We start from the raw sequence: 115,343 nt of genomic DNA, 5'->3' as shown, positions 1-115,343 counted from the left end.
GCATCGAGCAGGGTAGTTTTTCCCGCGCCGGTCGGGCCGGTGATAGCGAATAATCCGTTGCTGACAAAAGGCTCAGCGGTGAAGTCGATTTTCCATTCGCCTTCCAGCGAGTTTAGATTTTTTAAACGCAGGCTGAGAATTTTCATTGTGTGGCGTCCTCTGCGTGATGACCGCTGGTGACCTCATCGACCACCTGCGCAAACAGCGTGCGCATCCGTGCCTGACGCTGTTCGTCAGTGTCCGCTTCCAGCGACAGCCGCCGCTCGAAGACATCGCTCACGCTCAGCTCGCTGAGGGTTTCTTTTTCCTGTTGTTCAATGCTGTTAATGCGCTGTTCTTTACTGCGGCGCAGCAGTACGACTTCCACCGGCAGTTCAGCGGTCAGCGCCTGGATCCGCCGTTGAATGTCGCTGAGGTAATCCTGCGTCGCGACTTCTATATCCAGCCAGACCGGTTTGGTGGTATCGCCATCGCTGAACTGCATCAGTTGTTTTTCTATTTCGGCCAGCGGGCCTTTGATCATCTGCATCGGCTGAAATACCGGAATTTCCAGCGTTTCGATGCTGTTCAGCGTTGCACCCGTAAAATCGAGCATAAATACGCTTTTGGCTTTGCCGAGTTCGTCAAAACTCAGCGCAATCGGCGAGCCGCTGTAACGGATATGGTTGGTTTTCGCCACGCACTGGGCGCGGTGAATATGCCCGAGTGCGACGTAATCGACCGGCGGAAATGCCTGTGCCGGAAAGGCATCGAGAGTACCTATATAAATGTCGCGAACGGAATCCGAGGTGCTGACGCCGACGGTGGTCAGATGGCCGGTGGCGATGATGGGCAGCGGGACGCCGAGCTGGTCGCGCTTCGCCTGTGCCGCCTGATATAAAGCGTCATAATGGGCAGCGATGGCTTCCTGCAACGCCAGCTGCTTGTCGCTGCCGGACTGACCGGCCTGGCTGGCTATCAAATCGCGCGGGCGTAAGAACGGGATCGCACAAAGCACTGCGCCGGGCGAGCCATCACGATGATTTAATTCCAAAACCTGCTCAGACAAGTCTTCACCGACGGTAGCGATCACGCGGGTGTTGAGGCAGGAAAGTAGTTCTTTCGATTCATTGAGCGTGGCGACCGAATCGTGGTTACCGGCCAGCACTACCAGCTGGCAGCCGGTGTGTTGTAATTCCACCACGAAGCGGTTATACAATTCCCGCGCATAGCTTGGTGGCGAGCCGGTATCGAAAATATCGCCCGCCACAATCACGGCATCGACCTGATGAGTTTCCACCTGTTCCGTCAGCCAGCGCAGAAAGGCCTGATGCTCGGCGGCGCGGCTTTTGGTAAAGAAGTACTGGCCAAGGTGCCAGTCTGAAGTGTGGATCAGGCGCATGAAACTCCCGGTGATTCGCTAGACGGTAACAATGGCGCAAAGTATAAACGCCGTCGGGGGACGATGTCCCCAGAAAAATCAGGCGAATTTCAGCAAGATGGCTGTCAAAGTGCGGTGTAATAGACCATCCTTTCTATTCATAAATCTGTCACAAAACTGACGCATAATGGCGCCCGCAATCAAATAAAAGATCGCTAACCTATTGGCAGGACCTACGATGGCTAGACGTATATTGGTGGTTGAAGACGAAGCTCCAATCCGTGAAATGGTGTGTTTTGTACTGGAACAAAATGGCTATCAGGCAGTAGAAGCTGAAGATTTTGATTCCGCGATTGGCCAACTGGTCGAGCCTTATCCTGAGCTTATCCTGCTCGACTGGATGTTACCGGGAGGGTCCGGGATCCAGTTTATCAAACATCTTAAACGTGAAGCCCTGACCCGCGAAATTCCGGTGATGATGCTGACTGCACGCGGTGAAGAAGAGGACCGGGTGCGTGGCCTCGAAGTGGGTGCCGATGATTACATTACTAAACCGTTTTCTCCTAAAGAACTGGTTGCCCGTATTAAAGCTGTGATGCGCCGTATTTCACCGATGGCGGTGGAAGAGGTGATCGACATGCAGGGTCTGACGCTCGATCCTTCCTCTCACCGCGTGATGGCCAATGAGCAGGCGCTCGACATGGGGCCGACCGAGTTCAAGTTATTGCATTTCTTTATGACCCACTCCGAACGCGTTTACAGCCGCGAACAGTTGCTCAATAACGTCTGGGGCACTAACGTTTATGTGGAAGATCGCACGGTAGACGTGCATATTCGTCGTTTACGCAAAGCGCTGGAAACCAGTGGACATGACAGAATGATCCAGACTGTCCGTGGCACGGGATACCGTTTTTCAACGCGTTATTAGTCCCCACAGCGGAGAATCTGTGTGTTAGAACGTTTGTCATGGAAACGGCTGGCCGGCGAATTTTTTCTGTTTTGCCTGCCAGCGATCATTCTCGGTATTTTTGTCGGCCATTTTGGCTGGCTTCTCTTTGCGTCTCTGCTGGCGGCGCTGGGCTGGAACTATTATAACCAGCTTAAACTCTCACACTGGCTGTGGCTTGACCGCAGCATCACCCCGCCAAATGGCCGCTGGAGCTGGGAGCCGTTGTTCTACGGGCTGAACCAGATGCAGATGCGAAACCGCCGTCGCCGCCGTGAATTAGGGCAACTCATTAAACGTTTTCGCAGCGGTGCAGAATCGTTGCCGGATGCAGTGGTGCTGACCACTGAAGAGGGCAATATTTTCTGGTGTAACGGTCTGGCGCAGGAGCTTCTCGGCTTCCGCTGGCCGGAAGATAACGGGCAACACATCTTCAACCTGCTGCGCTATCCGGAATTTCGCGCCTGGATCCAGGCGCGTGATTTCAGCCGCGCACTCAATCTTCAGCTCAATAATGAACATTACGTCGAATTTCGCGTGATGCCTTATTCCGAAGGGCAGTTACTGATGGTGGCGCGTGATGTCACGCAAATGCGCCAGCTGGAAGGCGCGCGGCGTAACTTCTTCGCCAACGTCAGCCATGAACTTCGCACCCCGCTGACGGTTTTGCAGGGCTACCTGGAAATGATGGAAGATGCCAAGCTGGAAGAGCCGTTTCGCACTAAAGCGCTCGATACTATGCAAGAGCAAACGCGACGCATGGACGGGCTGGTCAAGCAGCTCCTGACGCTGTCAAAAATCGAAGCCTCCGCCAATATGGATTTGCACGAAAAAGTCGATATTCCGGTGATGCTCGGGATGCTGGAGCGCGAAGTACAGACACTGAGTGGCGGTCAGCACGAAGTTGTGTTTCGCGTAAACGAGAAGCTGAAGGTCTTCGGCAACGAGGATCAGCTACGCAGTGCGGTGTCGAATCTGGTGTATAACGCGGTCAATCATACGCCGCCGGGCACCCGAATTGAGGTCAGCTGGCAGCAAACGCCGCATGGCGCACAGTTCCAGATAAGCGACAACGGGCCGGGCATTGCACCTCAGCATCTCCCGCGTCTGACTGAACGTTTCTATCGTGTCGACAAAGCCCGTTCCCGCCAGACCGGTGGCAGCGGACTGGGGCTGGCGATCGTCAAACATGCGCTCAGCCACCACAACGCCAGGCTCGAGGTGATGAGTGAAGTCGGCGTCGGCACGCGCTTTATTTTTACGCTGGCACCGAAGCTGATAGTTCCTTCCGATAACACCACTAAAGTTTCAGTGAAACCGTAAATTGCTGTTTTCTATCCAGCCCGGCATTTCTCCATGTCGGGCTTTTTTTGTTTGCTGCTTCATTAACTCACCGCTTTTGATCGTGAATTTATTTCATCTCCCATGAAAATTCCTCTGTTGTCGGTGAGTAACCGGCATGACAGTATCGCCTTAAAACCATTTAGACATCCAGAAGTCTACATGTAACGCGGCGCAATTATTTACCTTGTAAATCATTTGCATTTCGTCTGCGACGGGATGCCATTAAGGAGTTTTTCATGCAACGTACTACCCCTCCGTTCCGTGCTGACGTGGTCGGCAGTTTCCTGCGCCCGGCGGCTATCAAAGAAGCGCGTAAGCTGTTTCAGGCTGGCGAGATCGATGCCGCGCAGCTGCGTGCCGTAGAAGATACTGAAATCCGCCGCGTGGTGGATTTACAGCGCGAAGCCGGTTTGCAGGTGGTCACTGACGGTGAGTTCCGCCGTGCATGGTGGCACTTCGATTTCTTCGAAGGGCTTGACGGAGTGGAAGGTTACGACGCAGTACAGGGGATTCAGTTCAACGGCGTACAGACCAAAGCACGCAGCATTAAAGTCACAGGTAAACTCGGCTTTGATGCGCATCCGATGCTGGACGATTTTCGTTTTCTGAAAAGCATCAGCGGCAGCGCAGTCCCGAAAATGACTATCCCAAGCCCGAGCGTGATGCACTTCCGCGGTGGCCGTAATGCCATCAGCAAAGAGGCGTATCCTGATCTGAAAGACTATTTCAACGATCTGGCACAGGTTTATCGCGACGCCATTAAAGCATTTTATGACGCCGGTTGCCGCTATCTGCAACTTGACGATACTGTCTGGGCGTATCTGTGCTCGGAAGATCAGAAGCAGCAAATCCGCGAGCGTGGCGATTCTCCAGAAGAGTTAGCGCGTACTTACGCGGACGTGCTGAACAAAGCGATTGCCGGTAAACCGGACGATCTGGTGATTGGTTTGCACGTGTGTCGCGGTAACTTCCGCTCCACCTGGATTTCCGAAGGTGGCTACGAGCCGGTGGCTGAGATCCTGTTTGGCGGTGTAAATATCGATGCCTTCTTCCTTGAGTATGACAATGAGCGTTCCGGCGGCTTCGAGCCTCTGCGCTTTATTAAAAAGGGCCATCAGCAGGCAGTTCTGGGGTTAATCACCACCAAATCCGGCGAGCTGGAGCCGGCCAAAACCGTTGAAGCGCGTCTGGCGGAAGCGGCGGAATATTTGGATATCAATCAGATTTGCCTCAGCCCGCAGTGCGGTTTTGCCTCGACGGAAGAGGGCAACAGTCTCACCGAAGCGCAGCAGTGGGAAAAACTGAAACTGGTGGTGGATATCGCTGCCCGCGTCTGGTAAAGCCTGGTAGTGGTTAATGTTTGACCTTGTAAAAATGTTGTAAACTGTGCGTGAAATAACCTGAGAGTGGTGATTTCACGCATTTTTCGTCCTTCCGGAGCATATCTTGTGCTTCATTAGTTTAAAAATCATACATATCATATGGCGTGTTTTTCGATGTATTCAGCGAATATTACTGCTTTGCGATGTTAATCTGGTTAAACACTCTGCTTTTTGGATCGCGGCTTGCCTTTATACGCTATAAACGTTTACCTTAACGCCCGCTGTCGCTCGATACTCCCTGCATAACAACGTAATCATCTGCATATCATCAGGCGTTTTTAGCTCACTTCGATCCCCACACGGTGCTCTCTGGCAGTTTTATGCCATTCATCCTTGTACGAGGTGGCACGACGACAGCAACGGTCACTTTATTCATTTGAACAGGCAACACGACACCAATCATGAGTACTCGTTTAACAAATAAAGATATTCTGGCGCTGGGTTTCATGACCTTCGCTTTATTCGTCGGGGCGGGGAACATTATTTTCCCGCCGATGGTTGGCCTGCAGGCCGGTCCTGAAGTCTGGTGGGCAGCTGCCGGGTTTATGATAACCGCTGTAGGTCTCCCGGTGATGACAGTGATTGCGCTGGCGCGCGTCGGTGGCGGTGTTGACGCCCTGAGTACGCCAATTGGCCGTGGTGCCGGTATTCTGCTGGCGACCGTCTGCTATCTGGCTGTAGGCCCGCTGTTCGCCACGCCACGCACCGCAACCGTCTCTTTTGAAGTGGGTATCGCACCGATGACCGGTGATGGCCCGCTTCCTTTACTGATTTATAGCGTGATTTACTTCGCGCTGGTGATCGGCATTTCCCTCTATCCGGGCCGCCTGCTCGATACCGTCGGGCATTTCCTCGCACCGCTGAAAATGGTCGCGCTGGCTGCACTGGGTGTTGCCGCGCTGCTGTGGCCTGCCGGGCAGACCATGCCTGCGGTGGATGCTTACCAGACCGTGCCGTTCTCCAGCGGTTTCGTTAACGGCTATCTGACGATGGATACGCTGGGCGCGCTGGTCTTCGGTATTGTTATCGTGAATGCCGCCCGTTCTCGCGGTGTGACCGATGCCAAACTGCTGACCCGTTACACGATTCTGGCCGGTCTGATCGCCGGTTTAGGTTTGGTGCTGGTCTATCTGAGTCTGTTCAAGCTCGGCGAAAACAGCGCTTCACTGGTGCCGGGCGCAACCAATGGTGCGGTGATCCTGCATGCGTATGTGGCGCATACCTTCGGTGGCGTCGGCAGCTTCTTCCTCGGTGCGCTGATCTTCATCGCCTGTATGGTGACGGCGGTTGGCCTGACCTGCGCCTGTGCGGAGTTCTTTGCTCAGTACCTGCCGCTGTCGTATAAGTCACTGGTGTTTATTCTGGGCCTGTTCTCCATGCTGGTGTCTAACCTTGGCCTGAGCCATCTGATCCAGATTTCCATTCCGGTGCTGACAGCCATTTATCCGCCATGTATCGCACTGGTGGTGTTGAGCTTCACCCTGCGCTGGTGGAATAATACGACACGTATCGTGGCGCCGGTGATGCTCGTCAGCCTGGTGTTCGGTATCGTCGATGGCATCAAAACCTCTGCTTTTGCTGATATCATGCCTGCCTGGACCGCAAATCTGCCGCTGGCAGCCCAGGGTCTTGCCTGGTTACCGCCTTCAGTATTAATGCTGGTGCTGGTCGGTATTTATGACAAAATCAGTGGTCCGCGCAACGTCACCGCGCACCAATAATTATCGGCAGAATGTTTGAACGTAGTTGAGTGAATGTTTCGCCAATCAGGCCACGGAAACCTTTCCGTGGCTTTTTCATTGGCAGGGTGCAGTGTTTTTAGAATTCGCATGTTTGATTTTCAAAATACAGAAACGGGTTAGGGTCAATGCAACAATCAGCTGAACAACCAACCGCGCAGCCAGAAGCGCCGGGCACGAAGCTAAAGCGCGGTCTGACAACGCGTCATATTCGCTTTATGGCACTGGGATCGGCCATCGGAACCGGGCTGTTTTATGGATCGGCGGATGCGATCAAACTGGCGGGGCCAAGCGTGCTGCTGGCCTATCTGGTCGGCGGCATTATCGCCTTTATCATCATGCGTGCCCTTGGCGAGATGTCCGTTAACAATCCTCAGAGTGGCTCTTTCTCGCGCTATGCTCAGGATTATCTCGGACCGATGGCGGGTTACATCACCGGCTGGACATATTGTTTTGAAATCCTGATCGTCGCCATCGCGGACGTCACGGCGTTCGGCATTTATATGGGCGTCTGGTTCCCGGATGTGCCGCAGTGGACGTGGGTGCTGAGCGTGGTGCTGATTATCGGTGCCATCAATCTGGTCAGCGTGAAGGTTTTCGGCGAGCTGGAATTCTGGTTCTCCTTCTTCAAAGTGCTGACGATCATCATCATGATTGTGGCGGGCTTCGGCATTATTATCTGGGGCATCGGTAACGGCGGGCAGGCGACGGGCATCCATAATCTGTGGAGCCACGGCGGCTTCTTCAGTCAGGGCATTATGGGCACCATTTTGTCTTTACAGCTGGTTATGTTTGCCTACGGCGGCATTGAGATCATCGGTATTACAGCCGGTGAAGCTGAAAATCCGAAGAAGTCCATTCCGAAAGCCATTAACTCTGTGCCGCTGCGTATTCTGGTGTTTTATGTGGGCACACTGTTTGTAATTATGTCGATTTTTCCATGGAATCAGATAGGTACTCAGGGCAGCCCGTTCGTGCTGACGTTCCAGCATATGGGCATCACCGCAGCGGCAGGCATTCTGAACTTCGTGGTGATCACCGCGTCACTGTCGGCGATTAACAGCGATGTGTTTGGTGTGGGCCGTATGCTGCACGGAATGGCAGAGCAGGGGCAGGCACCGAAAATATTCAGCAAGGTATCGCGTCTGGGCACGCCCTGGGTCACGGTGCTGGTGATGATGGGCGCGCTGCTGATTGCGGTTTACCTCAACTTCATTATGCCTTCCAGCGTATTCCTGGTGATTGCATCTCTGGCGACTTTCGCGACCGTTTGGGTGTGGATTATGATCCTGTTCTCCCAGATAGGTTTTCGCCGTAAGTTGAATAAACAACAGGTTAAAGAGCTGGAGTTCCCACTGCGTGGTGGTGTCTACACGTCAGTATTCGGCATCATTTTCCTGGTGTTTATCATCGGTCTGATCGGTTACTTCCCTGATACCCGCGTGTCACTTTACGTTGGCATGGTTTGGGTTGTGGCGCTGCTGATAGGTTATGCGTTCAAGTTGCGTAACGACCGGAAGAAGCAGGCGTTGTCACTCAGCAAGTAACGCGTAAGCAAGTGCTTACCTTCGGATAAAGAAAACCCCCGATATCTTCGCGACATCGGGGGTTTTATATTTTCTACCGCTGAAGGTTAATACCCTATTGCAGCACCTGCCGGGCGACGCACGTCATTCGCGCCATACAAATAGCCCTCACGGACTTTCCCCGACAACGCCGAGTCATTGCCGGAGTTCATCGGCGTGACGCCTGCTGCGCCTGGTAAGCCCACCAGAATCAGCTCTGCTGCGCCCCACGGTGTTTGCTCCACCATTTTGTAGCCCATCTTCGCCAGAATGTTCAGGCTGTCCTGAGAGACGCCACGCTGCTCGTAGTAGACTTCATCCGGCAACCACTGGTGGTGAATACGCGGCGCATTGACGGCTTCCTGCGGAGGCATGCCGTAATCAATCACGTTAAGCGCTGTTTGCAGCGTGATAGTGATGATGCGCGAACCGCCCGGCGACCCCAGTACCATGAAGATTTTACCGTCTTTGGTCACCAGACTCGGGCTCATGGATGATAGTGGGCGCTTACCGGGGGCGATAGCATTACGCGTCCCCTGCACCAGCCCGTAAAGGTTTTTCTCGCCGACTTTGGTGGTGAAATCATCCATTTCATCGTTAAGGAAGAAACCGGTGCCCGGCGCAATCACCACGGATCCAAACAAGCCGTTGATGGTATACGTCGTAGAAACGGCATTGCCCATTTTATCGACGATAGAATAATGCGTGGTTTCCGGCTTCTCATGCGGTTCCATGCCCGGCTGAACCTGCGTGGATGGCGTCGCTTTATCCGCTTCTACCTTCTTACGAATCTCTTCGGCATAACTTTTGCTGATCAGGCGGTCGACCGGATTTTTCACAAAAGCCGGATCGCCGAGATAAGTGTTGCGGTCCATGTAGGCGTGACGCATGGCTTCGGTGAGCGTGTGAATGGACGCAGCTGAGTTGAAGCCCATGCTTTTCAGGTCATAGCCTTCAACAATGTTGAGGATTTCGCACATCGTTACGCCGCCAGAGCTCGGGGGTGGCGCTGAGACAAATTTATAGCCGCGATAGCTACAGGTGATCGGCGTGTCTTCTGTGACTTTGTAGTTAGCGAAATCCGCTGCGGTCAGAATACCGCCGCCTTTTTTCGAGGCCGCTTCTACTGCGGCCGGGATTTTGCCCTTATAGAACGCATCCGGGCCGTGTCTGGAAACCGACTCGAGCGTGTTGGCTAAATCGGTTTGCACCAGTTTGTCGCCGGGCTGCAACGGGCTGCCGTCTTTGCGCAAAAAGATGCGCGCGGCTTCGGGATCTTCTTTGAAGCGGGCGACTTTAGTATCGAGAATATCCGTATCCGCGCGGGTCAGCACGAAGCCCTGACGGGCGAGTTTTATCGCCGGTGCCATGACCTGCTGACGCGTGAGCGTGCCGTACTCTTTCTGGACCGTATCCATTCCCAGCACGGTACCCGGAACGCCTGCGGCCAGATAGCCGTAAAGGCTGGCCCCTTTTTTCACATTACCGTCGGCGTCCAGATACATATTGGCGCTGGCGGCGGCGGGTGCGGTTTCACGAAAGTTGATAAAAGTGTCTTTACCGTCCGCCAGATGCACCGTCATGAAGCCACCGCCGCCGATGTTGCCACAGCATGGGTTGACGACCGCCTGTGCGTAACCGACCGCGACCGCGGCATCAATCGCGTTGCCGCCCATCTTGAGGATGTCGACGCCGACCTGTGACGCTAAATGTTGCGAGGTGACGACCATACCGTTTTTCGCTTCAACGGCCGGGTTTGACGCGGCCAAAAGCGGAAAACTGGTAAACATAGCCAGCGCGATGAGCGATTTTTTCCATGGACTCCGTAACATGTAAGCTCCTGTCTTTTGAAATCAGAACCTTCAGGCTCTTGTGTGATAACGCTTTTTTGGGTGTTAACGATGTTGTTTAACGCAATACATCTATGCAAGGCGCACGCCACTCTTTAAAAAAGGGCGCACCACTGCTGAAGCAGGGAATACGTTTTCAGCGTAGACCTAAAAGACCGGGAGTGAGCAGAAGGAAGGGGAGAACTGTGATCGGGGCAAATGGCAGGCAAAAAAAACGGCCAGCGAGGCTGACCGTTATTGACCTTGATATCCGAAGAGGATTACAGGTTAGAAGCGTTTTCAGACAGGTATTTAGCTACGCCATCCGGAGATGCGCCCATGCCTTTTTTGCCTTTTTCCCACTGAGCCGGGCACACTTCGCCGTGCTCTTCGTGGAATTGCAGCGCGTCAACCATACGCAGCATTTCGTCGATGTTACGACCCAGTGGCAGATCGTTCACTACCTGGTGACGTACAACGCCTTCTTTGTCGATCAGGAAGGAGCCGCGCAGTGCAACGCCAGCGTCCGGATGTTCGATACCGTAAGCTTTCTGAATTTCGCGTTTGATGTCAGCAACCATTGCGTATTTGACAGGGCCGATGCCGCCTTTCTCAACAGGGGTGTTACGCCATGCGTTGTGAACGAACTCGGAGTCAAAAGAAACGCCTACCACTTCTACGCCACGATTCTGGAATTCTTCGTAACGGTGATCGAAAGCGATCAGCTCAGAAGGACAAACGAAGGTGAAGTCCATTGGCCAGAAGAAGATAACAGTTGGTTTGCCTGCAGTGTGTTTTTTGAAGTTGAAGTTTTCAACTACTTCGCCGCTACCGAGTACTGCGGCTGCGGTGAAATCAGGGGCTGGGCGAGTTACCAGAACCATAAATTGCTCCTTTTAAGACCCATGAGGGCATCGTAGGTGGAAAGGGTGAACAAAACGACTGCCAGTATAGGGGCAAGGCCGCGGTGAATAAACCCCATCGCGCCAATCAATCAGATAGCATCGGGCTATCAGTTTTTGATCCAGCTCTCATGCTTCATTAAGAGCAATCTCGCAGATTGCAGCCATTTGTGCTCTGAATCACAGGTTGCAGAGGATTTGTCAGATTTGACGGTCTCTCGCTTGCTGCATCATGACCGGATAAAATTGCCAAAATAGCTGTTCAAGCGCGTCGTAGTTCAGTTCGATATCGTGAAACGATCCGGTCAGCGCGCTGAGTTTTGGCCGTCTGGAGGCCATGCCGCGCAGGACGTCGCCGATAAAGGGCAGTGCGGCGTAGCGTTCCATCCAGCGTTCCGGCCACAAATACGCATTAAGATTCTGAAAACGCTCCGGCATATCCGGTAACTGCGGCGTAATTTCCTGCTGACAGACGGCAAGAAAATCTTCCAGCGGCTGCTGTGGATGAATTGTCGCCCAGTGGCGCGACAGGAAATGATCCCATACCACGTCGAGCGTGATCGGCGAGACGCGGCGGAAATCATCTCGGAAATAGCTGCGTGCGATCCGCACTTCGGGCAGGGAGTCGGTCAGGGTGTCAACGCGGCGATGCATACGGATCCCGCTGACGATTTCAGCAGAATATTGCCCGTCAGGGTTGCCGCGAACGAAGTCCGCCAGCAAGTTGCCCAGCAGGGAACTGTCGGCCAGCGAGGCCAGATGGAGGTGCGCTAAAAAATTCATCGGCGGAGTATAACGCAGGAAACGTGATCTACGACAGGTCAGGGGATGCCTTTATTCGCGCATAAGCTTGCAGGGGATGCCCCGTCCCACTAGACTAAGCCGCCTGTTTTTGTCGTTAAAGTGAAGTGAAAAACCATGCGTGTTGCCGATTTTTCTTTTGAACTCCCGGAATCCCTGATTGCCCGCTATCCGCAGACCCAGCGCAGCGGCTGTCGTTTGTTGTCTCTGGACGGGCCGAGCGGCGAGTTAGCGCACGGCGTGTTCACCGATATTCTCGATAAAATCCTGCCCGGCGATCTGCTGGTCTTCAACAATACCCGCGTGATACCGGCCCGCGTGTTTGGCCGTAAGGTCAGCGGAGGCAAGATTGAAGTGCTGGTTGAACGCGTGTTGGATTCACACCGCGTTCTGGCGCACGTTCGCGCCTCAAAATCTCCGAAGCCCGGCGCAGAGTTGCTGCTCGGTGATAAAGAAGACATTAAAGCGACGATGGTGGCGCGTCACGATACGCTGTTTGAGCTGGAATTTAATGAAGACCGCGATGTCTTTACCTTGCTCAACGAAATCGGCCATATGCCGCTGCCGCCGTACATTGACCGTCCTGACGAAGATGCCGACCGAGAACTTTATCAGACGGTCTACAGCGAACGTTTGGGTGCTGTCGCTGCACCGACTGCCGGTCTGCACTTTGATCAGCCGCTGATGGATGCGCTGAAAGAAAAGGGCGTGGAATTTGCGTTCGTCACGCTGCACGTCGGCGCGGGGACGTTCCAGCCAGTGCGCGTGGATACCATCGAAGACCACATCATGCACGCTGAGTATGCCGAAGTACCTCAGGACGTGGTGGATGCGGTGCTGGCGTGTAAAGCGCGCGGTAACAAAGTGGTGGCCGTGGGCACCACATCTGTCCGTTCGCTGGAAAGTGCCGCCAAAGCCAGTGAAGATGCGCTGATTGCGCCTTTCTTCGGTGATACGAAGATCTTCATCTATCCGGGCTATCATTATCAGGTAATTGATTCCCTGATCACCAATTTCCACCTGCCTGAATCGACGCTGATTATGCTGGTGTCGGCGTTTGCCGGATATAAAAATACCATGAATGCTTACCACCAGGCGGTGGCCGAGCAGTACCGTTTCTTCAGTTACGGCGATGCGATGTTCATCAACCGTAACCCGCTGGCCCCGCAGGAAGTCGTGGGCGAGTAAGTTTGATTTAAAACTACCGGTCCGGATGCACTCGGTGCATCCGGGCTTTCTTTTCCGGGCGTCATGCCACGGACTTAACCTCATCAGACTGTTTCTCTGATGCTGGAGGCAATGTGAAGTACGAATTAAGCACTACCGATGGCCGCGCACGTCGCGGGCGTCTGGTCTTTGAACGTGGCGTGGTCGAAACCCCGGCATTTATGCCTGTGGGCACCTACGGCACCGTTAAAGGCATGACTCCGGAAGAAGTGAAAGAAACCGGCGCGCAGATCCTGCTCGGTAACACCTTCCACCTGTGGCTGCGCCCGGGTCAGGAAATCATGAAACTGCATGGCGATTTGCATGATTTCATGAACTGGCACGGCCCGATCCTCACTGATTCCGGCGGTTTCCAGGTGTTCAGCCTGGGTGCGATGCGCAAAATCAAAGAAGAGGGTGTGCATTTCCGTAACCCGATCAACGGGGATCCGGTATTCCTGAGCCCGGAAAAATCCATGGAGATCCAAAACGATCTCGGCTCTGACATCGTGATGATCTTCGACGAATGTACTCCCTATCCCGCTGACTGGGATTACGCTAAACGTTCGATGGAGATGTCTTTACGCTGGGCACAACGCAGCCGCGATCGTCACAACGAATTGAATAATAAGAATGCTTTGTTCGGGATTATCCAGGGAAGCGTTTACGAAGATTTACGAGATGTATCATTAAAAGGGCTGGTAGATATTGGCTTTGATGGTTACGCTGTGGGCGGTTTGGCGGTAGGCGAGCCGAAAGAAGACATGCACCGTATCCTCGAGCACGTTTGCCCGCAAATTCCGCAAGACAAGCCTCGTTATCTGATGGGCGTCGGCAAACCGGAAGATTTGGTGGAAGGCGTGCGTCGCGGTATCGATATGTTTGACTGTGTAATGCCAACGCGTAATGCACGTAACGGCCACCTGTTCGTCACTGACGGCATCGTGAAAATCCGTAATGCCAAGCATAAAGATGACACCTCGACGCTGGATGAACACTGTGATTGCTACACGTGTCGCAATTATAGCCGCGCCTACTTGCATCATCTCGACCGTTGCAACGAAATTCTGGGTGCGCGTTTGAATACCATTCATAATTTGCGCTATTACCAGCGTCTGATGGCCGGTTTACGCCAGGCTATTGAAGAGGGTAAATTAGAGCTCTTTGTGACAGACTTCTACGAGAGTAAAGGCAAACCGGTTCCGCCTTTAAACTTCTGATTTCTTAGTCGTGTCGGCATCACCTTTTGGCGGTGCCGATTTTATCATTTGTTGAGCCGTCATAATGGGGTATTGTGCGAGACGTTTATCGCCAGACTCCATTTTGGAAATACGGTATTTTTTACAACAACTCTTTTGCTTCACAACAACAATGAGGGAATTTAAATGAGTCTTTTCATTTCCGATGCTGTCGCAGCGTCTGGCGCACCGTCACAGGGAAGTCCTTACTCTCTGGTTATTATGCTGGTCGTTTTTGGTCTGATTTTCTATTTCATGATCTTGCGCCCGCAGCAGAAACGCTCTAAAGAACACAAAAAACTGATGGACTCCATCGGTAAAGGTGACGAAGTGATGACCACCGGTGGCCTGATCGGTCGCGTAACAAAAGTGGCTGAAACCGGCTATGTTGTTATTGCACTGAACGACACTAACGAAGTGATGATCAAGCGTGACTTCGTGGCAGCAGTTCTGCCAAAAGGCACGATGAAGTCTATCTAATTTTCGATTTTCCCGAAGGGAACTGCCGTGTTAAACCGTTATCCTGCGTGGAAGTATCTGATGCTGATCGTTGTGGTCATCGTCGGGCTGCTTTATGCACTTCCCAACCTTTATGGTGAGGATCCGGCTGTTCAAATCACTGGTGCTCGGGGTTCCGACGCCAGTGAAGCAACGCTGGACCAAGTCCGTAACGTATTAGATCAAAGCAAAATCCAGATCAAATCAGTTGCTCTGGAGAATGGCGCTATTCTTGCCCGTTTCAAAGACACGGATGTACAGCTTCGTGCACGTGAAGCGCTGACTGAAGCGCTGGGCGATAAGTTTGTCATTGCACTGAACCTCGCGCCGGCAACGCCGCGCTGGTTGAGTATGCTGGGCGCCGAGCCGATGAAGCTGGGCCTCGACTTACGTGGTGGTGTGCACTTCCTGATGGAAGTGGATATGGATACCGCGCTGAGTAAGCTGCAAGAGCAGACGATGGACAACATGCGCAGCGACCTGCGCGACAAGAATATTCCTTATGCCACGGTGCGTAAGCTCGACAACTATGGCGTTGAAGTGCGTTTCCGTGATGCTGCAACGCGTGATTCTGCGGTCAGCTATCTGAGCCCACGCCATCGCGATTTAGTGATCACCAACAGCGGCGATAACGCTGTTAAAGTGGTGATGACTGATGCTCGTATGAGTGAAGCTCGCGAGTATGCCGTTCAGCAAAACATCACCATCCTGCGTAACCGTGTTAACCAACTGGGTGTAGCCGAGCCGCTGGTACAGCGTCAGGGTGCTGACCGTATCGTGGTTGAACTGCCGGGTATTCAGGACACTGCACGCGCGAAAGAAATTCTGGGCGCGACCGCGACGCTGGAATTCCGTCTGGTAAACACCAATGTGGATGCCACCGCTGCAACCTCTGGCCGTGTGCCGGGTGACAGCGAAGTGAAAAATACCCGTGAAGGTCGCCCGGTTGTCTTGTACAAACGCGTGATTCTGACCGGTGACCATATCACTGACTCCACCTCCAGCATGGATGAGTATAATCAGCCGCAGGTAAACATCTCTCTCGACAGCGCTGGCGGTAACGCCATGTCTAACTTCACTAAGGATAACATCGGCAAGCCGATGGCGACCCTGTTCGTGGAATACAAAGACAGCGGTAAGAAAGATGCCAACGGCCGTTCAATTCTGGCGAAACAGGAAGAAGTCATCAACGTGGCGACCATTCAGTCACGTCTGGGCAACAGCTTCCGTATTACCGGCGTTAACGATCCGAACGAAGCCCGTCAGCTGTCTCTGCTGCTGCGTGCCGGTGCGTTGATCGCGCCAATTCAGATCGTTGAAGAACGTACCATCGGCCCGACCTTAGGGATGCAAAACATCACTCAGGGTCTGGAAGCGTGCCTGTGGGGCCTCGTGGCTTCCATTCTGTTCATGGTAGTTTGGTACCGTAAATTCGGCATCATCGCGACCACGGCGCTGGTGGCTAACCTGATTCTGATTGTCGGGATCATGTCGTTGCTGCCGGGTGCTACGCTGACCATGCCGGGTATTGCCGGTATCGTGCTGACACTGGCGGTGGCCGTTGACGCCAACGTACTGATAAACGAACGTATCAAGGAAGAGCTGAAGAACGGACGTTCCGTTCAGCAGGCTATCCATGAAGGCTATAAAGGCGCGTTCTCCAGTATCGTCGATGCCAACATTACTACCCTGATCACGGCAATTATTCTTTATGCAGTGGGTACCGGTTCGATCAAAGGCTTTGCTATCACCACCGCAATCGGTGTGGCAACGTCGATGTTTACGTCGATCGTGGGAACCCGTGCAATCGTGAACCTGGTTTACGGCGGCAAACGCATTAAAAAGCTGTCTATCTGAGGAGAGCGTTGTGGCACAGAAAGAATATACCGTTGAGCAACTCAACTATGGCCGTAAAGTCATCGACTTTATGCGCTGGGACAACGTGGCGTTCTGTATTTCAGGCCTGTTGTTCATCGCGTCCGTCGCGATTATGGGTGTTCGCGGGTTCAACTGGGGTCTGGACTTCACTGGCGGTACCGTCATTGAAATCAGCCTCAGCCAGCCTGCTAACCTCGACGACATGCGCGCCGATCTGGAAAAAGCCGGGTTCAAGGATCCGGTTGTCCAGAATTTCGGCAGTAGCCGTGATGTGATGGTTCGCCTGCCGCCGGTGTCAGGTAATGCCGGTCAGGAACTGGGGAATAAAGTCCTCAGCCTGGTGAATGCGGATATCGATAAAGACGCCACCGTAAAACGTGTCGAATTTGTCGGGCCGAGCGTGGGGAATGATTTAGCCCAGGCTGGTGGCATGGCGCTGTTGATGGCGCTCATCTCAATCCTGATTTACGTCGGTTTCCGTTTTGAATGGCGACTGGCGTTGGGTGCGGTTATCGCACTGGCGCATGACGTCATCATCACCATGGGCGTATTGTCACTGTTCAGGATCGAAATTGACCTGACCATCATCGCGTCCCTGATGTCGGTTATCGGCTACTCGCTGAATGACTCCATCGTAGTATCGGACCGTATTCGTGAGAACTTCCGCAAAATCCGTCGCGGTAACTCTTACGAAATCATGAACGTGTCCCTGACCCAGACGTTAAGCCGTACCATTATGACCTCGGCGACCACGCTGATGGTGGTACTGATGCTCTATATCTTCGGTGGTGCGTTGCTCGAAGGCTTCTCACTGACCATGTTGATTGGTGTGTCGATTGGTACTGTTTCGTCTATCTACGTGGCGTCTGCGCTGGCTCTGAAACTGGGCATGAAGCGTGAACACATGTTGCAGCAAAAAGTGGAAAAAGAAGGTGCAGATCAGCCTTCGATTCTGCCTTAATCGGCTGGTCGTTCAGTGATGAAAAACCCCGCGCTGCGGGGTTTTTTTTGTCTGAAATTCAGGGGGGGTTACGGCTGAATCTGCGCGGGTTGAGGCGTGGCCACAATATTATGCAGATGAACGAAGCCCAGCGTATCCATCGTAACCTGGCTAAACCTCACTTCAACAGTTTTCACCGGCCCCGGTAACAGATCCGGTTCGACGGTAATGTTCTGGGTTTGCATATCCACTGTCAGTGGTTTACCGGTTACTGGATCCAGCTGACCCCAGCTGATTGACGCGGTAAACGCTGGCAGCGGCTGGCCGGCATTATTCTTCACTTCCAGCACGGCCTGTAATCCGCTGGCGTCAGGTGCCACGCGCAGCAACGTGACGGTCAGTTCGCCCAGATCGCTTTTTAGCAGCGCCGGACTTTTCGCCGCAGGTAGCAAATACACGCCGTTGGTGGACTGACGGTTAAGCGTGGTTTGCTGTTCCAGCGCGACAGCCAAGTCGGTCAGCCGTTGCAGTTTCTGATTCAGCTGGCCCACTTCGGTTTTCAGTTCCGGTAATTGTGGATTTTGCTTCACGCAGCCGGTCAGGCTAAGCAATGCGGCGCAGGCCAGCCAAAGGCGAGGGTGTTTCGTCATATCAGAGATTTCCTTTCTTCTGCCCGATGCAACATCCGTCCGGGCACTAATAGAGATGCGTAAGTTTAACCCGATGTCTATGAAAGTAGCGACAGCCTTTGTTGTCGGCACACTTCGGGTTAAACTGATGTCCAATTGAGTTCGCGATCAGGAAGTGCTATGCATTGCCCATTTTGTGCCGCTGTTGATACTAAAGTCATTGATTCCCGCCTGGTGGGCGATGGATCGCAGGTTCGCCGTCGCCGTCAGTGCCTGGTGTGCCATGAACGTTTCACCACGTTTGAAGTGGCTGAACTGGTGATGCCGCGCGTCATAAAAAGCAATGAGGTCCGCGAACCCTTTAACGAAGACAAATTACGCAGCGGGTTTCTGAAAGCGCTGGAAAAGCGGCCGGTCAGTTCAGATGACGTTGAAACTGCCATCAGCCACATTAAATCCCAGTTGCGCGCTACAGGCGAACGTGAAATCCCGGCCAAAATGATCGGCGGTCTGGTGATGGATGCGCTGAAAGGGCTGGATAAAGTGGCCTACATCCGCTTCGCATCCGTGTATCGCAGCTTTGAAGATATTCGTGAGTTTGGTGAAGAGATTGCCCGTCTTCAGGATTAAGGAACGTGAATGCTGTCCGAAATAGCTTCTGACGAACGTTTTATGGCGCGGGCTTTCGAGCTGGCGCGCCGCGGACGTTTCACTACCACGCCTAACCCGAACGTCGGTTGTGTCATTGTGCTCAATGGCGAAATCATCGGTGAAGGCTATCATGTGCGTGCCGGTGAACCTCATGCCGAAGTCCATGCTTTACGCATGGCCGGTGAGAAAGCCAAGGGTGCAACGGCGTATGTGACACTCGAGCCTTGCAGCCATCACGGGCGCACGCCGCCTTGTGCCGATGCGCTGCTGGCGGCAGGTGTCAGCCGTGTGGTCGCGGCGATGCAGGATCCGAACCCTGAAGTTGCCGGGCGCGGTCTATATCGCCTCAAACAAAACGGCGTGGATGTCAGCCATGGTCTTATGCATTCGCAGGCGGAAGCCGTCAATCTCGGTTTCCTCAAGCGGATGCGTACCGGTTTCCCATACGTGCAGCTGAAAATGGGCGCTTCACTGGATGGCAGAACGGCTATGGCCTCGGGCGAAAGTCAGTGGATCACTTCTGCTGCAGCGCGCGCTGACGTTCAGCGTTTTCGCGCAGAAAGCTCAGCCATTCTGAGTACCAGTGCTACCGTGCTGGCCGACAATCCATCACTGAACGTGCGCTGGAGTGAACTGGGCAGCGACGTGCAGGCGATTTATCCCGAAGAAAATCTGCGCCAGCCCCTGCGGATCATTCTCGACAGCCAGAACCGTGTCACGCCTGAACATCAGTTGATGAAACTTCCCGGTGATGTGCTGCTGGCGCGTCTGGAGAAGGACAATCAAATCTGGCCTGAATCCGTAGAGCAATGGTGCGTTCCAGGCCGCGACAATCGAATCGATCTGGTTCTGCTGATGATGCAGCTGGCGAAACGCCAGATAAACTCTATCTGGGTCGAAGCAGGCGCACAACTCGCCGGCGCCTTATTACAAGCCGGTCTGGTTGATGAATTAATCGTTTATATGGCACCTAAGTTATTGGGTGATAATGGCCGGGCGCTGTGTGAACTGCCTGGATTGCAGCATCTGAGCGATGCGCCGGAATTCGCCTTCAGCGATGTCCGGCAGATTGGGCCGGATCTGCGCCTGCGCATGAAACCGCAGTACTGAATTGCGTGCTGAAAACATCGTACTGAGAATTTTACGCCTCCTTGTCCGCATGGGTTTAAAAGCACATGTCCAGACAGGGTAATTTTATGATAGAATCCGCCCCCCTGCGGCTGGGGTTGAGAAACTCCTGAACCCACTTTAAGGAAAACTATGAACGTTATTGAAGGTGTTGTAGCCACGCCTAACGCGCGCGTAGCGATCGCGATTGCTCGTTTTAACAATTTCATCAACGACAGCCTGCTTTCCGGTGCTATTGATGCGTTGAAACGTATTGGTCAGGTCAGCGATGACAACATCACCGTAGTCTGGGTCCCGGGCGCATACGAATTGCCTCTGGCAACCCGTGCTCTGGCTGAAAGCGGTAAGTACGACGCCGTGGTTGCTCTCGGTACCGTCATCCGCGGGGGCACAGCCCACTTTGAATTCGTCGCGGGCGAATGCAGCTCTGGCTTGTCCAGCGTCGCAATGAACAGCGAAATCCCGGTTGCCTTTGGTGTGCTGACAACAGAAAGCATTGAACAAGCCATCGAACGCGCAGGGACAAAAGCCGGTAACAAAGGTGCAGAAGCTGCACTGACCGCGCTTGAAATGATTAATGTTATCAAGGCTATTAAGGCCTGAATCTAGTTAAGGGGAAATCCGTGAAACCTGCTGCTCGTCGCCGCGCCCGTGAATGTGCCGTACAGGCGCTTTACTCCTGGCAGTTGTCGAAAAATGACATCGCCGATGTTGAATTAGAATTCCTGACCGAGCAGGATGTCAAAGACGTAGACATTGCCTATTTCCGCGAACTGTTGTCGGGTGTAGCAAACAGTGCAGAGAAACTCGATGCATTGATGGCGCCATACCTGTCACGTCAGCTGGATGAATTAGGCCAGGTGGAAAGAGCGATCTTGCGTCTGGCTCTGTTTGAGCTGAGCAAGCGCCAGGATGTCCCTTACAAAGTGGCCATCAATGAAGCGATCGAACTGGCGAAAACCTTCGGCGCTGAAGACAGCCACAAGTTTGTCAACGGTGTGCTGGACAAAGCGGGCCCGCATATTCGCAAGAAATAATGTCAGCCAGGGTCAGCGTTTCTGATAAATGATCACACTCATTTTCAGCCGAATGCGCGCTCTGTTGATAGTCTGGTGATGTCACCTCGCTTATCCTCTGTGTGACACCCCTCTTAAGGCCGGTTTTCCGGCCTTAAGTCATTCTAACGATTTGGAATTGTACTATGGCATCCGGCGAATTTGACGTTATCAATCGCTACTTTAACCGGTTCAGAACTGCCCGGCAGGATGTTCAGTTAGGCATTGGTGATGATTGTGCCTTACTGACGGTTGGCGAAAAGCAGCTACTGGCAGTCAGTACTGATACGCTGGTCGAAGGCATTCATTTCCTTAAAACCATTTCTCCGGCCGATTTGGGTTACAAAGCGCTGGCAGTGAACCTCAGTGATCTGGCCGCAATGGGCGCGGATCCTGCCTGGGTTTCACTTGCACTGACGCTGCCTGAGGTGAAAGCCGACTGGTTAGAAGCGTTTAGCAACAGCCTGTTCGAACAACTCAATTATTACGGCATGCAACTGATCGGTGGCGATACGACGCGCGGTCCGCTGAGCATGACGCTGACCATTCAGGGGCTGGTTCCCGTTGGGCGTGCACTAACGCGCTCCGGTGCGGGCGTCGGCGACTGGATATTTGTGACCGGCACGCTGGGTGACAGCGCGGCGGGTCTGGCGGTTCTGTTGGAACAGCTGAATATCGGTGATGATCAAACGCGCGAGTTCTTGCTTAAACGTCATCTGCGGCCATCGCCGCGCGTTTTGCAGGGGCAGGCGCTGCGTGATTTAGCCACGTCGGCCATCGATCTGTCTGACGGACTGATCTCTGATCTTAAACACATTCTGAAAGCCAGCGACTGCGGCGCGCGTTTGGATCTCGACGCTATCCCGTTCTCTGACGCGATGAAGAGTCTTGTCGAACCGGAGCAGGCGCTGAAATGGGCGCTGACCGGCGGTGAAGACTACGAACTTTGCTTTACCGTACCGGAAATCAACCGGGGAGCGGTAGATGCTGCGCTGAGCCATCTGGGTGTGGATTTCACCTGTGTCGGTCAGATCGCGCCGCTATCGGAAGGCATCAAGTTCTTACGCGGCGGCAAACAGGTAGAGCTGGAATGGCAGGGGTTTGATCACTTTGCCTGACAGGCTGTTTCGACGGTTTTCTTCAAGCTGAAAAAGGCGCGACAGGTTGATTCTGTCGCGCCTTTTTGTTTTCAACTCAACGATGTTTCGCTGATCTTATTCAAAACCGACGGCCTTGTGCGGCACGTAAGCCATTTCCAGTTCGGCGATTTCTTCGATGGTCAGCCTGATGTTCAGCGCGGCAATCGCGTCGTCGAGGTGAGCCGGGCGAGAAGCACCGATGATAGGTGCCGTGATCACGTGTTTGCTGAGGATCCACGCCAGCGCGATCTGCGCACGCGGCACGCCGTGGTCTTCGGCGATTTTACCTACGCGTTCAGCGATTTTAGCGTCAGCTGCATCGGTGGCGTCATACAGTGTATTGGCAAAGCTGTCAGACACAGAACGCGCAGTGGTTTCGCCCCACGGACGCGTTAACTTACCGCGCGCCAGCGGGCTCCACGGCAGCACCGCAATATTCTCTTCCAGACAAAGCGGATACATTTCCTTCTCTTCTTCCCGCTGAATGAGGTTGTATTGATCCTGCATCGAGACAAAACGTGCCCAGCCATTTTGCTCAGAAATATCCAACGCCTGTTTGAACTGATGGGCGTGCATGGAAGACGCCCCGATAAAGCGCGCCTTACCGGCTTTCACTACGTCGTTGAGCGCTTCCAGCGTTTCTTCAATCGGCGTGTTGTAATCCCAGCGGTGGATTTGCAGCAGATCGACGTATTCCATGCCGAGGCGGCGCAGGCTGTCGTCGATGGATTGCATGATGGAGGCGCGGGACAATCCGCCTTCCAGGCCGGTGATCGGATAAAATACTTTGGTGGCGACAACGATGTCATCGCGTTTTACGAAATCCTTTAGCGCACGTCCGACGATCTCTTCGCTGCTGCCGTCAGAATAGCTGTTGGCGGTGTCAAAGAAGTTAATGCCCGCATCCAGCGCCTGTTTGATGATCGGGCGGCTGCTCTCTTCCGGCAGTGTCCAGGCATGTCTGCCGCGATCCGGTTCGCCATAGGTCATACAACCCAGACACAGTTGCGACACTTTCAGACCGGTTTTTCCCAACGTGGTGTATTGCATTGCATCTCTCCGTAAAAGCCTGCGCCGTGACCGGCAGGCGTTAAAAAATGATTAGCATGCTTAACTGTAGCTCACAGAACGGCGGGATCGTGGAAGAGATGAGGATGCGGGGGGAGAAACCCCTCTTTCAGGCGAAAGAGGGGAAATAATCAGGCCAGCCAGTCGGTGATTTGACGGTCGATCCCTTCGGCATCCAGCCCGACGTCATGACGGATTTCGTCCTGTGTGCCTTGGGGCACAAAGCTGTCGGCCAGACCAATATTCAGCACCGGCACCAGCATACGTTTCGCCATCAGCAATTCATTCACACCGCTGCCTGCGCCGCCCATAATGGCGTTCTCTTCAACCGTGACCAGCACTTCGTGGCTGGCGGCCAGTTCCAGAATCAGGGCTTCGTCCAGCGGTTTCACAAAGCGCATGTCCACCACGGTGGCATTACGTTTTTCAGCGGCTTCCAGCGCATCCGGCAACAAAGTCCCGAAGTTGAGGATCGCCACTTTCTCGCCTTCGCGGCGTACTACGCCTTTACCCATTGGCAGTGACACCAGCGGCTCGCAGGTTGCGCCAGTGCCCGTACCACGCGGATAACGCACCGCTACCGGGCCGCCGTTATGGTGATAACCGGTGTGCAGCATCTGGCGACATTCGTTTTCATCACTTGGCGTCATGATGATCATGTTCGGAATGCAGCGCAGGAACGAAAGATCGAACGCGCCCTGATGCGTCTGGCCGTCGGCGCCGACAATACCGCCACGGTCGATGGCAAAGAGCACCGGCAGATTCTGGATCGCCACGTCGTGGATCACCTGATCGTACGCACGTTGCAGGAAGGTGGAATAAATCGCCACGATCGGTTTGTAACCGCCAATCGCCAGACCGGCAGCAAAGGTCACGGCGTGTTGTTCTGCGATAGCGACGTCGAAGTACTGCTGCGGATATTCGCGGGAGAAGCGCACCATGCCGGAGCCTTCGCGCATCGCAGGCGTCACCGCCATCAGCTTGCTGTCTTTAGCCGCCGTTTCGCACAGCCAGTCGCCGAAGACTTTCGAATAGGTCGGTAAACCCTCTTTGCCTTTTGGCAAAATACCGGAAGCCGGATCGAATTTTGGCACCGCGTGCCAGCCTATCGGATCTTTTTCGGCAGGCGCATAGCCTTTACCTTTTTTGGTCATGATGTGCAGCAATTGCGGGCCTTTGAGGTCACGCATGTTTTTCAGCGTTTGCACCAGTGCCACCACGTCATGTCCGTCAACCGGGCCGATGTAGTTAAAGCCCAGCTCTTCAAACAGCGTGCCCGGCACCATCATGCCTTTCAGATGTTCTTCAGTCCGTCGCACCAGTTCTTTGATAGGCGGTATGCCGGAAAGTACCTTTTTGCCGCCTTCACGCAGATGCGAATACAATTTACCGGATAACAGCTGCGCCAGATGATTGTTCAGCGCACCGACGTTTTCGGAAATCGACATTTCGTTGTCGTTGAGGATAACCAGCATGTCGGGTTTGATATCACCGGCGTGGTTCATGGCTTCGAAGGCCATACCGGCGGTGATCGCGCCATCACCAATTACGCAGACCGTACGGCGGTTCTTGCCTTCGCGCTCGGCGGCAACGGCCATACCCAACCCGGCGCTGATTGACGTCGACGAGTGGCCGACAGACAGCGTGTCGTATTCGCTTTCACCGCGCCACGGGAATGGGTGCAGGCCGCCTTTCTGGCGGATGGTGGAAATCCGGTCACGGCGTCCGGTCAAAATTTTATGCGGATAGGCCTGATGGCCGACATCCCAGACCACGTGGTCGAACGGCGTTTTGTAGACATAGTGCATGGCTACGGTCAGTTCAACCGTTCCCAGCCCGGACGCAAAGTGTCCGCTGGACTGGCTGACGCTGGCCAGCAAATACTGGCGCAGTTCGTCGCACAGCTTAGGCAGGCTCTCTTTAGGAAGTGAACGGAGATCTTCAGGATTCTCCGCCAGCGCCAGTGTCGGGTATTTGGCTAGTTCAAGACTCATCAGTTGCTCATAGTAAGTATTAATTATCGCGCTCAATAATGAAGCTGGCTAACGCGAGAAGTGGCGCTGTGTTGTAAGAAAGCGCGGCGAGCTGGTTCAGTGCGGAAACGGCTTCCTGATGCAGGTCCATGGCCTTGGCCTTTGCACCGTCTAGCCCCAGCAGGGCAGGGTAAGTACTTTTACCGAGTTGTTGATCCGCACCCTGACGTTTGCCCAACGTGGCGGTATCGCCAATCACGTCCAGAATGTCATCCTGAACCTGAAACGCCAGGCCAATCGCCTGTGCATAGGTATCCAGTATAGGCAAAACGGCGCGTCCGGTATTGCCAGCGGCCAGCGCGCCCATGCGCACTGCGGCACGGATCAGCGCACCAGTTTTATGACGGTGAATTCTCTCCAGTGCGTCGAGGCTGACCTGCTGGCCTTCGGCGGCCAGATCCAGCGCCTGTCCGCCGCACATGCCGCTGGCACCGCTGGCGGACGCCAGTTCCGACACCATCGACAGGCGATCTTTGATCGCAACGTCCGGCATATCGCCGTCGGCTAAAATGGTGAAAGCCAGCGTTTGCAGCGCGTCACCGGCGAGGATCGCGTTCGCTTCGCCAAATTTGATGTGACAGGTCGGCTGGCCGCGACGCAGATCGTCGTCATCCATCGCCGGCAGATCGTCGTGGATCAGCGAATACGCATGAATGCATTCAACAGCGGCGGCAGGCGCATCGAGATTTTTCACATCCAGACCGAACAGCTCCCCGGTGGCGTACACCAGATAAGGGCGCATACGTTTACCGCCAAGAAGCGCACCGTAGCGCATAGCTTCAACCAGCGGTAAATCAGCCAGTGGCAGAGCGTCAATGTAGGCGGTCAGAACGGCGTCTACACGCTGCTGCATGGCGCGCAGCTCACGGGAGAATTCGCCAGCCGGAGAAAGAGACGTCGCTTCAGACATATTCCGTTACTCTGCTTGCGGTGTGAAAGGTGCCAGCGGTGCATCTTCATCGCTGTCGAGCAGGATCTGCACACGCTGTTCGGCCTGTTGCAGTTTTTGCTGCCCCTGACGGGCAAGCTGGACGCCTTGCTCAAATTCATTCAGCGCGTCTTCTAAAGGTAATTCGCCTGATTCAAGGCGGGCAACGATCTGTTCCAGGTCGGCCAGCGTAGTTTCAAAATTGGCGGGTGGTGGTGCAGATTTTTTCGGCATAATTCTCTTTCAATATCGTTGACAAGACTCGGTGACCAGAGCGCTGAGACGGCAGGGTCGGTTCTCAGCCCAGGGAGACATCCCGTTAAGCATGGCACTGCTGTTTGGTTTTGCGCGCAGAATATCCATGAAAAGTGATATACTCTGCGCCGCTGAGTTTATTGCTAAGCCCAATGTGGCACAAAACTGATGATTCATAAACAAACATAAGGCTTAGCAATAATAGGATCCTAGATCCTTATTCAGTGACTTACTACCCCGTTCTTTAACCTGCTAACAAAAGACTGCCATGAAGTTTATCATTAAATTGTTCCCTGAAATCACCATCAAGAGCCAATCTGTGCGTTTGCGCTTCATTAAGATCCTCTCAAGCAGCATTCGCAACATTGTGCGGCCGCATGATGAGACGCTGGCAGTCGTACGCCATTGGGATCATATCGAAGTTCGCAGCAAAGACGAAAGCAAACACGATCTCATCCAGGAAATGCTGTGCCGTATTCCGGGCATCCGCTACGTAGAAGAAGTAGAAGATCGTCCTTATACCGATATGCACAACATTTTCGAACAGGCGCTCGAAGCCTATCGCTCTGAAGTCGAAGGCAAAACTTTCTGCGTGCGTGTAAAACGTCGCGGTAAGCATGAATTCAGCTCCGGCGACGTAGAGCGCTACGTGGGCGGCGGTCTGAATCAGCACATTGAGTCTGCACGGGTGAATCTGACTTCGCCAGAAGTGACGGTGAAGCTGGAAATCAACGACGACAAACTGGTGCTGGTGAAAAGCCGTCTGGAAGGTCAGGGCGGTTATCCGATCGGCACGCAGGAAGACGTGATGTCGCTCATCTCCGGCGGTTTCGATTCCGGTGTTTCCAGTTATATGCTGATGCGTCGCGGCTGTCGTGTGCATTACTGCTTCTTTAATCTTGGCGGCGCGGCCCATGAAATCGGTGTAAAACAGGTGGCGCATTACCTGTGGAACCGTTTTGGCAGTTCGCACCGCGTGCGTTTTATTGCCATTGATTTTGAACCGGTGGTCGGTGAGATCCTGGAAAAAGTCGAAGACGGTCAGATGGGCGTCGTTCTCAAACGTATGATGGTGCGCGCAGCGTCATCTATCGCAGAGCGTTACGGCGTGCAGGCGCTGGTGACCGGCGAAGCGCTGGGCCAGGTATCGAGCCAGACGCTGACCAACTTACGCCTGATCGACAACGTTTCTGACACGCTGATCCTACGACCGCTGATTTCTCACGATAAAGAGCACATCATCAAGATTGCCCGTGAAATCGGCACCGAAGACTTCGCCAAAACCATGCCGGAATACTGCGGTGTGATTTCGAAAAGCCCGACCGTGAAAGCGGTGAAAGCCAAAATTGAAGCCGAAGAAGCGATGTTCGATTTCGCAGTGCTGGATAAAGTGGTGAGCGAAGCGCGAAACGTTGATATCCGAGAAATTGCTGAGCAGGCCGCTCAGGAAGTACCTGAAGTCGAAACCGTGGCGGAGTTTGTTTCTACCGATATCGTGCTCGACGTGCGTGCGCCTGATGAAGCAGAAGCAGACCCGCTGGCACTGGAGAATGTCGAAGTGAAAACGCTGGCATTCTATAAGCTGGCGACGCAGTTCGGCGATTTGGATCAGAGTAAAACCTATTTGCTGTACTGCGATCGCGGCGTCATGAGCCGTTTGCAGGCGCTGTATCTGAAAGAGCAGGGCTTTAACAACGTGAAAGTTTATCGCCCCTAATTTTCAGGCGATATAAATAAAGGGGTTCAGCATCGCTGAGCCCCTTTTGCTTTCAGGCTTTCCGGTCAGGATTCTCGGGCGCCTTCGTCGGTGTAGTTGTAAATCCCCGGCGCGAGCACCAGCTGCGCGGCGATTTCTGCGGCTTTGGTTTTACCGAGCAGGAGATCGATAATCTTCAGCGCAAACTCCATTGACGTGCCCGGCCCCTGGCTGGTCAGCAGATTGACGCGCGGATCGAAAATTACCCGGCGGTCTGACCATTTGTTCGGATCGATTTTATCGCGCAGCCCCGGGAAACCGGTCATATTGCCAACCGGGAATAAGTCGTGATATTCCAGCACCAGCGCGGGCGCAGCGCAGATGGCGGCGACAATTTTCCCGCTGATGTGCATCTGACGGACTTTCTCTACCAGCAGCGGACTTTCACTGAAACAGGTGGCCCCACCGAGGCCACCCGGCAAAACGATCACATCAAAGTCGTCATCAGCGACCTCTACCAGCGTGACGTCCGCCAAAATACGCACGCCTCGCGAACAGCGGATTTCCAGATTACCGTCCCCCGCCACGCTGGCGGTGGTGACGTGAATGCCTGCGCGAACCAGCAAATCTATTGCGGTGACGGCTTCAATCTCTTCGCTACCAGGTGCCAGGCAGACCAGAACTGATGCGCTCATAGTCGTTTTCCTTTTTCTTAATTTGTTCAAATATTCGGGTGTTTATCGGCAGGCTCAGCCCGTGTTTGCGACCGCGACGCAGTACATAGCCGGTAATATAATCAATTTCGGTGTGACGCTGATGACGGATATCCTGCAACATTGAAGAATGATTGGCTGCCGTAGTGTCGATCACCTGATAGACAAAACTCAGCAGCGATTCGCTGTGGATCTCATATCCCTCTATCGCCATGACCTGTGCAACTTCCAGACAGATCTGCTCTATCTGGTCGGCGCAGGCGATAAGATCGCCATTAGTACATTCATGAAGCGCGGTGAGGGGATTGATCACGCAGTTAACCGCCAGCTTATTCCACAGTGACGGCCTGATGTTGTCGTGCCACGCAACGTCTGGCAGCGCATGATGTAAGGTATCCGCCAGCGCACTGTGCGCCGCGCCACGCTGCGTGACTGGCCCGATGTGAGTCATACCCGATGCAACGTGCAATATCGCGTTACCCTCGTGCCGGGCGGCGTGGGTGGTGGCGCCTTGTAAGATAGCCAGCCGGTTAGCCGGTAACTCATCCACGGTCCCCATGCCGTTATGCAGCAACAGGATCGTACAATTATCATTGAGCATCGGCATCAGCGCGCTGACCGCGCCTGACACCTGCCACGCTTTCAGCGTTACCAGAAGCAGCTCGCTTTGCGCCAGATGCTCCGGATCATTGGTCGGCATATTACGGTTAAACGCCACGCCTTGCGGGGAAATCACGTTGACGGCACAGAAAGGCTGCGCAATGCGGATCCACCCCTGCACGTCGTGGCCTTGCTGATAAAGGGCTGATAGCCAAAGTTGTCCCAGCGCACCGCAACCTAATACTGTAATTTTCATTGTGCCTCCCGGGATTGGTGGCGAAATACGCCGTAGGAATCGGGTGTAGAAAGAATATTCTGCTGTCCGGTTATCGTATTAGTATAGACATTTGTGCTGCACATCACATTTTCACCTGCACTTTTTGACCCCCGTGCCCATTTGTGACTGGAACTTTGCTGTCGTTTGGCATCGGCGGTTGAAGGCGGTATTATGCACGCCATATAACGTGCAATACAAAACTACAGGGAGAAGCGATTATGCCGTCTTTTGACATTGTTTCCGAAATCGACATGCAGGAAGTTCGTAACGCCGTGGAAAACGCCAGCCGTGATCTGCAAACCCGCTGGGATTTCCGCAATGTACCAGCCAGCTTCGATCTCAACGAAAAAAACGAGAGCATCAAAGTGGCCAGCGAATCTGATTTTCAGGTCAATCAGCTGGTGGATATTCTGCGTGAGAAGTTAGCCAAACGTGGGATTGAAGGCGGCGCGCTGGAAATTCCGGAGCAGATGGATCACAGCGGTAAAACTTACAGCGTGGAAGCCAAACTGCATTCTGGTATTGAATCGACGCTGGCGAAGAAAATCGTCAAGCTGATCAAAGACAGTAAGATCAAAGTGCAGGCGCAGGTTCAGGGCGATGAAGTTCGTGTGACCGGCAAAGCGCGTGACGATCTGCAGGCGGTGATGGCGCTGGTGCGTAACGGGGATTTGGGACAGCCATTCCAGTTTAAGAATTTTAGAGATTAAAACATTCTTCGTTGAAAACATCAGGGACGCTTAGGGCGTCCCTTTTTCATGCGCGCTATTTCTTCTGTTGCAGGCGTTTCACCAGCTCGAAGTCTTTAAAATAAATCGGTTTGTCGTGCTGCATGGAGAGATTACCGGCGATGCCGGTCAGGATCGACATTGCGCCTGCACGGTGATCTGCCGCGCGCTTTAACGGATCCTCTTTGCGTTCGCCAAACAGATCCTCAAGCATGGCGTTATCTCCGCCGCCGTGACCGCCTTCGCCCAGCGAGAATTCGGCTTCCCACGCTTTGGCAAACAGCGGATACACCACTATTTTTGCCTCTTCCAGACTGCCTTCGTTTTCACGTTTACCACCTGCATTCACGTAGGACATCTCGACGATTTTCATTTCGATACGGCCTTTGGTGCCGTTAAATACCACGTTCAGCCCTTCCCATGGCAGATAGGCGTTGAGTGAATAGGTCATCTGCACTTTGTTCTGGTATTTCACCAGCACCGACAGCGTGTCTTCGATATTGATGCCGTCGCTGAACACGCTCTGATCGCGAAAATAGCTGTCCTCGTGCTCGGCATCGAGATACAGGGCTTTTAGCTGGGCGTTATCAGCCATATGCAGGGCGAAAGGATCGCTCTCTGCCTGCGGATAGCCGTGCGCACGCGGGTAAAACTCCGTCACGCCGCGCTTCTCGGCATTCTCTTTACCATAAAATCGCAAATCGCCCTGTGCGTAAACTTTTTCCGGCGTGCTGTTAAGCCAGAAATTCATCAGATCAAAATGGTGGGTGGATTTGTGCACCAGCAGGCCGCCTGAGTTGCGCTTTTCGCGGTGCCAGCGGCGGAAATAGTCTGCGCCGTGTTCGGTATTGAGCAGCCATTCAAAATGCACAGAAAGGACTTCGCCGATGGTGTCCTGCATCAGGAGTTCGCGGATTTTGCTGTGGTGCGGTGCGTAACGATAGTTGAATGCCACGCGAACCTGATAGCCGGTGGTATCGACCGCATCGAGAATACGTAGCGCGCGGTTTTCATCAATGGTCATCGGTTTTTCGGTGATCACATCGCAACCGGCGTGGAGGGCGCGGACAATGTAATCGTCATGCGTGCGATCCATGCTGGTGACAATTACGATGTCGGGTTTGGTCTCGCTGAGCATGTCGCCGTAGTCGGCGGCTTTCCAGGTGGGAACCGGTGCGATGTCACGCTGCGCCAGCTGCTGATTCGCATAATCCATGCGTGTCTGATTGGTGTCACAGAAAGCCACAAATTTTGCGTTATGGCGGTATTTACCGGTGATCGCGTCAATGTACAAACCTGAACGTCCGCCGGTGCCCACTAAAGCATACGTTTTCATGAGATCCCCAAAGGCTGAAAAGCCGTCATGGCTGACAGAATTTTTGTTAAGGAATTCCTGAGGATAATGATTATGGGAGATTTTTAAGTGAGGTGTATCACAGCGGGGGACATCAAAATGAAATGGCGTGCCATCTTCGAAAGCACGCCCATATTTACTGCAAGCGGTATGTTGAAATCAGGCAGCGCTGACCAGCTGTTCCAGCGCTTTACGGTTAGTCTGTTTGGTGTCGACTTTCACATAAGCACTGAATTCCTCCGGCACCACCACGGCTTCTGCCACGCCCGGCTGCGCCATAATGCGCGCCTGCAGGGCAGAATCTTTCACCGCCAGTTCAGAGAGCGTGATGCGCAGGCTGCTGACATACGGGGGTTCGGTCATGGTCGAACTGACCACCAGCCAGACTACGGCAATCGCCGCGCACACAAGGAAGACTGCGCCTGCACCGGCGTTACCATAGACATAACCGCCTAAGCTGCCGCCAATCGCTACGCCGATAAACTGGCTGGTGGAATAAAGCCCCATTGCGGTGCCTTTGTATCCGGCCGGAGATTCTTTACTGATAAGCGATGGCAGAATTGCTTCCATCACGTTAAATGCGAGGAAGAACAGCTGGATACCGGCGATGACTGCCCACAAATGCAGACCGGCTGACCACAGGACGATTTCTGCCAGCAACAGCACCGCCACGCAGCCCATGAAGACCTGCTTCATGTGACGTTTTTTCTCGGCATAAATAATCACCGGGATCACCGCGACGAATGACGTCAGCATAGTGACCAGATAGACACGCCAGTGCTCGCTTGGCGGGAAGCCTGCGTGTTCCATCACTTGCGGTAACACCACGAAGCTCGACATCAGCAGGATATGCAGGCACAAAATGCCGAAATTCAGCTTCAGCAGTTTCGGGTTGCTCAGCACTTTGCCGAAGCTGCCTTTCACCATGCTCGATTCGCGATTGAGAATATGTGTGGCAGGGGAGGGGACAACGGCGACGGTAATGATGATGCCGACGATAGTCAGCCCGGCAATCGCCCAGAACAGTGCGTGTAAACCCCAGGCGTGCGTGATGATTGGGCCGAGCACCATCGCAATCGCAAAGGTCACGCCGAAGCTGATGCCGATGAAGGCCATTGCTTTGGTGCGGTTCTGCTCGCGGGTGAGATCAGACAGTAGCGCCATGACCGCGGCGGCAATTGCCCCGGAGCCTTGCAGAGCACGACCAATGATCACGCCCCAGATAGATTCGGTAGAGGCGGCAACGATGCTGCCGATACAGAAAATGATTAAACCAAAAACGATCAGCGGTTTACGACCAACGCGGTCAGACATCAGTCCAAACGGGATTTGAAACACAGCCTGCGCAAGGCCATAAATACCAATTGCGATGCCGATCAGCGTTTCGCTGGCCCCGGATAACGCCATACCGTAGGTGGTCAGGACGGGAAGAACCATGAACATGCCGAGCATGCGTAAAGAAAATACTGTCCCTAGTCCCCATGTTGCCCGACTTTCCTGCGGGGTCATCTGGTTATCGTTCACATTACTACCTCAAAATAACAATCGTGCATTGTAGTGCTTTTGGCGAGTTCGGGTAAAACGATGGATCTTTAGCAGATATTACGGGTTTTGCTTTCCGGCAGAACAAAAGAAAAGGCCAGTATCGCTACTGGCCTTTCAGTGTGCTGATTATCGGAATGAACGACAGCGCGTCAGGCTAACAGCTTGGGTCACCAAACGTAGGTTAACAGCGATGTCGGCGCGGAATTAAAGTCCACTGACATCATAAAGCTCAGCGACATAATGGTCACGATGGAGAAGCCAAACAGCTTCCTCGCCCAGACCACGTCGTTCTCAGCCTTGTAACCTTTCAGTGCCATGCCCAGCCACCAGACACTCACCGCACCGGCGACAATCAGGTATTTATAACCTGCATAACCGCTCAGGGTGAGCATCAGCGTGGCAATCATAAACGCCAGAATGTAGACGGTAATATGATGCTTGGCGACGGAAATGCCTTTCACTACCGGCAGAACCGGGATGCCTGCTGCCTGATAATCTTTAAAGCGGAAGATGGCAATCGCGTACGAGTGCGGCATCTGCCACAGGCTGAATATCAGAAGCAGGATCAGCGCACCGGTATCAAACTGGCCTGAAACGGCACAGTAACCAATCACCGGTGGCGCCGCGCCCGACAAACTGCCGATCAGCGTGCCGTATACCGAGTTGCGCTTCATGTAGAGGCTGTAAACGCCGACATAAATCACAAAGCCCATCACCGCCAGCCACATGGCTAGCGGATTGGCGCCGATATACAACAACGCAAAGCCCACAATACCCAGAATAGTGGCGTAAACCAGGGTTGTTTTCGGCGGAATAAGTCCTTTTACCAGGGCCCTGTTCTTCGTTCTTTCCATGATCCGGTCGATGTCGCGGTCGATGAAGTTGTTAAACACACAACCCGATGCCACGACCAGCGAAACGCCCACCAAAGTGGCGAGAAAGAGTGGGAAGTCGATGTTGCCTTTGGCAGCAAGGAGGAATCCCCCGATGACAGAAATTAAGTTGCCGAAAATAATTCCTGGTTTCGTTACTTGCAGGTATTGCTTAATCATCACGTGCAGCTCGGCTCTTTAACTGACCATCATATTGAGGTTGAGGTTATACATAATCCACAATGAGCCCACAACGACGATAAAGATAATCACAGCGGTGAACAGAAATGCCACCAGATTCCAGCGAGCTTCCGACGCAGTACTTAAGTGCAGGAAGAACACCAGATGGACAACGATCTGGATGACCGCGGATGCAACCACGGTACCAATGATCAGTGAATGCGAAGCAGTATCGCTCATGACCATGGCGAACGGGATAACCGTCAGGATCACTGACAGGATGAAGCCAATCAGGTATGACTTCACGCTGCCGTGGCTTGCGCCGCCGTGGGAAGTGGCAGAATGACTCATGCTAATACCCCCATCAGGTAAACAACGGTGAATACACAGATCCAGACAACGTCCAGGAAGTGCCAGAACAGGCTCAGACACATCAGACGGGTTTGGTTAACGGCGTTCAGACCACGACGGCTTACCTGAATCATCATGATGACGATCCAGATCAGACCGCAGGTTACGTGGATCCCGTGAGTCGCTACCAGCGCAAAGAATGCTGACAGGAAACCACTGCGATCCGGACCGAAACCTTCTTTGATCAGGTGATGGAATTCATACACTTCCATGCAGATGAAGCCCAGACCGAACAGGAAGGTCAGGAACAACCAGCCGTTGACCGCTTTCACGCTGCTTTTGCTCATACCGAGCATCGCCATGCCGTACGTAATACTACTGAACAGCAGGAAGAAGGTTTCTACCAGCACGAACGGCAGTTCAAAAATGTCTTTACCAGTCGGGCCACCCGCGGTCCCGTGCACCAGCACCGCGTAAGTTGCGAATAAACTCGCAAACAATACGCAGTCACTCATCAGGTAGATCCAGAAGCCGAAGACTTTGGTCTCACCCGCGTCGTGGTGCCCATGCTCTGCATGGGCTGCGTCGTGGTTAGTCAGGGTATCAGTTGCCATGTTTCACACCTGCTTTACGGATTTGTTCATGATGAAGATTTTCAATACGTTCGACTTCTTCAGCTGATACGTAGTAATCAACATCTTCGTCGAAGCTTTTCACAATCCAGGTCACTACCAGTGCGAGGAAGCTTACTGCTGCCAGCCACCAGATATCCCAGATTAATGCGAAACCACAAACCAGACTCAACATAGCGATGATGAAGCCTGCGCCGCTGTTACGTGGCATATGAATTTTTTCATATTTTGCAGGTTGCTTGTAAGCGGTGCCTTTCTCTTTCATGTCCCAGAACTCATCGCGGTCGTGAATTTGCGGCACGATAGCGAAGTTGTAGAACGGAGGAGGAGAAGAAGTTGACCACTCCAGAGTACGTGCATCCCACGGGTCACCGGTCAGATCGCGGTTCTGGTCGCGGTCGCGGACAGACACGAAGATCATGATCAGCTGACAAAGGATACCGATAGCAATCAGCGCTGCACCGCACGCGGCGATAACCAGCAGCGGATGGAACTCAGGATCGATATTCTGGCTGACACGACGGGTCATACCCATGAAGCCCAATACGTACAGTGGCATGAATGCAACGAAGAAGCCGATGATCCAGAACCAGAATGAACGTACACCCCATTTCTCATTCAGCGTAAAGCCGAAGGATTTAGGGAACCAGTAAGTCAGACCTGCGAAGCAACCGAAGACCACACCACCGATGATAACGTTGTGGAAGTGAGCAATCAGGAACAGGCTGTTGTGCAACACGAAGTCAGCACCCGGAACCGCCAGCAGAACGCCGGTCATACCACCTACAGAGAAGGTGACAATGAAGCCAACGGTCCACAGCATCGCTGCGTTCAGCGTGATACGGCCCTGGTACATGGTGAACAGCCAGTTGAAGATTTTTACCCCGGTCGGGATAGAAATGATCATCGTCATGATGCCGAAGAAGGCATTGACGTTAGCGCCTGAACCCATGGTGAAGAAGTGGTGCAGCCAAACGACGAACGACAACACGGTGATGGCGATGGTTGCCCATACCAGCGAGGTGTAACCGAACAGACGTTTCTTAGAGAAGGTTGCTGTAACTTCAGAGAACACACCAAAGACTGGCAGAACCAAAATGTACACTTCCGGATGGCCCCAGGCCCAAATCAGGTTGATGTACATCATCATGTTGCCGCCCATATCATTCGTGAAGAAATGGGTGCCCAGATAACGGTCTAAAGTCAGCAGTGCAACAGTCACGGTCAGAATCGGGAAGGACACGATAATCAACACGTTGGTGCACAGTGCGGCCCAGGTAAATACCGGCATTTTCATCAGCGGCATGCCTGGTGCGCGCATCTTCAGGATGGTCGCAAAGAAGTTAACACCGGTCAGCAAGGTACCAATACCGGATATCTGTAGACTCCATATCCAATAATCGACCCCCACACCCGGACTGTATTCCTTACCTGACAACGGCGGATAGGCCAACCAACCGGTCTGTGCGAACTCACCGACACCCAGAGAGATGTTGATCAGAATCACAGCGGCAGCGGTGAACCAGAAGCTGACGTTGTTCAGGAACGGAAACGCAACGTCGCGTGCACCGATCTGTAAAGGAACCACCACGTTCATCAAACCGATAACGAAAGGCATCGCCATGAAGAAGATCATGATCACGCCGTGCGCGGTAAAGATTTGGTCGTAGTGATGAGGCGGCAGGAAGCCAGGTTCACCCGCAGAGGCGAGCACCTGCTGGCTACGCATCATGATGGCATCGGCAAAGCCACGCAACAGCATGACGAAAGCCAGAATGATGTACATGATACCTAATTTTTTGTGGTCGACGGAGGTCAGCCACTCGGTCCACAGATACTTCCACTTGCCGAAATAGGTGATACCGGCAACGACTGCCAGACCGCCCAGGATTATTGCGGCAACGGTGACCATGATAATCGGTTCATGATACGGAACCGAATCAAGCGTTAATTTTCCGAACATCGTTTATTCCTCGGCTCCGGCTGCGTGAGACTGTTCACCCATATCCATGCCTTTCATGTCAGTGCCAGCAGGCATTGGCATGGTATGACCTTCTGGCGCTGCCTTCATGTCATGCATGGAGTATTTGCCAATGATTTCTTTGAACAGGCCTGGTTTCGCAACAGAGAAGTATTCGACCGGGTTGTCGATGCTCTGTGCAGCCAGCTTGTTGAAGTCATCAGTGGTTGCCAGTTGGTTCGGTGCGCTTTTCACTTTCGCTACCCATGTGTCGAAATCGCCACGGGTTGGGGTCGCAATTGTGTTGAACTTCATGCCAGAGAAACCACGGCCACTGAAGTTTGACGAGATGCCTTTGTAGGTGCCGGCTTCATTTGCAATTAAATGCAACTGAGTCTGCATACCCGCCATCGCGTAAATCTGTCCGCCTAACTGAGGAATAAAGAACGAGTTCATCACAGAGTCTGAAGTGACTTTGAACTGAACAGGCACGTCTTTAGGGATAACCAGTTCGTTAACAGTTGCGATGCCCTGTTCCGGATAAATGAACAACCATTTCCAGTCCAGAGAAACGACTTCTACCGTCATCGGTTTTTGGTCAGATACGATTGGCTTGAACGGATCAAGCGCATGGGTGGTCTTCCAGGTAATCGTTGCCAGAATGGCAATGATAATAATTGGAACAGTCCAGACGACGGCTTCAATTTTGTTGGAGTGGGACCAGTTAGGACTGTAGGTTGCTTTTGTGTTGGAAGCACGATACTTCCACGCAAAGGCAAACGCCATGATAATAACTGGAATAACAACGATCAGCATTAAACCGATCGCCGTTAAAATCAGCGTTCTCTGTTCAAGTCCAATTGCTCCCTTGGGATCCATCAATGCCGTATTGCAACCGCTTAACATTAACGCGGAAGCAAATAAGGACAACATCCCAATACTTTTATTGTATTTCTTAAGTCTCATCTAACGACCTCAATAACTAGGGCTCTATTGTCGCTTCAGGTGTGCGGGCATTTTACGGGAAGGTTGCAGGACTGTAAACACGCTTAAACAAGTGTCAAAGCGCTGTTGACACTTTATGTTAACGCAGTCACACATGTCACGGATCGTGACAATTCACAGTGGGCAACAATATGTTGCGTATAGATTTTTTTCTATAGTGATGAAAAACAAGGGGTGTCGGAATTTGTAAATATTATTCTCACCGATTATCAGGCCGGAAGGTTTAATTAATGTTAAATTAATGTAGATTTCAGGTGAAATAAAAAGCATCAAATCATCGCCGGAAAAATAAAAACAGAAAATATTATTTTTTCCGACGGCAAATTGTTGAGCAATATTTATAGATGAATTGTTAAATCGACTCCGCCATTCATTTTGAAAACGAATGGCGGAAAATCAGGCGCGTGCGCTGCGGCGCAGTGACAGGAAATCCAGCAGACTGCCGAGAAAAATTCCCGCCAGACAGATGAAGGCTCCGGCTTCGAGCAGCGTCACTGCCAGCGATTGCCACGACGCCCAGCCCAGACTGTTTACAATTAGCGCAATCAGCCAAAAACCGAGCAATACGCTACCGGCTACCATGCAACGCAACGCCCAGCGATACAGTGTGGCGAAGTGGATGCGTGGCAAGAAACTGTCGGTTTTTTGCGTGTACTCCAGTGTTTCGCGACAAACCGCCAGCAACAACAGACCGGGAACGGCGGCCACGATAGAGAACAAATAAAACCACGGCCAGCCGTAGGCTTCAACAAACCAGCCCGCAATCGGCCCGACATACACGCGGCCCACGGCGGAAAGGGCAGACAGCAGCGCGAACTGCGTGGCGGAGAATGATCGGTTGCAGAGCGTCATCAGCAGGGCAACAAAGGCCGCTGTGCCCATGCCGCCACACAGGTTTTCAAAAAATATTGCCGCGCCCATGGAATACAGATGTTTGTCAGTCACCGCGAGGATCCAGTAACCGGCGTTGGAAACGGCCTGCAAAATGCCAAACAGCATCAGCGCGCGAAACAGGCTCAGACGTTGCATTAGCATGCCGCCGAGCAGCGCACCGACAATCGTCGCCAGCAGTCCCAGTGATTTATTCACCAACCCGACTTCTCCGGCATCAAACCCAACGCCGCGAATTAAAAATGTGGTGCTTAGGCTGCCTGCAAAAGCATCACCCATTTTGTACATCACAATCAGCAGTAAAATCAGCCAGGCATTGTTGCGGCCAAAGAAGTCTTTCAGCGGTGCGACCACCGCCATTTCGATAGTGCGGGGCGCGGGCTGCGAATTTTCCGGCTCCGGTGCCATCAGCGTTGCCAGCACGCCACACAGCATCAGGGCGGCCATCAGCCAGTACATGTGTTGCCAGCCGAGATAGCGGTCTGCCAGCCAGAGCGCCAGCCCGCCGGAAACCAGCATCGCCAGCCGGTAACCCAGCACCGAAACCGCTGCGCCGTTGCCGCGCTCTTCAGCAGGTAGTAAATCCGTTTTATAAGCATCGAACACTATATCTTGCGACGCCGAGGCAAAGGCAATCAGCACCGCCAGCGCCGCCAGCCAGAACAGGTCTTTCGACGGATCCATAAAGCCCATACCGAAAATCGCCACGACCAGCAGTAGCTGTGTCAGCACCAACCAGCCGCGCCTGCGGCCGAGAAAAGAGGGCGTGTAGCGGTCCATCATCGGCGACCACAGGAACTTAAAGACGTAAGCCTGACCGACCAGCGAGAAAATACCGATGGTTTTCAGATCGACATTTTCGACCGTCATCCATGCTTGTAACGTGCCGGAGGTCAGCGCCAGCGGTAAACCGGATGCAAAACCCAGCAGCAGTAAAATGACCGTATTACGCTGTGTGAAAATCTTAAAGTACTGACTGATCATGAAAAGTATGTTCCTGCGGACCGGTGAAAGAGTGGCGCATGGGCATAATAAAGGAAGGGATGCTTCACGGGGAATAAATTCACGGTGTTTAATTAGCATTCTGCCCGGACAGGCCGGGCAGAAAATTTCAGGCAGACAACAACGGAGTCTTAACGCGCGTTAGCTTTGATGAAGTCACTGATGCTGGTGTCTGACGCCATGTCGCTGATGACATCGCCCAGCGTGGTGTTCACCGCGGTGGTGATTTTAGCGTTTGTCGCAGACAGCGCGCCCTGAACGTTATAGGTCGAGCGGTAATTTTTCACCTGCTTGCTGCCATTTTTGGCGGTAGCAATGATGGAGATATCTGCTTTGGTGGTGATGTTGTAACGCAGATTACCTTCCTGTACGTCTGCATAAAGATTGTTCACGACGATTTGCAGATCGACTGCACCGTCAGCACCGACCATGTAACCGCGGGCGGTCATTTGTTTTTCCAGAGATTCCTGCAACAGGAAACGCAGGTCGCGGGATGGGGTCAGAGAAATCAGTTGGCCATCGCGGTTAACTTTCGCCAGTGCCTGGTCCTTACGCTGGTCAGCACCGTTAATGCTGATAGTAATACCCTGAAGCGTTGGGTCTTGTGAAGGCAGAACGATTTTTGGCGATACGTCCAGCGTATTGGTGCTGGTGGCGCAACCGGCCAGCATCAACATCGCCAGCACAGGGAAAATGATTTTCTTTAACATGTGTGTTTTCTCAATATTTATAAGGGAATAGTGCTCAAAATTATGCCGACATCATAACATTGCCATTTGCGGGTGGAAGTCCCAACAATCTGGAAAAGTGATTTTTTAGCGTTTTATTTCATCAGGTCTGCTGATTACGGTCTTCATACATGGCTAAGCCGCAGTTTCTTTGACAGACTAAGCGCCGATTTTATCAATCAAACCTATAAATTTTTTGATGTAATTAACGTGGATGTCGGAAAACAGCCTATTCTTAAAGGGTAGAACGTGAAGATAAAGGAATGTAAGACAAAGGGAACCCGACGTGCGCAGTTCTCTGCTGATACGGTGTAAGGAGATAGCGATGATTCGTGAGCAAATAGAAGCAAAGTTAGTCGAGGCGTTTGAACCCGCGTTTCTGGAAGTGACTGACGAAAGCTATCGTCATAATGTACCGGCAGGCTCAGAAAGCCATTTCAAAGTGGTCATGGTATCCGATAAGTTCCTGGGTGAACGTTTTCTGGCGCGCCATCGTGCTATATACGGGCATCTGGCAGAGGAACTAGCAGGGAGTGTTCATGCGCTGGCATTGCACACCTACACCCAAAAAGAATGGGAAGGGTTACAGGATACTGTTCCTGCATCCCCCCCATGTCGCGGTGCGGGAACAATGGCCTGATCGTCGAGATCTGATTCACAAAAGGCATAAATATCGCCGTTTGACGCAGTATCACTGGAACTTTGCTTGTCAGATGCGGTATTAGTAGGTGCGAATTCATGAAACGGCCCGCGGGCCGTTTTTGTTTTTCCTAAGACAGGCAGACGACAAGGGCACTTTTGCCTCTGCATCGACCGCATTTTTCGAAGGATCGAATCCCCGTGTGAGTTTCCCTCCCGCGCTTGTAGATACCGTCCTCGACTCAATGCGTCTGCGTCGCTATAATGTCGCGTCTAATTTTTCCGGAATGGTTTCGGACGCTCTCGAATACAGGGCTACGTTCTGATACAGAACTGTCCCGGTTCTTAGAAGTCGTTTTCAAGGTAAGTTTGCGCTTTTGGTGCTTCTCATCTTGAGAACGACTTCTGGAGTTGACCGAGCACTGTGATTTTTTTTTGAGGTAACAAGATGCAAGTTTCTGTTGAAACCACTCAAGGCCTTGGGCGCCGCTTAACGATTACTGTTCCTGCTGAAAGCATTGAAAAAGCAGTGAAAAGTGAACTGGTCAACGTCTCTAAAAAAGTACGTATTGACGGCTTCCGTAAAGGCAAAGTACCAAGCCACATCATCGAACAGCGTTACGGCGCGTCAGTACGTCAGGACGTACTGGGTGATCTGATGCAACGCAACTTTGTTGATGCGATCATCAAAGAAAAAATTAATCCAGCTGGCGCACCTAATTATATCCCGGGTGAGTACAAGCAGGGTGAAGACTTCACTTTCACCGTTGAATTTGAAGTGTACCCAGAAGTTGAGCTGAAAGATCTGGAAAACATCGAAGTTGAAAAACCGGTTGTTGAAGTTAACGACGCTGATGTTGATACCATGCTGGAAACTCTGCGCAAGCAACAAGCTGACTGGAAAGAAACGGATGCCGCTGTCACCGCAGAAGACCGCGTGACTGTTGATTTCTCCGGTTCTATCGACGGTGAAGATTTCGAAGGCGGTAAAGCCTCTGATTTCGTACTGGCTATGGGCCAGGGCCGCATGATCCCAGGCTTCGAAGAAGGTCTGGTCGGTCACAAAGCCGGTGAAGAATTCACTATCGACGTAAACTTCCCAGAAGATTACCACGCTGAAAATCTGAAAGGTAAAGCGGCTAAGTTCGTTATTACCCTGAAGAAAGTGGAAGAGCGTGAGCTGCCAGAACTGACGCCAGAATTCATCAAACGTTTCGGCGTAGCTGATGGTTCTGTTGAAGGTCTGCGTGCAGAAGTGCGTAAAAACATGGAGCGCGAGCTGAAAGGTGCTGTTCGTAACCGCATCAAAACTCAGGCTATCGACGGTCTGGTCAGCGCTAACGAAATCGACGTGCCCGCTGCACTGATCGACGGCGAAGTTGACGTTCTGCGTCGCCAGGCTGCACAGCGTTTTGGTGGCAACGAAAAACAAGCGCTGGAACTGCCACGCGAGTTGTTCGAAGAGCAAGCTAAACGCCGCGTTGTTGTCGGTCTGCTGCTGGGCGAAGTGATCAGCCAGCACGAACTGAAAGCTGACGAAGATCGCGTTAAAGCGTTGATCGAAGAAATGGCTTCTGCGTACGAAGACCCACAGGAAGTTGTTGAGTTCTACAGCAAAAACAAAGAGCTGATGAACAACATGCGTAACGTTGCGCTGGAAGAACAAGCGGTCGAAACTCTGTTGTCTAAAGCGAAAGTGACTGAAAAAGCCACTACCTTTACTGAGCTGATGAACCAGACTCAACCTGCATAATTTTATTGCACGTTGCTGAATCTGTCCGCAGATTCACGTTTAAAAGCCCGCAGTTTTCACTGCGGGCTTTTTATTTGCCGAAAATCAGGTATTTTTGTTTTGGCTGTTGTTTTTGCACTATATTTATCTCTATAAGGCACAGCGCACGTAGAACCGCTCCGTTGTCTCCCGCAAAATGGCCTTTCAGCGGCCCGGATTGGGGGATAGAGAAAAGAATTATGACGGCAGGCTTGAAAAAGGGGCCTAAATCCCCCAATTGATAAACACGAACTCAGATAAATTTGTAGTCAGAATCTGACTGATAACGACCGTCAGGCGTGTAAATGGCGACTTGGCCGCTTGAGCATAGTCATGTGTGTCTATCTCAAGTAGAATCGGTTTTAAATAGCGCCAAACAGAATCTATTAGGAGACGGTTATGTCATACAGTGGTGAAAGAGAGCAATTTGCACCAAACATGGCGTTGGTACCCATGGTGGTTGAGCAAACTTCACGGGGCGAGCGTTCATACGACATCTTCTCCCGTCTGCTTAAGGAACGCATCATCTTCCTGACCGGTCAGGTCGAAGACCATATGGCTAACCTGATTGTTGCCCAGATGCTGTTCCTGGAAGCAGAAAGCCCGGAAAAAGACATCTATCTGTACATCAACTCACCGGGTGGCGTGATCACTGCCGGGATGTCGATTTATGACACCATGCAGTTCATCAAGCCGGACGTCAGTACGATTTGTATGGGCCAGGCATGTTCAATGGGCGCGTTCCTGTTGACTGCAGGTGCAGAAGGTAAGCGTTTCTGCCTGCCAAACTCACGCGTGATGATCCACCAGCCACTGGGCGGTTTCCAGGGGCAGGCGACGGACATCGAGATCCATGCGAAAGAAATCCTGAAAGTGAAATCCCGTATGAATGAGCTGATGGCGAAACACACGGGTAAAACGCTGGAAGAAATTGAGCGCGATACAGAGCGCGACCGTTTCCTGTCTGCTGATGAGGCTGTACAGTACGGTTTAGTGGATTCTGTATTTACCCATCGCGCCTGACGGCTCAATCGTGCCGGGCTGATGGTCTATAGTTATACTCATACCATGGTTAGGTGGTCGGAAAGTTTTCGGAAAGGAAAAAGAGTGCGGCATCAACGACACTTTTCCTCCCGATGTGAGTCATAACATGAATGAACAGACATCAGCCCTCATGCGGCTGTTGTGTAATATGGTCGTGTCGACGCGTTATTGTAATGCTGCGGGACTGATACTAAAGAAGAGGTTTACTGATGACAGATAAGCGCAAAGACGGTTCAGGAAAGCTGCTGTACTGCTCTTTTTGCGGCAAAAGCCAGCATGAAGTGCGTAAGCTGATTGCCGGGCCGTCAGTGTATATCTGCGATGAATGTGTCGATTTGTGCAATGACATTATTCGCGAAGAGATTAAAGAAGTCGCGCCACACCGCGAACGCAGTGCGTTACCGACGCCGCACGAAATCCGTCAGCATCTTGACGATTACGTTATCGGCCAGGAACCTGCGAAGAAAGTGCTGGCCGTGGCGGTATATAACCACTACAAACGCCTGCGTAACGGCGATACCAGCAATGGTATCGAATTAGGCAAAAGTAACATTCTGCTGATCGGTCCGACCGGTAGCGGTAAGACGCTGCTGGCTGAAACCCTGGCCCGTTTCCTGGATGTGCCATTTACCATGGCCGACGCTACCACACTGACTGAAGCCGGTTACGTGGGGGAAGATGTTGAGAACATCATTCAGAAACTGTTGCAGAAATGCGACTACGACGTTCAGAAAGCGCAACGCGGTATTGTCTACATTGACGAAATCGACAAGATTTCCCGCAAGTCTGACAACCCATCGATCACACGTGACGTGTCCGGTGAAGGCGTCCAGCAGGCGCTGCTGAAACTGATTGAAGGTACGGTTGCTGCAGTTCCACCTCAGGGCGGACGTAAGCATCCACAGCAGGAATTCCTGCAAGTTGATACCTCAAAAATTCTCTTTATCTGCGGTGGCGCGTTTGCCGGTCTGGATAAAGTGATTGGCCAGCGTATTAACACCAGTACCGGTATCGGTTTTGGTGCAGAAGTGAAAGGCAAAGAGCAGAAAGCCACTGAAGGTCAGTTGCTGGCACAGGCTGAACCGGAAGATTTGATCAAATTTGGTCTGATCCCTGAGTTCATCGGCCGTCTGCCAGTGGTTGCGACGCTCAGCGAGCTGAACGAAGATGCACTGATTCAAATTCTGAAAGAGCCGAAAAATGCCCTGACTAAGCAATATCAGGCATTGTTCAATCTGGAAGGCGTTGAACTGGAATTCCGCGATGAAGCGCTGATTGCGATTGCGAAAAAAGCCATGAACCGTAAAACCGGCGCCCGTGGTTTGCGTTCAATCGTTGAAGCCGCATTGCTGGACACTATGTATGATCTGCCGTCTCTCGACGATGTGGAGAAAGTGGTGATTGATGAGTCCGTGATTGCGGGCCAGTCAGAACCTCTGATGATTTATGGCAAGCCAGAGGCGCAACAAGCGTCTGGTGAATAATTAGCCAAACTATCCAGAGAGTTAGCCACAAAATGGGGGATTTAGTCCCCCATTTTTTTTTCGCACATTCTTATCGTTGAATGTCGGACATTCATCCCCATATACTCAGTTAACGACTTGCTGAAACCCGTCTGACTCGTGTTTCACGAGATTTCCTTAACCTGGCGGAAGCTAAACTAAGAGAGAGCTCTATGAACCCTGAGCGTTCTGAACGCATAGAAATCCCCGTATTGCCTCTGCGCGATGTGGTGGTTTATCCGCACATGGTGATCCCGTTATTCGTTGGCAGGGAAAAATCGATTCGATGCCTCGAAGCCGCGATGGATCACGACAAAAAAATCATGCTGGTTGCGCAGAAAGAAGCGTCGACCGATGAGCCGGGCGTTAACGATCTCTTCTCCGTGGGTACGGTTGCCTCAATATTACAAATGCTGAAGCTCCCGGACGGCACGGTTAAAGTGCTGGTGGAAGGGTTACAACGCGCACGTATTACTACGCTTTCTGACAGTGGCGAGCATTTTGCTGCCCAGGCAGAATACCTTGAATCTCCGGCCGTTGATGAACGCGAGCAGGAAGTTCTGGTACGCACAGCGATTAATCAGTTTGAAGGCTACATCAAACTGAACAAAAAAATCCCGCCAGAAGTGCTGACATCACTCAACAGCATTGAAGATGCTGCACGTCTGGCTGACACCATTGCCGCGCATATGCCATTGAAACTCGCTGACAAACAGTCCGTACTGGAAATGTTTGATATCACCGAGCGTCTGGAATATTTGATGGCGATGATGGAATCGGAAATCGATCTTTTACAGGTCGAAAAACGCATCCGTAACCGTGTCAAAAAACAGATGGAAAAGAGCCAGCGTGAGTACTATCTGAATGAGCAAATGAAAGCGATTCAGAAAGAACTTGGTGAAATGGACGACACGCCTGATGAACATGAGGCGTTGAAACGCAAAATCGACGCGGCAAAAATGCCGAAAGAAGCGCGTGAAAAAACCGAAGCTGAGCTGCAAAAGCTGAAGATGATGTCACCGATGTCCGCCGAAGCCACCGTGGTCCGTGGTTATATCGACTGGATGCTTCAGGTGCCATGGAATGCCCGCAGTAAAGTGAAGAAAGATTTACGCAAAGCGCAGGAAGTCCTGGATACCGATCACTTTGGCCTCGAACGCGTCAAAGACCGCATCCTTGAGTACCTTGCAGTGCAGACGCGCGTCAGCAAAATCAAAGGGCCAATCCTGTGCCTGGTCGGGCCTCCGGGTGTGGGTAAAACCTCCCTTGGTCAGTCCATCGCACGTGCGACAGGGCGTGAGTATGTTCGTATGGCGCTGGGTGGCGTGCGTGATGAGGCGGAAATCCGCGGTCACCGTCGCACCTATATCGGTTCTATGCCGGGCAAACTGATCCAGAAAATGGCCAAAGTCGGGGTGAAAAACCCGCTGTTCCTGCTCGACGAAATCGACAAGATGTCGTCTGACATGCGCGGCGACCCGGCTTCAGCCCTGCTGGAAGTGCTGGATCCTGAGCAGAACGTAGCCTTCAATGATCACTATCTGGAAGTCGATTACGACCTGTCAGACGTGATGTTTGTAGCGACGTCGAACTCCATGAACATCCCTGCGCCACTGCTGGACCGTATGGAAGTGATCCGTCTTTCCGGTTACACCGAAGACGAAAAGCTGAACATTGCCAAGCAGCATTTGTTGCCGAAACAGATTGAACGTAACGCGCTGAAAAAGAACGAACTGACGGTGGATGACAGTGCAATCATCGGCATCATTCGTTTCTATACCCGTGAAGCGGGCGTGCGTAGTCTGGAACGTGAATTGTCCAAACTGTGCCGTAAAGCGGTTAAACAATTGCTGATGGATAAAACCCTCAAGCACATTGAAATTAACGGCGACAATCTGAAAGATTTTCTCGGCGTCCAGAAGGTCGATTATGGCCGTGCGGATACCGAAAATCGTGTCGGTCAGGTAACTGGTCTGGCGTGGACTGAAGTGGGCGGCGAGTTGCTGACCATCGAAACAGCCTGCGTACCGGGTAAAGGTAAGCTGACGTACACCGGATCTCTGGGTGAAGTCATGCAGGAATCCATTCAGGCTGCGCTGACGGTCGTGCGTGCACGTGCTGACAAGCTGGGCATTAACCCTGACTTCTACGAAAAACGTGATATTCACGTTCACGTACCAGAAGGGGCGACGCCGAAAGATGGCCCAAGTGCGGGTATTGCAATGTGTACTGCCCTGGTGTCTTGTCTGACCGGTAACCCTGTGCGTGCAGATGTGGCGATGACGGGTGAGATAACCCTGCGTGGTCTGGTGCTGCCAATCGGTGGTCTGAAAGAAAAACTGCTGGCTGCACACCGTGGCGGCATCAAGGTTGTGCTGATCCCAGACGATAACAAACGTGATCTGGAAGAAATTCCGGCGAACGTGCTGGCAGATCTTGAGATCCATCCGGTCAAACGCATCGATGATGTCCTGAACTTTGCTCTGCAAAATCCTGCATACGGTGCGTTACCGGTTGCTGCGAAATAGTGATGTTGGCTTACACAGTTGAATAAAACTCTGGCTGGCTGGTGAATTCTCACTTGCCAGCTTTTTTTTGTACCGTTAACGTAGTCAGCGGTCAGAGGGTTTCAGGCTGCTTTCAGTCGCTTGCATAGCCCTGACAAGATTGATATAACAGCAGCGCGGTCACGTCCGAAGGGAAATTCGGCGTGATGAAAAATATTAAGAGGGGACGAAAAGAGTGAATAAGTCACAATTGATCGACAAAATTGCTGCCGGCGCTGATATTTCTAAAGCCGCAGCGGGACGTGTTTTGGATGCGGTTCTTGGATCTGTCACTGATACCCTGAAAGCCGGGGAAGAAGTCGCTCTGGTAGGTTTTGGTACTTTCTCCGTGCGCGAACGTTCAGCACGTACTGGCCGTAACCCACAGACCGGTAAAGAAATCAGCATTGCAGCAGCTAAAGTACCTAGCTTCCGTGCAGGTAAAGCGCTGAAAGATGCCGTTAACGGTTAATTACCCGAAGAGCTGACGTCAAATCTGTGTGAAGTGTATCACTGATGCATATTTACTCAGGTCTGGTTGTTAAACAATAACCTGACGTCACCGGGCTGGTAAGGTAAGATACAAGGCGCATCGAAAACGGTGCGCTTTTTTTATTACAGCGGAGTGTTGCCTCACTATGATGGACAATTTACGCGCGGCGTCCAATAACGTCGTGCTCAAAATCATTCTGGCCCTGATTATTCTGTCCTTTATTTTGACAGGGGTGGGCAACTACCTGGTCGGCGGTTCAGGCGACTATGCAGCGAAAGTGAATGGTCAGGAGATCGGTCGAGCTCAGTTAGAGCAGGCAGTGCAAAATCAGCGCAGCCGACTGCAACAACAGCTTGGAGATCAATTCTCTGCGCTGGCAGGCAGCGAAGGTTACATGCAGCAACTGCGTCAGGAATCGCTGAACAACCTGATCGATGTCACTTTGCTGGATCAGTATTCCAAAAAATTAGGCATTACAGTCAATGATCAACAGATCAAAGACGCGATTTTTGCGACGCCGCAATTTCAGACCAATGGTCGTTTCGACAACGCTAAATATCTCCAAGGTATCCAGAGTATGGGTTACAGCGCGGATAATTTTGCCCTGTTGATGAAACAGCAATTGATCAGTCAGCAGCTCGAACAAGCGTTTGGTCAGTCCGATTTCATTCTCCCTGTTGAAAGCAAAACGCTAGGCGCACTGATCCTGCAAACCCGCGATGTACATACGGCGACGTTGGACACTGAGACTCTGGCAGCGAAACAGCAGGTGACTGACGCTGAATTGCAGTCTTTCTACGAGCAGAACAAAAACAACTTCTTATCCCCTGAGCAGGTCAAAATTAGCTACATCCAAATGGATGCTGCAGCCATGCAGGGTAAAGCAGACGTATCAGATGCTGATATCAGCGCCTATTACGACCAGCACAAAAACGAGTTTGGTCAGCCAGAGCGCCGTCGCTACAGCGTTATCGTCCTGAAAACTCAGGCACAAGCAGATGCCGTTGCGACTGAGCTTAAGAACGGCACTGACTTTGCTGAACTGGCGAAAACCAAATCCACCGATGCACTGAGCGCCAAAAAAGGCGGCGATTTGGGCTGGATGGAACCTGAAACTACGCTGCCTGAGTTTAAAAGTGCCAATCTGACCACCAAAGGTCAGGTCTCCGGTGTGATTAAATCTGACAGTGGCTTCTTCATTCTGCGTCTCGAAGATATTAAACCTGAACAGGTTAAACCTCTGGATGAAGTGCGCAGCAGCATCACTGATAAGCTCAAACAAGAGAAATCACTCGATGCCTACTATGCCTTGCAGCAGAAGGTCAGTGAAGCGGCGACCAACGATAACGAATCTCTGGCTTCGGCTGAAGACGTTGCCGGTGTGAAAGCAGTACACACTGACTGGTTCACGCAGAACCAAATCCCGGCAGCCATCAACTTCAAACCTGTCGTGCAGGCGATTTTTGAAGGTGGTCTTATCCCTCAGGATGGTACTCCGGGCAGCAACTCTGACATCATTACGGTCGATGGTGATCGTGCGTTTGTGGTACGGGTCGATTCGCATAAAGCTGAAGGCGTTAAGCCATTTGCTGAAGTGAAAGATCAGGTGGCAAAACTGGTGAAACGCCAGAAAGCACAAGATCAGGCGCGTATGGAAGGCGAGAAACTGCTGACGGCGCTGAAAGAAGGCAAGGGCGATGAGGCGATGAAAGCCGCAGGACTGAGCTTTGGTGATGTGCAGAAAGTACAGCGCAGCCAGCAGCCTTCTGCTTTCGAAGAGAACGTCTTCGCAATGCCGCAACCGCAGAAAGATCAGGCAGCCTACGGTTTGTCTCAGGATACCAAAGGAAACAGCGTGTTGGTCAAACTGACTGCCGTGACGCCAGGTGCTGTTCCTGAAGCCGATACCGTACGTTTTACTCAGGAGATGCAACAGACCTCCTCGAACGTGACCTTCGATGCGCTGCTGACTAACCTGCGTCAGGAAGCGAAAATCAAGTTCGGTTCTGCTGCACAAAACCAGTAAACGCCGCAAAGTTTTGCAACGCGTTGCAACAAACAAAGGCCGCTTTCGCGGCCTTTTCCACATTTGAAAGTTGCCCGTTGTTCCCTTTTTTTTCCTGATGCACTCTCTGTGTGCTGTCTAACACATGGAGGATACAGCATGAAAAAATTAGGCATTACTTCACTTTCACTCGCTCTGGCACTGGGGCTTTCTACCTTACCTGTAATGTTACAGGCGGCGCCCAATACCACCGGTACGGTTGCCACAACGTCAGTTGCCCCGGCAACGACGGCCAGCAAAGTGGCGGGTCCGCAGGTGAAAAAGGAGCAGGTGGCGGTGACTGACGAAAGTACCGTCAGCATCAATACCGCCACGGCGGAGGAGTTTGCCAAAGTGATGAACGGTGTGGGGATGAAAAAGGCGCAGGCCATCATCAGCTACCGTGAAGAGCTGGGGCAGTTCACCGATATTGAACAACTGCGTGAAGTGCCGGGAATCGGTGCAGCACTGTTTGAACGTAACAAGGACCGTCTGAAACTGTGACGGATGTCGCGGCGGCAAACCCTTAACGGGTGCCGCCGTTTTCTTCTGCTAATCTCTAAAGACATCTGACCAGTTTGGTTTATGCCTCAGGCGATCAGCAGGAGTTGTTTAATCACTATGCATACTTTTATCAAAGTTCGCGGTTTTCATATCGACGTTTACCAACATGTTAACAATGCCCGGTATCTGGAATTCCTGGAGACGGCGCGTTGGGAATGGCTGGACAATCAGTCTGGCTTTCAGTGGATGAGCCAAAACAAAATTGCTTTCATCGTGGTGAATATCAACATCAACTACCGCAAGCCTGCCGTGTTGGGCGATGTCTTACGCATCGACAGCAGCCTTCAGCAACTGAACGGCCGAAGCGGTGTCATTGAGCAGGTAGTGACCTGTGAGGGTGATATTGTGGCAGATGCCACGCTGACGTTTGTGTGTATCGATTTACGCACGCAAAAAGCGTTACCGCTGGAAGGTGAGTTGCTGGAAAGATTGCGCGAGCTTGAGCTGGAAAACGATCAGGCCAGCCACGAGGGATAAATAAAAACGGGCAGCGAAGTGGCTGCCCGTTCCTGTTAAAAAGAGAGTATCAAATTAGGCCAGTTTTCTTTTTCAGGCTCGCCATCACGCCCGCTTTATCCTGCTGATACTGTTGCAGACCATTAGCGCGAAGATGGCAGGCTGCGCATTCACCACAGCCGTCACCGGCAATACCGTTGTAACAGGTCAGGGTGTGATGACGAACCAGTTCGAGTTGCTGGTAGTAATCCGCCAGCGCCCAGGTTTCGGCTTTGTTCAGCCACATCAGCGGTGTTTCGAAACGTATTTCGCGCGCCAGCCCAAGAGAAACAGCATTGTTCAGCGCTTTAACGAATTCATCGCGGCAATCCGGATAACCGGAAAAATCGGTTTCGCACACGCCGGTAATCACTGCTTCAGCCTGAATCTGATAAGCGTAAATCGCCGTCAGTGTCAGGAACAGAATGTTACGCCCGGGAACAAAAGTGCTTGGCAAACCGCCTTCTGTTTCTTCTCCAAAGCCCGGTACGGGGATATTGTCACGGGTCAGGCTGCTGACCGCCAGTTCGTTTAATAAACCGACGTCCAGCACTTTGTGGGCACGCGCGCCCAACTGTACAGACAGCTTTTGCGCGATCTCAATTTCAGCGCGATGACGCTGACCATAATCGAAAGTGACACAATGTACTTCGTCATACTCCTTCAAAGCCTGGATCAGGCAGGTTGTTGAATCCTGTCCACCGCTAAAAACTACCACTGCTCTTTTCATTCAGATTTCCTGTTCGCTAAAACTGACCGCGCATCGGGCAGCAAAATCCTGCTTATGGTACTGACCTTTGCCGCCGTAGTGTAGTGAAACAGCTGGGTCACGCGTTTTCCTGTGGCAGCGGCGGCGGTACCCACGCCTGACAGAAATCGAACCAGCCCCAAGCCGTAAGCTGAACACCGTTGATGCGCGGCGGCGCGCTGACCTGATACTGATAGTTAAACAACGGCGTAATAATACTGCGCGACATCCATTGATAAAAATGGTCGCGCAATTCTTCAGAGCGTGAATTTTCCAGCGGGATTTGCTGGATAGACTCCAGGCGCTGTTGCTGCAGGAGCCGGTCTTCTTCCCGTAAAATACCTGCCCAGAGTGGATCCTGCTGTAGCCAGTTCTCAAGAGTGGCTTCCGGCGATTCACCGATCAGGCGATCGCCCAGCAACAGGTCAGCTGATTTCAGTAATTCGCCGTCTTCCCATAAGCGCCCGGCGTGATACACCACCTCCAGCGTACAACCTTCTTGCGCCAGTTTTTCCTGTAATGCTTGCGCTACCAGTTCAAACTCTACCGGCGGATGGAACAAAAGCCGCAAACTTTTAGGCAGAGCCACATCGACATCCTCATGAATCGGGATCGGCCAGCCGGGCAGCATTTCCTTACTGGCTCTCACCAGATCGTGATCGATCGGTAGATTATCTAACATGCCGCTACTTTGAATGATCCGAATGATTTTTTGCGCCTGCTTTTCACTTAACACACCGCGCCGCATATTCGCGGCGATATAGCAGAAACCGAGGCTGGTGCTGCGCCGGACGGGTTTCACCTGCGAAAGCTCATCTTCTTCACCGAGAATGATCCGCACCGGATGCTGGCAACTGACATTGTCCCGCTGGGCGAACAGTAATGGCGTGATCCAAAACTCGATAGCGGCCAGATATGGATGTTGTAAAGGATAATAGGTGTGCTGTTCGAGCCGGATTAATTCCGGGGAAAACGTGGTCAATCGAAATGGACCCGCACCAATATGCGGATCGTCGGGGTGTGCCAGCAGACAGTTGAGATCGGCAAAACGGTGCGCCAGCCAGTAATCAGGCTTATCCAGCTCGAACTGCAAGCACAGCGCATGAGGCTGAGATAATTTAACCACTGATGCCAGATTGTGTTTACCGCGTGCCGATCCCCGCAGTTGTTGAAAGCGCGCCACCAGCTGAGCTGTTTTCAACGGTTCGCCGTTATGCCAGAAAAGCTGACTGCGCAGAAAGAACTGCCAGGTCTTACCGTCATTACTGATTTGCCAGTGATGGGCAAGATTCGGCTGTGGCGAAGTATCGCCGGGAATGAAACGTGTCAAGCCTGCGTGGATCGTATGGGCCAGATGTTGCTCGGCGCGACCGGTAAGTGTCAGAGGATCCAGCGGCTGGAGAGGGCGGTAATAGGGAATGCGCAGTGTCGGGGCATCTTCCTGCCACTGGCCGCCAAGATGCGGCGCAAGCAAAGCATTGAGATGAGAAGGTGCCAGCTGGCTTAGTTGCAGCGCAGCAGAATGTTCGCCGTTCTTGAGTAACTCCTGTAAATAGGTTCCGCGGAGATCCTCCGGGGTTTTCAGGCAGCACAGCGAAGCACGTTTTCCGCGCCCGGCCTGTGATTGCCAGTTGATCCATCCTGCATCCCGAAAGTGGGTCAACAAGGTTCGGGTGTGGCGCTCACTACAGCAGAAAATCTCCGCCAGTTCCGCCACGGTGAATTGAACCGGATGTGAGCCGGTTTTCAGGTATAAACGCTGAAACTGATTAAGCCGGTTTTGCAGACGCACGGTAAATACGGAACCTTTATTAGCGGGGGATTATCTTTGTTCAGCATAACGCAGGTTCCGCTGTCTGATCTGGAGTAAAAAATCAAAGTGTGAGCTAAAACCGGAACAGTATTCATAAACTGTTCACTATTAGTTCCGTAAATCCCGGTCCATACTTTGAACGTGAAATCAGGCCCGCACAGAGAGGAAATATGTACCGTTTAGCCGCATTTGATATGGATGGCACGCTGCTTTTACCTGACCATACGCTGGGTGACAAAACGCTGTCCACGCTGCGCCAGCTGGCTGAAAAGCCGATCACCCTGACGTTCGCCACCGGCCGTCACTATCTTGAAATGAAAGATATTCTCGCCAATATCGGGCTGGACGGTTATCTGATCACCGGCAACGGCACAAGAATCCACGATCTTTCCGGCCACAGACTGCATGCCAGCGATTTACCGGAAGATTGCGCCCACGAATTGCTGCACACAACGTGGGACACGCCAGCAAGTTTGCACGTTTTCCGCGACGATGGCTGGTTTACCGCGCTCGATGATCCGGATTTATTAATCCCACATCAGTTCAGCGGTTTTCGCTATCAGTTGCAGGATCTGCGTTTACTGCCAGATTCGGGTAACAGCAAAGTGTGCTTCTGTGCGCCACATGAGGTGCTGTTGTCGCTGGTACCCCAGCTCGAAGCGCATTTTGGACCGCGCATCGACCTGTGTTTTTCTGCGATGGATTGTCTGGATGTGCAGCCTGCTGGCAGCAATAAAGGCAGCGCGCTGGCGATGCTGACTGCGGGGCTTGGGATCAACATGTCGGAATGTATGGCATTTGGTGATGCTATGAACGACAAAGAAATGCTGGAAGGCGTCGGTATGGGGCTGATTATGGGGAACGCACTACCCGTTTTGAAGGCGCAATCCCCGCACTTACAAATTATCGGACATTGCCGTAATCAGGCAGTGTCACACTTTTTGCAACACTGGCTGCACACACCAAACCTCACCTATTCCCCCGAATATTAAGGTTTTGCAGCGAGCCGGGTCATCTGTCCCGGCTTTTTTCATTCTTGCTTTTTACTCAACATTCTTCGAACCGGAGCAGCGTCAGCTGAGTCCTTCCAGTTCTTGCGCGTACCCCGAAATATCCCCGATATTTTTTGCGACCCAGTTCTCATCAAAATAGGTATTCAGGTACCGTTCGCCGCTGTCGCACAGTAAGGTGACGATCGAGCCAGTTTCACCTTTTTCTCGCATCTGTTTTGCCAGTTGCAGCGCACCCCAGACGTTGGTGCCGGTCGAACCACCGACTTTACGTCCGAGCACTTTCTCCAGCCAGTGGAGCGTTGCAACACTTGCGGCGTCGGGCACCTGCATCATGTCGTCAATCACGCTTGGGATAAATGACGGTTCTGCGCGCGGACGGCCAATGCCTTCAATCCGGCTGCTGCATTGGGCTGTGACGCTGGCATCCCGCTGCTGAAAATAATCGTAAAACACCGAGTTTTCCGGGTCGACCACTACCAGTTCGGTATCATATCCCTGATAACGAATGTAGCGGCCCAGCGTCGCGGATGTCCCGCCAGTACCGGCGCTCATCACCAGATATCGCGGCACCGGATGAGGTTCCAGAGACATTTGACGGAAAATGCTGTCGGCAATATTGTTGTTCCCGCGCCAGTCTGTTGCACGCTCTGCGTAAGTAAACTGATCCATATAATGACCGTTCATTTCGCGGGCGAGTTGCTCGGACGCTGCATAAATCTGGCCTGAGTTTTGTACGAAATGGCAGCGGCCGCCGTAAAACTCGATTTGCTGAATTTTGCGCGGAGCAGTGCAGGAAGGCATGACGGCGATAAATGGCAGGCCGAGCAGGCGGGCGAAGTAAGCTTCGGAAATGGCGGTGCTGCCTGAAGACGCTTCAATGATCGGCGTATTCTCGCGGATCCAGCCGTTGCATAAGCCATACAAAAACAGTGAGCGCGCGAGACGATGTTTCAAGCTGCCAGAAGGATGGGTGCTCTCATCCTTCAGATACAGCGAAATTCCGGGGAAGTCGCTTAGCGACAGGCGAATCAAATGTGTATCTGCTGAACGCTGAAAATCCGCGTCGATTTCTTTAATAGCGTTATTAACCCAGGAATTGCGCATGGTGCAGGCCCATATTAGTGTGCTGATGATGCTAAGAATAACGTAACCGTCAGAGAAATAAGTTACTCTTTAACCCACGGAATACAGTTTTTGTAGAATTATTTTCTTCTGAGGTACCGGATGGTAGATAAAATTGACCTTAAATTATTGTCGCTGTTGCAGAAAGATTGCACATTATCGCTCAGCGAGCTGGCGGATGCGGTAAATCTCACCACTACGCCTTGTTGGAAAAGAATCAAGCGGCTGGAAGACGACGGAATCATTCGCCAGAAAGTGGCGCTGCTGGACGGCGACCAGCTTGGGCTAAGCCTGACGGCGTTCGTGCTTATCAAAACGCAACATCACAACAGCGAGTGGTATCAGCGCTTTGTGCAACAGGTTGAGGCTTTTCCTGAAGTGCTGGGTTTTTACCGCATGGCCGGTGAATACGATTATTTACTTCAGGTACAGGTGGCCGATATGAAAAGCTACGATAACTTTTACAAGCGACTTGTGAACGGCATTCCGGGGCTGAATGATGTCACCTCAAGTTTTGCGATGGAACGCATAAAATCCACCACCGCATTACCGATTTAATGCAAAAGTTACAGTAAAAAGTTTCATCAGAAACCCCTGTTAACTCTGTTATCCTTGTCAGCCTGAAGAGGAAAGTTGCCCATATTTAAGCGGCTTATCCCAATAAAATCATCGTTATTATTTGTATGGAAAACGCTGCGTGAGATTGTTCGCCCAATTAGGCTGGTACTTCCGACGTGAATGGCGCCGGTATCTGGGTGCCGTTGCCTTACTGATCATCATTGCCATTCTGCAATTGCTGCCGCCCAAACTGGTCGGGGTGATTATTGATGGCGTTACCACCAAAACGATGTCTTATGGCGTACTGTTTGCGTGGCTGGGACTGATGATCGCAACGGCGATTGTGGTGTATTTGCTGCGTTACGTCTGGCGCGTGCTGCTGTTCGGCGCGTCCTATCAATTGGCAGTAGAACTGCGTCAGGATTTTTTCCGGCAGCTAAGCCGTCAGCATCCCGCTTTTTATCTGCGTCACCGCACCGGTGATTTGATTGCCCGCGCAACCAATGATGTCGATCGCGTGGTTTTTGCCGCAGGCGAGGGCGTTCTGACGCTGGTGGATTCGCTGGTCATGGGGCTGGCAGTACTGATCGTGATGGCGACCCAAATCAGCTGGGAGCTGACGCTGCTTTCCCTCGTCCCGATGCCGGTCATGGCGATTATCATTAAACGCTATGGCGACCAGCTGCATCATCGCTTTAAAACCGCGCAGGCCGCGTTTTCATCTTTGAACGATCAGGCTCAGGAAAGCCTGACCAGCATCCGTATGATCAAAGCCTTCGGTCTGGAGAATCACCAGTCTTCGCAGTTTGCCGACGTGGCCGCTGACACGGGTGCGAAAAACATGCGTGTGGCGCGCGTCGATGCCCGTTTCGACCCGACTATCTATGTCTCAATTGGCATGGCAAACCTGCTGGCGATTGGCGGCGGCAGCTGGATGGTTGTTAACGGCCATCTGACGCTCGGGCAGTTAACCAGTTTTGTGATGTACCTCGGTCTGATGATCTGGCCGATGCTGGCACTGGCCTGGATGTTTAATATTGTCGAGCGCGGAAGCGCTGCCTATAGCCGTATACGCAGTCTTTTACAGGAAGCGCCGAGCGTGGTGGACGGGACTCAACCCTTGCCAGCCGGACGTTCTGTACTCGAGGCCAGAATTACTGATTTCCATTACCCTGAAACCGTACATCCTTCGCTGACTGACGTTACTTTTTCTCTGCAACCGGGGCAAATGCTCGGGCTGTGTGGCCCGACGGGATCGGGCAAAAGTACGCTGCTGGCGCTCCTCCAGCGACAGTTTGATGTGACTGAAGGTGATGTGCTGTATCACGGCCTCTCACTCAAAGAGATCCTGCTGGATGACTGGCGTGCCCGTCTGGCAATTGTCAGTCAGACGCCTTTCCTGTTCTCCGATACCGTTGCGCAAAATATTGCGCTGGGGCGCCCGGATGCCACTCAGGAAGAAATCGAAGAAGCAGCGCGTCTTGCCAGTGTTCATGACGATATTCTTCGTCTGCCCGGCGGCTATGAAACTGAAGTCGGAGAGCGTGGTGTTATGCTCTCCGGCGGCCAGAAGCAGCGAATTTCTATCGCCCGTGCACTGCTGCTTAAAGCAGAAATTTTGATCCTCGACGATGCGCTGTCTGCGGTCGATGGCCGTACGGAGCATCAGATTCTGCACAACCTGCGTCAGTGGGGCAGTGACCGTACGGTGATTATCAGCGCCCATCGTCTTTCCGCTCTGACAGAAGCCAGCGAAATTCTGGTGTTTAACCACGGTACGATTTCCCAACGCGGGAACCATGAACAACTTGCCGCTAAGTCTGGCTGGTATCGCGATATGTTCCGGTATCAGCAACTGGAAGCCGCACTGGATGATGTGCCGCAGGAACAGGAGACGGAAGATCGTGGTTGAACAAAAAGTGAGTAAAATTCAAAAGATGTGGCCCACGCTTAAACGCCTGTTGAGTTATGGCAAGCCATACAGAAAACCGCTTTCCGTTGCGGTGCTGATGTTATGGATTGCGGCGGCGGCAGAAGTGACCGGGCCAATTCTGATCAGCTTCTTTATCGATCACTACGTCGCAAAAGGCGAAATGCCCTGGGGCAAGGTCAGTCTGCTGGCGCTGTGTTTTATTCTGCTGCAATTTCTGGCTGCGGGTTTGCACTATTTTCAGGCGCTGTTGTTTAATCGGGCAGCGGTCGGTGTGGTTCAGCGTTTACGCACAGATGTGATGGACGCCGCCCTGCGCCAGCCACTCAGTGCATTTGACACCCAGCCGGTCGGGCAGTTGATTTCCCGCGTTACCAACGACACGGAAGTGATCCGCGATCTCTACGTCACCGTCGTCTCAACCGTATTGCGCAGCATTGCTCTGATTGGCGCGATGCTGGTGGCGATGTTCAGTCTCGACTGGCGTCTGGCCTCGGTAGCAATTTGTATTTTCCCTGCGGTGTTCGTCGTGATGGGGCTCTACCAGATTTACAGTACGCCTATCGTGCGTAAGGTGCGGAGCTATCTGGCGGACATCAATGACGGGTTCAATGAAGTCATTAACGGGATGAACGTCATCCAGCAATTCCGTCAGCAAAAACGCTTCGGTGAACGCCTGACGCGCGCCAGCCAGTCGCATTATCTGGCGCGTATGCAAACGCTGCGGCTGGAAGGTTTCCTGCTGCGTCCGCTGCTCAGCCTGTTCTCCTCACTGATTCTGTGCGGTTTATTACTGCTGTTCGGATTCAGCGCGGAAGGTTCTGTTGGCGTTGGTGTCCTGTATGCGTTCATCAACTATCTGGGACGTCTGAACGAACCGCTGATCGAACTGACTTCACAACAGTCGATTCTTCAGCAGGCCGTCGTCGCAGGTGAGCGTATTTTTGACCTGATGGACAGAACGCAGCAGCAATATGGCTCTGACAATAAGTTGCTGACCAGCGGTGAGATTGAAATCAAAAATGTGAGCTTTGCCTATCTCCCGGAAAAATGGGTGCTGGAAAACATATCGCTGCAAGTGCCGTCGCGGGGTTTTGTTGCGCTGGTGGGGCATACCGGCAGTGGCAAGAGTACGCTGGCGAATTTGCTGATGGGGTATTACCCGCTCAATAAGGGGGAAATCAGAGTCGATGGCCGTAACCTTGCAGATCTATCGCATGCCAGCTTGCGCAAAGGGGTTGCGATGGTTCAGCAGGATCCTGTAGTGCTGGCCGAATCTGTCTTCGCCAACGTGACTTTAGGGCGCGATATTGATGAAGCACAGGTCTGGCACGCACTCGATATTGTGCAACTCTCGCCACTTATTCGCGACATGCCTGAAGGGCTTAATACGCGTCTGGGTGAACAGGGGAATAATCTCTCCGTTGGGCAGAAGCAGTTACTGGCGATGGCGCGCGTTTTGGTGCAGGCACCGGAGATTCTGATCCTTGACGAGGCAACGGCCAATATCGATTCGGGAACAGAGCAGGCGATCCAGCGTGCTTTGCGGGCTATCCGTCAGCAAACCACGCTGGTGGTTATTGCCCATCGTCTTTCGACTATTGTCGATGCGGATAATATTTTGGTATTGCATCGTGGTCAGGCCGTAGAGCAGGGTAATCACCTGCAACTGTTAAACGAAAAAGGCCGGTATTATCAGATGTATCAGCTGCAGCTTGCCGGACAGGAACTTGCCTCTACAGAGCAGGTAACTGCGGCTACAGAAAACGCCTAATCCTTGACCCAACGCAGCGCGTTACATTGCGTTGGGTCCCTGTATGTCACTGTGTGTTTCGCAATATTTCCCCCTTCTTGCCCCCCTTTAATGCATACCTCAATCCTGATGGACCCTGTTGCACTAAAAAGCAGCGCGTAGCACTTAAATAGTGCGGGCTTTCTTATAATGGCCCGACCTCCCCATTGTGCGCCCCGTCACGATTATTCTGAAAATGCCGTATTGCGCGGGTAAATCACCAATCTTTCAGAAATTTCAACTCTGGCACACCCTTTGCTTTATCCATTTCGTATCGGGCGCGGGTTCTCTCGCGGCAAGCCCTTAATTCGAGGAGTGGCAAAATGAAGCTGGTTACTGTGGTGATCAAACCTTTCAAGCTGGAAGACGTGCGCGAAGCGCTGTCTGCTGTTGGAATTCAGGGGCTGACCGTAACGGAAGTTAAAGGTTTCGGCCGTCAGAAAGGTCACGCTGAACTGTATCGCGGTGCAGAGTACAGCGTGAACTTCCTGCCAAAAGTAAAAATCGACATTGCTATCGCTGATGATCAGCTCGATGAAGTCATCGACGTGATCAGTAAAGCGGCTTACACCGGCAAGATTGGTGACGGCAAAATTTTCGTTGCTGAATTGCAACGCGTTATCCGTATTCGTACCGGTGAAACCGACGAAGCAGCACTGTAATTTCAGGCTCACCTCTTTGCATGAAGAGTTGAGATAAAAAAGCTTAGAAAACGGTTTTGAGAAACAGGGGTGGGTTAATAATGAAAAAACTTTTATCCATGATGGGGCTTGGCGCGGTTGCATTGTTGCCTTCGCTTGCCATGGCCGCCGCGCCAGCAGCCGCTAACGGTGCTGATAACGCGTTTATGATGATTTGTACTGCACTGGTCCTGTTTATGACTGTGCCTGGCGTGGCGCTGTTCTACGGCGGCTTGCTGCGTTCTAAAAACGTGTTGTCGATGCTGACTCAGGTTATCGTAACGTTTGCTCTGGTTTGCGTACTGTGGGTCCTTTACGGTTACAGCCTGGCCTTCAGCGAAGGTAACGCGTTCTTCGGCGGTTTCGGTAACGTGATGATGAAGGGCATCGGCCTCGATTCCGTCACTGGTACCTTCTCGCAGATGATTCACGTGGCGTTCCAGTGTTCATTCGCCTGTATCACCGTGGCGCTGATCGTTGGCGGTATCGCTGAACGTGTACGTTTCTCTGCGGTACTTATCTTCACCGTTATCTGGTTGACCTTCTCCTACATTCCGATGGCACATATGGTTTGGGCCGGCGGTTTCCTGGCAGCAGACGGTGCGCTGGACTTCGCTGGTGGTACGGTTGTTCATATAAACGCCGCTATCGCGGGTCTGGTCGGTGCTTACCTGTTGGGTAAACGTGCGGGCTTCGGCAAAGAAGCATTCAAACCACATAACCTGCCAATGGTTTTCACTGGCGCGGCTATCCTGTATGTCGGCTGGTTCGGTTTCAACGCCGGTTCAGCAAGTGCTGCCAGCCCGATTGCGGCTCTGGCCTTCCTGAATACGGTCATTGCAACCGCTGGCGCAATCTTGTCATGGACATTGGTTGAATGGCTGGTTCGCGGTAAGCCTTCTCTGCTGGGCGCAAGCTCAGGTGCTATCGCGGGTCTGGTTGCTATCACTCCAGCCTGTGGTACGGTCGGCGTCGGTGGCGCACTGATTATCGGTCTGGTCGGCGGTATCACAGGTCTGTGGGGTGTCGTGACTCTGAAAAAATGGCTGCGTGTCGATGACACCTGTGATGTGTTTGGTGTTCACGGCGTGTGCGGTATCGTAGGTTGCCTACTGACGGGCGTATTCACCTCCAGTTCTCTGGGCGGCGTAGGTTATGCAGAAGGTGTGACCATGGGCCATCAGGTCTGGGTTCAGTTCTTCAGCGTCTGCGTCACGTTGGTCTGGTCTGGTGTAGTTGCCTTCATCGGTTACAAAGTGGCGGATATGTTGGTCGGTCTGCGTGTCCCTGAAGAGCAGGAACGCGAAGGTCTGGACGTCAACAGCCACGGCGAAAATGCGTACAATCAGTAATTAAATGTTCAGAGAAAGCAGTGCGCTAATTCTCTACACGAGCAGTTCTAAAACTAAAAAATAATGATGAATAGCAAAAGGGGCGATATCACTATCGCCCCTTTTTAATTTCTATTTTTAGCCGGAGATATATATCCGTAAAGACTTATTCAGCAGCCCGCTTACGGATCACACCTTCCTGCACCGTGGACGCAACCAGCACGCCGTCGCGTGTGTAGAACTGACCGCGAACAAAACCTCGCGCGCCGGAGGCCGAGGTACTCTCTACGGCGTACAGCAACCAGTCATCCATGCGGAACGGGCGGTGGAACCACATCGAGTGATCGATAGTTGCAACCTGCATGCCCGGTTCCAGAAAACCGATGCCATGCGGCTGAAGCGCTGTCGGCAGGAAATTGAAGTCAGACGCATAACCCAGCAGATACTGATGGATGCGCAGATCGTCCGGCATTTCACCATTAGCGCGGAACCACACCGCACGGTGCGGTTCTTCGACGCTGCCTTTTAACGGATTATGGAATTTCACCGGGCGCATCTCGATGGGGCGATGGCCGAGAAATTTATCGCGGATTTTTTCCGGGATCAGATGTGCCAGATTTTGGGCAATATCTGACTCCGAGATCAACGACTCCGGCGGCGGCACATCTGGCATAGTGTTCTGATGTTCAAAGCCTTCTTCGTGGCTCTGGAAAGAGGCGGTCATGTAGAAAATCGGTTTGCCGTTTTGCACCGCTTTTACACGACGGGCGCTGAAACTGTTGCCATCACGCAGGATTTCAACGTCATAAATGATAGGCTTACTGCTGTCACCTGGACGTAAAAAGTAGCTGTGAAAAGAGTGGATCCCGCGATCAACCGGAACAGTCTGTTTAGCGGCATATAACGCCTGACCGACAACCTGCCCACCAAAGACCTGGCGCAAGCCCAAATCCTCACTTTGACCACGAAACAGTCCTTCTTCAATTTTTTCCAGATCGAGCAGATCCAGCAGATTTTTTAATGCCTGACTCATAGTGGCCTCATGAAAGTTACCGGTTGATTCATGCTGAAAGCAGCGCATAAATGACACTGCCGAACAGGTCTAACCTGTTAATGATAGTGGATCTTATGAGCACTCAGAAGACCTGTTTCGCCATCGGGAGGAAAAAACCAGATTATTGTGCCATGATTAATGGGTAAGCTGGTTGAAGAAACCATTTTCATGTCGGCGTTTATTACAGCTTGTCGACAAGCGAATAATAAAAAGGGAGTACGATCTATGAAACTTTGGCAGATAGTAGGTGGAACCGCGCTGTCTCTGACTCTTGCCGGGTGTGCACAGCATCACGAGGCACCCGCTCAGCAGGCTCCGGTGAATTCGGCAGCCAGTCCGGCCAGCCAGCCTGCAATAACTGGCCCGAATGTATCCGGTAGTGTGTTCATCAATCAGCGTGTCGCTTTACCGCCTGATGCGGTGCTGACCGTGACATTATCAGATGCCTCTCTGGCGGATGCGCCATCCAAAGTGATATCGCAGAAAGTGGCGAGAACGCAGGGCAAACAGTCACCATTTACGTTTATCCTGCCGTATAACCCACAGGATATTCCACCGAATGCCCGTGTCTTGCTGAGCGCAGCGGTGACCATCAATGGTCAGATGACGTTCGTGACTGACAGCATCAAAGAAGTGATTAACAATGGTCAGGGTACCCGTGCAGATCTGCAGCTGGTGCCGGTTGTCGCCGTTCCGGTTGCCACCAAGCCAAGCGCGCTGGGGCCGTTGAGTAATCCGTCTGAGCCGACTGGATTGGGTACAGCACCTGCTCCGGTGAGTGCAGTACCGACGCAGTCAACGTACTAAGTACGAAAGCTGTAAGACTGAAGCACCGCTTAGGCGGTGCTTTTTAATTTACACTTTTGGATGGATTACCACTTCCAGCCGTATTTCTCTAAATCGACTTTACCTTTCTTGAAGACAATCCCTTCGGCGAGCAGCGCCTGACGCTGGCGTTTAAAATCTTCGCCCTGCAAGGAAATCTCACCGTGACGGTTAATGACGCGATGCCAGGGAAGGGTGCTGCCTTCGGGTAATTTTTTGAGGACACCGCCCACCTGCCGAGCCGCCCGCGGCGAGCCTGCCAGCTGCGCGACGTTACCGTAGGTAGTGACCTGTCCGGAGGGAATTGCAGCTATAATTTGAAATACGCGCTGGCGAAAGTTATCGGGTTCCGGCATCACATCCTCCTCAGTGTTTGCCGCACAGTATGACGTAATTTCACGCTTCAGGCAGGCAGGTTTGAGCGGTATTGTTTAAGAAAACAACGGTTGTCGGCAGTTAACTTGCTTTTGAGTCGGGCATCACTGATAATGCCCACCGCTTCAGTTCTCCCACAGAGAAAGGAAGCCAACAACGACAATGGGGGCTCTGTTGGTTCTCCCGCAACACTAACTTGTTAACTCGGTCAGGTCCGGAAGGAAGCAGCCATAGCAGGTGTCGTGTGTGCCGGGATGTAGCTGGCAGGGCCTCCACCAATTCAGGCCCTCCAAAGTTATTCTTTCCTCTAATCTCCTGAAATTACAACGCTAAAATACCGCCTTAGGCCTTTTATCACTTTCTGTAGTGCACTAACGTTGTGAAGTAATACACCCGCGGTATCGCTAGCATATACAGCTTCAATGGAGTCTCGGGCGCTTCCGCCAACGCTTTAATGACGATGTAAAACGGCAGCCCGCAGACCGGATGAAAGATAGGGTAACGTCAGCAGGGGAGCTGTGATCTCCGGCAACAAATTAGGATGAGAACCGCGAATCTGCAACGTCAGCCCGGCGTCGAGGGTCTCCATCATCCGTTCGCTGCCGTTTAGCCATCGTCCGGCACAAAATGTGAGACTCACCGAACAGGGCGAGTGGTGCTGCCATATGCAGAACGCTTATTGAATATGGCTCACAGCGCGTTCTATGATATGCAGCAAGTCATGCAACAGGGCGGGGTTGGAACATTTCGAATCGGATTAGTGCTTTCGGTCAGCACGCTGTTATTTCCGACCGTTCCACAATTACTCTGAGAGTATTTCCCTAATATGCGTATGGATATATGATCTGACCAATGATGCATTATTACCGGAACTGGAGAACGGATCGGTTGATTCTGGTATCGGCGTGACTACAGCGCGATGCCGGAATCAATAGCATTTTATCCGCTGCTTGAAACCCGTTTGTGGTGGTGATCAGACCTGATGATACGCTGGGCAAAGAACATGATACCCCGTGGTGGCAGCTGGCGAAAAGAGATTTTGCATTGTTTTTAAAGGGAAATATCAGCAGGGTGGTGACGTCGAAGAATGAGACTCATCGCCTGAATTAGCAGGTAAAATATCGGGTGGATTTTCAGAAAACGTTGTATGGGCTGGTGTGGTCGTGTTTAGCCCTGGCACTTCTGCAGGAATTATATACTGCAACGCTTAACGATAATGAATTAACAATAATTCATCTGCAGCAGCCGACCCTAAGACATACGGTTGCGATGATGCCTAAACCGGTTCCATTGCGTTCTGAAAAAACGGAACAATGTTTTCAATTTCTCTTAAAGACGTTTCAACGACGAGTTAAGAAAAGAAAGACGGATTGCGCTAAAAGAAATGTTAAACAAAGCTAACGTTGTATCGTTGAAATAATAAACATTGAGCCGAGCGATTATTCGGCTCAATGCAAACTGTTAACGTACAAATTTCCACACGGCAACAGGGATTTTATCGTACAGTTTATTCATCGTCAGTTCTGCCAGACGGTGGTCAGCTGCCGAGTAAAACAATTCGAGTTCGTCGTCTGAAAGTTCATACTTATTTTTTTCAATAACACGTTCAAGTGTGTCAATAGTGGTGCATTTTCTTAAACGCATCAAATAGTCGATTTTGTTCATCGTGGCCTTTTCATTTTTTTCTGATGTCAGCATATAAATTATTACTCAAGTCTTCATTAGCGTACAGATGTAGTCCCCTGAGAACATTCTGAATAATCGCTTTTTGGTCTTCTGCCATTGGCGTAAGTCAGGATCATTTATTCCATAATTACTGAACAGGGTGTAGGTATCATCCAGATACTCTTCAACCAGATCACTTAAATGGTTATCGTCGGGGTACTTAATTTTAAAACTCATCACAAAGGATGCAATGTGTTCAATCAGTTCGTTGAGTTGCAGGTTAACAGCTGAAGTAGGGTCATTAACCCAACCATGATGACTGTCGCCCAGTGTTGCAATCCCCTCATCATACAACATTTCATTCAGGAATCGTAACTGAGCGATATCGTGCCGCTTAGGCGAGTACTCATCCATATCATCCCCTCCGTAATGGTTTATTCGGTGTTGATAACACTCTGTGAGTAAACAACAAAACTTAATGGCTTACAGGAAACAGCTCTCACTACAAATTCTATGAACTGCAAACATCACAAACTCAGTTAAACATCAGTAACAATTACAATAAACCGGTATCTGAAGGAGGTTTTACCAGGGATTATTATACAGTTAACAGTTTAAATATAATTCATTTTTAGAACGCTGCGCAAACGTATTACTCAAACTTACAATTCGTCTGCAGTGGTTCCTCGGGACGTATCAATAATATCAAACTCAAGGCCTTCTGGCCTGACCGTGAATGTGACATTTTGCGTCGTAAACTCATCCGCATTAATGTCCAGACAACCATTAAAAATCGTCCACTTGTATCGGTAACTCATTGAATATTGGTTTGTGTCTGTTTGAGTTATCGACACAATTTGCAAAGAATTCGGCTCATAACGGGCATTTTCTGAAAAATAAGATAAATCGCCAATTAAAGGTTGTTCAATTTCAGATAAAGAACGTTGGATAATCTCTTGTAACTCTTTGACAGACGGATTTTTCCCATAAATATCGCTGGGGATCATTTTCAGCATGGGTAATTTCCTCTTAAGCCCTGTCCTTTCATTATTACATACTTTCTGGATTATGTGTTTTAAGTACGAAAAAAATTTCGCACTGTCCGGGCATGTAGTGATTTGATTTTCATAGGTTTTATGATACGCACATCAATTTTTACCCTTTTCTGACAGTTAGGGCGCTCTGTGACGTCGTTAAGAAACTGAAACAGTTTATGTATTGATAAAAATCCCCTTGTGTGATGTTATATTATAACTATTTGGAGGGGCTATGACCAAAACACTGTTTACGATTTCTTCGCCAGTACGCAGCATTGGTGTACTGGCCGCACTCGTTGTGCTCTGGGCCGCGATTTACTGGGCGATTTCACTACCATGATTTTTGTTAACAATGTTGAAGTCGGCTATGACCGTCGCGCGGTCGCGATGCCGCTGAGCGGAAGATTTTTGTCTGGATCGTTAACGGCGGTGATTGGTGCCAACGGCGCCGGAAAATCAACGTTTCTGAAAACACTTGCGGGGCTGCAACAGGCCGTCACCGGTGATATCGCCTTCAGCGAAGGCAAGCGCCCGAGTCTGGCGTATTTACCGCAGCAGGCTGAACTGGATCGCAGTTTTCCTATCAGCGTGTTCGATATTGTGGCGATGGGATGCTGGCCGCAAAGTGGTTTATTTGGCGGCATTAATCGCCAGTCAGCGGCGAATGTGGCACAGGCACTGGAGACGGTAGGGATGACGCAAATGGCGAATTTCCCAGTGGGTTCGCTGTCCGGCGGGCAGCTGCAACGCACGTTATTCGCCCGTTTACTGGTCCAGCAGGCGCCGCTCATCATGCTTGATGAGCCATTTACCGGCATCGACAGCCAGACAACCGAATTACTTCTTAAGGTCATCGCGCAATGGCACCGGGAAGGCAAGACCGTCATTGCGGTGTTGCATGATATCTCAATGGTCGCACGGCACTTTCCACAGGTGCTTTACCTCAGTAGCCAACACAATCAGTGGGGAAGTGCACACGACGTGCTGAGCCACTTTCCTCACCCGGCGCATGCCTGTGTTTCGTCAGAACCCTTTTCAATGGCGGCGGGAGTAGCAAATTCATGATGCTTTTCCATTTGCTGGCCGACCCCTTTATTGAATTTGGCTTCATGCGCCGCGCGCTGATCGCCTGTATTGCGTTATCGATCAGCGCTACTCCTTTGGGTGTTTTTCTTCTGTTACGGCGAATGAGTCTGGTCGGTGATGCGCTGTCCCACGCTGTTTTACCTGGAGCTGCGATCGGCTATCTGATTTCAGGCATGTCTCTGGTAGCGATGGGAATTGGCGGTTTTATCGCCGGGCTGGCGGTTGCGATGTTGTCAGGGCTGGTGAGTCGCAAAACGCAGTTGAAAGAAGATGCCAGCTTTGCCGGTTTTTATCTCGGCTCGCTCGCGCTGGGCGTTACGCTGGTTTCGCTGCGCGGTTCGAGCGTCGATCTCCTGCATGTTTTGTTTGGCTCCATTCTCGCTATCGATTCTTCGGCGATGATCATGGTTGGGATCATCAGCAGTGTGTCATTGCTGATGCTGGCCTGTATTTATCGTGCGCTGGTAATTGAGTCTTTTGACTCGCTCTTTCTGCGAGTAAGTGCCGGTAAATGGCTGGCGGCGATCCACGGTATTTTCCTGGCTTTGGTGGTGATTAATCTGGTTGCCGGTTTCCAGATCCTTGGCACGCTGATGTCTGTCGGGCTGTTGATGTTGCCCGCAGCCAGCGCACGTTTCTGGGCCCGTGATTTACCCCACACCTTGCTGAGCGCGATGATTATCGGCGTTATCTCCAGCGTCGTCGGACTTATCTGGTCGTATTACGCCTCGCTGCCGGCAGGCCCGGCGATTGTGCTCAGCGCGACCGTCATTTTCTTTATTTCAGTTTTATTTGGAAAGCGTGGCGGGATGTTAACCGCCTCGCGATGTTAAGCAGTCACACAATGTAAAAGTCGTACGATAATTAAGGGGACATGATGAAAGTACTACCTGTATCACTCGCAGTAGCTGCCCTGCTGTCGAGCCCGCTGGCAATGGCTAAAACCGTGGACGCGGTGGCCAGCTTTTCGATTCTCGGTGATATTGTTCAGGAGGTGGGTGGCGAGCACGTCAGGGTGACGACGCTGGTCGGCCCGGACGGCGATCCGCACAGTTTTGAACCTTCACCAAAGGATAGCAAAGCGATTAACGCCTCTGATGTCGTCTTCGTCAGCGGTTTAGGGCTGGAAGGTTGGATCGATCGTCTGGTCACTGCGTCCGGTTATAAAGGGCATCTGGTGACCGCGTCGGAAGGCGTAAACTCACGCAAAATGGAAGAAGACGGCAAGCAAATCACCGATCCCCATGCGTGGAACAGCATGGCAAACGGGGTGATTTACGCGACCAATGTAATGAATGCGTTGATCAAAGCAGATCCCGAAGATGCTGATTATTTCCGTCAGCGCGGCACGGCGTACATTGAGAAACTGCAAAAACTGGATGCATGGGCTAAAACCGAGTTCACCGGCATTCCTCAGTCGAAACGCAAAGTGTTGACCAGTCATGACGCGTTTGGCTATTTCGGCCAGGAATATCATGTGAGTTTTATGGCGCCAGTCGGCTTCTCGACCGAAGCCGAGGCCAGCGCGAGTGGTGTGGCATCTCTGATTAAGCAGATTAAAGAACAGAAGGTAAAAACCTACTTCATTGAAAATCAAACCGATCCGCGTCTGGTGAAACAGATTGCCGCTGCCAGTGGTGCGCAACCGGGCGGAGAGTTGTATCCGGAAGCATTGTCTGGCCCGCAAGGCCCGGCAACGACTTACGTGAAAGCGTTTAAGCATAACGTTGAGACGATTGTCGCCAGCATGAAATAAGATTTTCCCTCCTCACGGCACTGCCGTGGGGAGATTTACATCATGTCTTTGCATAAGAAAAAGCCCCGTTGGGCAAGCGACGGGGCTTTTGTTTTTTAAGCCAGTCAGGCCGTGAAGAAAAAGACTCAGCGTTTTTTCTTCTTACCCTGAACGGCTTTAAAGCGCGGATTACTTTTACAAATTACATAGATCCGGCCTTTACGGCGGACTACGCGGCAATCCGGATGGCGTTTTTTCGCCGAACGTAATGAACTCAGAACCTGCATAACACTTCTCCCTGATGTTGTTTATTTCTTACCGAGGAAGCTGCCGAAACGCTGGTTGAAGCGCGCGGTGCTGCCTTCTTTTGAGTACTCTTTTTGCTTGCCGGTGTAATACGGATGCGAGGCTGAAGACACTTCAATAGTGATATACGGGAAAGTCACGCCTTCCAGCTCAATGGTGCGGTCAGTGGATATTGTTGAACCGACCTTGAAGTACTCGTTAGCGCTGGTGTCGTGAAATACAACGGTGCGATAAGCAGGATGGATAACGGGTTTCATAATGCCTCTAAGTGTTATGTTATACTATAACAATAATTATGCACCCATCTTACTTCATGTTCAAGGTTCAGACGAAAAAAAAAGGCCGCATCAGCGGCCTTTCGTCAGGGTAGGGGATCCGGTTATAACGTCGGATGCTCTACTTTATGGGTGTGTTCAATATCCTCGTTCTTCTTACCGAAGCGGCGACGAACCACCACGAAGAAGACCGGAACAAAGAAGATCGCCAACAGCGTTGCGGTGATCATCCCGCCCATCACGCCGGTACCTACGGCGTTCTGAGAACCGGAACCTGCACCGGAGCTGATAACCAACGGCATAACACCGAGGATAAAGGCCAGTGAGGTCATCAGAATCGGACGCAGACGCATACGGACTGCTTCCAGCGTCGATTCGATCAGCCCTTTACCTTCTTTATCCATCAGATCTTTGGCAAATTCGACAATCAATATGGCGTTCTTCGCTGATAGCCCGATGGTGGTTAACAGGCCCACCTGGAAGTAAACGTCGTTACTCAGACCGCGCATCGTTGCCGCCAGAAGCGCACCGACAACCCCGAGTGGCACAACCAGCATAACGGAGAACGGTATCGACCAGCTCTCATACAACGCAGCCAGACACAGGAAGACCACGATCAACGAGATAGCATACAGAGCCGGAGCCTGGTTGCCTGACAAACGTTCCTGATAAGACAGACCCGTCCAGTCATAGCCGATGCCACTTGGGAGTTTGGAAGCCAGAGACTCCATCATCGCCATTGCATCACCACTACTCTTGCCCGGTGCCGGCTGACCCAGGATTTCCATCGATGGCAGACCGTTGTAACGTTCCAGACGCGGTGAACCGTATTCCCATTTCGCGCTCGAGAACGCGGAGAACGGCACCATCTGACCCGCGCTGCCGCGGACGTACAGATTGTTGATGTCTGAAGGCAACATGCGGTACTTGTTTTCAGCTTGTACGTACACTTTCTTCACGCGACCACGGTCGATGAAGTCGTTGACGTAGCTACCACCAATCGATGCACCTAACGTAGTGTTGATATCGGAAATAGAAACGCCAAGTGCGGTTGCTTTTTCCTGATCAATTTCGATTTTGAACTGTGGCGTATCTTCCAGACCGTTTGGACGCACCTGAGTCAGCAAGTCCGGATGCTGAGCAATCATGCCCAGTAACTGGTTACGTGCCTGCGTCAGTTTGTCATGCCCAAGGTTAGCCTGGTCAATCAGCTGGAAGTCGAAGCCTGTGGCCGTACCCAATTCAACAATGGCGGGTAAGTTGAACGGGAACACTAGTGCATCTTTAATGGTGCTGAACGCGCCCATTGCGCGGCCTGCAATCGCAGGAACTTTGTTTTCAGCACCGCTACGCTCAGACCAGTCTTTCAGACTGACGAATGCGATACCGGTGTTCTGACCACGACCCGCAAAGCCAAAGCCGTTAACGGTAAACACAGAGTTTACGTTGGCCTTTTCTTTGGTCAGATAGTAGTTGCTGACTTCATCGAGCACTTTCTGCGTACGTTCCTGGGTCGCACCTGCTGGCAACTGCGCCATGGTCAGGAATACACCCTGGTCTTCTTCCGGCAGGAAGGAGGTTGGCAGGCGGATAAACAGGAATGCCATGCCAACAACGATCAGCAGATAAATCACCAGATAACGACCGGTGCTGCGCAGAATGTTGCCTACGCTGTCGGTGTAGTGGTGCGTGCTTTGCTCAAATTTCTTGTTAAACCAGCCAAAGAAACCTTTCTTCTCGTGATGCTCACCTTTGGCAATCGGTTTAAGCATGGTCGCACACAGGGCTGGCGTCAGGATCATCGCCACCAGAACTGACAGCACCATGGCTGAAACGATGGTGATGGAGAACTGACGATAGATAACGCCGGTCGAACCGCCGAAGAACGCCATCGGGATGAATACGGCAGACAGCACCATCGCGATGCCCACCAATGCACCCTGGATCTGCTCCATGGATTTCTTGGTGGCTTCTTTCGGTGGCAGGCCGTCTTCGACCATCACGCGCTCTACGTTCTCGACGACGACAATGGCGTCATCGACGAGCAAGCCTATCGCGAGCACCATCCCGAACATCGTCAGGGTGTTTATCGAATAGCCAAACGCAGAAAGGACGGCAAAGGTACCGAGCAATACCACCGGCACGGCAATCGTCGGGATAAGCGTTGCGCGGAAGTTTTGCAGGAACAAGAACATTACCAGGAATACCAGGACGATGGCCTCGAACAGCGTTTTACCTACTTCTTTAATCGAGATTTTAACGAACGGCGTGGTGTCATACGGATAAACCACTTCTAAGCCGGCCGGGAAGAACGGCTGAAGTTTGGCGAGCGTTGACTTGACCGATGCTGCGGTATCAAGGGCGTTCGCGCCGGTTGCCAGTTTGATACCCAAACCTGATGCCGGTTGTCCGTTGAAGCGAGCGATAACGTCGTAGTTTTCACCACCCAGTTCAATTTTTGCCACGTCTTTCAGGCGAACCTGAGAGCCGTCCTGATTGACTTTCAGAATGATTTTACCGAACTCATCAGCGGACTTCAGACGGGTCTGCGCCACAATAGAGGAGTTCAGCTGCTGACCAGGGACCGGAGGTGTACCACCGAGCTGACCCGCTGCAATCTGGTTGTTCTGGATTTTAATCGCATTGATGACATCAACCGGCGTCAGCTGGAAATTATTCAGTTTGTTCGGATCCATCCAGATACGCATCGCGTACTGAGCACCGAACAGCTGAACGTCACCCACACCTGAAGTACGGCTGACCGGGTCTTTGATGTTAGAACCCACGTAGTCGGCGATATCATCCTGTGTCATGGTGCCGTTATTGGAAATAAAGCCTGCGACCATAAGGAAGCTGCTGCTCGATTTCTCAACGGAGATACCCTGCTGCTGAACTTCCTGCGGCAGCAACGGTGTTGCCAGCTGCAGTTTGTTCTGCACCTGAACCTGTGCGATATCCGCATCGGTACCGGAAGCAAACGTGATGGTGATCTGGACAGTACCTGAAGAATCACTGGTCGACGACATGTACATCATGTTGTCGATACCGTTCATGTTCTGTTCGATAACCTGGGTCACCGTATCCTGCACCGTCTGCGCATCGGCGCCCGGATAAGTTGCGGTCAGCTGGATAGCCGGTGGCGCAACCGTTGGATACTGTGCGATAGGCAATTTAAGAATTGCTAATGCCCCTGCCAACATGATGATGATGGCGATCACCCATGCAAAGATGGGACGATCTATAAAAAACTTAGCCATGAATTACCGGCTCCTATTAAGACTTCGTCGCTGTATCGGATGCAGCTGCTTTTTGATCAATTTCCTGTGCAGTAACCTGTACGCCGGGCTTAATTTTTTGCAGACCTGTCACGATGACTTTATCGCCACTTTTCAGGCCATCGGTCACGACCCACTTGTCGCCGATGGCTTGCGTTGTGGTGACGGTACGAAACTCAACTTTATTGTCAGCGCCAACTACCATCGCCGTGGCATCACCGCGTGGGTTACGGGTGATACCTTGCTGAGGAACCAGCAGAGCGTCGTTGTTTACGCCTTCATCCAGACGTGCGCGCACAAACATTCCTGGCAGCAGTGAGTCATTTGGATTCGGGAAGATGGCACGTAACGTAATAGAGCCGGTGGTTTCATCAACAGTCACATCAGAGAATTCTAATGTACCTGCCTGTGAATATTCCTTACCGTTGTCCATCAGCAGTTTGACTTGTGCTTTGCCGTTGGCTTGTTTCAGTGAACCGTCAGCCAGTTCCTGCTTCAGACGCAGGAAGTCGTTACTCGACTGAGTCACGTCAACGTAGATAGGATCGAGTTGTTGCACGGTGGCCAATGCAGTGGCCTGACCGTTCGACACCAGCGCACCTTCAGTCACAGACGAAATACCAATACGTCCGCTGATAGGGGAGGTGACTTTGGTGTATGCGAGATTGATACGCGCTGTTTCAACAGCCGCTTTAGAGCTGACGACCGCAGCATCAGCCTGCGCAGCGGTAGCGACAGCGGTGTCGTAATCCTGCTTACTGATGTAGTTAGTGCCGAGAAGAGGTTTGTAGCGATTCACGGTCACGCGGGAAATCTGTGCGTTGGCCTGAGCTTTTACCAGATCGCCTTTAGCGCTGTCATACGCGGCCTGATAAGTGGCTGGATCAATTTGATATAAAGAGGTCCCGGCTTTGATTTCGCTGCCTTCAACGAAGTTGCGTTTCAGAATGATGCCGCCAACCTGCGGACGTACTTCAGCGATGCGGAAAGCAGCAGTACGACCAGGAAGTTCGGTAGTCACATTTAGCGGTTCAGTTTTCAGGGTAACGACGCCAACCTGCGGAGCATGTGGCGCACCTTGTTGAGCTTCTTTATCGTTACATCCTGTAAGTGCTAAGCTTCCGGATAGCATCAGAACTACCGCCAGAGGCGTTAACCCTCTGTTTTTGTTCATAAATAAACCTCAAGTGTCCGATTTCAAATTGTCCAATGGATCACAACATTCCAAATCCATTGCTGCGCTTATAGTATGTGCGTGCTATGTTACATACATTCAAGAATGTATGTAAATCAAACTCCCCTGAAAGATAAACCTATGGCACGAAAAACCAAATCGCAGGCGCTGGAAACCAGACAACAGATACTGGATGCTGCTGTGCGAGAGTTTTCGGCCCGTGGGGTATCGTCGACATCACTGACTGATATTGCAAATGCAGCCGGTGTGACGCGGGGCGCAATTTATTGGCATTTCAAAAACAAAGTAGAACTTTTTAATGCGATCTGGGAAGCCTACGAATCCCGGGTAAAAGTGCTCGAAGTAGAGTATCAGACAAAGTTTCCTAATAATCCACTGCGTATTTTACGTGAAATCTTAATTTACATTCTTGTTTCTACGGTCACCGATACACAACGTAAAGCACTGATGGAGATTATATTCCATAAATGTGAATTTGTTGGGGAGATGACATCCGTCCACGAAGCCCGAAAATCGCTATATATGGAAGGATACGGCAAAATCGAGCGTATTCTGCTGCGTTGTATAGAAGAAAAACAATTGCCCGCCACACTCGATACCCGTCAGGCTGCTATTATTCTGCGCGCCTACCTGACCGGCCTGATGGAAAACTGGTTATTCATCCCCGAAAGCTTTGATTTAGAAGCCAATGCTGGGAAATTTGTTGACACTTACATCGATATGCTCCGCCATTCCTCCTTCCTTTCCGCCGCTCTAAAGTCTCAATAATATTCCCAGACAAAAACAATAAGCCTGCAATGTTTATGGAGCGTTGTGCGGATAAAATAAACAATTGCATGTTGTATTCAGAAACGCTTTTCCTCTTTCTTTAAGCCGGAAGGCTGCTATTGTCGTCACCATACTATTCATTCGGTAAATGAGTTGAAGCTCACGTATGTTTAACCGGTTTCTGGCCGTACCTTCTGACAGCATGTTAACCCTGACAAAAAATGGGATATTACGAATTTATACACTCGTGATATGTCTCGCACTTTTACTTGTCTCTCTTCCTTCTTATGCGGGCAGTAATGATGTCCCGACCCGCAATGAAGTGCAAAACCAGCTCGATACCTTTAACCGGCAAAAAAATCTCACGCCGGTCGATAAACTGTCGCAACAGGATTTAATCCACACGCTGGAGTACCTTGATGCGCTCGATCGGGTCAGGCAGGACGCCACGCAACTGCATCAGCAGGTCACCGAGGCACCCCAAAAACTGCGCGCGGCAATAGACGGGCTTGAACAGCTGAAAAACAGCACTAAAGACGACGTCAACAAAGCCCAGCTTTCCGCGCTTTCCCTGCGTCAGCTCGAAAATCGCCTCAACGATACCCTCGACGACCTTCAGTCCTCACAGGAAGACCTCTCGACGTTCAATACGCAGTTGATTTCGCTACAAACCCAGCCGGAGCGTGTCCAGAACGCGATGTATACCTATTCACTGGGTATCCAGAAAATCCGCAATGAGCTCAACGGAATGTCGCCAGGGCAGCAGGATTTACGCACTACTCAGCAAACCATGCTGGTGACCCAGCAAGCGTTACTGAATGCGCAAATCGATTTACAACGCAAAAGTCTGGAAGCCAACACCACGTTGCAGGATTTACTGCAAAAACAGCGTGATTACACCAACGCTCACATCAATCAGCTGGAGCACACGGCCCAGCTGTTGCAGGAAGTGGTCAACGGCAAACGCTTGATCCTCTCTGAGCGCACGGCAAAGGAGGCGCAGACCCCAGACGACACGTCCAGTATCCAGAATGATCCGCTGGTGGCGCAGGAACTGGGGATCAACCGCAAGCTGAGTGAACGCCTGATTGCCGCGACGGAAGAAGGCAATCAGCTGGTGCAGAAAAATATCACGGTGAAAAACTGGTTAGATCGCTCTGCGCAGTCAGAGCATGACCTGAAAGAGCAGATCACCGTGCTCAAGGGCAGTCTGTTGCTTTCCCGTATTTTGTATCAGCAGCAGCAAAATACCATTCCGCCTTCTGGCCTTATCACCGATATGAGCACGCGAATTGCAGATTTACGTCTTGAGCAGTTCACCATCAACCAGCAGCGAGATGCGTTGTTTCAGGGTGACAGCTACATTCAGGGCGTAGTGACTAACAGCAAAGAAACCATTAATGACGACATCAGCGACGCGCTGGATCAAATTGTGGATATGCGCCGTGAGCTGCTCGATCAGCTGAATAAACAGCTCGGCAATCAGCTGTCTCTGGCGATCAACTTGCAGATCAACCAGCAACAGTTGCAAAGCATCAACCAGTCCCTGACCGAAACGCTGACCCAGCAGATTTTTTGGGTGAGTAGCAACAAACCAATGAACTGGGATTTCATTAAATCCCTGCCCGATGACGTTAAAAGCCAGCTGAGCAGCCTAAGCATTAATCTTCCGCGCGGCGAACTGATGCTCGGGGCGATTCATTCCCTGCCGGTGACCGTCCCGCTGCTGGTGGTCATTCTTCTCTTACTGTGGCGTAAAAAATACATTAACCAGCGGATAGAAAGCCTGAGCAATGACGTCGGGCAGCTCAAGCGTGACAGCCAGCTACACACACCGCAGGCTTTGCTCTTGATGGTGCTCAACGTTCTGCCGGGAGTCCTGCTGATGCTGGGCGTTGGCTACTGGTTCTCGCAGTGTGATATCGAACTGAGCGACTTTTTATGGACGCTTTCTCAGCGGCTGGCGGTATTCCAGCTGGTAATGGGGTTCTGTTACCGTATCCTCAAACCGGGAGGCATCAACGAACGCCATTTCAATACGCCGGCGACCACCTGTGCGCATTATCGCCGCTCGGTGATCCGCCTGAGTCTGGTGATGCTGCCGCTGATCTTCTGGTCGGTACGCGGTGAGAAAGCGCCGCTCGGGCTGGTGGATGACATTATTGGGCAGGTGGTGATTTTACTGACGCTCACCGCGCTGACCGTGCTGGTCTTCCCGATTGCGCGCGATGGCTGGCGCGAAAAAGATTCGCACAATATTCGTCTGGTGGTAGTGACCGCCATTGCGCTGGCTCCCGTATTTTTGATTGGCCTGATGGTTACCGGTTACTTCTACACCACGCTGCGGCTGGCTGGTCGCTGGATTGACAGCCTGTATCTGCTTATTTTCTGGAACATCACCTATCTCACCGCGCTGCGCGGTCTGAGCGTGGCTGCGCGACGGCTGGCTTACCGGCGTGCGCTGGCGCGACGTCAGACGGCAGCGACCAAAGACGGAGTGGAAGGCAGTGAACCGGTCGAGGAACCGCCACTGGGGTTGGATCAGATCAACCAGCAGTCGCTGCGCCTGACGACTATGGTGCTGTTCTTTATTTTCGCGACAGTTTTCTACTGGATTTGGTCGGATTTGCTGACGGTGATTTCCTATCTCGACAGTATTTCGCTGTGGCATTACTCCGGCACGGTGGCGGGCACGGTGACGCAGCAAACCGTCACGCTGGGAAATTTACTGCTCGGATTCCTGGCGGTGATTGTGGCCTATGTCCTCACGCGCAACTTACCGGGATTGCTGGAAGTGGTGGTTCTCTCGCGGCTGCAACTGCGGCAGGGGACATCGTATGCGATCACCACGATCCTGACCTATTCGATCACGGTGATCGGTGCCGTGACGGCCCTCGGATCGTTGGGCGTGTCGTGGGATAAATTGCAATGGCTGGTGGCGGCGCTGTCGGTCGGGCTCGGGTTCGGCTTGCAGGAAATCTTCGCCAACTTCGTGTCGGGTCTGATTATTCTGTTTGAGCGCCCGGTGCGCATCGGCGATACCGTCACCATTGGCTCATTCTCAGGCACTGTCAGCCGCATCCGCATTCGTGCAACGACCATCACCGATTTCGACCGCAAAGAAGTGATCATTCCTAATAAAGCTTTCGTGACTGAGCGGCTGATCAACTGGTCGCTGACAGATACCGTGACCCGCGTGCTGATCAAAATTGGCGTGGCGTATGGTTCGGATCTCGACAAAGTGAAAGAGATTTTATTGCAGGCGGCGCATGATAATCCGCGGGTGATGAACGATCCGTCGCCGCTGGTCTTCTTCCTCAATTTTGGCGCAAGCACGCTCGATCATGAATTGCGTGTGTATGTCCGCGAGCTGGGAGACCGCAGTTACACCGTCGATGAACTCAACCGCAGTATCGATAAACTCTGCCGCGAAAACGACATTAATATCGCCTTTAATCAGCTGGAAGTGTATCTGCATAATCAGGACGGAAGTGAAGTTCAGGAAGTGAAGCGGGTGCTGAGACAGCCAGGAGATGAACCGGACGCGGTGACGCAAGGCTGAGGATGATTTTCATATCAGGGGAAAACGATGAAATCCCCTGATATTTCCTCCGGCAGCCATTAATGCAGGCTGACGAGCTTACAGATAACTGATGGAAAGCGAACTTTTATTGTTTTTCAGCTTTTCCTGATAATCGCGCTGCACAATTTCCAGTGCGGCAAGGGCGGTTTCAGGCGCAATCTCGTTGCACTCGAGCAGGTAAATCAAATCAACAGCAAGCTGAAGTTCGGGAGGCGCATTTTCTACTGACATATTGGCCAACATTATAATTAGCAGGTTTTGGACTTATCATTATAGATAAGAAAAGGTCAACGAAGCACGCTGGATTCAAAAAATGTGATAAAGATTCAAAAACCTTTTTCCTGCCGTTCAATCTGCCTTTCGATTTTCGCCAGCGCCTGACGACAACGCATAAGTCGTCCTTCTAACGCGGCCAGTTCCTTCTGTACACGTTGCTGATCGCTGAACGTCGCCAGTTGCCCGAGTGTGGTTTCCCGGTCTTCAATCATGGCGATCAGCCGACGCTCAAACTGCTGCGTTTCCGCCAGTCGGGTGTAATTATCATGGCTCTTACGCTCCGGTGTCTGATGTGTTTTGCGCAGCGTTTGCGTGGCGAGTTCACGCTGCATGGCGGTGATTTGCGCCACCAGCCGTTCAGCGATAAATGCCACCTGCGCGGAACGCTTTTCCACCACTTCCTGATTGAGCTGGCGCAGATTATTTTTTATCTCTGCCAGATAATCCCGCAGACGTGTGCCTTTAGTGGAGAATAGGGCGATATCAAACCGCGCCTGCGTGGCGGAGACGTGGCCAATCGGTTCGATTTCCCGCGACAGTGTTTCAATCTGCTGATCAAGGACATGTAAAATTCGTTCTGTGCTCACGGGAAATCTCCATTGATGACGCGTCCGGCAAATATGACAGTGTTGCTGCGTCAGTTTACACTGGCCAGAGGAATACTTGCCGTGGTTTATCCGAATTAAAAGGAATTGAATGAAACGCGTACTACTGATCATTCTTGGCTGGATTTGCGTGGTATTAGCAACGCTGGGTGTTGTGCTGCCGCTTTTGCCCACAACGCCATTTCTGTTGCTGGCCGCCTGGTGCTTCGCCCGCTCATCGCCGCGTTTTCACCACTGGCTGCTGCACCGTTCGTGGTTTGGCAGTTATCTGCGCCACTGGCAACAGTATCGCGCATTACCAAAAGGCGCTAAATCGAAAGCGGTGGTGCTGATTGTGGTGACGTTCGCCGTTTCGATCTATTTCGTTCCGTTATTATGGGTGCGTATTTTATTGCTCTGCATGATGTTTACGTTGCTGATCATGATGTGGCGATTACCAGTGGTTGACCTTGAGCAATAAAAAAGGCGATCATGTCCGGCTGCGGGTTGCTTTTTAAGGCGGCTTTGCATAGATTTGGGCATCTCGTACGTCGGTGCGCTCCCAATTTCCTTCCTTAGACGACATGCTTTATATCAGGCATGACGGGGGACATTTGACCGCCCGCGTTTAAGTATGAACAGCAGCTATATCAGGCAATGACATTATGACCGCTACCGCACAGCAGCTTCAGTTAATTAAAGACAGTATCAAAACCATCCCTGACTATCCTAAGCCAGGCATACTGTTTCGCGACGTCACCAGTTTGCTGGAAGACCCGAAAGCTTACGCTGAAAGCATTAAATTACTGGCCGATCGTTATCGCGATGCCGGTGTGACCAAAGTGGTTGGCACCGAAGCACGCGGTTTCCTGTTCGGCGCCCCGGTGGCATTGGTTCTGGGCGTGGGTTTTGTTCCCGTGCGCAAACCGGGCAAATTACCGCGTGAAACCATCAGCGAAACCTATGATCTGGAATACGGCACTGACAGCCTGGAAATCCACGTTGATGCGATTGCGCCGGGCGAAAAAATTCTGGTGATCGACGATCTGCTGGCAACGGGTGGCACTATTGAAGCCACTGCGAAACTGATCCGCCGTCTGGGTGGAGAAGTGACCGATGCCGCGTTCATCATCAATCTGCCGGAATTAGGCGGAGAAAAACGCCTGAATTCCCTGAACATCAACTGCTACAGTCTGGTTTCATTCGACGGGCATTGATGAATGATAAAGGGCCTCGTTTTTATCGCGAGGCCATTTATTCACTGCTATTTTTCCAACTCTCCCGTCCAAACCACCATCACTTTATCATTCCCTTTTTTGCGGCTGAATGCGTAATAGTCTGGTGTGTGCTGCGATGTCTGAACGCCCGCGCCGAGAGCGACATGTTGTTGCCTGAATTTTCCCAGTTTTTGCCAGTGCGTCAGCAGGGTCTGCTTCGCGCCGCTCAGCTCATTCCAGTTCATGTCAGAACGCGTTCCCTGCAAAGGATCCGATCCCGTCGGACCAAATGCGCGCCCGCTTTCATCGCCGTAGTAAATCTGCACTGCACCCGGCGCCAGCAGCAACAAATCTGCTGCCCGCTGCTGTAAAGGCAGCGCGCCTTTCGCGTCAACGTCGAAAAACAGCCGGGTATCATGTGAAGAGAGATAGCTCAGCACGTTGAAGTCCTGCATTTTTTCTGCCATTTGCTGATAAGTCGCATCGATGCTGGCGAAGCAACTCAGCGCGGCCGCGGCCTGATCCTGAAAATCAAAGTTGATCATCGCATCGAAACCATTGTCGTAATAATCACTTTTCATCACACCATGACCCCAGGCTTCCCCGGTCATCCAGAACGGTGCATCGTCAAGTGCCAGTTCAGGATTAGCCGCTTTCCACTCTTTCAGCGCCTCGACAGAACGTGCTTTCAGCAGTGCCAGCGTCGGTTTTTCGACATGTTTAGCGGTATCGACGCGGAACCCGTCAATGCCGTAATCACGGACCCACTGGCTGAGCCACGTCACCAGATAATCGCGCGGCGTTGCGCCGGGGATTTCTTTCGCGGCGGTGTCAGACTTATGTCGGTAAAAAACCGGTAACCCGCTGGCTTCTTTTGATTCGGTTTTGATATCAGGCAGAAACGCCAGCGACATGGTGAGATCGTCATATCCCGGCGAATCATAATCGCCGATATCGGTGCGGATCCATTTTTTGCCCCACCATGAGTTCCAGCCCTCTTTGTCGCCGAAATTAATATAATCATTAAAACTGTGCCAGTTCTGGCCGGGACCTGGTGTCCAGTCGGTCCAGTTTTGACCCAGCGTTTTTCCGATTTCATCACCTTTCAGATACAGCGATCCGAACTGGTAAGTCTGCATATCGGCCAGCGTGGCGTAGCCGGTGTGATTAATGACCACGTCAAACAGAATGCGGATCCCCCGTTTGTGCGCTTCGCTCACCAGCTGATGCAACTCTTTGGCGGTGCCCATATTGGCATCGAGTTTTGTCCAGTCGAGCGTGAAATAGCCGTGATAAGCATAATGCGGAAAATCGCCTTTGGTGCCTCCGCCGACCCAGCCGTGGATCTGCTCCAGCGGTGAGCTTAACCACAGGGCGTTGACCCCCAGTCGTTGCAGATAATCCAGTTTATTTGTCAGGCCAGCCAGATCGCCGCCGTGGAATGTGCCGATTTCCTGTAATCCGTCGCTGTGGCGCCCATAGCTGTGATCGTTGGCCGGATTGCCGTTCTCGAAACGGTCGGTCAGTACGAAATACACCGTGGCGTTTTGCCAGCTAAAGGCAGCCGGTTTTTTATCCGCAGCCGGTTCCAGTAATAGCAAACCGCCGCTGGCCGGAGCCGGCATCATTTGTATGTGCCCCTTGTTAACCGTCGCAGTCTGGCCGGAATAAAAATCACGTACTGTTTCACCTTCGGAAAACGTCGAAGAGACGTCCACAGAAAGCGGTTTTCCGTTCCAGCGCGGGCAGGTTTGCGTCACTTCAGCGACCGTTTCCGGCGGGGTATTAAGACTCAACTGAAGGGTCGGCGTGCCGCTGCGTGTATCGATCCGTACCTGATAATCACCTGCGCGAAATTGTCGCCAGTTCACCGCCGCTTTGCTCGCGCACGGTTGCAGCGAGAGCATGACGTTAAGTTTCACCTCATCTGCAGGCTGCCAGCATTGATTATCCTGAAGAAGTTCAAGCGTGCGCTGGCCTTTTGGTAAGGTGGCGTGAGTGATGAGAATTCCTGAGGACGTCTCAGAAAAGTCGGGGAAGCCTTGCAGCGACCAGTTCGCCTGTGAGGCAGGGGAAATCAACAACAACAGAGGCAGTGTCAGACGTTTCATGGCTCTCCTTACGCGTGGCAGGAAGCATTCTTTGGCAGAGGTGAAAACAGTGTAATCCTTATGCCAGGTCCGCCCTCATCCCTGTGGGGAAAATCTCAGGAGGAGGAGGACGGGGGAGAACCTGCGGCGCAGCACGCAAAAAGTAAAGTAATAGGAATGATAGTGACCGTGCTGGTACACTAAGAAGTGGCAGTCTGGCTCCGGCATCATTATGCTGAGTCTTCAGTCTCCGTTACGCAGACCAGCGCAGAAAGACGGGTTAAACGATGTTTTTTCGTGTATCGTCAAATTATTCATTATAAATCAACGATGAAGTATTAATGAGCTATCAGGTTCTTGCCCGTAAGTGGCGCCCCCAAACTTTTGCCGACGTCGTCGGACAGGAACATGTGCTGACCGCACTGGCTAATGGCCTGTCGCTCGGGCGCATTCATCATGCATACCTGTTTTCCGGTACCCGTGGCGTGGGGAAAACCAGCATTGCCCGTCTTCTGGCGAAAGGGCTTAACTGCGAAACCGGCATCACTTCCACGCCGTGCGGCGTGTGTGATAACTGCCGTGAGATCGAGCAGAGCCGTTTCGTCGACCTGATTGAAATCGATGCCGCCTCCCGTACCAAAGTTGAAGATACCCGCGAATTGCTGGACAACGTCCAGTACGCACCGGCGCGCGGCCGCTTCAAAGTTTATCTGATTGACGAAGTGCACATGCTCTCGCGCCACAGCTTTAATGCGCTGTTGAAAACGCTGGAAGAGCCGCCTGCGCACGTCAAATTCCTGCTGGCGACCACCGATCCGCAGAAATTACCCGTCACGATTTTATCGCGTTGTTTGCAGTTCCATCTGAAAGCACTGGATCCGGAACAAATCCGCAAACAGCTCGAAAATGTATTAACTCAGGAAGCTATCGCTACTGAGCCGCGTGCGCTTCAGCTGCTTTCCCGCGCTGCCGACGGCAGTATGCGTGATGCGCTGAGCCTCACCGATCAGGCGATTGCGATGGGGCAGGGCGCGGTCACCACAGAGACCGTGGCGCAAATGCTCGGTACGCTCGATGATGAACAGCCGCTGGCGATGCTTGAGGCGCTGGTCAGCGCCGACGGCGGTCAGATGATGGCGCAGGTGGAGCAGGCAGCGTCACGCGGCGTGGATTGGGAAAATCTGCTGGTAGAAACGCTGGCACTTTTGCACCGCATTGCGATGGTTCAGCTGTTGCCGTCAGTGCTCGACAACCATTACGCCGCCATCGAACAACGTCTGCGTGAACTGGCTCGCGTGATCCCGCCTGCCGACGTTCAGCTTTACTACCAGACATTACTGATTGGCCGCAAAGAGCTGGCGTATGCGCCGGATAAACGCATGGGTGTCGAAATGACGCTGCTGCGCGCGCTGGCCTTCCACCCGAAAGTGATTATTGCTGAACCGGCTCCGCAGCCGGTCTCTGCACCGGTCGGCCAGGCGTCGCCTGCTCCTGCGGGGCATGCACCACGCGCCGTGCAGGCGCAACAGCCGTCAGCGCAGCAGTTTAATAATGATTCACCTCCGCCACACGGCAGCGCGGAACCGGCGTCGATGCCGGATTCCACCGCCCAGCTCTTGCAGGCGCGAACACAATTACTCAGGCAGCAGGGGAGTACCACCCCAAAAAAAGCTGAGCCGGCAGCGCCAGGAAAAGCGCGGCCGGCAAACTCAGCACTGGAGCGTCTCGCTTCGGTGACTGAACGTGCGCAAACCCTGGCCAGCGTGAAGAAAGAACCCGCGGCGCCGGTAAAAGAAGAAGCGTACCGCTGGAAAGCGTTGACAGAGCCGGAAGAATCGCCGGAACCGATCGCGACGCCGAAAGCGTTACGGACAGCGCTGGAGCATGAAAAATCCCCGGAACTGACGTCCCGTCTGGCAGAAGAAGCCATAGAGCGTGACGAATGGGCGGCAGAAATCAGCCGCTTAACCATTCCGAAGCTGGTTCAGCAACTGGCGCTGAATGCTTATCGCGAACAGCCAGAACCTGGCAAGATTTGCCTGCATCTGCGTTCATCGCAAAAGCATCTCAATTCGCCGTCGGCGCAGAAAGTGCTGGCGGATGCCTTATCGGGGCTGCATCAGACACCGGTTGAACTCACCGTGCTGGAAGATGATAATCTGGCGGTGAAGACGCCACTGGAATGGCGACAGGCCATTTACGAAGAAAAACTGGCGCAGGCGCGTCAGTCGATCATTGCGGATAACAACATTCAGACGCTGCGCCGTTTCTTCGACGCAGAACTGGATGAAGAAAGTATCCGCCCAATTTAAACGCCGCGACGTTAGCGCGGCCATTGCTGAGAGAGAAGACTATGTTTGGAAAAGGCGGCATTGGTAACCTGATGAAACAGGCCCAGCAAATGCAGGAAAAAATGCAACAGGCTCAGGCTGAGATCGCGCTGATCGAAGTCACCGGTGAATCGGGCGCTGGTCTGGTCAAAATCACCATCAACGGTGCGCATAATGTGCGTCGCGTTGAAATCGATCCAAGCCTGCTGGAAGACGACAAAGACATGCTGGAAGACTTGATCGCTGCGGCGTTCAACGACGCAGCACGTCGTATCGAAGAAACTCAGAAAGAAAAAATGGCAGCCGTTTCTGGCGGCATGCAGTTGCCACCAGGCTTTAAGATGCCGTTCTGATGCAAACCAGCCCACTCCTTGAATCATTAATGGAGGCGTTGCGTTGCCTGCCGGGCGTTGGCCCGAAGTCAGCGCAGCGTATGGCATTCCAGCTGTTGCAGCGGGATCGCAGCGGCGGAATGCGGCTGGCGCAGTCGTTAACGCGTGCGATGTCTGAAATTGGCCACTGTGCCGATTGCCGTACTTTCACCGAGCAGGAAATCTGTACGATCTGCGCCAATCCACGGCGTAAAGAGAACGGCCAGATTTGCGTGGTAGAAAGCCCGGCAGACATTCATGCGATAGAACAAACCGGTCAGTTCTCCGGTCGCTATTTTGTGCTGATGGGCCACCTGTCACCCCTTGATGGCATCGGGCCGGATGACATTGGTCTGGGCCGCATGGAAGAGCGTCTTGAAAGCGAAAGCATTCAGGAAGTCATCCTTGCGACTAACCCGACGGTTGAAGGTGAAGCCACCGCCAACTATATCGCTGAGATGTGCGGCCAGTACGGCGTCCTGGCGAGCCGCATCGCGCACGGTGTGCCGGTTGGCGGCGAGCTGGATATGGTGGATGGCACCACGCTGTCACATTCCCTCGCCGGGCGGAATCCCTTCAAGTTCTGACTGTTATAGATCGGGTGCTGATCACCGCACCCGGTTTACTTTCTGCCGATCCCTTCGGCATTTCTTCGTAAAAATTTCTTCTTATGCTTGAAAAGCCACGCCTCTAACCCCACTTATTCCTCAACGTCTGATTTGGTCAATAACAGTATCTGGATTGAGGTAATTTGATGAGTATGAAAGGACAAGAGACACGCGGATTCCAGTCTGAAGTAAAACAACTTCTCCATCTGATGATCCATTCTCTGTATTCAAACAAAGAAATTTTCCTGCGTGAGTTGATCTCCAACGCTTCCGATGCGGCTGACAAACTGCGCTTTCGCGCGCTGTCCACCCCTGAGCTGTATGAAGGTGACGGCGAACTGCACGTTCGTCTGGCGTTTGATAAAGAAAAACGCACCCTGACCCTGAGCGACAACGGTATCGGCATGACCCGCGATGAAGTGATCGATAACCTCGGGACTATCGCGAAATCCGGCACCAAAGCGTTCCTGCAGTCTGTCGGTTCTGAGCAGGCGAAAGACAGCCAGCTGATCGGCCAGTTTGGTGTCGGTTTCTACTCTGCCTTTATCGTGGCGGACAAAGTGACCGTACGCACCCGCGCCGCCGGTGCCAGCGCTGAAGAAGGCGTGTTCTGGGAATCTGCCGGTGAAGGTGAGTACACTCTGGCCGACATCGAGAAAGCCGATCGCGGGACTGAAATTACCCTGCATCTGCGCGCAGATCAGGATGAGTTCCTGGATGACTGGCGCGTGCGCTCCATCATCAGCAAATATTCTGACCACATTGCGCTGCCGGTTGAAGTGGAAACCCGCAACGAAGAAGACGGCACCGTCACCTGGGAACAAATCAACAAGGCGCAGGCCCTGTGGACCCGTGGTAAAGCCGAGGTCACCGACGAAGAATACGTCGAATTCTACAAGCATATCTCCCATGATTTCAGCGATCCGCTGAGCTGGAGCCACAACCGCGTTGAAGGTAAGCAGGAATACACTAGCCTGCTGTACATCCCTTCGCAGGCGCCGTGGGATATGTGGAATCGCGATCACAAACACGGTCTGAAACTCTACGTGCAGCGCGTGTTCATCATGGACGAAGCTGAGCAGTTCATGCCGAACTACCTGCGCTTTGTGCGTGGTCTGATCGATTCCAACGATTTGCCGCTGAACGTGTCCCGTGAAATCCTGCAGGACAGCCGCATCACCCAGAACCTGCGCAGTGCGCTGACCAAACGCGTCCTGCAAATGCTGGAAAAACTGGCGAAAGATGACAACGAAAAATACCTGCAATTCTGGAAACAGTTTGGTCTGGTATTGAAAGAAGGTCCGGCAGAAGACGGCGCGAACAAAGAAACTATCGCAAAACTGCTGCGTTTCGCCAGCACCCGCAACGACAGCAGCGAGCAGACATTGTCGCTGGAAGAGTATGTGGCGAGCATGGTGGAAGGTCAGGACAAGATCTATTACATCACCGCCGACAGCTATGCCGCCGCGAAGAGCAGCCCGCATCTGGAACTGTTCCGCAAAAAAGGCATTGAAGTCCTGCTGTTATCTGACCGCATCGACGAATGGATGATGAGCTATCTGACCGAGTTCGATGGCAAAGTCTTCCAGTCGGTCAGTAAAGCCGATGATTCGCTGGATAAACTGGCCGACGAAGAAACGGAAGAGCAGAAAGAAGCGGAAAAAGCGCTGGAGCCGTTCGTCGAGCGTGTGAAATCTCTGCTGGGCGACCGTGTGAAAGAAGTGCGTCTGACGCATCGTCTGACCGACACCCCAGCCATCGTCACCACCGGTGCCGATGAAATGACCACGCAGATGGCAAAACTGTTTGCTGCGGCCGGTCAGGATGCACCAGAAGTGAAATACATCTTCGAACTGAACCCTGATCACGCACTGGTGAAACGCGCCTCTGACGTGGCGGACGAAGCGCAGTTTGGTGAGTGGATCGAACTGCTGCTGGATCAGGCGCTGTTCGCAGAACGCGGCACGCTGGAAGATCCAAACCTGTTTATCCGTCGTATGAACACCTTGCTTCAGGCATAAACACTGCAAATAAAACTAAAAAAGGCGTCGCGAAAGTGACGCCTTTTTTATATTAATTAATTAATAATATTCCTAAGTGATCTGTTTAAATGAAATTCTGCTTTCTGTGAAATGTTTCACACTGTATTTCTAATATATCGATTTTAATTGGTTTTTTTATCTAAGGATGTTTTTATATTCGCATTTTTTGTTTGATGTGGCTTTTATTGTCGTGGTTAAATAAATGAGGTATTAATTAACAATAAGGATTTTGTATGTTATCACCTCAAAGATTGCCTCAGCCTATAATCAGGCATCGTGGCTATTTTTCTTCTTTTCGTGGTGGGCTTTCTGATATTGGCGTGCTAAAGAATTCCTCTCAGCCTGAGAATACATTGATTTATCCTGGTTCTATGCGTGGTAAATACAAAACTGGTTTGAATGATTCGGTATATTGTATTGGTGATGGTTTTGAAAGTGAACTTATCGTTACGATTTATGAGCAATTGTCGAAACGTGGAATAATATTGTATTTAAAAGAAAATTCGCGGATAAAAGGTGTGCTGGACGATATTGTTTCTTTCCTCGCGTCTTTTGATGAAAATTCCGGAAAGCGTACTTTTGTCACGTTTACTGGTGGCGCAACGCTTTCGAGAAATATACTAGCTAGTCAGGTGTTGAATATTATTTCCCCAGTAAACGTCATAAACGTTACCTGGAATACGTGGCATCTGTTGCCCAATAAATGGCGTTGTTTCCATACGTGTTGGGTAGTCAGACTTGATTTGAACAGCGGTAATGTCAGTTCTTTTGAAACAAGCTTTTCTGAATTGAATTACTTTGTTAATCAAAATAATTTTCTAATAAAATCCAGGTTGCTCAGGGAGCAGAGAAGTAAGGCATTTATTGACGACTGGTTTCGCCGTCACCCCCAAATGTCCTCGTCAAAAAGTCGTGTTACAGAATTAATTTCAGATAAAACTTCGGGTTACTGTTATACGTTTTTACAGCCTCAAAATGATATCGAGTCATACATCTTTGTTTATTATCCACATACTATGACGGACTTCAGTGAGGAAAGAATTGCTCAGATGCTCGATACCAAAGAAGTGGCTTTCGTTATTCTTTACCCGTCAAATAAAATAGTCTTGCCCAAAGGTCCTGAAATCAGTGTCGGCCCTGAGTCTATCTCTGGTTTTCAGAATGAGCCGTCGACGAGTAATACTCTTACCCACCGTAAAGTCCCACGACCCGCAGCAAATACGCCGGCAGTACAAAATAGAGCTCGCTCAACCTCTATCCTGCCAGCACTTCATTTTACGATCACCGAAAGCGCTACTTTTAAAGAGCAACTTGCTATCTTGCAATCAATTAAATCCGGGATGTTCCAGGCTGCATTGGCCAAGATTGAATCTATCCGTCAGGATCTGCAAAGTGGACGTTTGCCGGAAAAAACAGTGGCTGGTTATTATGTGAGTGATGTTACGGGACTGGGGGGAACTGGACGAGGTGCGTGGCGGTTATTAATTGAGCGCAAAGGCAATGTGCTTAACCTTTACTGTATCGCCGACTACCACCAAAACCGTTGGCGAGTCTGGAGTTAAGCTGTCATAACGTGGGCTGATACTGTGGGCTTTCTTGAGGTAACATCGCCTTTAATGGTAAGGTCATCGCCTCAGAACGGCATAAACAAAATCCAAATGTATGGGGAACTACGCAATGCGTATCATTCTGCTGGGGGCTCCTGGCGCTGGTAAAGGAACACAGGCTCAATTCATCATGGAGAAATTTGGTATTCCACAAATTTCTACCGGCGATATGTTGCGCGCTGCTGTTAAGGCCGGAAGTGAACTCGGCAAGAAAGCAAAAGAGATTATGGACGCCGGTAAACTGGTGACGGATGAACTGGTTATCGCACTGGTGAAAGAACGCATTCAGCAGGAAGATTGCCGTAACGGTTTCCTGTTAGATGGTTTTCCTCGCACTATTCCGCAAGCCGATGCTATGAAAGACGCGGGTATCAAAGTCGATTACGTTCTGGAATTCGACGTGCCTGACGAACTGATCGTGGATCGCATCGTGGGTCGCCGCGTGCACCCGGGCTCTGGCCGCGTGTACCACATCCAGTACAATCCGCCAAAAGTGGAAGGTAAAGACGATGTGACCGGCGAAGACCTGATCACCCGTAAAGACGATCAGGAAGAAACCGTGCGTAAACGTCTGGTGGAATACCATGAGCTGACAGAGCCACTGGTGTCCTACTACGGTAAAGAAGCAGAAGCCGGCAATACTAAGTACGTCAAAATTGACGGCACCCAGCAGGTTTCTGCCGTGCGTGACGAACTGGCGGCAATCTTAAGCTGATTCGTACTGTATCTGTTCAGCCAACGGGGTGACTTCGGTCGCCCCGTTTGTTTTTCAACCATTCCCCGCCAGAAACAGCCACAATTCGCATTGATAGCCACTGCCGTTGTTCCGATCCTCTTTGTTTTCGTTACAATGACGTGCGCCTCTTTCTGATTCTTCGTAAACGGAAGCGCCCATATTTTTCACCCTGGCTTCAACGCCATCAATTTAGGATATTCAGCATGACGCAGACCAAATTCGGGGTTCTTCTGGTTAATCTCGGGACGCCGGAAGCACCGACTCCGCAGGCCGTGAGAAAGTATCTGGGTGAGTTTTTGAGTGATATCCGCGTCGTGGATACCCCGCGTTTGCTGTGGTGGCCAATCCTGAATCTGGTGATTTTGCCTCTGCGTTCTCCGCGCGTATCAAAACTGTATAAGTCCGTGTGGATGGAAGAAGGCTCGCCGCTGATGGTCTTCAGCCGTCGTCAGCAAAAAGCGCTGGCCGAACGCCTGCCGGGCACGCCCGTTGAATTGGCGATGAGCTACGGTAAGCCGGGTATGAAAGATCCGATCGAAAAATTGCTGGCTCAGGGCGTCACCAAAATGGTTGTTCTGCCGCTGTATCCGCAATATTCGTGTTCCACCAGCGCTGCCGTGTTTGACGGCGTGGCGCGCGTGCTGAAATCCCAGCGTCGCCTGCCTTCAATCAGTTTTATCCGCGATTACGCTACCCATCCGGCGTACATCTCCGCACTGAAAGCCAGCATCGAACGCTCTTTCGCGCAAAACGGCGTACCTGACCGTCTGGTCTTGTCGTTCCACGGTATTCCGAAACGTTTTGTGGCAGAAGGCGATGATTACGAACAGCGCTGCCGTGACACTGCGCAGGCGCTGACCGACGCGCTGCAACTGCCGACCGGCAAAATCATGCTGACCTTCCAGTCGCGCTTTGGTCGCGAGCCGTGGCTGACGCCGTACACTGACGAGACGCTAAAAGGCCTTCCGGCTCAGGGCGTTAAGTACATTCAGATTATCTGTCCGGGCTTTGCCTCAGACTGTCTGGAGACGCTGGAAGAAATCAAAGAAGAAAACCGTGAGATTTTTATTCATGCAGGCGGCGAGCGCTTCGAATATATTGACGCCTTAAACGACCAGCCGGAGCATATCGATCTGCTGCAACAACTGGTCACTCAGCACTTCTGACAGAAGGCTGAGTTTTTTGAATTTCCCGAGAATAACGAATGAAATTTCCTGGTAAGCGTAAGTCTAAACACTATTTTCCGGTCAGCGCGCGCGACCCTTTATTACGTGATTCTATGCTGCAGGAGATGCAGCCAGAATCCGAAAGCGGCGCGTCTTATATCGTCGGTATCGACCAGACGATGGTGGATATCGAAGCGCGCGTGGATGAACATTTTGTCGCCCGCTACGGGCTAACGCCCGGCGAGTCCAATATTCTGGATGATGAAATGTCGGAAGCGCTGTACCAGGAACTGATGCTAAATGCGCTGATTACTCATCAGTTCGCTGGCGGTACCGTCGGCAATACGCTGCACAACTATTCCGTGCTGGCCGATGACCGTTCGGTGCTGCTCGGCGTGATGTGTAATAACGTTAAGATTGGCGATTACGCCTACCGCTATCTGTGTAATACCTCCAGCCGCGTGGATCTCAATTTCCTGCAGGGCGTGGACGGCGCGATTGGCCGCTGCTTTACGCTGATCAGCGATACCGGAGAACGTACGTTTGCCATCAGTCCCGGCAAGATGAACGGTCTGAAAGCTGAAAGCGTACCGGAAGACGTGATCGCCGGCGCCTCTGCGCTGTTGCTGACGTCCTATCTGTTGCGCTGCAAACCCGGTGAGCCGATCCCCGAAGCAACAATGCAGGCGATTGAATACGCGAAAAAATATCATGTGCCGGTGGTCTTAACGTTGGGGACGCAATATGTGATCGCCGATGATCCACAGGCCTGGCGCGATTTTCTGCGCGAACACGTGTCTATTCTGGCGATGAATGAAGACGAAGGTTTTGCGCTGACCGGACTGAAAGATCCGCTGATGGCGGCCGACAAGGCGCTGGAATGGGTCGATCTGGTGTTATGCACCGCCGGGCCGAACGGCCTGTTTATGGCGAGCTACACCGAAGAGGCCTTCAAGCGCACCACCCAGCATCCGCTGTTGCCGGGCGCAATTGCCGAATTCAACCAGTATGAATTCAGCCGTGCAATGCGTCGTGAATGCTGTGAGCAGCCGCTGAAGATTTTTTCCCACATCGCGCCGTACATGGGCGGACCGGAAAAAATCATGAATACTAACGGTGCCGGAGATGGCGCGCTTTCCGCGTTGCTGCATGATATTGCTGCGAACGGGTTCCACCGAACCTCGGTACCGAACTCCAGTAAACATTCCCGCGAATACCTGACCTATTCGTCGCTGGCGCAGGTGTGTAAATATGCTAACCGCGTCAGCTATCAGGTACTGAATCAGCATTCACCGCGCCTGACGCGTGGCTTGCCTGAGCGTGAAGACAGTCTCGAAGAGAGCTACTGGGAACGTTAAGTGAAAAGGGCAGGGGGCCTCAATTGAAGAGCACCCCCTGCGCATGAATCCTGTTTACCCTGCCTGAACCTGATTACGGCCTGACGTTTTCGCGCGATACAGTGCGTCATCCACACGTTTAAACAGGCTGGTAAAATCCTCGCCCGCTTCATACTGCGCCACACCTACGCTCACCGTCAGCGCAGGCAGCTCCGGCCGGGATAATTGCTCTACGGCTTCGCGCAAATCCTCAGCGACGTGCATCGCGCCCTCCAGCGGCGTTAGCGGCAGTAAAATTAAAAACTCCTCGCCGCCCCAGCGAAATACCGTATCGCTCTCGCGGATGCCTGTTTCCAGCGTTCGCGCCAGCATGACCAGCGCATCATCGCCGGTATTGTGGCCATGCTCATCGTTTATCGCCTTAAAGTGATCGGCGTCCACCAGCATCAGGCTGAAATTGTGTGTTCGCTGCGGATTCTGCGTCCGCGCATTTTCTACCAGCTGCATGAACTGACGGCGGTTGCCCAACCCGGTCAGCGGATCGCGCAATGCCGCGTGTTCCAGCTCCTGCTCCAGACGCTTCTGCTCGGTGATGTCGTGAATGATGCACAGCATCAGCCGTACGCCATTCACCTCCACCGGACCGGCATAGGTCTGGACGTGGCGCAGATTGCCGTCAGCCAGTTTATGCACGAACGTCAGCGGCTTGTGTCCGCCGGGCAGCCGGGCGATTTCATGCATCACCGGCAGCACATCCATGCCCATCGCATTGATTTCCCAGGTATGTTTGGTGCACATCTCGTCGCGCGTATATCCGTAAAAGCGTGTCGCCGCCTGATTCGCATCGACAATCAGACCGTTGTTGACCGGATCGATGAGCAACATCGGCGCGGTATTGGTCTGGAACAGCCGTTCGTAAAAACCACTTTCATCGCGACGATAGGGCGTGGCGCTCGGAGTGGGCATCGGCACATTGGCGGCGGACGTGTGTGCGCCTTCGAAAACGATGGCGGTTTCGTTCGTGTCCAGCTGGACCGAAGACAGCCTGCAGCTCAGTGGGAAAGCGCGGCCTTCCTTGTGGATCGTCCAGATTTCGACGATCTGATCGCCTTTTGCCAGATTCTGCAAATAGGACTCGAGGGACAACTGAGAATGAACGGAGAACTGGCCGTTGCGCAGCGGCCCGAGCAGACTGTTGCCTGCGAGGTTTCTGGCCGCCGTGTTGGCGAAAAGGATGTGCTGGCTGTGCGCCGAAACAACCCAGACCGGCGTACTCAAAATGTTTAACGTTTCCAGATGGGTTAACAACATTGCGCCTACCGAACTCAATTTGGCATAGCAACAGAGTACAGCGAATTGAACTGATTGGGGGTTTTTTATCTGGGGCAGGATGAGGGGAAATGTCAGAATTTAAAACGGGCGCAGGAATAAACTGCGCCCGCCATTATTGATGAAATCAGACCGGGCAAAACGGCCGTTTTTCATCTTCGGTCATAATATCGATTTGTAACATATCCAGCATGCTGTTGGCGATTTCACGTTCTCCCATCACCACGCGATCTGCGCCGCGCTCCATGATGTAAGTCACTTCGTCATCGTAATGCGCACGGGCAATGATCTCAATATTCGGCCGCCTGGTGCGCGCTGACGCGACGATTTCACCGGCTTCGTAACCGTTAGGGATAGTCACCAGCAGCCAGCGGGCGCAGTCGAGACGCGCCAGATCCATGATTTCCTGATTGGCGGCGTTGCCCAGAACCGTGCTGATCCCTTGCTCGCGCAGCGCTTCGACTCGCGGACGGGAATTTTCGATCACTACCAGCGGGATGCCGGCGGCCTGAAGTTTCTCGCCCAGCAGGCTGCCGACGCGGCCATAACCTATCAACAGCGCGTGATTGCATAAATCAAACGGGATCTGTTTTTCGTCTTCCACCGCTTCTTCGACGCTTTGATCTTCGATGGTCTCGGTTTTCGCCAGATATTTTTCCAGCAGCGTAAACAGCAGCGGGTTAAACATAATCGACAAAATCGCCCCCGCCAGCACCAGATTCCGACCCGGCTCGGACAGCAGCCCCAGAGAGATCCCAAGCCCCGCCAGAATAAATGCGAATTCGCCGATCTGCGCCAGACTGACAGAAATTGTCAGCGCGGTTCGCTTCGAGTGCCCGAACATTTTCACCAGTAAGAAGGCGGCGATGGATTTGCCGAACACGATAATCGCCAGTGTGGCGATCACGGTCAGCGGTTCGCGCACCAGAATCATCGGATCAAACAACATCCCGACCGACACGAAAAACAGCACGGCAAACGCATCGCGCAGCGGCAGGGTGTCATGCGCCGCCCGCTGACTCAGTTCGGATTCGTTCAGTACCATCCCGGCGAAGAATGCGCCCAGAGCGAAAGAGACGTCAAAGAACTCGACCGCGCCGTATGCGATACCCAACGCCAGCGCCAGAACCGACAGCGTGAACAGTTCGCGCGAACCGGTACTGGCGGTTTTCGCCAGGATCCACGGCACTACGCGACGCCCGACCACCATCATCAACGTCATAAAGGCCACGACTTTACCGATGGTGACAGCCAGCTCAATCAGCAGTTCGGTCGGGCTGGCGTGATGGCTTTCCAGCATGCCGCTGAAGGCCGGTAACAAGACCAGCGTCAGTACCATCACCAGATCTTCAACAATCAGCCAGCCGATGGCGATTTGTCCGCGCTGGCTTTCAATTAACTGCCGCTCTTCCAGAGCGCGCAGCAGCACCACGGTACTCGCGGTAGACAGACACAGCCCGAACACCAGCCCGGTGGCGAGATCCCAGCCCATAAGACGTGATAATCCCATTCCCAGCAGCGTCGCTACTGCGATTTGCGCTACAGCGCCAGGAATGGCGATCGCCTTTACGGCCAGTAAATCTTTTAAAGAGAAATGCAAACCAACGCCAAACATCAGCAATATCACGCCGATTTCAGCCAGTTCGGGAGCAAGAGAGGTATCAGCAACAAAGCCTGGTGTAAATGGCCCGGCCAGAACGCCTGCGGCGATATAGCCAACCAAAGGGGAAATACGTAAACGATTGGCGATCATGCCAAAAATAAAGGCCAGTACCAGGCCACCGACAATCGTGGTAATCAAGGGCGTAGAATGATGCATTCAGACTCCTTCTGGTTATGCTCAGGGCGATATGTTGCAGATTGTTTCTAAGTTTATGGTAAAAATCATTTCTGCGTTGAGGAATTTTGGCCTTTTTGCAGTAAATCCCCAACAGAGAACAAAAAAAATCTGAACAGATGATTTAAATGGGTTTTATCGGGCAGAACTCAAGCAGAGAGGGGATTGGATGCTGCCGATATTCTGAGTATCGGCAGCATAAGTCGGGAGATTAGATCTCTTTACGTTCTAAATTCGGCAGGAAAGCGGTAAATATCCCAAGCAACGGAAGGAAGGCACAAATCTGATACACCAGTTCGATACTGGTGATATCCGCCACATAGCCCAGCACCGCCGCGCCCAGCCCGCCCATGCCAAAAGCCAGCCCGAAGAACAGGCCGGATACCATGCCGACTTTTCCCGGCATCAGCTCCTCACCAGAATGGCTGAAAAGGCCGAGGCCAGAATGACGCCGATAATCACGCTCAGCACGCTGGTCCACATAAGATTGGCGTGCGGCAAAAGTAGTGTAAATGGCGCGACACCGAGAATTGACGCCCAAATGACGTATTTGCGCCCAATCTTATCACCCACAGGCCCGCCGATGATCGTGCCCGCCGCGACCGCAAACAGGAAAACGAACAGGTGGATCTGTGCACTCTGCACCGAGACGCCAAATTTGTGGATCAGATAAAAGGTGTAATAGCTGCTGATACTGGTCAGATAGAAATACTTCGAGAACACCAGCACCAGCAAAATACCCAGCGACATCGCCACCGTCCGGCGCGGGAGTACGGTTATCGTATTTTTCACCGGGCCGCGTTTTTTGGCGATCAGATTTTGCTGGCGATACCATTTGCTGATTTGCAGCAGCACAACAATACCGAGCAAGGCCGCCAGCGAAAACCACGCAACGTTGCCTTTGCCGTAAGGCGCGATAATCAGCGCAGCGAGCAACGGGCCGAGGGAGCTGCCGAAGTTACCGCCCACCTGAAACAGCGATTGCGCCAGCCCGTGACGTCCGCCGGAGGCCATGCGCGCCACGCGGGATGATTCCGGATGAAACACCGAAGAACCGGTCCCTACCAGCGCCGCCGCCAGCAGTACCACCGGGAAACTCTGCGCTGCCGCCAGCAACAGCAGGCCGGAGAGCGTAAAGCCCATGCCGATGGGCAGCGAATAGGGCTGCGGATGTTTATCGGTGTAATAGCCGATCAGCGGTTGCAGCAGCGACGCGGTGATCTGGTACGTCAGGGTGATCATCCCTATCTGGGTGAAGCTAAGAGCAAATTCATTTTGCAGCAAAGGATAAATCGCCAGGATCAGCGACTGAATCATGTCATTAAGCAGATGAGAAACGCTGATCGCCGCCAGAATAGAAAACGCAGTCTTTTTGACAGCGTCTTTCTGCGGGCTTCCCGGCGTTGCCGTGTTATCGGTCATAGCAGGTGAACCTTATTATCGCCGTCATACTTCAAGTTGCCGACGCCTGGGCCGCCTTCCTGCAACTTAAATTATTTAGAGGATAAGACAATGTGATTGGGGGTCAGTCGACTTTAGCTATCTCAGCAAACTGGCCTTTCAGTAAACGGCAAAGATCGCCTGCCGCCAGTTCAATATCAAGACCGCGTTTACCACCTGAAACATAAATAGTGGAAAATGTCTGCGCCGGGCTATCGATCACCGTCGGCAGCAATTTTTTTTGCCCGAGCGGGCTGATGCCGCCAACCAGATAACCAGTCACGCGCTGGGCGATCGCCGGATCCGCCATGTCGGCTTTTTTCGCACCGAGGGCTTTGGCGACTTTCTTCAGATCCAGCATCGAGGCTACCGGCGTCACGGCAACGGCCAGATTTTTGGCGTCGCCGTTGAGGGAAACCAGCAATGTTTTGTAGACCTGACGCGCATCCAGCCCAAGCTTTTTCACGGCTTCGTCGCCAAAGTTAGTTTCGTCGCTGCTGTGCTCGTACGGATGAAGAGTGAAGCTGACTTTATTTTTTTCCAGAAGAAGTACCGCTGGGGTCATGATCTTTCATCTCTGATTACTTTTTTGTTCGAAAAATCGTCGGCAGTTCAATTCGATGAAATTAAACAATAAAGTATGATTATTAAGCGAGTGAGAAATAGTAGTGCAATGAATGGTTATTGCCAAGACCCAGCGCAGGTTGTTACCCTGTGCCCGCCGGTGCCGTGTCCGCAAAGACTGGCACTGTAGCTATAAAAATAAAATGAAATTCCTCTTTGACTGGCCGGCCTAAACACCGGCCATTTTTTTGATCTCTTCAAACTTAACATCAAACCCATCCTGGCTTTTCTTTTGAAAAGGGAAGGCGGCCGCACAGGCTTCAAACAGAAGGGGAGACCAGGTTGGGTTTGGTTCTTGCCAAATAAGGATGCGGGCTGTGGATATCTACACTTTCTTATCTGCCAGCAAGTCTGGCAAATTCCCCTCGCCGTACAAATGCAGCGCGCCAACGGCGACCACATAATTTCCCGGCGGAAGCTCGCACAGTTGTTGTTTCCAGCGCACGTTACGCTGATTCATCAGCACATCGTACAGCTCACTGCTGAAGGTGTTAGGTAACTGATCCAGCGTTGTCACCGGCTTAGTATCCAGCCACCAGCTGATCATGGTTTGCAGCAAGCGGGCGTTGGTGTGCCAGTGCGTCAGGGTATCTTCCAGCAGTCCCAGACCGTTGTCGGGAAGTTGCTGCAACAGCGCAAACTGTTCCTGCGGACCCTCCAGCTCAATGACCGGCATGCTCTGCTGTTTGGCATTTTGCAACAGCTGATAATCAATACCGTAATTTCCGCGTAATCCGAGGCGCTGTGCCTGCGTCGCCTGTAACATCAGCGCGACCTGCCACGATGGCAACGGGTTAAGCGTCCACATCGACACACCCAACTCTTCGCATAACTTTTCGACGTGCAGATACTGTGCTTCGGGCAGCCGTTCGGCCAGCGGCGGGAATTCGCCGGACATTTCGAAAGGGGATTCGGATCCGCTGATATCCGCTTCGACAATCAATGCATCGGCTTTTTGCATACGGCGCAACAGCTGCGCGGGGAGCGGCTGCATGTCCTGCGTGCCCATATGAATGCTGCCGACCAGATGCAGGGAGCGGTGGCCTGGAAGCTGAATATCAATGGCGGGATAAGAATACTCGACGGGAAGCAGCCTGCGTAGCCAGCTGAATGTCTGTTTAAAAAACTGTGCCATATAGCATGGTCTCCCGAAAAATGAGAGACCATGCTATCGCGTCAGACGTTGGGCGAACAGAGGAAACGTCTTGTTTTTTAGGCCTGTTTTTTAGGCGTGAATCTTAAAAGCCGGTTGGCGTTTGCCACCACGGTGATGGAAGACAGCGCCATCGCCGCACCGGCAATCACCGGGCTGAGCAGGGTGCCGGTCAGCGGATATAAGACACCGGCGGCGATAGGAATGCCAATCACGTTGTAGATAAATGCCCCAAACAGGTTCTGTTTCATGTTGCGCAGCGTAGCCTGCGACATCGCCAGTGCGTCGGCGACGCCGTGCAGGCTCGGGCGCATCAGGGTGATGGCGGCGGTTTCAATCGCCACATCGCTGCCACCGCCCATCGCAATACCGACGTCCGCCTGCGCCAGCGCTGGCGCATCGTTAATCCCATCGCCAATCATCGCCACCTGTTGCCCTTTGGCCTGTAATGCTTTGATGGCGTCGGCCTTTCCGTCCGGCCGTACACCGGCAATCACCGTATCAATACCTGCCTGCGCCGCAATCGCCTGCGCGGTCCGCGGGTTGTCGCCGGTCAGCATCACCAGCTGGTAGCCGAGCTGATGCAGACGCTGCAACGCCCCGACGCTGTCTTCGCGCAGCGGATCGCGCAGGCCGAACAGCGCCGCCATCTGCCCGTCGACCGCCAGCAGAACCGGTGTCGCGCCTTGCTCTGTCATCTCATTAAGCAATCCATCAGCCGCCTGAGCATCAACGCTGTTTTCCTGCATGAGCGCCTGATTGCCCAGCAGCAGCGTTTTGCCTTCGACGTCGCCGCGTAAACCCAGACCGCCAAGCGTGCGGAAGTTTTGCACTTCAGGAAGTGTCTGGCCTTGTGCTTTTTCGACAATGGCCTGCGCCAGCGGATGATGAGAGCCCTGTTCCAGCGCGGCAGCAAAGCGAAGCGCCTCGGGTTCGCTGATGCCGCCAAAGATATGGATATCCGTCACTTTTGGCTGGCCTTCGGTCAGCGTCCCGGTTTTGTCAAAGACCAGCGTCGAGAGTGTACTGGCCTTTTGCAGCGCATCGGCATCACGTACCAGCACGCCGAACTCCGCGGCACGCCCGACACCGGCGGTAATAGACATCGGTGTGGCGAGTCCCAGCGCACAAGGACAGGCGATGATAAGCACTGTTGTGACAATAACCAGCGTGTACATCAGCTGTGGCTGGGGGCCGAAGAAGTACCAGAGCGCGCCGCTGAACAGCGCGAACAGCACCACGGCAGGGACAAACACGGCAGAGATTCTGTCCGCGAGTTTACCTATCTCCGGCTTGCTGCTTTGCGCTTCACGCACAAGTTTGATAATGCGCGAAAGCGTAGTCTGGCTGCCGATAGCGTCTGCGCGAAACAGCACGCTACCGTCCTTTACCAGCGTTCCGGCATGCACTTTTTCGCCCTGCGATTTTTGCTGCGGGACAGATTCGCCGGTCAACATCGCCTCATCCATCCAGGCTTCGCCGCTCTGTATTTCGCCATCAACCGGCACACGATCGCCGGTGGTCAGACGCAGCGTCATACCTTGCTCAACATTTGCCAGCGGGATAGATTTTTCTCCCTGATCTGTAACCACACGCGCGGTCGGCGGGGTGAGATCCAGAAGACGTTCAAGAGCCTGTGAAGACCGCTGGCGCCCGCGTTGTTCCAGCGCGTGGCCGAGATTGATCAGGCCGATGATCATTACGCTGGCTTCATAATAAAGATGGCGTGCCTGCATGGGGAAGGCGTCCGGCCACAGGCTGACGGCGAAGGAGAACGCCCACGCCGCACCGGTACCGAGTGACACCAGCGTGTCCATGTTGGCGCTGCCGTGCATCAGGCTTTTCCAAGCGCTGCGATAGAAATGACCGCCCGCGATCACCATGACAGCCAGCGTCAGAACGCCGACAATCAGCCAGCCGGTCTGATTTGTGGCGGTGACCATCATTTCACCGCCCAGTAATCCCCATAACATCAGCGGAATACCAGCAGCCAGACCGACGGCGGCCTGCCAGCTGAAGCGGATCATGCTGCTGCGCGCGGTTTGCTGCTGGCGCTCGCGACGTTTGGTTTCATCAATAATAATTTCAGCGCCGTAACCGGCACGTTCAACGGCGGCAACCAGAGCCGCCTGATCGGCGTCGCCGCTGACCAGCGCGCTACGTTCTGCCAGATTGACCCGTGCCCGTTCGACGCCGGTCACGCCTTCCAGCGCCCGCTGTACTTTACTGACGCAGCTCGCGCAGCTCATCCCGCTGAGCAACAGCTGTACGCTGTCATCAGTGGCAGGAATTTGTGCCGGAACGGGTGACGCAGCCGCTGACAGGGGTTCCGGCAAAACACTCGCCTTATCGGTCAGCGGCTCAGATTTTGGGGATGGATCCTCCAGCAGTTGCGCCTCATAGCCGGCGTTCACCACGGCGTCGATCAGAGTCTGGCTGCTGACATCGCCTGTGACGATAGCTTTGTCGAGAGACACTTCCACCGCTGTGGTGCCTTCCACGGCTTCCAGCGCCTTACGCGTCGAAGCGACACAATGTCCGCAGGATAAACCTTGCAGGGATAAAACGGTTGTTGTCATGATGATTTCCTTTTTGTCTTGACCCGATAGTGAACTTTCATTAGTTATAGAGGATAAACCTTCCAGCAAGGGGAAGGTCAAGGAGTCAAAATGAATATCAGTGATGTGGCGAAAAAAACCGGGCTGACCAGCAAAGCGATCCGTTTTTACGAAGAGAAAGGGCTGGTGACTGCGCCGATGCGCAGTGAAAACGGTTATCGCAGCTACGCGCAAAAACACATTGAAGAGCTGACGCTGCTGCGTCAGGCGCGGCAGGTGGGATTTACGCTTGATGAGTGTCAGGAGCTAGTGGCGCTGTTCCATAATCCCGAGCGCCACAGTGCCGATGTGAAAGCACGTACGCTGGAAAAGGTCGCGGAAATTGCGCGGCATATTGAAGAACTGAAAGTGATGCGCCAGCGTCTGCTCACGCTGGCGGAGTCCTGTCCGGGAGATGACGGTGCAAACTGCCCGATCATCGACAATCTCAGTGGCTGTTGTCACAATCCTCAGGATTTGCGGGATTGAGGTTCCACCCGCAGCGTCGCGCCTTCCACACCGGTAATAATGACTTCGTCACCGACGCTTAAGGGCGAGGTACAGATTGCCCGCCAGCTGCTGTCGCCGATTTTTACCCGCGTGAAGTGATTTACCAGCGGCTCAATCGCGGTGGCATAAGTGCCCACCAGCTGCTGGCCGCGCTGGTTCAGCGACGCGTTGTTGCTGTTTTTATCCACGCGCTGATTTAGCCACTTCCACCACAACCACGCGGCGATAATGGTGAGTACGGCAAACGCCGCACCCTGCCATTCCCACTGCAGCGGCAGGATCCAGGTAACTAACCCTACCAGCGCCGCAGCGACGCCGCTCCACAACAAATAACCGCTGGCCCCGACGAGCTCAGCTGCCAGTAACAGGCCGCCGAGCGACAGCCAGAACAGATGCGGCGTTGCCATCAGGTTTTGCAGCATTATTTGCCGCCTTTGGTTTCTTTTAGTAATTCAGCGATACCACCAATCGAGCCCATCAGGCTGCTGGCATCCAGCGGCATCATAATCACTTTGCTGTTGTTGGCAGAGCCAATTTTGGTCAGTGCATCGGTGTATTTCTGTGCCACAAAGTAATTGATGGCATGAACGCTGCCCGCCGCGATGGCTTCAGACACCATTTTGGTCGCCTGCGCTTCGGCTTCTGCTGCACGTTCACGCGCTTCAGCCTGTAAGAATGCCGACTGACGTTCACCTTCGGCTTTGAGGATCTGCGACTGCTTTTCACCTTCAGCGCGCAGAATAGCCGACTGACGCACACCCTCCGCTTCAAGAATATCGGCACGCTTGGTACGTTCAGCTTTCATCTGCGCGTTCATCGCAGAAATCAGTTCAGCCGGTGGACGCACGTCGCGGATTTCGATACGGGTGATTTTTACCCCCCACGGATTGGTGGCTTCATCGACGATATGCAGCAAACGTGCGTTGATATTGTCGCGCTGTGACAGCATCTCGTCGAGTTCCATTGAACCGAGAACGGTACGGAAGTTGGTCATGGTCAGGTTGACGATCGCCTGTTCCAGATTACTGACTTCATAGGCGGCACGCGCCGGGTCGATGACCTGAATGAAACACACAGCATCGATGGCAACATTGGCGTTATCGCGGGAGATCACTTCCTGAGAGGGGATATCCAGCACCTGTTCCATCATGTTGATCTTGCGACCGACGCGGTCAACAAAAGGTACAACGAGGTTCAGCCCCGGCATCAGAGTTTTGGTATAACGGCCGAAGCGTTCGACGGTCCACTGGTAGCCTTGCGGCACTATCTTGATCCCGGCGTAAACCACCAGCAGCGCGAGGACAATCAAAATGATGATTGGGATGGGAATAAGGTCAAACATAGTATGAAACTCCTGTAAAACTGTGTCCTGAATATTCCGGCTGGAATATCCCGATAAAACAAGTCCCTGAGCGTTTACCGATGGCAAGACGCGAGGTCAATTGTCGCACACTTACGTGAGTCATCGTATTATTAAAGGATAGTTCAGAGGGGAAAAAGACAGGAAAAAGGGCACAAAAATACGCACACCGGCTGGGGGAGGGCCGGTGTGCGCCGGGTCTTAATTCGTTACTTTCTAATCAATCAATACAGCAGAGAATATAGCTGTCGGCGATATTTTGCGGCCAGCGCATCGCCGGTGCCTAATGCGGCCATAATATCCATCAGCGTTTTACGCGCAGTACCGTTCGCCGCACCTAAATCTTTCTTCAGCGGTGCCATCAGCAGATCCAGCGCTTCCTCGTTACGCCCGACCTGATGCAGTTGCAGGCTGAGTTTCACCACCAGCTCGGCGTTATCCGGATCGCCTGACAGTTCCATCTGAAGTTGTTGAATCTCAGGGGTATCCGCCGCTTGCTTCAGCAGTTCAATCTGCGCGATGAGTCCCTGATAGCGGGAATCTTTATCCTGCAACGGAATGGTCGCCAGCACGGCTTCGGCGTCGTCGATGCGGTTCAGATGAATGTGTGTTTCAGCCAGCAGCAGACCGATATCGCTGCGCTGATTGCTCAGCTGCCACGCGTCTTTCAGCAACGGCAGCGCTTCCTGCACGTTGCCTTCCTGCAACAGTTCCTGCGCCTGAGCCAGTTTCAGCTCTTCTTCTTTAGGCAGGACTTTTTGCAGCAGTTCACGGATCACCTCTTCCGGCTGCGGCCCCTGGAAACCATCCACCGGCTGACCGTCTTTGAACAGGTAAACCGCAGGAATGGAACGCAGGCCAAACTGTTGGGCGATCATCTGCTGCACATCGCAATCGACCTTCGCCAGAATGAGCTGACCGGCGTATTCGGCAGCCAGTCGGTCAAGAATTGGCCCCAGTTGCAGGCAGTGCTGGCTGCGTTCGGACCAGAAGTAGAACATCACCGGGACAGACATGGATTGCTCCAGCGCCTGTTGCAGATTGGTTTCGTCGATATCGATAATAGTCGGTTCTGCAAGCATGAATTCGTTCTCTCGCTACCCTTCATACTTCGAGCTGCAGATGCGTGGCTACGCTCATTCACCCGGCTCACTGAGTTATCTCAGCTCCCGGGGACTCATGCGCCTGGCGCCTTACTGCAACTCAAATTATTTTGGGTATTTAAAATTAAAGTATTAAGAAACAAGTGGGGGCGGGCAATCGCTGCTTCAATCCCTGACTGCTTTTACTCAGCTGTTTCCGCGTAAAACTTTGTCCAGCAAGCGGCCAGGCAACAGACGTTTAAGTACGGTCAGTGCATGGGCGACCAGCGTGACCGGATAACGCAGGCGTGCGCGCGGATTTTCTAAAGCATGGTGCAGTTTTGGCAAAACTGCTTCCGGCTTGAGCGTAAAACGTTGCGCGATCCCCGGATTTTCCACCGGCTGGTCAGCCTGTGACTGATTCACATTGGCGGTGAAATTGCTGCTCAGCGGGCCGGGTTCAATCAGGCTGACCTGAATGCCGGTGCCATGCAGCTCCATGCGCAGCGTATCGGACCAGGCTTCCAGCGCGAATTTACTCGCGGCATAGACGCCACGGCGCGGCGTGGTAATCAGCCCCATCACCGAACTGGTCTGGATAATGCGCCCCTCGCCGTGCGGTAACATGGCAGGCAGCAAAAGCTGTGTCAGCTGATGGGTGCCGAACAGGTTGGTGGAAAATTGCTTCTCGAATTGCGCCCGGCTGATGCTGCTCAGCGGGCCGTAAACGCCATATCCGGCGTTGTTGAACAGGCCATACAGGCGGTTGCCGGTCAGCGCGATGACTTCGGCGGCGGCCTGTGCGACGCTGTGCTCGTCATCGAGATCTAACTGTACGGTCTCAAATCCCATCTGCTCAAGTGTGTCAATATCCTGCGCTTTCCTGCAGGCGGCCAGCACCCGATAACCACGACTGCGCAAATCCTGCGCCGCAACCAGCCCGATACCGCTGGAACAACCGGTGATTAATACTGCTTTTTGCATAACTTTACCTGTGAGGTGTCCCTATTTTTTATAGCTGTGATTTACTAGGGAGTCGGGTGAAAAAGGTAACGCCTTGGTTTTACTCACGTCCCGGTATTATTTTATTTATCGTATTTTAAACCTAATTACTCAGCAGCGGAGCGAGTTTCTCAGCCATCCAGTCGGCGATAAACGGCTGAGCGGCCAGCGCAGGATGTAAACCGTCGTCCTGCATCCATTCCGGCTTCGCGGCGACCTGTTCCATAAAGAACGGCACCAGCGGCACGTTTTCCTGCTTCGCCAGCGCGGGATAGATGGCGTAGAACGCATCACCGTAGCGGCGGCCATAGTTTGGCGGCAGGCGGATTTGCATCAACAACGGTTGGGCATCGGCCTGCTTTATCTGGCTGATAATCTGCGTCAGCGTTTGTGAAATAGTTTGTGGCGGGAAACCCCGCAGCCCGTCGTTGGCACCCAGTTCAATCAGCACCCAGCGTGGATGATGTTGTTGCAGCAGCGCAGACAGTCGCGCCAGCCCTTGTTCGGCGGTATCGCCGCTGATGCTGGCGTTAATAATGGTGGGTTTATTCCCCTCTTTTTTCCATTTGTTATTAAGCAGTGACGGCCACGATTCGGCTACCGGAAGGCGATAGACAGCACTCAAACTGTCGCCAATAATCAGCAAGTTATCAGCAGCAACGGCGCGAAAACTCAATAATCCTAACAACATAAGGAAGGGGAGATGCCAGCGGAAAACGTTCTTGAAGTTCATCATCTTAATAAGCACGTCGGTCAGGGTGAAGGACAGCTAACCATCCTGTCCGGTGTGGAGCTGGTTGTCAAACCGGCGCAGACAATTGCGCTGATCGGCGAGTCCGGTTCCGGCAAATCCACGTTACTGGGAATTCTTGCCGGGCTGGACGACGGCTCCAGCGGCGACGTGGTATTGCTCGGCAAATCTCTCAGTTCGCTTAACGAAGAAGGCCGCGCCGCGCTGCGTGCGAAAAATGTCGGCTTTGTGTTCCAGTCCTTCATGCTGGTGCCGACGCTGAATGCGCTGGAAAACGTTCAGCTTCCGGCGTTGCTGCGCGGTGAAAGTGACAGCAACAGCCGTCAGCAGGCAGTGCAGTTGCTGGAAAGTCTCGGGCTGGGCGGACGTTTGCATCATCTTCCGGCACAGCTTTCCGGCGGCGAGCAGCAGCGTGTTGCGCTGGCGCGGGCATTTATCGGCAAGCCGAAACTACTGTTCGCCGATGAACCCACCGGCAATCTGGATCGCGCTACCGGCGAGCGCATCGTCGATCTTTTGTTCTCTCTGAACCGCGATGCGGCCACCACGCTGATTCTGGTCACCCATGACGAGCAACTGGCTGTGCGCTGCCAGCGGCGTCTGCGTCTGCGTGACGGTAAGTTGTGGGAGGAAGCATGATCTGGCGATGGTTCTGGCGCGAATGGCGTTCGCCTTCGTTACTGATCGTCTGGCTGGCGTTGACGCTGGCGGTGGCCTGCGTGCTGGCGCTCGGCAGTATCAGTGACCGTATGGATAAAGGGCTGAGCCAGCAAAGTCGCGAGTTTATCGTCGGTGACCGCGTACTGCGCTCTTCCCATCCGATCACCGAAGCCTGGTTGCAGGACGCGGAAAAGCAGGGGCTGAAGGTCAGCCGCCAGCTTTCGTTCATGACCATGACGTTCGCCGGAAACACGCCTCAGCTGGCGTCGGTGAAAGCCACCGATCTGGCCTATCCGTTGTACGGAACATTACAGACTGAACCGGTCGGGCTGAAACCGGAACCGGGCACCGTGCTGGTCGCGCCGCGTCTGCTGGCGTTGCTGAACGTGAAAGTGGGTGACAATCTGGATGTCGGCGATGCCACGCTGAAAATTGCCGGCGTGATTGTGCAGGAACCGGACTCGGGCTTTAATCCGTTCCAGACGGCTCCGCGGGTAATTATGAATCAGGAAGATGTGCCGAAAACCGGTGCCGTCCAGCCAGGCAGCCGCTTGACCTATCGCTATATGTTTGCCGGAACGCCTGAGGCGATTCAAAGCTACGGCGACGCCATTAAAGGATTGCTGAAACCCGATCAGCGCTGGACCGGCATGGAAGATTCCGACGGTGCGCTGGGCAAATCCCTGCAACGTTCGCAGCAGTTCCTCACGCTCTCGGCATTGCTGACACTGATGTTGTCGATTGCCGCGATAGCCGTATCGATGGGGCATTATTGCCGCAGCCGTTACGATCTGGTGGCGGTGCTCAAAACGCTCGGCGCCGGGAAGAGGGCGCTGCGCAGGCTGATCATCGGCCAGTGGATAGCGGTAATGGTGCTGGCAGGCATTTGCGGCAGTGTGGTCGGGCTGGCGTTTGAAGCGGGGCTGATGAAGGTACTGGCACCGGTTCTGCCTGCGGCGCTTCCGCCCGCCGGCGTCTGGCCGTGGGTGTGGTCGATGGGCGCGATGGTGGTGATCTCGTTGCTGATCGGTATCCGCCCGTACCGCCAGCTGCTGGCGACTCAGCCACTGCGCGTGTTGCGTAACGACGTGGTCGCCAACGTCTGGCCGCTGCGCTATTTCCTGCCGGTGATGGTGCTGGTGGTGGTCGGGCTGCTGGCGGCGCTGATGGGCGGAAGTTCGCTGCTCTGGTCACTGCTGGCAGGCGTACTGGTGCTGTCTCTGTTGCTGGGGGTGATCGGCTGGGGCGCGCTGTTATTACTGCGCCGCCTGACGTTCCGCCAGCTGCCGCTGCGTCTGGCGGTCAACCGACTTCTGCGTCAGCCGTGGGTAACGCTGAGCCAGCTGGCGGCGTTCTCGATGTCGTTTATGTTGCTGGCCTTGCTGCTGGTGATGCGCGGGGACTTGCTGGACCGCTGGGAGCAACAGCTGCCGCCGGACAGCCCGAATTATTTCCTGCTCAACATCACTAAAGAGCAAATCCCGCAGGTGACGGATTTCCTGCATCAGCACAAAGCCGAGCCGGAAACCTTCTATCCGATTGTGCGTGTACGTCTGACCAAAATTAACGACAAGATTGCTACCGATATCATCAAACCTGACGATGCGGGTGGTGAGGCGGTGAACCGCGAGCTGAACCTGACGTGGATGAACGGTCTGCCGGATCACAATCCGCTGGTCGCAGGCAACGGGCCGCCGAAAGCCGGTGAAGTGTCTATCGACGAAGGGCTGGCGGGGCGTCTGGGCGTAAAGCTCGGCGATACCGTAACTTTCAACGGTGATACGCAGGATTTCAGCGCCAAAATTACCAGCCTGCGTAAAGTGGACTGGGACAGCCTGAAACCAAACTTCTACTTCATCTTCCCACCGGGCGCGCTCGACGGCCAGCCGCAAAGCTGGCTGACCAGCTTCCGCTATCACGGCGACGACAGCACGATCACGCAGTTCAACCGCCAGTTTCCGACGGTCAGTATGCTGGATATCGGCTCGATTTTGCGTCAGGTTGGACAGGTTCTGCAGCAGGTGAGCAGGGCGCTGGAAGTGATGGTGATTCTGGTGATGTTGTGTGGCGGCCTGCTTTTGCTGGCACAAATTCAGGTTGGGATGCGTCAGCGGCGTCAGGAGCTGATCGTCTATCGCACGCTCGGTGCCAGTAAAAAGATGCTGCACCGCACGCTGTGGTGTGAGTTTGCGGTACTCGGGCTGGTCGCCGGTATCGCGGCGGCCATCGGGGCGGAAGCGGCATTATGGCTGTTGCAGCGCAAAGTGTTCGATTTCCCTTGGGAGCCGAATTACCTGATGTGGATTGCCGTACCGGTAGTCAGCGCGCTACTGCTCTCGGTCTGCGGCGGCTGGCTGGGTGTGCGGTTGCTGCGGGGAAGGGCGTTGTTCAGGCAGTATGACAGTTAATGGTTTTACTCCTCCCCCTTCGCTGAACTGAACCCCGAATGTTGGACTTTTTAAACCTTCATTCGGAGTTCATATGAAATACACTCTTCAAATCAAACTCATGGCCGTCAGGCATTACCTTGACGGCCATGGCGGCTACAAACTTACCGCCAAAAAGTATCAGGTTCCGACCTCCTCACTTCGGGCATGGACTGCGGCTTACCGCCTTCACGGTCAGGCCGCCTTGTTACCCAAAACCTCGTCTTACTATTCTGCCTATTTTCGTGCTCACGTAGTGAACGTCGCGCTTCGTGAACATCTTTCTATGCGTACCGCCGCTGGGCGGTTTAATATTTCTGATCATAAAACCGTCAGACGCTGGGTGCAGGAGGCCAGAAAGGCCACCACCACGGCAGAGAAAGAGAGAAAAGACATGGCTCAGAAAGCTCAAAAAACCGCAAAACAGCCTGAAGAAATGACGCCTGCAGAACTGCTGGAAGAAGTCCGCTATCTGCGCGCCGAACGTGCTTACCACGAAAAGTTAGACGCCCTGATGAAAGCAAAAGCAGAACAGAAGAAAAAATCAACGCCATCAGGGCATTAATCGGTGAGCATCGTCTGCGTGACCTGCTGAAATCCGCGACGCTGCCACGCAGCACCTGGTACTGGTGGCAATCGCGTGAAGCGATCGGTTGCGACGTGGCGCTGTGCGATATCATCCGGCAGATAGCCATCCGCCACAAACGCCGCTACGGCTACCGGCGTGTCACTGCCGCACTGCATAATCAGGGGCTGCAGGTGAATCATAAAAAGGTCAGCCGTCTGATGGCAGAAATGGGTGTGCAGGCGCGTGTGCGGGCTAAAAAATACCGAAGCTGGAAAGGCGAAATCGGCATGGGGCCGGCGCCGGACCTGCTCAAAAGAGAGTTTACGGCTTGCGGTCCCGGTGTGAAGCTGGTGACAGATGTCACAGAGTTCAACGTAGCGGGAAGCAAGCTGTATTTATCGCCGGTCATGGATCTGTATAACGGTGAAATCGTGGCGATGAGTATGGGAACGCGGCCGACTTATGAGCTGACAGAAAGGATGTTAAAGCAGTTACTTACTTCAGGTCATGTCAGAAAAAATGCGTTATTCCACAGCGATCAGGGGTGGCAATACCGCATGAGTGCATGGCAGAAACAGGTGAGTGATGCGGGGTTGCGGCAGAGCATGTCGCGCAAAGGTAACTGCTATGATAATGCGGCGATGGAAAGCTTCTTCGCGGTGTTAAAAACGGAAATGTTCCACGGTAAAACTTACGCGGGCACAGAAGAACTGGCAGCGTCGATAGAGGAATACATCGGGTACTACAATCACGACAGGATTAAAATGAAACTAGGCGGTATGAGTCCGGTAGAATACCGGACTCATATGTTCCCCTAACGTAAATCTGAAGTCCAACTTTAAGGGTTCAGTTCATCGCAGGGGAGGGAGCTTAAAGTTACAGCTTTGCCATCGCCCATTCGATCCCGCTGGCGTACTCTTGCGGCAGCATCAGGATCAGTGCGGACAGGTTATCTTTCAGCAGGCTGGCACTGGCATCGTTGAGATTCAGGTGTCCGACTTTACGTCCGGGACGGACTTCTTTCTCGTACCAGTGCAGGTTCACCAGCGGCAGGCTGAGCCACTGCGTGGTGACATCGGTACCAATCAGATTGACCATCACCGACGGCGTACTGACGACAGGTTTCGGCAGTGGCAGGCCAAGGATCGCCCGCAGGTGCATTTCAAACTGGCTGTAAGATGCGCCGTTTTGCGTCCAGTGCCCGCTGTTATGTACGCGTGGGGCCAGTTCGTTGATCAACAAACCTTCGCTGACCACAAAACACTCCATCGCCATCACGCCGACATAATTGAGTTCATTAAGAATTGCCGACAACATGTTTTCCGCCTGCTGTTGCAGGGCGACGTCGGGCTGCGGCAGCGCTACGCTGGTGCGCAGAATGCCGTCCTGATGCAGGTTGTGGGTGAGCGGATAAAAGACAGTTTTACCATCGTGACCGCGCGCACCGACCAGCGACACTTCGCCGGAAAAATTGATGCCCTGTTCAACGATGCATTCGCCGTAGCAGTCTTTCGGCAATGCCGCTTCTTCGCCAGAACGCAGACGCCATTGGCCGCGGCCGTCGTAACCGCCGACGCGACGTTTTACAATCGCCAGTTCACCGAGCTCTGAGAAAACCTGCGGCCATTCGGCGGCATCAGCCAGTAACTGCCACGGCGCGGTGGCCAGACTGAGCTTATCCAGTAACTGCTTTTGCGTCAGGCGATCGGCCAGACGCGGAAAAATGTCGCGGTTCACGAACGCGGTGTGCGTCGCCAGTTCGCGGGTCAGCGCGGTTTCCGGCCAGCGTTCGATTTCGGCGGTGATGACGCTTTGCTGATAAGGCACGGCTTCCGGTTCGGCATCAAGACCCACCGGATAAACGGCAATCCCCAGCGGTTCGCCCGCCTGACGCAGCATTCTGCCTAACTGACCGTTTCCGAGTACGCAGACGGGCTTCATGCTTCCTCCCGCGGATCCGGATTATTCAGGACTTCATCGGTTTGTGCCTTGCGCCATGCGGCCAGGTTTTTGCTGATTTGAGTATCGTGCAGTGCCAGAATTTGTGCGGCCAGCAGGGCGGCGTTCGCAGCACCTGCTTTGCCAATAGCCAGCGTACCCACCGGAATGCCGCGCGGCATTTGTACGATGGAATACAGGCTGTCGATGCCGCTCAGCGCAGCACTTTGCACCGGCACGCCCAGCACGGGTACCAGCGTTTTTGCGGCCAGCATGCCCGGAAGATGCGCCGCGCCGCCTGCGCCTGCGATGATTACATCAAACCCGTTGGCCGAAGCTTGTTCCGCGAAAGTGAACAATTTGTCCGGCGTGCGGTGAGCGGAGACGATATCGACATGGAAAGGAATATTCAGCGTTGTGAGCACTTCGGCGGCGAACTGCATGGTCGCCCAGTCACTTTTAGACCCCATAACGATGGCTATTTTTGCCGGGGTAACGTTGGATGACATGTCTGTATAGCTCCTGTGATTATGCAAGCATCGCCAGAGGACAGGTTCTGGCGGAGAGGGCGCAAATGATATCACGCTCATGAAGCAAGGAAAACGGTTGCGTCGCCGCAGAACCGCGCTTTTTTGCTGAGAAGTTGTCGGCAGATTTGTATAATCCCATCCACTCTATTGATAGCTCACACGACGGGAAACTGATTTATGACGCAGGCTTTACTGGCACCGATTTATGATTTTCTGCACTGTGAAACACCGGCTCTGTGGGTGGATGTTGCGCTGGAAAATCAGGCGGTGATGCTGATTGACCACGCCAACTGCGAAAAGAAGGCGGCGGCCACGGCGATGAGCCTGATGACCAAATACCTCGACCGTACCGAATTATTATTTTGTGCCGCGCGGCTGGCACGCGAAGAGCTGCACCACTTCGAGCAGGTGGTGGAAATCATGCAAAAGCGCAACGTCACTTACACCCAGCTTTCGCCGTCGCGCTATGCGAGCGGCATGATCAAACACACCCGGCATCACGACGATCTGAATATTCTGGTGGACCGGCTGATTATCGGTGCCTACATCGAGGCGCGTTCCTGCGAACGTTTCGCTAAAATCGCGCCACATCTGGATGACACATTGTCGCGTTTTTACACGTCACTTTTGCGCTCGGAATCACGGCACTTCGCCGATTATCTGGCGCTGGCGGAGCAGTATGCCGGCACGGATATCAGCGATCGGGTGGAATTTTTCGGGAGGATTGAAGCGGAGTTAATTTTGTCGCCGGATGAACAGTTCCGCTTTCACAGCGGAACACCCGTGTGCGGTCTCAAAACGGGAAGCTGACCAGCTCCACGTTTTCGGCAGTCACTTTGACCATCGATCCTTCTTCGTGC

The 115,343-nt window shown here is 52.7% G+C and carries 104 protein-coding genes, 1 other RNA gene, 1 pseudogene and 1 other annotated feature (2 of these 107 running past the window's edge); of the genes and pseudogenes, 55 read left to right on the top strand and 51 right to left on the bottom strand.

Annotation, left to right across the window (positions count from 1 at the left end):
• Positions 1 to 146 carry the start of an exonuclease subunit SbcC gene (gene sbcC / locus AC0Z7K_RS14055; RefSeq protein ID WP_485614926.1) on the bottom strand. The gene continues 3,103 nt to the left of window position 1, outside the view, so 146 of the gene's 3,249 nt are visible here — the first part of the coding sequence; its start codon is at positions 144 to 146; the stop codon falls past the left edge of the window.
• Positions 143 to 1,381, bottom strand: coding sequence for an exonuclease subunit SbcD (gene sbcD, locus AC0Z7K_RS14050; protein ID WP_485614925.1), 1,239 nt, complete (start codon positions 1,379 to 1,381; stop codon positions 143 to 145). The genes sbcC and sbcD overlap by 4 nt, the downstream gene beginning before the upstream one ends.
• 217 nt (positions 1,382 to 1,598) lie before the next feature.
• Between sbcD and phoB the strand changes: the two genes are divergently transcribed.
• The 5 genes from phoB to proY all read left to right on the top strand — a co-directional run bounded on the left by phoB (position 1,599) and on the right by proY (position 8,318).
• Positions 1,599 to 2,288 carry a phosphate response regulator transcription factor PhoB gene (phoB, locus tag AC0Z7K_RS14045; protein WP_112164277.1) on the top strand — a complete coding sequence of 230 codons (690 nt, stop codon included), beginning with the start codon at positions 1,599 to 1,601 and terminating at the stop codon, positions 2,286 to 2,288.
• 21 nt (positions 2,289 to 2,309) lie between these two features.
• The gene (phoR, locus tag AC0Z7K_RS14040) at positions 2,310 to 3,629 is read left to right on the top strand and encodes a phosphate regulon sensor histidine kinase PhoR (RefSeq protein WP_485614924.1); all 1,320 of its coding nucleotides are present in this window, start codon (positions 2,310 to 2,312) and stop codon (positions 3,627 to 3,629) included.
• 257 nt (positions 3,630 to 3,886) lie between these two features.
• The gene (locus AC0Z7K_RS14035; RefSeq protein ID WP_485614923.1) at positions 3,887 to 4,990 is read left to right on the top strand and encodes a cobalamin-independent methionine synthase II family protein; all 1,104 of its coding nucleotides are present in this window, start codon (positions 3,887 to 3,889) and stop codon (positions 4,988 to 4,990) included.
• Between the two features lie 443 nt (positions 4,991 to 5,433).
• Positions 5,434 to 6,753, top strand: a complete 1,320-nt coding sequence (brnQ, locus tag AC0Z7K_RS14030; RefSeq protein WP_485614922.1) for a branched-chain amino acid transport system II carrier protein — start codon at positions 5,434 to 5,436, stop codon at positions 6,751 to 6,753.
• Positions 6,754 to 6,899: 146 nt separating this feature from the next.
• On the top strand, positions 6,900 to 8,318 hold the full coding sequence (gene proY, locus AC0Z7K_RS14025) for a proline-specific permease ProY (protein WP_485614921.1): 1,419 nt from the start codon (positions 6,900 to 6,902) through the stop codon (positions 8,316 to 8,318).
• An 86-nt stretch (positions 8,319 to 8,404) separates the two neighbouring features.
• Here the strand turns inward: proY and ggt are convergent, their stop codons facing one another.
• The 3 genes from ggt to AC0Z7K_RS14010 all read right to left on the bottom strand — a co-directional run bounded on the left by ggt (position 8,405) and on the right by AC0Z7K_RS14010 (position 11,850).
• On the bottom strand, positions 8,405 to 10,168 hold the full coding sequence (ggt, locus tag AC0Z7K_RS14020) for a gamma-glutamyltransferase (RefSeq protein ID WP_485614920.1): 1,764 nt from the start codon (positions 10,166 to 10,168) through the stop codon (positions 8,405 to 8,407).
• Positions 10,169 to 10,446: 278 nt separating this feature from the next.
• On the bottom strand, positions 10,447 to 11,049 hold the full coding sequence (locus AC0Z7K_RS14015) for a peroxiredoxin C (RefSeq protein ID WP_013576674.1): 603 nt from the start codon (positions 11,047 to 11,049) through the stop codon (positions 10,447 to 10,449).
• Between the two features lie 219 nt (positions 11,050 to 11,268).
• A complete protein-coding gene (locus AC0Z7K_RS14010; protein ID WP_413528055.1) occupies positions 11,269 to 11,850 on the bottom strand; it encodes an ACP phosphodiesterase in 582 nt (193 codons plus the stop codon).
• A gap of 135 nt (positions 11,851 to 11,985) precedes the next feature.
• Here AC0Z7K_RS14010 and queA point away from each other — a divergent pair, with 135 nt between their 5' ends.
• The 5 genes from queA (at position 11,986) to secF (ending at position 17,649) form a co-directional block, all read left to right on the top strand.
• Positions 11,986 to 13,056 (top strand): tRNA preQ1(34) S-adenosylmethionine ribosyltransferase-isomerase QueA, encoded by a 1,071-nt coding sequence (gene queA, locus AC0Z7K_RS14005; protein WP_413528056.1) that lies wholly within the window; start codon positions 11,986 to 11,988, stop codon positions 13,054 to 13,056.
• 113 nt (positions 13,057 to 13,169) lie between these two features.
• Positions 13,170 to 14,294: a tRNA guanosine(34) transglycosylase Tgt gene (gene tgt / locus AC0Z7K_RS14000; protein ID WP_112164287.1), complete on the top strand. Its 1,125-nt coding sequence runs from the start codon at positions 13,170 to 13,172 to the stop codon at positions 14,292 to 14,294.
• Positions 14,295 to 14,459: 165 nt separating this feature from the next.
• Positions 14,460 to 14,792: a preprotein translocase subunit YajC gene (yajC, locus tag AC0Z7K_RS13995; protein ID WP_056770992.1), complete on the top strand. Its 333-nt coding sequence runs from the start codon at positions 14,460 to 14,462 to the stop codon at positions 14,790 to 14,792.
• Between the two features lie 27 nt (positions 14,793 to 14,819).
• Entirely contained in the window at positions 14,820 to 16,667 is a 1,848-nt protein-coding gene (gene secD / locus AC0Z7K_RS13990; RefSeq protein WP_413528057.1) for a protein translocase subunit SecD, read from the top strand.
• A 70-nt stretch (positions 16,668 to 16,737) separates the two neighbouring features.
• Positions 16,738 to 17,649, top strand: a complete 912-nt coding sequence (gene secF, locus AC0Z7K_RS13985) for a protein translocase subunit SecF (RefSeq protein ID WP_413528289.1) — start codon at positions 16,738 to 16,740, stop codon at positions 17,647 to 17,649.
• A gap of 68 nt (positions 17,650 to 17,717) precedes the next feature.
• On the opposite strand, the gene AC0Z7K_RS13980 is transcribed toward secF, so the two are convergent.
• The gene (locus AC0Z7K_RS13980; protein WP_485614919.1) at positions 17,718 to 18,278 is read right to left on the bottom strand and encodes a DUF3251 domain-containing protein; all 561 of its coding nucleotides are present in this window, start codon (positions 18,276 to 18,278) and stop codon (positions 17,718 to 17,720) included.
• Positions 18,279 to 18,437: 159 nt separating this feature from the next.
• On the opposite strand from AC0Z7K_RS13980, the gene nrdR reads away from it, so the two are divergent.
• The 5 genes from nrdR to thiL all read left to right on the top strand — a co-directional run bounded on the left by nrdR (position 18,438) and on the right by thiL (position 22,209).
• Entirely contained in the window at positions 18,438 to 18,887 is a 450-nt protein-coding gene (gene nrdR / locus AC0Z7K_RS13975) for a transcriptional regulator NrdR (RefSeq protein WP_112164291.1), read from the top strand.
• A gap of 9 nt (positions 18,888 to 18,896) precedes the next feature.
• On the top strand, positions 18,897 to 20,018 hold the full coding sequence (ribD, locus tag AC0Z7K_RS13970) for a bifunctional diaminohydroxyphosphoribosylaminopyrimidine deaminase/5-amino-6-(5-phosphoribosylamino)uracil reductase RibD (RefSeq protein WP_485614918.1): 1,122 nt from the start codon (positions 18,897 to 18,899) through the stop codon (positions 20,016 to 20,018).
• A 150-nt stretch (positions 20,019 to 20,168) separates the two neighbouring features.
• A complete protein-coding gene (gene ribH, locus AC0Z7K_RS13965) occupies positions 20,169 to 20,639 on the top strand; it encodes a 6,7-dimethyl-8-ribityllumazine synthase (RefSeq protein ID WP_056771010.1) in 471 nt (156 codons plus the stop codon).
• Between the two features lie 20 nt (positions 20,640 to 20,659).
• A complete protein-coding gene (nusB, locus tag AC0Z7K_RS13960) occupies positions 20,660 to 21,073 on the top strand; it encodes a transcription antitermination factor NusB (RefSeq protein WP_101075473.1) in 414 nt (137 codons plus the stop codon).
• 164 nt (positions 21,074 to 21,237) lie between these two features.
• The gene (gene thiL / locus AC0Z7K_RS13955) at positions 21,238 to 22,209 is read left to right on the top strand and encodes a thiamine-phosphate kinase (RefSeq protein ID WP_485614917.1); all 972 of its coding nucleotides are present in this window, start codon (positions 21,238 to 21,240) and stop codon (positions 22,207 to 22,209) included.
• Between the two features lie 96 nt (positions 22,210 to 22,305).
• Here thiL and AC0Z7K_RS13950 read toward each other — a convergent pair whose 3' ends face one another.
• The 4 genes from AC0Z7K_RS13950 to xseB all read right to left on the bottom strand — a co-directional run bounded on the left by AC0Z7K_RS13950 (position 22,306) and on the right by xseB (position 26,493).
• Positions 22,306 to 23,280: an aldo/keto reductase gene (locus AC0Z7K_RS13950; RefSeq protein ID WP_485614916.1), complete on the bottom strand. Its 975-nt coding sequence runs from the start codon at positions 23,278 to 23,280 to the stop codon at positions 22,306 to 22,308.
• A 149-nt stretch (positions 23,281 to 23,429) separates the two neighbouring features.
• Entirely contained in the window at positions 23,430 to 25,292 is a 1,863-nt protein-coding gene (gene dxs, locus AC0Z7K_RS13945; RefSeq protein ID WP_413528062.1) for a 1-deoxy-D-xylulose-5-phosphate synthase, read from the bottom strand.
• Positions 25,293 to 25,311: 19 nt separating this feature from the next.
• On the bottom strand, positions 25,312 to 26,241 hold the full coding sequence (gene ispA / locus AC0Z7K_RS13940; RefSeq protein ID WP_485614915.1) for a (2E,6E)-farnesyl diphosphate synthase: 930 nt from the start codon (positions 26,239 to 26,241) through the stop codon (positions 25,312 to 25,314).
• Between the two features lie 6 nt (positions 26,242 to 26,247).
• Positions 26,248 to 26,493: an exodeoxyribonuclease VII small subunit gene (gene xseB, locus AC0Z7K_RS13935; protein WP_485614914.1), complete on the bottom strand. Its 246-nt coding sequence runs from the start codon at positions 26,491 to 26,493 to the stop codon at positions 26,248 to 26,250.
• Positions 26,494 to 26,782: 289 nt separating this feature from the next.
• Between xseB and thiI the strand changes: the two genes are divergently transcribed.
• The gene (thiI, locus tag AC0Z7K_RS13930) at positions 26,783 to 28,231 is read left to right on the top strand and encodes a tRNA uracil 4-sulfurtransferase ThiI (protein WP_413528065.1); all 1,449 of its coding nucleotides are present in this window, start codon (positions 26,783 to 26,785) and stop codon (positions 28,229 to 28,231) included.
• Between the two features lie 65 nt (positions 28,232 to 28,296).
• Here the strand turns inward: thiI and yajL are convergent, their stop codons facing one another.
• Both yajL and panE read right to left on the bottom strand, forming a co-directional pair.
• Entirely contained in the window at positions 28,297 to 28,905 is a 609-nt protein-coding gene (gene yajL, locus AC0Z7K_RS13925) for a protein deglycase YajL (RefSeq protein ID WP_413528066.1), read from the bottom strand.
• Complete coding sequence (gene panE, locus AC0Z7K_RS13920) at positions 28,868 to 29,779, bottom strand: 2-dehydropantoate 2-reductase (RefSeq protein ID WP_485614913.1); 912 nt, start codon at positions 29,777 to 29,779, stop codon at positions 28,868 to 28,870. Before panE ends, yajL begins: the two co-directional genes overlap by 38 nt.
• Positions 29,780 to 30,018: 239 nt before the next feature.
• Between panE and AC0Z7K_RS13915 the strand changes: the two genes are divergently transcribed.
• On the top strand, positions 30,019 to 30,510 hold the full coding sequence (locus AC0Z7K_RS13915; RefSeq protein WP_112164301.1) for a YajQ family cyclic di-GMP-binding protein: 492 nt from the start codon (positions 30,019 to 30,021) through the stop codon (positions 30,508 to 30,510).
• 55 nt (positions 30,511 to 30,565) lie between these two features.
• Here AC0Z7K_RS13915 and AC0Z7K_RS13910 read toward each other — a convergent pair whose 3' ends face one another.
• The 9 genes from AC0Z7K_RS13910 to AC0Z7K_RS13870 all read right to left on the bottom strand — a co-directional run bounded on the left by AC0Z7K_RS13910 (position 30,566) and on the right by AC0Z7K_RS13870 (position 41,030).
• Positions 30,566 to 31,864, bottom strand: coding sequence for a Gfo/Idh/MocA family protein (locus AC0Z7K_RS13910; protein WP_485614912.1), 1,299 nt, complete (start codon positions 31,862 to 31,864; stop codon positions 30,566 to 30,568).
• A gap of 177 nt (positions 31,865 to 32,041) precedes the next feature.
• The gene (locus AC0Z7K_RS13905; RefSeq protein WP_413528069.1) at positions 32,042 to 33,406 is read right to left on the bottom strand and encodes an MFS transporter; all 1,365 of its coding nucleotides are present in this window, start codon (positions 33,404 to 33,406) and stop codon (positions 32,042 to 32,044) included.
• A gap of 188 nt (positions 33,407 to 33,594) precedes the next feature.
• Positions 33,595 to 34,479, bottom strand: a complete 885-nt coding sequence (gene cyoE / locus AC0Z7K_RS13900) for a heme o synthase (RefSeq protein WP_112164304.1) — start codon at positions 34,477 to 34,479, stop codon at positions 33,595 to 33,597.
• A gap of 18 nt (positions 34,480 to 34,497) precedes the next feature.
• The gene (locus AC0Z7K_RS13895; protein WP_056771051.1) at positions 34,498 to 34,830 is read right to left on the bottom strand and encodes a cytochrome o ubiquinol oxidase subunit IV; all 333 of its coding nucleotides are present in this window, start codon (positions 34,828 to 34,830) and stop codon (positions 34,498 to 34,500) included.
• Positions 34,827 to 35,444 carry a cytochrome o ubiquinol oxidase subunit III gene (locus AC0Z7K_RS13890; protein WP_485614911.1) on the bottom strand — a complete coding sequence of 206 codons (618 nt, stop codon included), beginning with the start codon at positions 35,442 to 35,444 and terminating at the stop codon, positions 34,827 to 34,829. The genes AC0Z7K_RS13895 and AC0Z7K_RS13890 overlap by 4 nt, the downstream gene beginning before the upstream one ends.
• Positions 35,434 to 37,425: a cytochrome o ubiquinol oxidase subunit I gene (gene cyoB / locus AC0Z7K_RS13885; protein ID WP_112164306.1), complete on the bottom strand. Its 1,992-nt coding sequence runs from the start codon at positions 37,423 to 37,425 to the stop codon at positions 35,434 to 35,436. Before cyoB ends, AC0Z7K_RS13890 begins: the two co-directional genes overlap by 11 nt.
• A gap of 3 nt (positions 37,426 to 37,428) precedes the next feature.
• Positions 37,429 to 38,388: a cytochrome o ubiquinol oxidase subunit II gene (gene cyoA, locus AC0Z7K_RS13880; RefSeq protein WP_485614910.1), complete on the bottom strand. Its 960-nt coding sequence runs from the start codon at positions 38,386 to 38,388 to the stop codon at positions 37,429 to 37,431.
• Between the two features lie 435 nt (positions 38,389 to 38,823).
• The gene (ampG, locus tag AC0Z7K_RS13875; RefSeq protein WP_413528071.1) at positions 38,824 to 40,302 is read right to left on the bottom strand and encodes a muropeptide MFS transporter AmpG; all 1,479 of its coding nucleotides are present in this window, start codon (positions 40,300 to 40,302) and stop codon (positions 38,824 to 38,826) included.
• 149 nt (positions 40,303 to 40,451) lie between these two features.
• Positions 40,452 to 41,030, bottom strand: a complete 579-nt coding sequence (locus AC0Z7K_RS13870; protein WP_413528072.1) for a lipoprotein — start codon at positions 41,028 to 41,030, stop codon at positions 40,452 to 40,454.
• Between the two features lie 343 nt (positions 41,031 to 41,373).
• Between AC0Z7K_RS13870 and bolA the strand changes: the two genes are divergently transcribed.
• The 9 genes from bolA to AC0Z7K_RS13825 all read left to right on the top strand — a co-directional run bounded on the left by bolA (position 41,374) and on the right by AC0Z7K_RS13825 (position 52,128).
• On the top strand, positions 41,374 to 41,688 hold the full coding sequence (gene bolA, locus AC0Z7K_RS13865) for a transcriptional regulator BolA (protein WP_112164311.1): 315 nt from the start codon (positions 41,374 to 41,376) through the stop codon (positions 41,686 to 41,688).
• 447 nt (positions 41,689 to 42,135) lie between these two features.
• Positions 42,136 to 43,440: a trigger factor gene (gene tig, locus AC0Z7K_RS13860; RefSeq protein WP_413528073.1), complete on the top strand. Its 1,305-nt coding sequence runs from the start codon at positions 42,136 to 42,138 to the stop codon at positions 43,438 to 43,440.
• Between the two features lie 417 nt (positions 43,441 to 43,857).
• Positions 43,858 to 44,481, top strand: a complete 624-nt coding sequence (clpP, locus tag AC0Z7K_RS13855) for an ATP-dependent Clp endopeptidase proteolytic subunit ClpP (protein ID WP_056771081.1) — start codon at positions 43,858 to 43,860, stop codon at positions 44,479 to 44,481.
• Positions 44,482 to 44,711: 230 nt separating this feature from the next.
• A complete protein-coding gene (gene clpX / locus AC0Z7K_RS13850) occupies positions 44,712 to 45,986 on the top strand; it encodes an ATP-dependent protease ATP-binding subunit ClpX (protein WP_112164313.1) in 1,275 nt (424 codons plus the stop codon).
• A 191-nt stretch (positions 45,987 to 46,177) separates the two neighbouring features.
• Positions 46,178 to 48,532 carry an endopeptidase La gene (lon, locus tag AC0Z7K_RS13845; RefSeq protein WP_112164314.1) on the top strand — a complete coding sequence of 785 codons (2,355 nt, stop codon included), beginning with the start codon at positions 46,178 to 46,180 and terminating at the stop codon, positions 48,530 to 48,532.
• Positions 48,533 to 48,746: 214 nt separating this feature from the next.
• Positions 48,747 to 49,022: a nucleoid-associated protein HU-beta gene (hupB, locus tag AC0Z7K_RS13840; RefSeq protein ID WP_485614909.1), complete on the top strand. Its 276-nt coding sequence runs from the start codon at positions 48,747 to 48,749 to the stop codon at positions 49,020 to 49,022.
• A 166-nt stretch (positions 49,023 to 49,188) separates the two neighbouring features.
• Positions 49,189 to 51,069, top strand: a complete 1,881-nt coding sequence (gene ppiD / locus AC0Z7K_RS13835) for a peptidylprolyl isomerase (protein WP_485614908.1) — start codon at positions 49,189 to 49,191, stop codon at positions 51,067 to 51,069.
• A gap of 138 nt (positions 51,070 to 51,207) precedes the next feature.
• Complete coding sequence (locus tag AC0Z7K_RS13830) at positions 51,208 to 51,591, top strand: ComEA family DNA-binding protein (protein WP_413528075.1); 384 nt, start codon at positions 51,208 to 51,210, stop codon at positions 51,589 to 51,591.
• 117 nt (positions 51,592 to 51,708) lie between these two features.
• The gene (locus AC0Z7K_RS13825; protein WP_485614907.1) at positions 51,709 to 52,128 is read left to right on the top strand and encodes a YbgC/FadM family acyl-CoA thioesterase; all 420 of its coding nucleotides are present in this window, start codon (positions 51,709 to 51,711) and stop codon (positions 52,126 to 52,128) included.
• A 49-nt stretch (positions 52,129 to 52,177) separates the two neighbouring features.
• Here the strand turns inward: AC0Z7K_RS13825 and queC are convergent, their stop codons facing one another.
• Together queC and AC0Z7K_RS13815 are read right to left on the bottom strand one after the other, a co-directional pair.
• On the bottom strand, positions 52,178 to 52,876 hold the full coding sequence (queC, locus tag AC0Z7K_RS13820; RefSeq protein ID WP_413528077.1) for a 7-cyano-7-deazaguanine synthase QueC: 699 nt from the start codon (positions 52,874 to 52,876) through the stop codon (positions 52,178 to 52,180).
• A gap of 97 nt (positions 52,877 to 52,973) precedes the next feature.
• On the bottom strand, positions 52,974 to 54,686 hold the full coding sequence (locus tag AC0Z7K_RS13815; RefSeq protein WP_485614906.1) for an SgrR family transcriptional regulator: 1,713 nt from the start codon (positions 54,684 to 54,686) through the stop codon (positions 52,974 to 52,976).
• Between the two features lie 191 nt (positions 54,687 to 54,877).
• Between AC0Z7K_RS13815 and cof the strand changes: the two genes are divergently transcribed.
• A complete protein-coding gene (cof, locus tag AC0Z7K_RS13810) occupies positions 54,878 to 55,699 on the top strand; it encodes an HMP-PP phosphatase (protein WP_485614905.1) in 822 nt (273 codons plus the stop codon).
• Positions 55,700 to 55,780: 81 nt separating this feature from the next.
• On the opposite strand, the gene AC0Z7K_RS13805 is transcribed toward cof, so the two are convergent.
• On the bottom strand, positions 55,781 to 56,824 hold the full coding sequence (locus AC0Z7K_RS13805; protein ID WP_485614904.1) for a PLP-dependent cysteine synthase family protein: 1,044 nt from the start codon (positions 56,822 to 56,824) through the stop codon (positions 55,781 to 55,783).
• Between the two features lie 120 nt (positions 56,825 to 56,944).
• Here AC0Z7K_RS13805 and AC0Z7K_RS13800 point away from each other — a divergent pair, with 120 nt between their 5' ends.
• The 5 genes from AC0Z7K_RS13800 to amtB all read left to right on the top strand — a co-directional run bounded on the left by AC0Z7K_RS13800 (position 56,945) and on the right by amtB (position 63,154).
• The gene (locus tag AC0Z7K_RS13800; RefSeq protein ID WP_485614903.1) at positions 56,945 to 57,400 is read left to right on the top strand and encodes an Lrp/AsnC family transcriptional regulator; all 456 of its coding nucleotides are present in this window, start codon (positions 56,945 to 56,947) and stop codon (positions 57,398 to 57,400) included.
• Positions 57,401 to 57,539: 139 nt separating this feature from the next.
• Positions 57,540 to 59,312, top strand: a complete 1,773-nt coding sequence (locus AC0Z7K_RS13795) for a SmdA family multidrug ABC transporter permease/ATP-binding protein (protein WP_485614901.1) — start codon at positions 57,540 to 57,542, stop codon at positions 59,310 to 59,312.
• A gap of 7 nt (positions 59,313 to 59,319) precedes the next feature.
• A complete protein-coding gene (locus AC0Z7K_RS13790) occupies positions 59,320 to 61,104 on the top strand; it encodes a SmdB family multidrug efflux ABC transporter permease/ATP-binding protein (RefSeq protein ID WP_485614957.1) in 1,785 nt (594 codons plus the stop codon).
• Between the two features lie 341 nt (positions 61,105 to 61,445).
• Positions 61,446 to 61,784, top strand: a complete 339-nt coding sequence (gene glnK / locus AC0Z7K_RS13785) for a P-II family nitrogen regulator (protein ID WP_009639071.1) — start codon at positions 61,446 to 61,448, stop codon at positions 61,782 to 61,784.
• Positions 61,785 to 61,864: 80 nt separating this feature from the next.
• Complete coding sequence (amtB, locus tag AC0Z7K_RS13780) at positions 61,865 to 63,154, top strand: ammonium transporter AmtB (protein WP_485614900.1); 1,290 nt, start codon at positions 61,865 to 61,867, stop codon at positions 63,152 to 63,154.
• Between the two features lie 145 nt (positions 63,155 to 63,299).
• Here amtB and tesB read toward each other — a convergent pair whose 3' ends face one another.
• Positions 63,300 to 64,166, bottom strand: a complete 867-nt coding sequence (gene tesB, locus AC0Z7K_RS13775) for an acyl-CoA thioesterase II (protein ID WP_213051235.1) — start codon at positions 64,164 to 64,166, stop codon at positions 63,300 to 63,302.
• A 246-nt stretch (positions 64,167 to 64,412) separates the two neighbouring features.
• Here tesB and AC0Z7K_RS13770 point away from each other — a divergent pair, with 246 nt between their 5' ends.
• Positions 64,413 to 64,994, top strand: a complete 582-nt coding sequence (locus AC0Z7K_RS13770) for a YbaY family lipoprotein (RefSeq protein ID WP_413528084.1) — start codon at positions 64,413 to 64,415, stop codon at positions 64,992 to 64,994.
• A gap of 65 nt (positions 64,995 to 65,059) precedes the next feature.
• Here the strand turns inward: AC0Z7K_RS13770 and AC0Z7K_RS13765 are convergent, their stop codons facing one another.
• A complete protein-coding gene (locus AC0Z7K_RS13765) occupies positions 65,060 to 65,368 on the bottom strand; it encodes an MGMT family protein (RefSeq protein WP_485614898.1) in 309 nt (102 codons plus the stop codon).
• Positions 65,369 to 65,559: 191 nt separating this feature from the next.
• Here AC0Z7K_RS13765 and ffs point away from each other — a divergent pair.
• Positions 65,560 to 65,656: signal recognition particle sRNA small type (gene ffs, locus AC0Z7K_RS13760), an RNA gene on the top strand.
• Positions 65,657 to 65,838: 182 nt separating this feature from the next.
• Here ffs and AC0Z7K_RS13755 read toward each other — a convergent pair.
• The 4 genes from AC0Z7K_RS13755 to AC0Z7K_RS13740 all read right to left on the bottom strand — a co-directional run bounded on the left by AC0Z7K_RS13755 (position 65,839) and on the right by AC0Z7K_RS13740 (position 68,068).
• Complete coding sequence (locus AC0Z7K_RS13755) at positions 65,839 to 65,979, bottom strand: hypothetical protein (RefSeq protein WP_485614965.1); 141 nt, start codon at positions 65,977 to 65,979, stop codon at positions 65,839 to 65,841.
• Positions 65,980 to 66,848: 869 nt separating this feature from the next.
• A complete protein-coding gene (locus AC0Z7K_RS13750; protein WP_056771138.1) occupies positions 66,849 to 67,052 on the bottom strand; it encodes an HHA domain-containing protein in 204 nt (67 codons plus the stop codon).
• A gap of 45 nt (positions 67,053 to 67,097) precedes the next feature.
• Complete coding sequence (gene tomB / locus AC0Z7K_RS13745) at positions 67,098 to 67,466, bottom strand: Hha toxicity modulator TomB (RefSeq protein ID WP_485614897.1); 369 nt, start codon at positions 67,464 to 67,466, stop codon at positions 67,098 to 67,100.
• 248 nt (positions 67,467 to 67,714) lie between these two features.
• Positions 67,715 to 68,068, bottom strand: a complete 354-nt coding sequence (locus tag AC0Z7K_RS13740; protein ID WP_485614896.1) for a hypothetical protein — start codon at positions 68,066 to 68,068, stop codon at positions 67,715 to 67,717.
• A gap of 357 nt (positions 68,069 to 68,425) precedes the next feature.
• Between AC0Z7K_RS13740 and AC0Z7K_RS13735 the strand changes: the two genes are divergently transcribed.
• The 3 genes from AC0Z7K_RS13735 to AC0Z7K_RS13725 are packed head-to-tail and all read left to right on the top strand — an operon-like array spanning position 68,426 to position 70,931.
• Entirely contained in the window at positions 68,426 to 69,154 is a 729-nt protein-coding gene (locus tag AC0Z7K_RS13735) for a metal ABC transporter ATP-binding protein (protein WP_485614895.1), read from the top strand.
• Entirely contained in the window at positions 69,151 to 70,008 is an 858-nt protein-coding gene (locus AC0Z7K_RS13730; RefSeq protein ID WP_485614894.1) for a metal ABC transporter permease, read from the top strand. Before AC0Z7K_RS13735 ends, AC0Z7K_RS13730 begins: the two co-directional genes overlap by 4 nt.
• A 44-nt stretch (positions 70,009 to 70,052) precedes the next feature.
• A complete protein-coding gene (locus AC0Z7K_RS13725; protein ID WP_485614893.1) occupies positions 70,053 to 70,931 on the top strand; it encodes a metal ABC transporter substrate-binding protein in 879 nt (292 codons plus the stop codon).
• A gap of 125 nt (positions 70,932 to 71,056) precedes the next feature.
• Here AC0Z7K_RS13725 and ykgO read toward each other — a convergent pair whose 3' ends face one another.
• The 4 genes from ykgO to AC0Z7K_RS13705 all read right to left on the bottom strand — a co-directional run bounded on the left by ykgO (position 71,057) and on the right by AC0Z7K_RS13705 (position 75,940).
• Positions 71,057 to 71,197, bottom strand: a complete 141-nt coding sequence (gene ykgO, locus AC0Z7K_RS13720; RefSeq protein ID WP_015698299.1) for a type B 50S ribosomal protein L36 — start codon at positions 71,195 to 71,197, stop codon at positions 71,057 to 71,059.
• Positions 71,198 to 71,218: 21 nt separating this feature from the next.
• Positions 71,219 to 71,473: a type B 50S ribosomal protein L31 gene (locus AC0Z7K_RS13715; protein ID WP_485614891.1), complete on the bottom strand. Its 255-nt coding sequence runs from the start codon at positions 71,471 to 71,473 to the stop codon at positions 71,219 to 71,221.
• A 122-nt stretch (positions 71,474 to 71,595) separates the two neighbouring features.
• A complete protein-coding gene (acrB, locus tag AC0Z7K_RS13710) occupies positions 71,596 to 74,748 on the bottom strand; it encodes a multidrug efflux RND transporter permease subunit AcrB (protein ID WP_413528092.1) in 3,153 nt (1,050 codons plus the stop codon).
• 16 nt (positions 74,749 to 74,764) lie between these two features.
• Positions 74,765 to 75,940, bottom strand: a complete 1,176-nt coding sequence (locus tag AC0Z7K_RS13705; protein WP_485614889.1) for an efflux RND transporter periplasmic adaptor subunit — start codon at positions 75,938 to 75,940, stop codon at positions 74,765 to 74,767.
• A gap of 141 nt (positions 75,941 to 76,081) precedes the next feature.
• Between AC0Z7K_RS13705 and acrR the strand changes: the two genes are divergently transcribed.
• Positions 76,082 to 76,729: a multidrug efflux transporter transcriptional repressor AcrR gene (gene acrR, locus AC0Z7K_RS13700; protein ID WP_413528094.1), complete on the top strand. Its 648-nt coding sequence runs from the start codon at positions 76,082 to 76,084 to the stop codon at positions 76,727 to 76,729.
• 166 nt (positions 76,730 to 76,895) lie between these two features.
• Positions 76,896 to 80,291 carry a mechanosensitive channel MscK gene (mscK, locus tag AC0Z7K_RS13695; protein ID WP_485614888.1) on the top strand — a complete coding sequence of 1,132 codons (3,396 nt, stop codon included), beginning with the start codon at positions 76,896 to 76,898 and terminating at the stop codon, positions 80,289 to 80,291.
• 78 nt (positions 80,292 to 80,369) lie between these two features.
• Here the strand turns inward: mscK and rsmS are convergent, their stop codons facing one another.
• Positions 80,370 to 80,543 carry a pleiotropic regulatory protein RsmS gene (rsmS, locus tag AC0Z7K_RS13690; protein WP_413528096.1) on the bottom strand — a complete coding sequence of 58 codons (174 nt, stop codon included), beginning with the start codon at positions 80,541 to 80,543 and terminating at the stop codon, positions 80,370 to 80,372.
• 95 nt (positions 80,544 to 80,638) lie between these two features.
• Positions 80,639 to 81,175 (bottom strand): primosomal replication protein PriC, encoded by a 537-nt coding sequence (gene priC, locus AC0Z7K_RS13685; RefSeq protein ID WP_112168669.1) that lies wholly within the window; start codon positions 81,173 to 81,175, stop codon positions 80,639 to 80,641.
• 109 nt (positions 81,176 to 81,284) lie between these two features.
• Between priC and AC0Z7K_RS13680 the strand changes: the two genes are divergently transcribed.
• Both AC0Z7K_RS13680 and apt read left to right on the top strand, forming a co-directional pair.
• Positions 81,285 to 81,653, top strand: coding sequence for a DUF454 family protein (locus tag AC0Z7K_RS13680; protein WP_485614886.1), 369 nt, complete (start codon positions 81,285 to 81,287; stop codon positions 81,651 to 81,653).
• A gap of 184 nt (positions 81,654 to 81,837) precedes the next feature.
• Entirely contained in the window at positions 81,838 to 82,389 is a 552-nt protein-coding gene (gene apt, locus AC0Z7K_RS13675; RefSeq protein ID WP_413528099.1) for an adenine phosphoribosyltransferase, read from the top strand.
• A gap of 47 nt (positions 82,390 to 82,436) precedes the next feature.
• Here apt and AC0Z7K_RS13670 read toward each other — a convergent pair whose 3' ends face one another.
• On the bottom strand, positions 82,437 to 84,500 hold the full coding sequence (locus tag AC0Z7K_RS13670; RefSeq protein WP_485614885.1) for an alpha-amylase: 2,064 nt from the start codon (positions 84,498 to 84,500) through the stop codon (positions 82,437 to 82,439).
• A 320-nt stretch (positions 84,501 to 84,820) separates the two neighbouring features.
• Here AC0Z7K_RS13670 and dnaX point away from each other — a divergent pair, with 320 nt between their 5' ends.
• From dnaX to AC0Z7K_RS13630, 8 genes are all read left to right on the top strand, one after another.
• Positions 84,821 to 86,791, top strand: a complete 1,971-nt coding sequence (dnaX, locus tag AC0Z7K_RS13665) for a DNA polymerase III subunit gamma/tau (protein WP_485614883.1) — start codon at positions 84,821 to 84,823, stop codon at positions 86,789 to 86,791.
• Positions 86,124 to 86,188 (top strand) — a sequence feature (DnaX frameshifting element). Its footprint overlaps the gene before it by 65 nt.
• Before the next feature lie 41 nt (positions 86,792 to 86,832).
• Positions 86,833 to 87,162 (top strand): YbaB/EbfC family nucleoid-associated protein, encoded by a 330-nt coding sequence (locus AC0Z7K_RS13660; protein WP_413528102.1) that lies wholly within the window; start codon positions 86,833 to 86,835, stop codon positions 87,160 to 87,162.
• On the top strand, positions 87,162 to 87,767 hold the full coding sequence (gene recR / locus AC0Z7K_RS13655) for a recombination mediator RecR (RefSeq protein ID WP_112168662.1): 606 nt from the start codon (positions 87,162 to 87,164) through the stop codon (positions 87,765 to 87,767). Before AC0Z7K_RS13660 ends, recR begins: the two co-directional genes overlap by 1 nt.
• A gap of 173 nt (positions 87,768 to 87,940) precedes the next feature.
• Positions 87,941 to 89,809, top strand: a complete 1,869-nt coding sequence (gene htpG / locus AC0Z7K_RS13650; RefSeq protein WP_485614956.1) for a molecular chaperone HtpG — start codon at positions 87,941 to 87,943, stop codon at positions 89,807 to 89,809.
• A 254-nt stretch (positions 89,810 to 90,063) separates the two neighbouring features.
• Positions 90,064 to 91,392, top strand: coding sequence for a hypothetical protein (locus AC0Z7K_RS13645; RefSeq protein WP_485614881.1), 1,329 nt, complete (start codon positions 90,064 to 90,066; stop codon positions 91,390 to 91,392).
• Between the two features lie 115 nt (positions 91,393 to 91,507).
• Positions 91,508 to 92,152 (top strand): adenylate kinase, encoded by a 645-nt coding sequence (gene adk / locus AC0Z7K_RS13640; RefSeq protein ID WP_112168660.1) that lies wholly within the window; start codon positions 91,508 to 91,510, stop codon positions 92,150 to 92,152.
• A 224-nt stretch (positions 92,153 to 92,376) separates the two neighbouring features.
• Entirely contained in the window at positions 92,377 to 93,339 is a 963-nt protein-coding gene (gene hemH / locus AC0Z7K_RS13635) for a ferrochelatase (protein ID WP_413528104.1), read from the top strand.
• A gap of 38 nt (positions 93,340 to 93,377) precedes the next feature.
• A complete protein-coding gene (locus tag AC0Z7K_RS13630) occupies positions 93,378 to 94,697 on the top strand; it encodes an inosine/guanosine kinase (RefSeq protein ID WP_485614879.1) in 1,320 nt (439 codons plus the stop codon).
• Positions 94,698 to 94,751: 54 nt separating this feature from the next.
• On the opposite strand, the gene AC0Z7K_RS13625 is transcribed toward AC0Z7K_RS13630, so the two are convergent.
• The 6 genes and pseudogenes from AC0Z7K_RS13625 to copA all read right to left on the bottom strand — a co-directional run bounded on the left by AC0Z7K_RS13625 (position 94,752) and on the right by copA (position 103,638).
• Positions 94,752 to 95,987 carry a GGDEF domain-containing protein gene (locus AC0Z7K_RS13625; RefSeq protein WP_485614878.1) on the bottom strand — a complete coding sequence of 412 codons (1,236 nt, stop codon included), beginning with the start codon at positions 95,985 to 95,987 and terminating at the stop codon, positions 94,752 to 94,754.
• 145 nt (positions 95,988 to 96,132) lie between these two features.
• The gene (gene ybaL, locus AC0Z7K_RS13620) at positions 96,133 to 97,824 is read right to left on the bottom strand and encodes a YbaL family putative K(+) efflux transporter (protein ID WP_413528107.1); all 1,692 of its coding nucleotides are present in this window, start codon (positions 97,822 to 97,824) and stop codon (positions 96,133 to 96,135) included.
• 229 nt (positions 97,825 to 98,053) lie between these two features.
• Positions 98,054 to 99,264: pseudogene (locus AC0Z7K_RS13615) on the bottom strand (MFS transporter).
• A gap of 103 nt (positions 99,265 to 99,367) precedes the next feature.
• Positions 99,368 to 99,847: a Cys-tRNA(Pro)/Cys-tRNA(Cys) deacylase YbaK gene (gene ybaK / locus AC0Z7K_RS13610; protein ID WP_413528109.1), complete on the bottom strand. Its 480-nt coding sequence runs from the start codon at positions 99,845 to 99,847 to the stop codon at positions 99,368 to 99,370.
• 384 nt (positions 99,848 to 100,231) lie between these two features.
• Positions 100,232 to 101,041 carry a TraB/GumN family protein gene (locus tag AC0Z7K_RS13605; protein ID WP_485614876.1) on the bottom strand — a complete coding sequence of 270 codons (810 nt, stop codon included), beginning with the start codon at positions 101,039 to 101,041 and terminating at the stop codon, positions 100,232 to 100,234.
• A 77-nt stretch (positions 101,042 to 101,118) separates the two neighbouring features.
• Positions 101,119 to 103,638, bottom strand: a complete 2,520-nt coding sequence (gene copA, locus AC0Z7K_RS13600) for a copper-exporting P-type ATPase CopA (protein WP_485614875.1) — start codon at positions 103,636 to 103,638, stop codon at positions 101,119 to 101,121.
• A gap of 90 nt (positions 103,639 to 103,728) precedes the next feature.
• Here copA and cueR point away from each other — a divergent pair, with 90 nt between their 5' ends.
• Positions 103,729 to 104,145: a Cu(I)-responsive transcriptional regulator gene (gene cueR / locus AC0Z7K_RS13595; protein ID WP_485614873.1), complete on the top strand. Its 417-nt coding sequence runs from the start codon at positions 103,729 to 103,731 to the stop codon at positions 104,143 to 104,145.
• On the opposite strand, the gene AC0Z7K_RS13590 is transcribed toward cueR, so the two are convergent.
• The 5 genes from AC0Z7K_RS13590 to tesA all read right to left on the bottom strand — a co-directional run bounded on the left by AC0Z7K_RS13590 (position 104,127) and on the right by tesA (position 108,343).
• Complete coding sequence (locus tag AC0Z7K_RS13590; RefSeq protein ID WP_485614871.1) at positions 104,127 to 104,588, bottom strand: NfeD family protein; 462 nt, start codon at positions 104,586 to 104,588, stop codon at positions 104,127 to 104,129. The genes cueR and AC0Z7K_RS13590 overlap by 19 nt on opposite strands.
• On the bottom strand, positions 104,588 to 105,508 hold the full coding sequence (locus AC0Z7K_RS13585) for an SPFH domain-containing protein (RefSeq protein WP_413528149.1): 921 nt from the start codon (positions 105,506 to 105,508) through the stop codon (positions 104,588 to 104,590). Before AC0Z7K_RS13585 ends, AC0Z7K_RS13590 begins: the two co-directional genes overlap by 1 nt.
• A 242-nt stretch (positions 105,509 to 105,750) precedes the next feature.
• Positions 105,751 to 106,608 (bottom strand): co-chaperone YbbN, encoded by an 858-nt coding sequence (locus AC0Z7K_RS13580; RefSeq protein ID WP_485614869.1) that lies wholly within the window; start codon positions 106,606 to 106,608, stop codon positions 105,751 to 105,753.
• Between the two features lie 207 nt (positions 106,609 to 106,815).
• On the bottom strand, positions 106,816 to 107,592 hold the full coding sequence (locus AC0Z7K_RS13575; RefSeq protein WP_413528151.1) for an SDR family oxidoreductase: 777 nt from the start codon (positions 107,590 to 107,592) through the stop codon (positions 106,816 to 106,818).
• A 121-nt stretch (positions 107,593 to 107,713) separates the two neighbouring features.
• On the bottom strand, positions 107,714 to 108,343 hold the full coding sequence (tesA, locus tag AC0Z7K_RS13570; protein WP_413528293.1) for a multifunctional acyl-CoA thioesterase I/protease I/lysophospholipase L1: 630 nt from the start codon (positions 108,341 to 108,343) through the stop codon (positions 107,714 to 107,716).
• Here tesA and ybbA point away from each other — a divergent pair.
• The 4 genes from ybbA to AC0Z7K_RS13550 all read left to right on the top strand — a co-directional run bounded on the left by ybbA (position 108,314) and on the right by AC0Z7K_RS13550 (position 112,833).
• Positions 108,314 to 109,000: a putative ABC transporter ATP-binding protein YbbA gene (gene ybbA / locus AC0Z7K_RS13565; protein WP_485614868.1), complete on the top strand. Its 687-nt coding sequence runs from the start codon at positions 108,314 to 108,316 to the stop codon at positions 108,998 to 109,000. The genes tesA and ybbA overlap by 30 nt on opposite strands.
• Complete coding sequence (gene ybbP, locus AC0Z7K_RS13560) at positions 108,997 to 111,429, top strand: putative ABC transporter permease subunit YbbP (protein WP_485614867.1); 2,433 nt, start codon at positions 108,997 to 108,999, stop codon at positions 111,427 to 111,429. The genes ybbA and ybbP overlap by 4 nt, the downstream gene beginning before the upstream one ends.
• A gap of 73 nt (positions 111,430 to 111,502) precedes the next feature.
• The gene (locus tag AC0Z7K_RS13555) at positions 111,503 to 112,012 is read left to right on the top strand and encodes a transposase (RefSeq protein ID WP_485614866.1); all 510 of its coding nucleotides are present in this window, start codon (positions 111,503 to 111,505) and stop codon (positions 112,010 to 112,012) included.
• Positions 111,991 to 112,833: an IS3 family transposase gene (locus tag AC0Z7K_RS13550; protein WP_485614955.1), complete on the top strand. Its 843-nt coding sequence runs from the start codon at positions 111,991 to 111,993 to the stop codon at positions 112,831 to 112,833. Before AC0Z7K_RS13555 ends, AC0Z7K_RS13550 begins: the two co-directional genes overlap by 22 nt.
• 58 nt (positions 112,834 to 112,891) lie before the next feature.
• Here AC0Z7K_RS13550 and purK read toward each other — a convergent pair whose 3' ends face one another.
• Together purK and purE are read right to left on the bottom strand one after the other, a co-directional pair.
• A complete protein-coding gene (gene purK / locus AC0Z7K_RS13545) occupies positions 112,892 to 113,956 on the bottom strand; it encodes a 5-(carboxyamino)imidazole ribonucleotide synthase (protein WP_485614864.1) in 1,065 nt (354 codons plus the stop codon).
• Positions 113,953 to 114,462 carry a 5-(carboxyamino)imidazole ribonucleotide mutase gene (purE, locus tag AC0Z7K_RS13540; protein ID WP_413528155.1) on the bottom strand — a complete coding sequence of 170 codons (510 nt, stop codon included), beginning with the start codon at positions 114,460 to 114,462 and terminating at the stop codon, positions 113,953 to 113,955. Before purE ends, purK begins: the two co-directional genes overlap by 4 nt.
• A 198-nt stretch (positions 114,463 to 114,660) precedes the next feature.
• Between purE and AC0Z7K_RS13535 the strand changes: the two genes are divergently transcribed.
• On the top strand, positions 114,661 to 115,293 hold the full coding sequence (locus AC0Z7K_RS13535; RefSeq protein WP_413528156.1) for a MiaE family protein: 633 nt from the start codon (positions 114,661 to 114,663) through the stop codon (positions 115,291 to 115,293).
• On the opposite strand, the gene lpxH is transcribed toward AC0Z7K_RS13535, so the two are convergent.
• Positions 115,277 to 115,343, bottom strand: partial view of a UDP-2,3-diacylglucosamine diphosphatase gene (lpxH, locus tag AC0Z7K_RS13530; RefSeq protein WP_485614863.1) — the end only. Its footprint extends 656 nt past the window's final position; only the last 67 of its 723 coding nucleotides appear in the window; the start codon falls outside the window, past its right edge — the gene reads right to left on this strand; the stop codon is at positions 115,277 to 115,279. The two genes, AC0Z7K_RS13535 and lpxH, sit on opposite strands and share 17 nt — an antisense overlap.

Source organism: Rahnella sp. 1L-D-7-B-C2 (assembly GCF_057290995.1).
Note: the sequence above shows the minus strand (reverse complement) of the source record. Positions and strands in the feature narration are given on the sequence as shown.

Bases quoted from the DNA above. Each gene is read 5' to 3' on its own strand.
- AC0Z7K_RS14035 (WP_485614923.1), top strand. From the start codon at position 3,887: ATGCAACGTACTACCCCTCCGTTCCGTGCTGACGTGGTCGGCAGTTTC.
- AC0Z7K_RS13830 (WP_413528075.1), top strand. From the start codon at position 51,208: ATGAAAAAATTAGGCATTACTTCACTTTCACTCGCTCTGGCACTGGGG.
- AC0Z7K_RS13740 (WP_485614896.1), bottom strand. From the start codon at position 68,068: ATGCTGAAAATGATCCCCAGCGATATTTATGGGAAAAATCCGTCTGTC.
- thiL (WP_485614917.1), top strand. From the start codon at position 21,238: ATGGCATCCGGCGAATTTGACGTTATCAATCGCTACTTTAACCGGTTC.
- bolA (WP_112164311.1), top strand. From the start codon at position 41,374: ATGATTCGTGAGCAAATAGAAGCAAAGTTAGTCGAGGCGTTTGAACCC.
- AC0Z7K_RS13770 (WP_413528084.1), top strand. From the start codon at position 64,413: ATGAAACTTTGGCAGATAGTAGGTGGAACCGCGCTGTCTCTGACTCTT.
- cyoB (WP_112164306.1), bottom strand. From the start codon at position 37,425: ATGTTCGGAAAATTAACGCTTGATTCGGTTCCGTATCATGAACCGATT.
- purE (WP_413528155.1), bottom strand. From the start codon at position 114,462: ATGTCATCCAACGTTACCCCGGCAAAAATAGCCATCGTTATGGGGTCT.
- ggt (WP_485614920.1), bottom strand. From the start codon at position 10,168: ATGTTACGGAGTCCATGGAAAAAATCGCTCATCGCGCTGGCTATGTTT.
- secF (WP_413528289.1), top strand. From the start codon at position 16,738: ATGCGCTGGGACAACGTGGCGTTCTGTATTTCAGGCCTGTTGTTCATC.
- yajC (WP_056770992.1), top strand. From the start codon at position 14,460: ATGAGTCTTTTCATTTCCGATGCTGTCGCAGCGTCTGGCGCACCGTCA.
- ybaK (WP_413528109.1), bottom strand. From the start codon at position 99,847: ATGACCCCAGCGGTACTTCTTCTGGAAAAAAATAAAGTCAGCTTCACT.
- AC0Z7K_RS13730 (WP_485614894.1), top strand. From the start codon at position 69,151: ATGATGCTTTTCCATTTGCTGGCCGACCCCTTTATTGAATTTGGCTTC.
- AC0Z7K_RS13890 (WP_485614911.1), bottom strand. From the start codon at position 35,444: ATGGCAACTGATACCCTGACTAACCACGACGCAGCCCATGCAGAGCAT.
- AC0Z7K_RS13680 (WP_485614886.1), top strand. From the start codon at position 81,285: ATGAAACGCGTACTACTGATCATTCTTGGCTGGATTTGCGTGGTATTA.
- clpX (WP_112164313.1), top strand. From the start codon at position 44,712: ATGACAGATAAGCGCAAAGACGGTTCAGGAAAGCTGCTGTACTGCTCT.
- AC0Z7K_RS13585 (WP_413528149.1), bottom strand. From the start codon at position 105,508: ATGTTTGACCTTATTCCCATCCCAATCATCATTTTGATTGTCCTCGCG.
- ribD (WP_485614918.1), top strand. From the start codon at position 18,897: ATGCTGTCCGAAATAGCTTCTGACGAACGTTTTATGGCGCGGGCTTTC.
- AC0Z7K_RS13535 (WP_413528156.1), top strand. From the start codon at position 114,661: ATGACGCAGGCTTTACTGGCACCGATTTATGATTTTCTGCACTGTGAA.
- AC0Z7K_RS13580 (WP_485614869.1), bottom strand. From the start codon at position 106,608: ATGCTTGCAGAACCGACTATTATCGATATCGACGAAACCAATCTGCAA.
- adk (WP_112168660.1), top strand. From the start codon at position 91,508: ATGCGTATCATTCTGCTGGGGGCTCCTGGCGCTGGTAAAGGAACACAG.
- phoB (WP_112164277.1), top strand. From the start codon at position 1,599: ATGGCTAGACGTATATTGGTGGTTGAAGACGAAGCTCCAATCCGTGAA.
- AC0Z7K_RS13950 (WP_485614916.1), bottom strand. From the start codon at position 23,280: ATGCAATACACCACGTTGGGAAAAACCGGTCTGAAAGTGTCGCAACTG.
- purK (WP_485614864.1), bottom strand. From the start codon at position 113,956: ATGAAGCCCGTCTGCGTACTCGGAAACGGTCAGTTAGGCAGAATGCTG.
- thiI (WP_413528065.1), top strand. From the start codon at position 26,783: ATGAAGTTTATCATTAAATTGTTCCCTGAAATCACCATCAAGAGCCAA.
- AC0Z7K_RS14015 (WP_013576674.1), bottom strand. From the start codon at position 11,049: ATGGTTCTGGTAACTCGCCCAGCCCCTGATTTCACCGCAGCCGCAGTA.
- ykgO (WP_015698299.1), bottom strand. From the start codon at position 71,197: ATGCAGGTTCTGAGTTCATTACGTTCGGCGAAAAAACGCCATCCGGAT.
- AC0Z7K_RS13645 (WP_485614881.1), top strand. From the start codon at position 90,064: ATGTTATCACCTCAAAGATTGCCTCAGCCTATAATCAGGCATCGTGGC.
- cueR (WP_485614873.1), top strand. From the start codon at position 103,729: ATGAATATCAGTGATGTGGCGAAAAAAACCGGGCTGACCAGCAAAGCG.
- xseB (WP_485614914.1), bottom strand. From the start codon at position 26,493: ATGCCGAAAAAATCTGCACCACCACCCGCCAATTTTGAAACTACGCTG.
- nrdR (WP_112164291.1), top strand. From the start codon at position 18,438: ATGCATTGCCCATTTTGTGCCGCTGTTGATACTAAAGTCATTGATTCC.
- AC0Z7K_RS13915 (WP_112164301.1), top strand. From the start codon at position 30,019: ATGCCGTCTTTTGACATTGTTTCCGAAATCGACATGCAGGAAGTTCGT.
- copA (WP_485614875.1), bottom strand. From the start codon at position 103,638: ATGACAACAACCGTTTTATCCCTGCAAGGTTTATCCTGCGGACATTGT.
- rsmS (WP_413528096.1), bottom strand. From the start codon at position 80,543: ATGTCAGTAGAAAATGCGCCTCCCGAACTTCAGCTTGCTGTTGATTTG.
- AC0Z7K_RS13575 (WP_413528151.1), bottom strand. From the start codon at position 107,592: ATGCAAAAAGCAGTATTAATCACCGGTTGTTCCAGCGGTATCGGGCTG.
- proY (WP_485614921.1), top strand. From the start codon at position 6,900: ATGCAACAATCAGCTGAACAACCAACCGCGCAGCCAGAAGCGCCGGGC.
- lon (WP_112164314.1), top strand. From the start codon at position 46,178: ATGAACCCTGAGCGTTCTGAACGCATAGAAATCCCCGTATTGCCTCTG.
- dxs (WP_413528062.1), bottom strand. From the start codon at position 25,292: ATGAGTCTTGAACTAGCCAAATACCCGACACTGGCGCTGGCGGAGAAT.
- cyoE (WP_112164304.1), bottom strand. From the start codon at position 34,479: ATGATTAAGCAATACCTGCAAGTAACGAAACCAGGAATTATTTTCGGC.
- AC0Z7K_RS13725 (WP_485614893.1), top strand. From the start codon at position 70,053: ATGAAAGTACTACCTGTATCACTCGCAGTAGCTGCCCTGCTGTCGAGC.
- acrB (WP_413528092.1), bottom strand. From the start codon at position 74,748: ATGGCTAAGTTTTTTATAGATCGTCCCATCTTTGCATGGGTGATCGCC.
- queA (WP_413528056.1), top strand. From the start codon at position 11,986: ATGCGTGTTGCCGATTTTTCTTTTGAACTCCCGGAATCCCTGATTGCC.
- tesA (WP_413528293.1), bottom strand. From the start codon at position 108,343: ATGAACTTCAAGAACGTTTTCCGCTGGCATCTCCCCTTCCTTATGTTG.
- AC0Z7K_RS13870 (WP_413528072.1), bottom strand. From the start codon at position 41,030: ATGTTAAAGAAAATCATTTTCCCTGTGCTGGCGATGTTGATGCTGGCC.
- AC0Z7K_RS13980 (WP_485614919.1), bottom strand. From the start codon at position 18,278: ATGACGAAACACCCTCGCCTTTGGCTGGCCTGCGCCGCATTGCTTAGC.
- clpP (WP_056771081.1), top strand. From the start codon at position 43,858: ATGTCATACAGTGGTGAAAGAGAGCAATTTGCACCAAACATGGCGTTG.
- brnQ (WP_485614922.1), top strand. From the start codon at position 5,434: ATGAGTACTCGTTTAACAAATAAAGATATTCTGGCGCTGGGTTTCATG.
- ribH (WP_056771010.1), top strand. From the start codon at position 20,169: ATGAACGTTATTGAAGGTGTTGTAGCCACGCCTAACGCGCGCGTAGCG.
- AC0Z7K_RS13705 (WP_485614889.1), bottom strand. From the start codon at position 75,940: ATGAACAAAAACAGAGGGTTAACGCCTCTGGCGGTAGTTCTGATGCTA.
- ispA (WP_485614915.1), bottom strand. From the start codon at position 26,241: ATGTCTGAAGCGACGTCTCTTTCTCCGGCTGGCGAATTCTCCCGTGAG.
- acrR (WP_413528094.1), top strand. From the start codon at position 76,082: ATGGCACGAAAAACCAAATCGCAGGCGCTGGAAACCAGACAACAGATA.
- AC0Z7K_RS13735 (WP_485614895.1), top strand. From the start codon at position 68,426: ATGATTTTTGTTAACAATGTTGAAGTCGGCTATGACCGTCGCGCGGTC.
- hemH (WP_413528104.1), top strand. From the start codon at position 92,377: ATGACGCAGACCAAATTCGGGGTTCTTCTGGTTAATCTCGGGACGCCG.
- AC0Z7K_RS13910 (WP_485614912.1), bottom strand. From the start codon at position 31,864: ATGAAAACGTATGCTTTAGTGGGCACCGGCGGACGTTCAGGTTTGTAC.
- htpG (WP_485614956.1), top strand. From the start codon at position 87,941: ATGAAAGGACAAGAGACACGCGGATTCCAGTCTGAAGTAAAACAACTT.
- AC0Z7K_RS13800 (WP_485614903.1), top strand. From the start codon at position 56,945: ATGGTAGATAAAATTGACCTTAAATTATTGTCGCTGTTGCAGAAAGAT.
- glnK (WP_009639071.1), top strand. From the start codon at position 61,446: ATGAAGCTGGTTACTGTGGTGATCAAACCTTTCAAGCTGGAAGACGTG.
- AC0Z7K_RS13805 (WP_485614904.1), bottom strand. From the start codon at position 56,824: ATGCGCAATTCCTGGGTTAATAACGCTATTAAAGAAATCGACGCGGAT.
- AC0Z7K_RS13660 (WP_413528102.1), top strand. From the start codon at position 86,833: ATGTTTGGAAAAGGCGGCATTGGTAACCTGATGAAACAGGCCCAGCAA.
- recR (WP_112168662.1), top strand. From the start codon at position 87,162: ATGCAAACCAGCCCACTCCTTGAATCATTAATGGAGGCGTTGCGTTGC.
- apt (WP_413528099.1), top strand. From the start codon at position 81,838: ATGACCGCTACCGCACAGCAGCTTCAGTTAATTAAAGACAGTATCAAA.
- AC0Z7K_RS13555 (WP_485614866.1), top strand. From the start codon at position 111,503: ATGAAATACACTCTTCAAATCAAACTCATGGCCGTCAGGCATTACCTT.
- AC0Z7K_RS13590 (WP_485614871.1), bottom strand. From the start codon at position 104,588: ATGCTGCAAAACCTGATGGCAACGCCGCATCTGTTCTGGCTGTCGCTC.
- AC0Z7K_RS13765 (WP_485614898.1), bottom strand. From the start codon at position 65,368: ATGCCGGAACCCGATAACTTTCGCCAGCGCGTATTTCAAATTATAGCT.
- AC0Z7K_RS13750 (WP_056771138.1), bottom strand. From the start codon at position 67,052: ATGAACAAAATCGACTATTTGATGCGTTTAAGAAAATGCACCACTATT.
- cof (WP_485614905.1), top strand. From the start codon at position 54,878: ATGTACCGTTTAGCCGCATTTGATATGGATGGCACGCTGCTTTTACCT.
- tomB (WP_485614897.1), bottom strand. From the start codon at position 67,466: ATGGATGAGTACTCGCCTAAGCGGCACGATATCGCTCAGTTACGATTC.
- cyoA (WP_485614910.1), bottom strand. From the start codon at position 38,388: ATGAGACTTAAGAAATACAATAAAAGTATTGGGATGTTGTCCTTATTT.
- AC0Z7K_RS13630 (WP_485614879.1), top strand. From the start codon at position 93,378: ATGAAATTTCCTGGTAAGCGTAAGTCTAAACACTATTTTCCGGTCAGC.
- ybbA (WP_485614868.1), top strand. From the start codon at position 108,314: ATGCCAGCGGAAAACGTTCTTGAAGTTCATCATCTTAATAAGCACGTC.
- dnaX (WP_485614883.1), top strand. From the start codon at position 84,821: ATGAGCTATCAGGTTCTTGCCCGTAAGTGGCGCCCCCAAACTTTTGCC.
- queC (WP_413528077.1), bottom strand. From the start codon at position 52,876: ATGAAAAGAGCAGTGGTAGTTTTTAGCGGTGGACAGGATTCAACAACC.
- tig (WP_413528073.1), top strand. From the start codon at position 42,136: ATGCAAGTTTCTGTTGAAACCACTCAAGGCCTTGGGCGCCGCTTAACG.
- amtB (WP_485614900.1), top strand. From the start codon at position 61,865: ATGAAAAAACTTTTATCCATGATGGGGCTTGGCGCGGTTGCATTGTTG.
- tesB (WP_213051235.1), bottom strand. From the start codon at position 64,166: ATGAGTCAGGCATTAAAAAATCTGCTGGATCTGCTCGATCTGGAAAAA.
- ampG (WP_413528071.1), bottom strand. From the start codon at position 40,302: ATGATCAGTCAGTACTTTAAGATTTTCACACAGCGTAATACGGTCATT.
- AC0Z7K_RS13755 (WP_485614965.1), bottom strand. From the start codon at position 65,979: ATGATGGAGACCCTCGACGCCGGGCTGACGTTGCAGATTCGCGGTTCT.
- sbcD (WP_485614925.1), bottom strand. From the start codon at position 1,381: ATGCGCCTGATCCACACTTCAGACTGGCACCTTGGCCAGTACTTCTTT.
- panE (WP_485614913.1), bottom strand. From the start codon at position 29,779: ATGAAAATTACAGTATTAGGTTGCGGTGCGCTGGGACAACTTTGGCTA.
- AC0Z7K_RS13625 (WP_485614878.1), bottom strand. From the start codon at position 95,987: ATGTTGTTAACCCATCTGGAAACGTTAAACATTTTGAGTACGCCGGTC.
- ppiD (WP_485614908.1), top strand. From the start codon at position 49,189: ATGATGGACAATTTACGCGCGGCGTCCAATAACGTCGTGCTCAAAATC.
- ybbP (WP_485614867.1), top strand. From the start codon at position 108,997: ATGATCTGGCGATGGTTCTGGCGCGAATGGCGTTCGCCTTCGTTACTG.
- mscK (WP_485614888.1), top strand. From the start codon at position 76,896: ATGTTTAACCGGTTTCTGGCCGTACCTTCTGACAGCATGTTAACCCTG.
- AC0Z7K_RS13670 (WP_485614885.1), bottom strand. From the start codon at position 84,500: ATGAAACGTCTGACACTGCCTCTGTTGTTGTTGATTTCCCCTGCCTCA.
- AC0Z7K_RS13715 (WP_485614891.1), bottom strand. From the start codon at position 71,473: ATGAAACCCGTTATCCATCCTGCTTATCGCACCGTTGTATTTCACGAC.
- AC0Z7K_RS14010 (WP_413528055.1), bottom strand. From the start codon at position 11,850: ATGAATTTTTTAGCGCACCTCCATCTGGCCTCGCTGGCCGACAGTTCC.
- AC0Z7K_RS13825 (WP_485614907.1), top strand. From the start codon at position 51,709: ATGCATACTTTTATCAAAGTTCGCGGTTTTCATATCGACGTTTACCAA.
- AC0Z7K_RS13605 (WP_485614876.1), bottom strand. From the start codon at position 101,041: ATGGCACAGTTTTTTAAACAGACATTCAGCTGGCTACGCAGGCTGCTT.
- ybaL (WP_413528107.1), bottom strand. From the start codon at position 97,824: ATGCATCATTCTACGCCCTTGATTACCACGATTGTCGGTGGCCTGGTA.
- yajL (WP_413528066.1), bottom strand. From the start codon at position 28,905: ATGAGCGCATCAGTTCTGGTCTGCCTGGCACCTGGTAGCGAAGAGATT.
- AC0Z7K_RS13895 (WP_056771051.1), bottom strand. From the start codon at position 34,830: ATGAGTCATTCTGCCACTTCCCACGGCGGCGCAAGCCACGGCAGCGTG.